Genomic DNA, 115343 nt, shown 5'->3' with positions numbered 1-115343 from the left:
CGATTCAGCGCGGCGTGCAGATCCTGGCCCCCGGCGGCCGGTTCATCGAGCTGGGCAAGAAAGACGTCTACGCCGACGCCAACCTGGGGCTGGCGGCGCTGGCCAAAAGCGCGTCCTTCGCCGTGGTGGACCTGGACCTGAATCTGAAGCTGCAGCCGGCGAAGTACCGCCAACTCCTGCAACACATCCTGCAGCACGTGGCGGACGGCAACCTGCCGGTGCTGCCCGTCAGCGAATTCGGTCTCCGCGATGCGGCCGACGCATTCCGGCTCATGGCCTCCGGCAAGCACACCGGCAAGATCGTCATCTCGATCCCGGACAGCGGCAGCATCGAAGCGGTCGCGTCACCGCCGCCGGTTCCGCTGGTCAGTCCCGACGGCGGCTACCTCATCGTCGGCGGCATGGGCGGTCTCGGCTTCGTCGTCGCCCGCTGGCTGGCCGAGCAGGGCGCGGGATTGGTTGTGCTGAACGGACGTTCGGCTCCCGACGACGAGGTGGGGGCGGCCATCGCCGAGCTCAACGCGGCGGGGCACCGGATCGAGGTGGTCACCGGCGACATCGCCGAACCCGCCACGGCCGACCGGCTGGTGCAAGCGGTCGAAGATGCCGGTTTCCGGCTGGCCGGGGTCCTGCACAGCGCGATGGTGCTGGCCGACGAAATCGTCTTGAACATGACGGATTCGGCCGCCGCGCGGGTGTTCGCGCCCAAGGTCACCGGCAGCTGGCTGCTGCACCGGGCAACCGCTTCTCGTGACGTCGACTGGTGGCTCACCTTCTCCTCGGCCGCCGCGCTGCTCGGCACACCCGGGCAGGGCGCCTACGCCGCCGCGAACTCCTGGGTCGACGCACTGGTCGCGTACCGGCGTTCCCGTGGACTGCCCGCGGTCGGAATCAACTGGGGCCCATGGGCCGAGGTTGGCCGCGCCCAGTTCTTCGCCGATCTGGGCGTGTCGATGATCACCGCAGAGCAGGGACTGGAAGCGATGCAGGCGGTGCTTGCCGCCGACCGGGCGCGTACGGGTGTGTTCAGCCTGGATGCACGGCAGTGGTTCCAATCCTTCCCCGCGGTGGCCGGGTCGTCATTGTTCGCCAGGTTGCAGGACTCGGCGGTCCCCGAGCGAAGCGGCGGCGGAAAGATCCGGGCGCAGCTGGACGCCCTCGACGCGGCCGAACGCCCCGCCCACCTGGCGTCGGCGATCGCCGGTGAGATCCGTGGGGTGCTGCGCTCGAGCGACCCGATCGACCACGACCGACCGCTCGAGACGCTGGGACTCGATTCGCTGATGGCCCTGGAATTGCGAAACCGGCTGGAAGCAAGTCTGGGCATCACCTTGCCGGTCGCCCTGGTGTGGGCCTACCCGACGATCACCGATCTGGCGACCGCCTTGTGCGAACGCATGGACTATGCGCCGCCGGCCGTCGCGCAGCAGACGGCTGACGCGGAACCCGAACTGTCTGACGAGGAGATGGATTTGCTCGCCGATCTGGTCGAAGCCAGCGAGCTGGAAGCCGCATCGCGAGGTGACTCATGACGAGCCTGGCCGAGCGCGCGGCGCAACTGTCACCGAACGCCCGGGCCGCCTTGGCGCGCGAGCTCGTGCGCGCCGGGACGGCCTTCCCCACCGACATCGCCGAGCCGATCGCGGTGGTGGGCGTCGGCTGCCGCTTCCCCGGGAATGTGACTGGGCCGGAAAGCTTCTGGCAGCTCCTGGTCGACGGTGTGGACACGATCGGCGAGGTGCCGCCGGATCGGTGGGATGCGGACGCGTTCTACGACCCCGACCCGTCGGCGCCCGGATGCATGACGACGAAGTGGGGCGGTTTCGTTTCCGACGTCGACGCTTTCGACGCCGACTTCTTCGGCATCACGCCCCGCGAAGCCGTGGCAATGGACCCGCAGCATCGGATGCTGCTCGAGGTTGCCTGGGAAGCACTCGAACACGCCGGTATCCAACCGGATTCCCTCAGCGGCAGCCGAACCGGCGTGATGATGGGGCTGTCGTCGTGGGACTACACGATTGTCAACATCGAACGCCGAGCCGATATCGACGCCTACCTGAGCACCGGAACCCCGCATTGCGCGGCGGTCGGCCGGATCTCCTACCTGCTGGGATTGCGCGGCCCGGCGGTCGCCGTGGACACCGCGTGCTCGTCGTCACTGGTGGCGATCCACCTGGCCTGTCAGAGCCTGCGGCTGCGCGAGACCGACGTCGCGCTGGCCGGCGGCGTGCAACTCACCTTGTCGCCGTTCACCGCGATCGCGCTGTCCAAGTGGTCGGCGCTGTCGCCGACCGGTCGCTGCAACAGCTTCGACGCCAACGCCGACGGATTCGTGCGCGGCGAGGGCTGCGGTGTGGTGGTGCTCAAACGGTTGGCCGACGCGCTGCACGACCGGGACCGGGTACTGGCGGTAGTCCGAGGTTCGGCAACCAACCAGGACGGCCGCTCCAACGGCATGACCGCACCCAACGCGCTGGCCCAGCGCGACGTGATCGCCTCGGCGCTGCGACTCGCCGACGTCACCGCCGACAGCGTCCATTATGTCGAAACACACGGCACCGGAACAATATTGGGCGATCCCATCGAGTTCGAGTCGCTGGCGACCACGTATGGCCTTGGTAAAGGCCAGAGCGAGAGCGCGTGCGCGTTGGGCTCGGTCAAGACCAACATCGGCCACCTGGAGGCCGCCGCCGGGGTGGCCGGATTCATCAAGGCGGTACTGGCCGTCGAGCGCGGACAAATTCCGCGCAATCTGCACTTCACCCGGTGGAACCCCGCCATCGACGCGTCGGCGACCCGGCTGTTCGTGCCGACCGAAACCAGCCCGTGGCCCGCGGCATCCGGACCGCGCCGCGCCGCGGTGTCGTCGTTCGGCCTGAGCGGGACCAACGCACACGTGGTGCTCGAACAACCCCCGGGCCAGGCACCATCGCCGGCTGTCGAAGCATCCCCCGTCACGACCGTGACGGTGTCGGGCAAGACGGCGCAACGCGTGGCCGCCGTGGCCGCGGCGCTGGCCGACTGGATGTCCGGGCCGGGCGCGGCCGTATCGCTTGCCGACGTGGCGCACACCATGAACCAGCACCGGGCCCGGCATGCCAAGGTCGCCACCGTGGTCGCGCGGGACCGCGCGGAGGCGGTCGCGGGCTTGCGGGCGCTGGCGGCGGGGCAGCCCCGGGTGGGTGTGGTGGGCTGTGATCAGCGTGCTGGTGGGCCGGGGCGGGTATTCGTGTACTCGGGTCAGGGTTCGCAGTGGGCCGGGATGGGCCGCCAGTTGCTGGCCGACGAACCGGCGTTCGCCAAGGCGGTGGCCGAGCTGGAGCCGGTATTCGTTGCCCAGGTTGGCTTTTCGTTACAGCAGACGCTTTCCGCGGGCGACGAGGTAGTGGGCATCGACCGCATCCAGCCGGTGTTGGTCGGGATGCAGCTGGCCCTGACCGAGTTGTGGCGGTCCTACGGCGTGACACCCGATGCGGTGATCGGGCATTCGATGGGTGAGGTGGCGGCGGCGGTCGTAGCCGGGGCGTTGACAGCCGAGCAGGGCTTGCAGGTGATCGCCACCCGGTCGCGGTTGATGGCCCGGCTGTCGGGTCAGGGCGCGATGGCGCTGCTCGAACTCGATGCCGATGCCACCGAGTCGCTGATCGCCGACTATCCGCAAGTGACGCTGGCGGTGTATGCATCGCCGCGTCAGTCGGTGATCGCCGGGCCCCCGGAGGCGGTGGATGCGATAATCGCTGTCGTTGCCGCACAGAATCGGCTGGCCCGACGCGTCGAGGTCGACGTGGCCTCCCATCACCCGATCATCGATCCGATCCTGCCCGAATTGCGAAGCGAGCTAGCGGATTTGGCCCCGCAGCCGCCGCGCATCCCGATCATCACGACCACTCACCCCTGTGAAGCGCATTCGCACCCGGTGATGGATGCCGACTACTGGTCGGCCAACCTGCGCAACCCGGTGCGGTTCCACCAGGCCATTAGAGTCGCAGCCGCCGCCGAGCACCATGGCTGCCGTGCCTTCATCGAGATGAGCCCGCACCCGGTGCTCACCCATGCCATCACCGAAACCCTGGAGGGGGCCGGTGACCAGATCGTCACGGGGACAATGAACCGCGACCAAGACCAAACCCTGTTCTTCCACACCCAACTCGCCACAGTCGGGGCGACCACCCCGGACGACACCAGCGGGCGCCTGGTGGACGTACCGGCCACACCCTGGCAGCACAGTAGATTCTGGGTCACGGATCGATCCGCGATGTCGGAACTGGCCGCCACCCATCCGTTGTTGGGCGCGCACATCGAGATGCCCAGCGGCGGAACCCACGTCTGGCAGGCCGACGTCGGCACCGACGTATCTCCCTGGCTGGCCGATCACAAGGTGTTCGGCCAACCGATCATGCCGGCCGCGGGGTTCGCCGAGATCGCGTTGGCCGCGGGTGCCGAAGCGCTCGGCTTATCCGCCGACACGATCGGCATCAACCAGTTCGAGGTCGAGCAGATGCTGCCCCTCGACAACCACACCCAGCTGACCACCCAGTTGATTCGCAATGGGGACAGCCAGATTCGGGTCGAAATCTATTCCCGCTCGCCCAACGGCGACTTCCGCCGGCACGCCACGGCCAGGGTCGAACAGGCTGCGCCCGACGCCGCGCGCACCCGCCCAGTGCTTCATCGTTCTTCCACCGCGGCAACCGTGTCGCCCGCCGATTTCTATGCCCTGCTCCGCCAGACCGGTCAACACCACGGTCCCGCTTTCGCCGCGCTGAGCCGAATATCGCGTTTGTCCGACGGTTCCGCCGAAACCGAGATCACCCTTCCCGACGAGGCTCCGCGGCACCCCGGATACCGGCTTCATCCGTCCATGCTGGATGCGGCCCTGCAAAGCCTGGGTGCCGCAATACCCGACGATGAGGTCGCGGGGTCAGCCGAAGCCAGCTATCTGCCGGTGTCCTTCGACAAGGTTCGGGTCTACCGCGACATCGGCCGCCACCTCACGTGTCGCGCCCAGCTGGCCAACCTCGACGGCGGCGCCGGCAAGCTGGGCAACGTCGCCTTGATCGACGACGCCGGGCAGGTAGCGGCCGAAATCGACGGCATCTACCTGCGACGGGTCGAGCGCCGGGCGGTGCCACTGCCGTTGCCGCAGAAGATCTTCGACGCCGAATGGATCGAAGGCCCGATCGCGGTCGAGGCCGGGCCCGGGGCGGGATGCGAGACCGCACCCGGCAGTTGGCTGGTGCTCACCGACGCGACCGCGGATAGCCGAATCCGGCTGATGGCCGATCAGTTCGTCGAGCGGTGGCGTTCGCCGGTGCGGCGGGTGCTCACCGCCGATCTCGGCGACGAACCGGCGGTGCTGGCCGCATTCGCGGAAACGGCAGGCGATCCGGACCATCCGCCCGTCGGCCTGGTCGTTTTCGCCGGCGGCGCTTCCAGCGGATTGGACGACGGACTGGTCGCGGCGCGAGACCGGGTGTGGTCGATCACGACTGTGGTTCGAGCAGTCGTGGGCACCTGGCATGGCCGATCACCGCGGCTGTGGCTGATCACCGGAGGCGGGCTGGCCGTTCACGACGGCGAGCCGGGAGCCCCCGCAACGGCATCCTTGAAGGGTCTGGTGCGCGCACTGGCCTTCGAGCATCCGGACATGCGCGCCACCCTGGTCGATCTGGACGGCACTCCAGACCCGCTCGCCGCGCTGACCGCCGAACTGCAGGCCTCGGGCAACGACGATGTGATCGCCTGGCGGGGCGACCGCAGATTCGTCGAACGCCTGTCGCGCGCCACTCTCGATGCACAAGCGGGTCATCCGGTCGTCCGTCCCGGAGCCTCGTACGTCGTCACCGGTGGTCTCGGCGGACTCGGGTTGGTGGTCGCGAAGTGGCTGGTGGACCGCGGCGCCGGCCGAGTGGTGCTCAATGGCCGCAGCGATCCCACCGACGACCAGCGCAAGGTCTTGGCCGCATTGGAATCCCGCGCCGACATCGTGGTCGTCCGGGGCGACGTCGCGGCGCCTGGCGTGGCCGAAAGCCTCATCGAGGCAGCAGGACGATCGGGAGCTCAATTGCGCGGTGTGGTGCACGCCGCCGCGGTCATCGAAGACAGCCTGGTGTTCTCCATGAGCAGGGACACCCTCGAGCGGGTATGGGAACCCAAGGCGGCCGGAGCGCTGCGGCTGCACCATGCCGCCGAGGGCTGTCAGCTCGACTGGTGGCTCGGATTCTCCTCCGTCGCTTCACTATTGGGCTCCCCCGGCCAAGCAGCCTACGCCTGCGCCAGTGCCTGGCTCGACGCACTGGTCACCTGGCGCCGAGCGTCCGGTCTGCCAGCGGCGGTGATCAACTGGGGGCCGTGGTCGGAAGTGGGCGTCGCGCAAGCCCTGGTCGGCAGTGTCCTTGACACCATCACCCCGGCGGAGGGCATCGAGGCTCTGGATTCGCTACTGGCCGCCGGCCGGGCCCGCACCGGTGTCGCGCGGCTGCGTGCCGACCGGGCTCTGATCGCGTTCCCGGAGATCCGCGGCATCAGCTACTTCACCCGGGTGGTCGAGGAGCTGGACTCGGCGGGCGATCTCGGCGATTGGGCCGGACCCGACGCCCTTGCCGACCTCGACGCGGGCGAGGCCCAGCGCGTGGTGACCGAGCGGATGCGCGCGCGGATTGCGGCGGTGATGGGCTACGCTGACCGGTCGGCAGTCGATCCCGCCGTACCGCTGACTGAGCTGGGTCTTGACTCTCTGATGGCGGTGCGGATCCGCAACGGCGCGCGGGCCGACTTCGGCGTGGAACCGCCGGTGGCACTGATCCTGCAAGGGGCGTCCCTGCACGACCTGACCGTCGACCTGATGCGCCAACTCGGGCTCTCGGGCCCCGACCAGGTAACCGAAAACCTGGAAAACACCGCCGTTGTTCGCGCCCGGGCGCAGGAGCGCGCGGCAGCGCGACGTGGAGCCGCGATACGGCGGCGGCCGACACCCCCCAAACCTCAAGTACACGGAGGACAAGAACTGTGAGCACACCCGACAACGCCATCGCGGTAGTCGGCATGGCCGGCAGATTCCCGGGCGCGAACGATCTGTCGACCTTCTGGAGCAACCTTCGGCGCGGCAAGGAGTCGATCGTCACCCTGTCGGAACAGGACCTGCGCGACGCGGGCGTCAGCGACAAGACGCTGGCCGACCCGGCATATGTGCGCCGCGCACCGCTACTGGACGGGATAGACGAATTCGACGCGGACTTCTTCGGATTCCCCCCGCTGGCCGCGCAGGTGCTGGACCCGCAACACCGGCTGTTCCTGCAATGCGCGTGGCACGCGCTTGAGGACGCCGGATGTGACCCCGCCCAGTTCGACGGCTCGATCGGCGTGTACGGAACCAGCTCTCCCAGCGGATATCTGCTACACAACCTGCTGTCGCATCGCGACCCGAACGCCGTATTGGCCGAGGGGCTCAACTTCGACCAGTTCAGCCTGTTCCTGCAGAACGACAAGGATTTCCTGGCAACGCGGATATCGCATGCGTTCAACCTGCGCGGCCCCAGCATCGCGGTCCAGACCGCATGCTCGTCCTCGCTGGTCGCCGTGCACCTGGCCTGCTTGAGCCTGCTGTCCGGCGAATGCGACATGGCCCTGGCCGGCGGGTCGTCGCTGTGCATCCCGCACCGCGTCGGCTACTGGAACTCGCCGGGATCGATGGTGTCGGCGGTCGGCCACTGCCGGCCCTTCGATGTTCGCGCCGACGGCACCGTCTTCGGCAGCGGTGTGGCGATGGTGGCGCTCAAGCCGTTGCAGGCCGCCATCGACGCCGGCGACCGCATTCACGCCGTCATCCGCGGGTCGGCGATCAACAACGACGGATCGGCGAAAATGGGCTACGCGGCACCTAATCCGGCCGCCCAGGCCGACGTCATCGCCGAAGCCCATGCGGTGGCCGGCATCGACTCCTCGACCGTCAGCTATGTCGAGTGCCACGGTACCGGCACCCCGCTGGGTGACCCCATCGAAATCCAAGGGCTGCGAACGGCATTCGAGGTCTCCGAAACGCCACGGCCGGGCCCGTGCGTACTGGGATCGGTCAAGTCGAACATCGGCCACCTGGAAGTCGCGGCCGGAATCGCGGGCCTGATCAAGACGATCCTGTGCCTGAAGCACCAGGCGATCCCCGCGACACTGCACTACACCAGCCCGAACCCCGAGCTGCGGCTCGACCAAAGTCCATTCGTCGTGCAAAGCAAGTACGGCCCGTGGGAGTGGGACGGCGTGCTTCGGGCCGGGGTGAGCTCGTTCGGGGTCGGCGGCACCAACGCACACGTCGTCCTGGAGCAGGCACCCGCGCAGGCACCGCCGGTTCCTGCCCGCACCGCGGCCACCGGACCGCAGGTGCTGCTGCTGTCAGCGAAAACTACTGCCGCGCTGCGAGAGTCGAGGGACGCCCTGGCCAGCGCGCTGGAACGGCCGGACTGCCCGGACGTGTCCGACGTGGCCCACACCCTCACCCGACGCCGCAAGCACAACATCACCATGGCCGCCGTCGTCCACGACCGCGAACACGCCGTCAAGGTCTTGCGGGCGGCCGAGCACGACAACGTCTTCGTCGGCGAATCCGGCGCCGGGGACCCGCCCGAAACGACCACACCGGCGCCGGACCGCGTCGTGTTCCTGTTTCCCGGGCAGGGCGCACAGCACGTCGGCATGGCGAAGGGGCTCTACGACACCGAGCCCGTTTTCGCCGAATACTTCGACACCTGCGCCGCCGGATTCCGTGACGAGATGGGCATCGATCTGCATGCCGAGGTGTTCAGCGGGACCGCAACGGATCTGGAGCGCATCGACCGATCGCAACCGGCGCTGTTCACCGTGGAGTACGCGCTCGCCAAGCTGGTCGACAGCTACGGGGTGCGTGCGGGCGCCTACATCGGCTACAGCACCGGCGAATACATCGCGGCCACCCTGGCCGGGGTATTCGACCTCGACACGGCGATCAAGACCGTTGCGCTACGGGCGCGCCTGATGCATGAGTCGCCGCCCGGCGCCATGGTCGCGGTGGCAGTGGGTCCCGACGAGGTCGCGCAGTACCTCTCACCGGGGGTGGAGCTCTCGGCGGTCAACGATCCCGGCAACTGCGTGGTCGCCGGCCCGAAGGGCGCGATTCGCGAGTTCACCCAACGTCTCAACGAGGCCGGGATACCCGTTCGCCGGGTCCGCGCCGGCCACGCGTTTCACACCAGCGCGATGGATCCGATGTTGGATGAATTCCAGGCATTCCTGTCCCAGCAGCAGCTCAGCGCTCCGCGCACGCCGTTGCTGAGTAACCTCACCGGAACGTGGTTGACCGAGCAGCAGGTCACCGATCCGGCCACCTGGACACGTCAAATCAGTTCCGCGATCAGGTTCGCCGACGAACTCGACGTGGTGCTGGCAGATCCGGGTCGGGTCCTCGTCGAGGTCGGTCCCGGCGGGAGCCTCACCGGTTCTGCGATACGGCATCCGAAGTGGTCGGCCGCGCATCGTGCTGTCCGGCTCATGCGTCACCCGATTCAGAACGCCGATGACCGCGATACCTTCCTGCGCGCGCTGGGTGAGCTCTGGTCCGCCGGGATCGAGGTTGACTGGACGCCGCGGCGTGCGACCCAGCCGCAGCTGGTTTCCCTGCCCGGTTATCCGTTTGCCCGCCAACGGCATTGGGTGGAACCCAAGCACATGGTGTGGTCGCAGGTTCCCGCCGGGAGCAACGGCTCACCGGTGGGCGCGGGGGCTGGTGCCGGCACCGTCGAAGTGGCGCAGAACGGAGAGTCGCAGACCGAGACCACGTTGCGGCGCATCTGGGAACAGTGCATGGGTGTCAGCTCCATCGATCGCAACGCCAATTTCTTTGACATGGGCGGCGATTCCCTGATGGCCATCAGCATCGCGATGTCCGCCGCCAACGAGGGCCTGACCATTACACCGCAGGACCTGTACGAATACCCGACCTTGGCCGCGCTGACGGCTGCCGTCGATGCCTCGTTCGCGGCGAGTGGGTTGGCCAAAGCCCCGGTGGCTGATGCACATCCGGCGGTTCCGCCGAATATTGCGTACTTCCTCGACCGGGGACTGCGCGACACCGGTCGCTGGCGCGTCCCGTTGATCCTGCGCCTCGACCCCAAGGTCGGCTCGGAGGACGTCCGGGCGGTGCTGACCGCGGTGGCCAACCACCACGACGCATTGCGGCTGCAGCTCGTCGACAATGCCGGAATGTGGGAGCAACACATCGCACCATCCGGGGAATTCACTCGGCTTTCCACGGTGCCACTTCCTGACGACGTGTCCGCCGGCAGCCCGGAAGAACGGGCTGCGGTGTCGAAGATTCTGGCCGAATTGCTCTCAGATCAAAGTGATTCGGACGCGCCGCTGGCAGCAGTGCATATCACCGGTGCGCACGGCGGTCCGCACTACCTGGGGCTGGCCGTGCACGAGATGGTCAGCGACGACGCGTCGCGTCAAATCCTCGGACGCGACATCGTCACCGCGTTCGGGCAGCGGCTGGCGGGCGAGGAGATCACGCTGGAGCCGGTCACCACCGGGTGGCGGGACTGGTCGGTTCGCTGCGCGGCCCTCGCGACACATCCCGCAGCCCTCGACACTCGCTCCTACTGGATCGAGAATTCAACGAAGGCGACCTTGTGGCTGGCTGACCAGGACATCACGCAACCGCCCAGCACCGAGGATCTGACCAAGTTCTCAACTACGCTGAGCGTCGAGCAGACATTCGAACTCGATGATGCTCGGCGCAGGTTCCGGCGGTCGATCCAGGAGATCGTGCTGGCCGCGCTCGGCCGAACCATAGGCAAGGCGGTCGGTGACGGTGTGGTCGCCGTCGAACTCGAGGGCGAGGGGCGCTCGGTACTACGGCCGGACATCGACCTGCGCAGAACCGTCGGCTGGTTCACGACGTACTACCCGGTGCCCCTGGTATGCGGGAACGGATCCGGGATTCAACAGCTGGACGCCGTTCACGACGCGCTGAAATCCGTTCCGCACTACGGAATCGGATACGGGCTGCTGCGGTATCTGTATGCGCCAACCGGACGCGTGCTGGGTGCGCAGCGCACCCCCGACATCCACTTCCGGTATGCGGGCGTCATTCCCGAGTTGCCGAGCACCGATGCACCGGTACAGTTCGACTCCGACATGACGATGCCCGTCCGCGAGACGATCCCCGGGTTGGGCCACGCCATCGAACTCCGGGCGTATCGCTCCGGCGGCTCATTGCATCTGGATTGGTGGTATGACACCCGCCGCATCCCCGCGGCAACGGTAGAACAGCTGGCGCGGACATTGCCGGCCACACTGAGCGAGCTGATCCAGGAGGCCATCGCGGCCGAGCATGACGAGATCGAAACGGTTGGGGCACCCGAAGCGGGCGCCCTGGTGGACTTGTCCAGCCTGGATGCGGGCTGAGGAGGTCGGAATGCGCAACAACGACATGGCAGTAGTGGTCCGCGGTATTCACAAGGCGTTCGGCACGGTGGTGGCCCTCGATGACGTCAGTTTCGAAGTGGGCCGCGGCGAAGTGATCGGGCTGCTCGGCCCCAACGGAGCCGGCAAGACCACCATGGTGGACATCTTGTCGACGCTGACCCGGCCCGATGGCGGCTCGGCGACGGTCGCCGGCCACGACGTCGTTTCCGATCCGGCCGGTGTGCGCCGCTCGATCATGGTCACCGGACAGCAGGTGGCCGTCGACGACGCCCTGACCGGCGAGCAGAACCTGGTGTTATTCGGTCGCCTGTACGGGCTGAGCAAGTCCGCGGCACGTCGCAGGTCGCAGGAACTGCTCGAGCAATTTGGGCTCATGCACGCCGCAAAGCGGCGGGTGAGCACCTATTCGGGCGGGATGCGTCGGCGCATAGACATCGCGTGCGGATTGGTGGTCCAGCCGCAGGTGGCGTTCCTCGACGAGCCCACCACAGGGCTGGACCCAAGAAGCCGACAAGCTATTTGGGATCTGGTGGCCAGCTTCAAGAAGCTCGGCGTCGCCACCTTGTTGACGACGCAGTATCTCGAGGAGGCGGATGCGCTCAGCGACCGGATCATTTTGATCGACCACGGCACGATCATCGCGGAGGGCACCGCGAATGAGCTCAAGCACCGTGCCGGCGACACATTCTGCGAAATCGTGCCGCGGGATCTCAAGGACCTGGACGCTATCGTCGCGGCGCTCGGTTCACTGTTGCCCGAACAGAGCAGGGCCATTCTGACACCCGAGTCAGACCGGATCACCATGCCGGCACCAGGCGGGACCCGCACCCTGATCGAGGCCGCGCGCCGGATCGACGAGGCGAACATCGAGCTGGCCGACATCGCACTGCGCCGGCCGTCGCTCGATGACGTATTCCTGTCCATGACAACAGATCCCAGCGAGTCACTGAGTCATCTAGCGTCGGCGGGCATGCGATGAGCGCCGCGGCCACCGTTCCAACCCCAACACCGGCCTTCGAGGGGTTCGGCCCGAAGGTGGAAAAGCTAAACCAGTCAACGCTTTGGCAATGGCGGGTGCTCATCAGCCGTTTGTTCTTGCGCACGAGCATCGGCGAATTATTCACCACCGCCGGCGCGCCGGTGGTTTTCATGGTGGGCTTCTATATACCCTTCGCCATACCGTGGAACCACTTTGTCGGGGGTGCAAGCTCCGGCGTCGCCAGTAACCTAGGGCAATACATCACGCCATTGGTCACACTGCAGGCCATCTCGTTCGCCGCCATCGGGTCGGGCTTCCGGGCGGCAACCGACTCGCTGCTGGGTGTCAATAGACGGTTTAGCTCAATGCCGATCGCCCCGGTGACGCCGGTGCTTGCCCGAGCGACGGTCTCGGTGTACCGGTGCTCGATCGGTTTGGCGGTATCGCTGGTCTGCGGCTACGTGATCGGATTCCGGTTCCACCGCGGGGCCCTCTATATCGTCGGCTTTTGCCTCTTGGTGCTGGCGATCGGGGCCGTGCTGTCATTCGGCACTGACCTGCTCGGCACGGTTACCAAAAACCCCGACGCCATGCTGCCCCTGCTGACCTTGCCCATTTTGATCTTCGGACTACTGTCGGTCGGCCTCATGCCGTTGAGGCTGTTTCCTCGGTGGATCCACCCGTTCGTCCGCAACCAACCGATCTCCCAGTTCGTTGAGGCGATGCGGGCGCTGGCCGGCGATACCACCAAAAGAGTCTTACCGGTGACCTGGCCTGTCATGGCGCCGACGCTAGCGTGGCTCGTCGGTTTCACACTGTTCTTGGTGCCCATGTCCATCGTCGTCCTGTCCAAGCGGCGATGATGCCCGTGACAACTCAGGAAGTCGGGCTCGCGCCGGCGCGCTCGCAGGACCCGGAGAACTCTGTTCGCCTGCTCATTGAGCAAACTCTGTTGCAGACCAAACGGTTACTTATTCGGTGGGCACGTGACTACGTCACCGTCATCGGAGCGATCGTGTTGCCGATTCTGTTCATGGTGGTGTTGAACATCGTGCTCGGCAACCTGGCTTACGCCGTGACCCACGACAGCGGGCTCTACAGCATTGTTCCGCTCATCTCGATCGGTGCCGCTATCACTGGCTCAACATTCGTCGCGATAGACCTGATGCGCGAGCGCTCCATGGGCTTGCTTTCCCGATTGTGGGTGGTGCCGGTGCACCGGGCATCGGGCCTGATCGCTCGAATTCTGGCAAACGCGATTCGGACTCTGTTCACCACTCTGGTGATGCTGGGCACGGGCGTTGTCTTGGGTTTCCGGTTTCGGCAGGGCATGATCGCGAGCCTCATGTGGGTGAGTGTCCCGGTGATACTTGGCATCGCAATCGCCGCTATCGTCACCACCGTCGCGCTCTACACCGCGCAGACCGTAGTGGTTGAAGGCGTCGAGCTGGTGCAGGCAATCGCGATCTTCTTCTCCACCGGTCTGGTACCGCTCAACTCATATCCGAGCTGGATTCAGCCGGTCGTCGCCCATCAGCCAGTGAGCTATGCCATTGCGGCGATGCGAGGATATGCGATGGGCGGTCCCGTCCTATCTCCGATGATCGGGATGTTGTTGTGGACCATAGGTATTTGCGTCGCATGCGCCGTACCCATGGCCATCGGCTACCGACGGGCCAGCACGCACTGACCGAGCATGCGCTGGCCCGGCATGCAATGACCAGTAGGGGGTCTCGAGGTGTTTTCCGGATCCGTGATTCGAAAGCTGTCACACAGTGAGGAAATCTTTGCGCAATACGAAGTCTTCACTTCGATGACAATCCAGCTGCGCGGCGCTGTCGAGGTCGACGCGCTGTCGGATGCTTTCGATGCCCTCCTCGAGGCCCACCCGGTCTTGGCGGGTCACCTCGAGCCATGCCCCGATGGCGGTTGGAATCTGGTTGCCGACGACATGCTCCACTCCGGGATCTATGTAGTCGACGGCACCAACGGGGCGTCTTCGGGAGACTCGCAAATCCGGCTCGACCAGAGTGTCTCGTTGATGGATTCACGGCTGGTGCTCAACGAGGGAGGGGCCGAGCTGACCCTTTATGTCCATCACAGCATGGCCGATGGTCACCACGGGGCCGCTCTCGTCGACGAGCTGTTCTCGCGGTACACCGATGCCGTAACTACTGGTGATCCCGGTCCGATAATCCCGCAGTCCGCGCCGCTGCCCATGGAGATCCTGCTCGAACAGCGGGGCGTCAAGAAGCAAGGGTTATCGGGAGCCGAGCGTTTCATGTCGGTGATGTTCGCCTATGACCTCCCTGACACCACCAAGGCGGCTGTTCTCGCCGATCCTGGATCGCCCCAAGCCGTTCCAGTTAGCAGACTCCTGCTCTCCAAGCTTGAGACATCGGACCTCGTTGCGTTCGGCCGCGAGCATCGACTCAGCATCAACGCGGTGGTCGCGGCGGCTATCCTGCTGACCGAGTGGCGCCTGCGCAATACCCCGCACGTCCCGATTCCCTACGTCTACCCCGTCGACCTACGATTTCTTCTTGCGCCACCGGTGGCCCCGACCGAAAGCACAAACCTGCTCGGGGCGGCCTCCTACCTTGCAGAGATCGGCCCGGATACCGACATCGTAGATCTCGCAAGCGATATCGTTGCCACCCTGCGCGCGGATTTGGCCAATGGTGTGATCCAGCAGTCGGGGCTCCACTTCGGCACAGCATTCGAAGGAACTCCTGCGGGGCTGCCGCCACTTGTCTTCTGCACCGACGCCACCGCGTTCCCAACTATGCGCACACCGCCGGGTCTTGAGCTGAAAGACATTCGAGGCCAATTCTATTGCTCCATCAGCGTCCCTCTCGATCTGTATTCGTGTGGCGTCTACGATGGGCAACTGATCATCGAGCATCATGGGCACCTGGCGGAACCGGAAAAGTCCCTCGAGATGATACGTTCCTTGCTGTGCACTGTTCCCTCCGAGTATGGCTGGGTTATGGAATAACCGGATGTCAACCGCTGCAGAGCAATTCGCCAGCCAGTCTTGGGGACTGGCATCCCGTGGGTGATGCAGGTAGCGCCGGCGTTGCCGGATAACCGGTTTGCCGACCACATCGGTTCGGCGCTTGATCTGCTTCATTGAGCCACTCAACGGATTGGTCGACCAACTCCTTTCCCATGGGGCACAGGAGATCAGCGGACGCGGTGATGCCGGCGGCGATGGTGTCGAGCTGAGTGCAGAGGAGACGACCGCCGCGGCGACCTTCGCTGCTGAGCCCTTGGTACTTGGAGCTGCTGCGGCGCGAGCGGGCGGATGCCGTTGGGGGACATGCCATCGTCGGTTGACCAGCGCGCTCGACGCCGACGAACACCACGCGGTCAGGCAGGACCACGTGACCCCACGGGATCTGGCAGAAGATCATCGCGTCCAGCACACCATAACGGCGTCCAGCGGGCGACATCACACCGATGATTTCCGCGGATTCTCCACCGTGATGATTATCATAAAAAAAGTCACTTTCATTTGCAGGACGGGCGTGTTCGCTAACTTCGAAAAAGGCCAACGCCAATCGTATTAGCCCGAATTTGCCGCCAATCGTCGTACCAACGAATGCGGGTATCTGCTACGATCCTGCGGTGCAGTGGCCGCCTCAGAACATGTTGAGCCGGTGGGCCGGGTCACGCTGACCTGGTACTGAGCCGGAGAGAGGCAACCCACGGAACCAACTAGGTTGACAACATGCGTGCCTGAGTATCGCCACGGCCATACTCGAGTCCGCGCCGACACCATCGGTTCCGTCCAGCCACTGGCCAAATGGCCGACATTTCAATAACCACGGACTGGCTAGTGAGGAGATGACGGGATGGACGTGGCGGGCGCATTCATGCGACTGATGGACGTATTGCGGAAACTCACGAGCGCTGTGGCCCAGCTGATTTACCGACCGACCGGCTCGGCGGCGGAAGAATACCATAAGTGGTACTACAGCAACTTGGTGTGGAATCAGACTACCTGGTTGGGCGTCCAGTGCTGGAAGTCCGTGAGCGATATGTGGAATTACCAGGAGATCCTGTTCGACTTGAAGCCCTCGCTGGTCATCGAGTTCGGAAGCCGCTACGGCGGTTCGGCGCTGTTCTTCGCGAACGTCATGAGACACGCCGGCCAACCGTTCAAGGTGGTTTCCGTAGACATCTCACACAAGGCCCTCGATCCGATAGCCCGGCGGGATCCTGACATTCTGTTCATTGAGTCCTCATCCACTGCCCCAGCCGTTGCCGAGCACATCGAACGACTCAAAGGCGAGTACCGCGGCAATATCTTCGCCATCCTGGACAGCGACCACTCCATGGATCACGTACTGGCCGAGATGAAACTGCTGCGGCCCCTACTCTCCTCCGGCGACTACCTGGTAGTCGAAGACTCCGATATCAATGGGCATCCCGTCCTCCCGGGGTTCGGACCCGGCCCATACGAGGCCATCGAGGCTTACGAGCGTGAATTCCCAAACGATTACAAGCATGACGTGGCGCGGGAGAACAAGTTCGGCTGGACATCTGCTCCTAACGGATACTTGATCCGCAACTAAGCCGTCGGCCACCAGAATTGGATGGCCGAGGCCGTATGCACGGCAGGAATCAGGCAAGCGAGCGACCGGCGCGGCGGGTGATCCGTTCGGCCGCGGATGCCAATTGCGCTGTGCCGAATAGTTTTCCGGGTTCATCGTAGGGTCGGGAATGACGCCGTCGGCATTCTCGACGGCTCTGGGCGGGCTAGCCGAATGCCCCCGACGTGCTCGGCCATCGGCTGACCACCGACCGGCCGGCCCACCCCGGCATTGTCCGACCGACGGACTGTGGCTTTGCGATGCCGCCAGGTGGGCACGCGGCCGGTTGATCGCACGCGTCAACCTGCCGTTGCGTAGCTTGACAAGCGCTGGATAGAGCCGGTATGCACTCCGCCCGCCTCACAGTGACACCCTCACGGGCGCAACGAGTTTGTCGCCCACAAAGCGCGGCGCAGACAACCCTAAGCCCCGGTGACGCGTGCGGCTGACGTGATCAGCCGCCGTTGTGCCAACAGTTGAAGGGCAGCGGTATCAGCAGTATCAGTGGTATCAGTGGTATCAGTATCGGACACAGCGGCGGAGGCGTGGCAGACCGCTCTGGCGGTCATCGAGCTGACCATTTGGACCTTGACCGGCAGCCTGTCATACTCCGCATATGGCACTCAAAGACCGCGTGTACGACGTGGTTCTCCCAGTCGGCTGGAAGCTGAATCAGAAGGCCCAGAAGTATATTTACCCATCCTTCACCAAGCGCGTCGCCACCGATGAGCTGGTGTTCCTCAACATGGGCTATGAAGAGGATCCACCGATGGCGATACCGCTGGAACCCTCTGACGAGCCCGACCGATACTCCATCCAGCTTTACCACCGTGTTGCGACCCAGGTGGATCTCACCGGCAAACGGGTGCTGGAAGTCGGTGCCGGGCACGGCGGCGGAGCCTCATACCTCACGCGTACTTTGCACCCGGCGTCCTACACCGGATTGGACCTGAACCCGGCCGGCATTGCGTTTTGCCAGAAGAAACACCATGTTCCCGGCCTCGATTTCGTGCAGGGCGATGCCCAGAACCTGCCATTCGCCGACGAATCGTTCGACGCCGTGATCAACATCGAATCCTCGCTCTACTACCCTGATTTCCCCCGCTTCCTCGGCGAAGTGGCGCGGGTCCTGCGTCCGGGAGGCCATTTCCTGTACACCGATTTCCGGCTCCCGTTTGGCATTGACGCCTGGGAGACGGCGCTGGCCGACGCGCCGATGCGAATCGTTTCGCAGACCGAGATCAATGATGAGATCCTGCGCGGATACGAGAAACTGTCGCCGTCACTGAAGGCGCTTTACGATCGCAATACGCCGCGGCTGTTACGGGGCTTATACGCAAAGCTTTTCGCAGTGGATGGCAAGACCACACATCCCCTGAAAAGCTGGGGATTCTCTTACCGGGTCTATTGCTTAGCCAAAGCCTGAGGCGGCATCGGAGACATTGACCGACCGCAGGCACCCCGCGGGACACCGCTGAGCCAGCGGCTGATCCAGGCCTCGTCTTCAAAACCGCTGACGCTGCGTCGCACTGACAGCGCCGCCTCTCGGCGGTGACGTCGCGCGCCTGCGATCAGCGCCATGGAGGCCCGTCCTCCGGTAATTCCGGTAATGTTGTCCGCCAACAACTTTGGCGGACAGGTAGGAGGCGCCGGGGACGACTAACGAGTCGCCCCCGGGCCAACCAAGCTCCGGCCGTTATGCCGCCGGCGTCGCCGCTTCCTCCTGGGCCAGCGTGTCCGCCAGGTGCTGGGCCAACGCGCGCGCGGTGTTGTGCGTCGCGATGACCTTGGGAGACAAGCGGATCCCGGCCTCGGCTTCAATGTGTGTACGCATTTCGAGCATGCCCAGCGAGTCCAGACCGTATTCGAGGAATGGGCGGTCGGCGTCGACTGTACGACGCAGGATCACGCTAGCCTGCTCGACTATGAGACGCCGCAGTCGGGCGGGCCATTCATCTTGCGGCACCGACATCAGCTCGGTGCGGAATTTGCTTGGACCCCTTGAACCTTGACCAGCGGATTGGAACATTTCACCCCACGGGCTGCGCCGGACGAGGTCGGGTAGCCAGGGCGCCCCGATGATGGGGATGTACCCGGTGTACGCGCGGTCATAGCGCAGCAATGTTTCGAAGGCGTACGCACCTTCGTCCGGGGTGATCATGACTTCGCCGCCCTCGGCCAGGAACGTGGCGCGACCTACCTCCGCCCACGCACCCCACGCGATCGCGCAGACCGGCAGTCCTTGAGCACGGCGCCAGTGAGCGAAGGCGTCGACCCAACTGTTGGCCGCGGCGTAGGCACCCTGACCGGGCGACCCCAATAGGGCCGCGCCCGAGGAGAACAAGCAGAACCAGTCCAGCGGCTGTCCGCTCATGGCGCGGTGCAGGTTCCAAGATCCGAAAACCTTGGGGGACCAGTCGCGGTCGATCAGCTCATCGGTGATGTTGGTCAGCGTGGCGTCCTCGACCACCGCCGCCGAATGCAGCACGCCGCGTACCGGAAGCCCGGTGGCGGTCGCCACGCTCACCAGGCGGTCACCGGTCTCAGGTTCGGCGATATTGCCGCACTCCACCACGATGTCGGCACCGGCCGCGCGAAGACTCTCGATGGCCTGCCGCGCCTTGGGGTTTGGCTGGGAGCGCGCGGTCAGCACGATCCGGCCGCAGCCCGCCGCAGCCAGTTTCGAGGCGAAGAAGAGGCCGAGGCCCCCTAAGCCACCGGTGATGATGTACGCGCCGTCGCGGCGGAACACCGGCACCTGCTCCGGAGACACCACGGCACTGCTGCGCCCGCTGCGCGGCATGTCGAGCAGCAGCTTGCCGGTGTGCTCGGCATTGCTCATCGCCCGGATCGCGTTGGCCGCGTCGGCCAACGGGTAGTGCGTGCACTCTGGTGCGGTCAGCACACCGTCCGCGGTCAGTTTGAACACCGTGGTGAGCAACTCGCGGACCCGGTCGGGCTGCAGCACGGACATCAGCGCCAGGTCCAGGTAGTAGAACGTCAAGCCGCGACGGAACGGGTACAGCCCCACCCGGGTGTTGCCGTACACGTCGGCTTTGCCGATTTCGACGAACCGCCCACCGAACGCCAACAGCTCCAGCCCCGCACGCTGGGCCGCGCCGGTCAGCGAGTTCAGCACGATATCCACCCCGTACCCGTCGGTGTCGCGCCGGATTTGATCGGCGAACTCGACGCTGCGGGAGTCGTAGACGTGCTCGATGCCCATGTCGTGCAGCATGGCGCGCTTGCGCGGATTGCCGGCGGTCGCGAAGATCTCCGCTCCGGCAGCACGCGCAATGGAAATGGCCGCCTGTCCCACCCCACCGGTTGCGGAGTGGATCAGCACTTTGTCACCGGCCTTGATCCCGGCCAGGTCGTGCAGCCCGTACCAAGCGGTCGCGTTTGCGGTGGCAGCCGCGATCGCCTGCTCATCGGCCAGCCCGGGCGGAAGCGTGACTGCGAGGTTGGCGTTGCACGTGAGGAAGTTGCGCCAGCAGCCGCCTTCGGAAAAGCCGCCGACACGGTCACCGACCTGGTGGTCGGCCACCCCTTCCCCGACCGCCGTCACCACACCGACGAAATCCATGCCCAACTGCGGCTCGCGGTCGTCGATGATGGGGAATTTTCCGAACGCGATAAGAACGTCGGCGAAGTTGATGCTGGAGTGGGTGACAGCCACCTCGATCTGTCCGGGCCCGGGCGGAACGCGATCACAGGCGGCGAGCTCCAGAGTTTGCAGGTCGCCGGGAGTACGGACTTGCAGCCGCACACTGTCGCGTTCGTGGTCGACGATGGTGGTTTGCCGCTCGTCATGGCTCAGCGGGCTGGGGCACAGGCGCGCCACATACCAGTCACCATCGCGCCAGGCGGTCTCGTCCTCATCGGAGCCTCCCAGCAGCTGCTGGGCCACCTTTTCGACTTCCGTGTGCTCGTCCACATCGATGTGGGTGGTGCGCAGCAGCGGCTGTTCGCTGCCGATCACGCGCAGCAAGCCGCGCAGCCCGGCCTGCTCCAGGTTCGCCTCGTCGTCCGACCGAACTATCTGGGCTTGCCTGGTGACTACGAACAGGCGAGGAAGCTCACCCTCCAATTCCGCCAGCTCCCGGATGATCCGAACCAGATGACGCACCTGCTCGCGGCCCTCCAGCAGGCTTTCCTGGTCCGGCTCGCCGCCGCGTGGCCCACAGAGGATCACTACACCGTCGTTCGCGCGAGCACGCAGCTGACTGCCGAGCTTTTCCAGCGTGGTCGCCGCCTCGGCCTCCCTCGGCAAGTGCAGGGTGCTGCATTCGGTGCCTTGGGGGCCGTGGGTTTTCAGTGCGTCCGTCAACGTGGACGTCAGCATGTCGGCGCCGTCGGAGGTGTCGATCAGCAGCCATGATCCCGCCTCGGCCTGGGTGGCCTCGGGCAGGTTTCGCTGCTGCCACGCCAGGGTCAGCAGCCGCTCGCTGAGCACGCGGTTGCGCTCGGCGCTTTCGGACGTACCGGTTCCCATGTGCAGGCCACGCACCGCCAGCAGCACGGTCCCGTGCTCGTCCAACACGTCGAGGTCAGCCTCGCCCCCGGTGACCCCGGCCTTGGTCAGCCGTGTGTAGCAGTAGCGGGCATTGCGGGTTGGTCCGTAGATACGCAGGCTGCGCACACCCAACGGCAACAGCAGACCTCCGCCGCCGGCGGCATCGACGCCAGCACCGACCGACTGGAAACAGGCATCCAGCAGCGCGGGATGGACGCGGTAGGCGCCCTGCTGGAAGCGGATCGAAGCGGGCAACCCGACCTCCGCCAACACGGTGCCGCCTCCGGCCTCCGCAGTGTGCGCGGTGGCCAGACCGCTGAACGCGGAACCCAACTGCACGCCACGCTTGGCGAACGATTCCCGCATCTCGGCCCCGTTCACACTGGACGGGTGCGCCGCCAACAGCGCGGTGATGTCGTATGCCGGCGGCAACGAATCGTCCTCGACGGCATGCAGCGTCGCGGTGGCGTGCCGCGTAATCTCACCGTCCTGATTGGACGCGACCGCGAAGCTGACGACACCTGGCGCATCCACCGACGCGATTGCGTCGATCGGGGTCTGCTCGTCGAGCAAGAGCATTTGCTCAAAGGCGATGTCGCGGACCTCCGACGCCTCGCCGAAAACCTCCCCCGCCGCGGCCAAGGCCATCTCACAGTAGGCGGCGCCGGGCAGCGCGGCCACGCTATGCACCTGGTGGTCGCTGAGCCAGGACAACGTCGCGGTACCGATATCGGCCTGCCAGACGTGGCGCTCCGGCTGTTCGGTCAGCCGCACATGCGAGCCGAGCAGCGGATGCACGGTAATGGTGCAGGCCCCTTGTGCCCGTTGTTCTTGCCCTTCGCCTTCGATGAACAAGTGCGGGTGGGTCCACGCCGGCAACGGCGTATCGACCAGCCGGCCCGCGGGATACAACACCGAAAAGTCCACGGCGGCACCCGCGCTGTGCAGATCAGTCAGCAATCCGCGCAGCCCGAGAGGCAGCGGCTGCTCACGCCGCATGCCCGCCAGAGCCGCCGCCGACATGTCGAGGCTACGGGCGGTCTGGTCGACGGCACGGGTCAGCAACGGGTGAGGTGATAGCTCCGCGAAGACCCGATAGCCGTCCTCCAGCGCAGCCTGCACCGCCGCGGCGAATTGGACCGTGTTCCGCAGATTGTCCACCCAGTACCGGGCATCGCACAGCGGCCGCTCGCGCGGGTCGAACAACGTCGCCGAGTAGTACGGAACCTTGGGTGTCATCGGTTTGAGATCGGCCAATGCCGCCGCCAAGTCGTCAAGGATCGGGTCGACTTGAGGCGAATGCGATGCGACGTCGACGGCCACCTCCCGCGCCATCACGTCACGCTGCTCCCACCGTGCGACCAGATCGCGCACCGTTTCGGTGGCTCCGCCGATCACCGTCGACTGCGGCGAGGCCACCACCGAGACCGCGACATCGTCGATTCCGCGTGCCATCAGCTCCGAATTCACTTGTTTGGCAGGCAGTTCCACCGACGCCATCGCGCCGGCCCCGGAAATGCGGCACATCAACTTCGAGCGGCGGCAGATGACACGCGCCCCATCTTCCAGCGACAGCGCTCCAGCGGCCACGGCCGCAGCCGCTTCGCCCAGCGAGTGTCCGACCACTGCGCCCGGGCGGACCCCGTAGGACTGCTCCATCGTGGCGGCCAACGCCGTCTGCATCGCAAAGATGGTCGGCTGCACCTTATCGATGCCGGTCACCGTCTCCGGCGCCGTCATGGCCTCGGTAACCGAAAAGCCCGATTCTTCGGCAATGACCGGCTCGAGCGCTGCGATGGTGGCGGCGAAAACCGGTTCGCTCGCCAGCAGGTCAACGCCCATCGCCGCCCACTGCGAACCCTGGCCGGAAAATACCCACACCGGTCCGCGGTCGCCCTGCCCCACCGCGGCCTCATACGGGAGTTCGCCATCGGCCACCTCCCGCAAACCCTGGACCAGCTCGGGCAGACCGCTGGCCACCACCGCGGTGCGCACCGGCCGGTGTGCGCGGCGACGCGCCAGCGTGTAAGCCACATCGGACGCCACCACGGAGTCCTGGTGGTCTTCTACCCATTCGGCAAGCCGGCGTGCGGTCTGTCGCAGCCCTTCGGTGGAGCTGGACGAGATGGGGAACAGCAGCGGCCCACCCGCCTCGGCCGCCGGCGCGGAAACTGCTGCCGGAGCTTGTGCTGGTGGCGGTGCTTGCTCCAGGATGGCGTGCACGTTCGTTCCCGACATCCCGAACGACGACACCGCGACCCGCTTCGGCGCGTGGTCGTCGCCATTGGGCCACGGCGTAACCGCCTGCGGCACAAAGAGTCCCGTCTCGATCCCGGCAAGTTCATCGGGAAGCCGGTTGAAGTGCAGCAGCGGCGGCAGCACCCCGTGCTGCATCGACAGAATGGCCTTGATCAGCCCGACCGCCCCCGCCGCGGCAGTGCTGTGGCCCATGTTGCTCTTGGCCGATCCGAGCGCACAACGGGTGCCGGTGCCGTACACCCGCGCCAGGCCCCGGTATTCGATCGGGTCACCGATTGGTGTGCCGGTGCCGTGCGCCTCCACCGCGCCGACCGTGTCGGCCTCCACGCCCGCCGCCGCCAACGCCGCGCGGTACACGGCCACCTGGGCGTCCTCCGACGGCATCGTGAGCGTCTCCGTGCGACCGTCCTGATTGGTGGCGGTGCCGCGTACCACCGCGAGAATCCGGTTGCCGTCGCGCAGCGCATCCGGCAGTCGCTTGAGCAGCACCATCGCGCACCCCTCGGAGCGCACAAACCCGTCCGCGTCGGCGTCGAAGGAGTGGCAACGGCCGGTCGGCGACAGCATGCCCTGACCGGATGCCGCCACGCTTGCATGCGGCTCCAGAAGCACCGCGCAGCCACCCGCCAAAGCGAGGTCGCTTTCGCCGTCGTGCAGGCTGCGACAGGCCAAGTGCACCGCCATCAGACCCGACGAACACGCGGTGTCAAAAGTCAATGCCGGCCCATGCAGGCCCAGTGCGTAGGCGATCCGCCCGGACGCCACGCTGTTGTTCAGTCCGGTAACCACGTAGGGGCTCGCCAAACCGCTGGCCCCATGGGTGACTACCAGATAGTCCTCGTGGGTCAGCCCAGTGAACACCGCTGTCGAGGACCCGGCCAACGACGCCGGGTCCAAGCCGGCATGCTCGATCGCCTCCCACGAGGTTTCCAGCAACAGCCGATGCTGCGGATCGATCGAGATCGCCTCCCGCTCGCTGATCCCGAAGAACTCGGCATCGAACCCCGCGACGTCGTCGAGGAACGCACCCCACCGCGACACCGTCCGACCTGGCACTCCGGGCTCAGGGTCGTAATAGTCGTCGGCCTCCCAGCGGTCTGCTGGAATCTCGGTGACCAAGTCGTCGCCACGCAGCAACGACTCCCACAGTTTCTCGGGCGAGTCGATTCCCCCCGGAAGCCGACATCCCATGCCGATGACCGCAATGGGAGTGACACGTGTTTCCATTCGCTCTCTAACCTCGTCTCAGCTCAGCTCAACGGGAGTTACCCGACGACATCCCCGAATTTTTCGAACAGGCAGCGAGTTGGCCGCAGCGCCGCTCTGCCAGTCCCTAGCCCGGATCTCGACACCAAGGCAGGTCTCGGAGAGACAAGCTTAGACGGCTGTACAAGATTCTGAGAACCAATGGAGCGAATTCCTCCGGTTTTGGCCGCGGTTGGGCGGCTGAGCAGCGCAGATGGAATCGCCGACTGCCGACCAACGCTTCCGACGAGGGTGGTCCCGATCCAGCCTGGTTTCGTCTCGGCAGCAATCTGACGTCCAAAGCGTCGAGATGACGCAATGGCGTGCCAAACGCTGCCATACGTTCCCCGGCGGCCACAGTGCAGAACCTGGCAGGTCCGCACGGCGTGACCCGCGTGTCGGCTTCGCCTGGCTGCACCTGCGTCATCGGCGCCGTGCCGCTGAATTTGCGGTTGTGCACCTGCGGCCCGCTGGGCCATACCCTGCGGATGCCGTCTCACAGCCGTCATGACGGCTGGACGGTAACGTGATAGCTCATGAGTGTGCGTTCCCTGCCCGCCGCGCTTCGCGCGTGCGCCCGGCTACAGCCCAATGACCCAGCGTTCACCTACATCGATTACGAAAAGGACTGGGCCGGTCTCCCGGAGAGCCTGACGTGGTCACAGTTGTACCGGCGGACGTTGAACGTCGCACGTGAGCTGAGTCATTGCGTTCCGGCCGGTGAGCGCGCAATGATATTGGCCCCCCAGGGGCTCGATTACATCACCGCTTTTCTCGGCGCGTTACAGGCCGGAGTTATCGCGATTCCGCTTGCGGTCCCACAGGGCGGCGCCACCAATGAACGCGTTGATGCGGTACTACAGGACGCGTCGCCGGGTGCCATTCTCACGACATCCGCTGTTATCGACGATGTCAGCCAGCACGTTACGGCCCAGCCTGGTAAGTCCGCGCCCTCAATCATCGAAGTTGATTTACTCGACCTGGATTCTGCGAGTGGATCCAGTGCCGGCGACGATAACCACCCATCGATTGCGTATCTGCAATATACCTCCGGGTCGACCCGTACCCCGGCGGGCGTCGTGATGACGCATCAGAACCTTCGGACCAATTTCGAACAGCTGATGGCCGGCTACTTTGCCGACACCGACGGGATCCCGCCGCCAGGTTCGACCCTTGTTTCGTGGCTGCCGTTTTATCACGACATGGGTTTGGTTCTGGGAGTTTGTGCGGCGATCTTGGGCGGGTATCCATCACTGTTGACCAGCCCAGTCGCGTTCCTGGCACGTCCGGCACGGTGGTTGCACCTGCTGGCCAGCACCCCTCACACATTCTCCGCGGCGCCGAATTTCGCCTTCGAACTGGCGACAAAAAGGGTATCTGACGACGAAATGGCCGGGCATGACCTCGGTGAAGTACTCACCATCCTCAGTGGCAGCGAGCGGGTGCACCCGGCGACGATCAAACGCTTCGCCGACCGATTTGCGCGCTTCAATCTGCAAGAAAAGGTGATCCGTCCCTCGTACGGCCTGGCAGAAGCAACTGTGTTCGTGGCCACCAGCAGGCCTAACCATCCGCCAAAATTCGTCGATTTCGACACTGAAAAATTGACCGACGGCGAAGCAAAGCCCTGCAACAACGGAGACGGCACACCGCTAGTCAGCTATGTTTTGCCGCAATCACCTATTGTGCGAATCGTCGATCCGGAAAGCGGCACCGAATGCCCCGACGGAACGGTCGGTGAGATTTGGGTGCACGGCGACAACGTGGCTACCGGCTACTGGCAAAAACCTGAAGAGAATGCACGCACTTTCGACGCAAAGATTGTGAACCCTCTGGCGGGAACACCTGAAGGTCCTTGGCTGAGAACCGGAGACTCGGGTTTTGTCAGGGACGGCGAATTGTTCATCATCGGCCGGATCAAAGACCTGCTGATCGTTTACGGGCGCAATCACTCTCCCGACGACATCGAGGCGACGATCCAAGAGATCACCCGAGGCCGCTGCGCGGCAATATCGGTCCCCAGCGATCGCAGCACCGAAAAGCTGGTCGCCATCATCGAACTCAAAAAGCGCGGCGACTCGGATCCGGATGCGATGGAGCGGCTGGGCGCCATTAAGCGTGAGGTCACCTCGGCTTTATCGGCTTCACATGGTCTTAGCGTCGCGGACCTGGTGTTGGTTGCGCCGGGCTCGATCCCGATTACCACCAGCGGCAAGGTCAGGCGAGCAGCATGCGTCGAGCAATACCGCCAAGATCAATTCGCTCGCTTAGACGTTTGACGAGGCCGGCCGTCATCCCCAGAATTGGTACATCCGTGTGAAAACGTCGTGCCCGGACACCGACGTCAGTACGATCGCGAGGGTGCCAGGCGACGAGAGCCATAGGCGATCTCGGCTCGCCCCCCTACTTGTCGTCGCCGCCTGGATTGCGGCAGCGGTGATCGCGAATGTGGTTCTTGCGCTGACGCACGCGAAACCCGGCGATACCGCCTCGGCGCTGCTGCCCCCGGACGCCAAGACGGCGGCAGCCACGAGCCGGATCGCGCAATGGTTCCCGGGCAGCGGCACCAACGCCATCGCCTACCTGGTGGTCGACGGCCGCGACCAGCTCGGGCCGGCCGACCAGCATTACTATGACGCCGCGGTGAGTGCACTGCGCGCCGACACCGCCCACGTCGGATCGGTCCTCGACTGGTGGTCGGACCCCCTTACCGCGCCGCTGGGAACCAGCCCCGACGGCCGCTCCGGCGTCGCGATGGTGTGGCTGGTGGGCGAGGTCGGTAGCGACAAGGCGCGCGAATCGTTCGATGCGGCCCGAGCGGTGGTGCGCAAGCTACCGCCGAGTCCAGGGCTTCGCGCCCGCGTGGTGGGCCCGGAGGCCATCAACCACATCCCGCTGCGCATGCAGGTGTGGCAGGGTGCGGTGATCGCGGCCGCCGCGGCGCTCATCGCCGTGCTGCTCCTGCTGCGCTCGCGACAGTCCCCCCGTTCGGTGGCGATGGTGTTGCTGGCCACCGGGGTCTCGGTGGCGGTGGCGTGGCCGCTCGCCGCGATGGTGCCGCGAAGCAGCACGGCCTTGTCGGTGTTTTCCGGGACCCTGGCCTTCGTCTTGACGATCGCCATCATTACGGCGGCCACCCTGCTGGCTGCCCGGCTCCGGCCCGACGGCATTGTTGCGGTGACGGACCGGCGCACATATCGCGCCCTGCTGCCCCGGTTGGCCCTGCCCGGAGCGTGCGTCGCACTGGTCACCGGCCCGCTGCTGCTTGCGCGAACGCCCGCGCTGCACAGCGTCGGCACCGCCGCGCCGGATGTTGCGGTGGCACTTGCGGTTTCGTTGACACTTCTGCCTATCTTGCTCGGCTTCGCCGCGCCTCGGGGGCTGTCAGTGCCGCAGACCGGCGGTGTCGGCTGGGCAGGCCGGTTGCCGAAACCCGGCTTCTCCAATCCCATTGCCGTGGCTGCCGTGGTGCTGGCGATCTGCGCGCTACCCGTCGTCGGAATGCGCTGCGGTATCGGCGACTCCCGGGCAAACCCACCCGGGACCAGCGCCGCGCGACTGCTGCCCGGTAATCCCCTGCCCGACGTGGTGGTGGTCAACTCCGCCGCGGATCTTCGCCAGCCGGCAGGGCTCATCGCCATCGATCAACTCAGCCACCGACTGATGGAGATTCCCGGGGTACGCAAGGTGGAGTCGGCGGCATGGCCGGCCGGTGTCCCGTGGGCCGACGCCTCGCTCACCTCCGCCGCGGGAAAGCTCTCCGATCAGTTGAACCGGGGGGCCGGGTCGTTCATGCCGCAGCTGAATGCCATCAAGTCTCTGGGAGCCACGATCGATCAGGTCAGCGCCGCGGTCGACGAGCTGGACAACAGCGTGAGAATCGGTCTCGCCGGAGCGAATCAGATACAGCAGAACATCAACCGCGTCCTCTCTGTCACGCAGACGCTGCGGGGCAAAGCTACGGAGGTTTCGCAATACCTGAACCCGTTGCGGGAGATGATCACCGGTGCTGCGTATTGTCCCGACGAGCAGCTGTGCTCGGCCGCGCGCCAGGTCGTCGGGCCCCTCGACCTGGTGGTCGCAAATGTGGCCGCACTGACCAACGGCGCCGACCGCATTGCCGCGGTATCGAGCCAAACGATGGGTGCTTTCGCCTCGACACCGCACGTGGTGGCGGAAATGCGGTCTACGCTGGGCCAGCTGCGCTCCTTCGTGCCCAAGCTCGAATTGAGCATCCAGGAGATTCTGCCGCAACTCGTGCAGGTGTCGGCGTTCCTGAAGAACATCTCCGTCGATTTCGCCGACACCGGCGAGGGCGGCTTCCACCTCACCCGCAAGGACCTGGCGGACCCGTCGTATCAGCATGTGCGGCAGTCGATGTTCTCGCCGGACGGCACGGCGACCCGGCTGTTCGTCTATTCCGACGGGAACGGTCTGGACCTCGACGCGGCGGGGCGCGTGCAGTCGCTCCAACTAGCCGCGGGCGCGGCGATGAAGTACGGCAGCCTTGTCGACAGTCAGATCACGGTCGCCGGGGCCGCGCAGGTAGCCGCATCCGTCCGCGGTGCCCTCACCCATGATGCCGTGCTGCTGGCCGTGACGATGCTCGCGGTGGCAGCCCTGATCGGCCTGTGGCGCGGCGCGGTCCCCGGACTGGCGGCCGCCCTGGTGGTGGCGGCGTCCTACCTTGCCGCGCTGGGGATTTCGGTGGTGCTGTGGCAACACCTACTGGATCGCGAGCTGCAGGCCGCGGTTCCGCTGGTGTCGTTCGCCATCCTCGCCGCAGTCGGCGTCCCGCGTCTCGTCGCCACACTTCTCGCCACCGAGCCTGCGGGGACCGTGACGCTCCCGAGCGCCGTCGCCCCGCTCACCGGCCTTGGTGCCGTTTTCGCCGGCGGCCTGCTGTTGGTGTCGGCCGCTTCCCCCGGCGCTCTCACCCAGATCGGTACCGTTGTGCTGATCGGGCTGGGCGTGCTGACCGTGGCGGTACGCGTGTGCATCGCGGCCGTGATCCGCAGGGGCCGCACTCAGCGGCCGGCCGAGCAGCCGCCGGTCGTCGAGCCCGCAGCGGACAGCTGAAACGCATTGGCCCCCAGCGTTGCTAGTCGACTTACTAGTCGGAAGTTACGACGGGTTCTGACTGGGGATTAGTGTTCTGAGCTGGCGCTATGGGCTGTTGTCTCGTGCTGATATGTAGTCACGAATATGTGCGTGTCATTCGTATCTGATCGGCGTAATCAGGCTATGATGCTTCGTATGCCGCGCAACCAGGGCAAAGCTCACGTAGTCAGAGTTAAAAAGACGCATGTGGATAAGCAGGGCAAACAGCGCGTCTATCAGTCGGTGCTGTTGCGCCGCACCTTCCGCGACGGGCCCAAGGTGCGCAACGAGACCGTGGCCAACTTGTCGATGTTGCCCGAGGCGGCGATCGCCGCACTGGAGGCGACGCTGAAAGGACACAGCCTGGTGCCCGCTGGTCAGGAGGTGACGGTGCTACGCGCGTTGCCGCATGGGCATGTGGCCGCGGTCGCGGCGATGGCCCGCCAGCTGGGACTGCCCGCGCTGCTGGGGTCGCCGTGTCGGTCCCGCGATCTGGTCTACGGGCTGATCGTCTCGCGGGTGATCCATCCGGCATCCAAGCTCTCGACGCTGTCGCGCTGGGCCGATTGCACCCTGGGCGCAGACCTGCAGATCGCCGGCGCTTCCACCGACGAGATCTATGCGGCGATGGACTGGCTCAGCGACCGCCAAGACGGCATCGAAAAGAGGCTCGCCGCTAAACACCTTGGTCCAGAAGCCAATCCGTCACGGATGGCATTGTTTGACCTGACCTCATCGTGGGTGACGGGCCGGCATTGCCAGCTGGCCAAGCGCGGCTATTCCCGCGACCGCAAAAAGGGCTTACCGCAAATCGAATACGGGGTGCTCACCGACCCTGCCGGCCGGCCGGTGGCGGTGCGGGTCTTTGCCGGTGATACCGCCGATCCGGTCGCCTTCACCGACATCGTGGAGGTCATCCGCACCGGCTTCGGGCTGGATCGGCTGGTGCTAGTCGGCGATCGCGGCATGATCACCGCCGCTCGCATCGCCGCGATCAAAGAACTCAACGACACCGGAACCGATTTCGGGTGGATCACCGCGCTGCGCGCTCCAGCGATTACCAAACTGGCCGCCGACGACGGGCCGCTGCAGATGAGCCTGTTCGATACCCACGACCTGGCCGAGATCACCCACCCCGACTACCCACACGAACGGCTGATCGCCTGCCGCAACCCCGCCCTGGCCGCTGAACGGGCCCGCAAACGCAACGAACTGCTGGCCGCCACCGAGACCGCCCTAGCGCGTATCGCCGAACGGGTCGAGCGCGGCAGCCTGGCCGGGGCCGGCAAGATCGGCGAAGCTGTCGGGCAGATCGTCAACAAATACAAGGTAAGCAAGCACTTTCACCGCACCATCACAGACACCAGCTTCGCCTATGAACGCGACCACGCAGCCATCACCGCCGAAGCCGCCCTCGACGGCATCTACGTCCTGCGCACCTCGGTGCCCGCCACCGACCTCGACGCCCCCGCGGTGGTCACCGGGTATAAGAACCTGGCCTATGTCGAACGCGACTTCCGCAGCATCAAAACCGACGACCTCGACCTACGCCCCATCCACCACCGGCTGTCTGAGCGCGTCAAAGCCCACGTACTGATCTGCCTGCTGGCCTGCTATGTGACCTGGCACTTACGCAAAGCCTGGGCGCCGCTGACCTACACCGACGAACACCCACCAACCCGCGACAACCCCGTCGCACCCGCACAACGCTCACCACATGCGCACACCAAAGCATCTCGCCACCAAACCACCGACGCCACTCCACTGCGCAGCTTCCGCGCTCTGCTCGATCACCTGGCCACCTTGACCCGCAACCGAATCCGCTACCAGGACACCAACATCGAAATCGAGACTCTCACCGAACCCACCCACGACCAACGCCGCGCCTTCGACCTCATCAAGGCCACCATCCCCCTCACCATCGCGGCGTAGTCAGACCTAAAACACCCAAAACCAACAAAACCCCACGTCAAAGCCCGAATCACCTATCCAGACGGTCGCAACTTCGGACTAGTCGACGTTGAGGGGTTCGTTCCATTTCGACAGGGTCAGCTCGACCGAACCGGACCCGATGTCGATGGTTGCCCGCACGAGGCGGTGCGAACCGTCCGAGGCGATCCACACGGTAGCCGGCCTCGGCTGCCTGGCCGCAGGATCCAACATCTTGACGGTGTCCGTCGGGACGGTTCCGCTGATCTTGGTGGTGGGAATTCCGTCGATCACCTCCGAGCCTTGCGACTGCAGATTGGTGATACCCGAGAGCACCTTCGCCACCCCGTTGCTGGGATCAACCACCCGTGAGGCTGCCAACTCGGACACGGAGCCCAGGTTGGTCCAGTCATCGAACAGCTTCACCGAGATGTTGTCGTCCTTGGTGCGGAACGGGACGTCCGGCTGGCCCTGATAGGTGCACACACCCTTCGCGGCGAGCGGATTGGCCCGGACATCGACGTCGGCGCTGGTGATACCGAGCAAGCTGTCGACTTTCCCGGATGTTCGAATCGCCAGGTGGACGCTCGTCAAGGCCTTTGTCGCCTCGAGCGACTGCTTGACCTCGGCCACCAGTGCGGGGTCGCTCGTCGTGCTGACCGAACTGTGCGCCTCGGATTCGGGTTTGTCAGCGGCGCAGCCAGGTAGCCAGAGCATCAGCCCGGCCGCCACCGCCGCCATAAGGGCGAAAGTCACCGGCGGTTTCCGATCGTTCATTGCTCATCCTCTCGATGATGTTTCGCCCGAACCGCCCGCGACGCGTGCGGCACCGACCCAACACGCAGACCAGTCAAGCCACCACAGCGCAGCAAGGCAGCGACGACGTTCACCGGTTCGGCGCCCTGTCCCGGCCCTCTCCGGCCCCCGTGATCCGCCGTGTGTCGGCCTGGTCAACCCAGCCGACTATAGATTCGGTGCGTCCACACTAGCCCGGCACGGAACCGCCCGGGCGGCCGTGGCCAATCCGGCATCCGAACGTCATGACGGGTCATCGGTACCCGGGTGCTGACGGGCCGATGCCGCGACCCTGCCGGTGCCGGCCGCACCGCGCTACGCATGGACCGACACCTTCTCTTCGTCCTCTTCGTCACGTTCGGCATGCGGTGACTGGTCACCATTGGACTCGGGACGGATTTGCCGGGCGATGTAGTCGGCGACGGCGGTCGGGGTGGGGTGGTCCAAGATCACGGTGGGCGGCAGGGTCAGCCCGGTGGCGTTCTTGAGACGGTTGCGTAGCTCGACGGCGGTCAGCGAGTCGAAGCCCAGGTCCTGGAACCCGCTGTCGGGGTCGATGTCCTCGGGAGCGGGACGACCCAGCACCGCCGCGGCCTGCGCCCGCACTATCCCCACCAGCAGGCCGTGTTGCTCCTCGGGGGCCAGCCCGTGGAGGCGTTGGGCGAGCGCCGACTTCGATTGGGTGGCATCTGCGGTGTCGTCGATTTGACGTCGCCGGGGGCGGCGGGCGAGCCCGCTGAACAGTGCCGGCAAGCCGCCGGCCTGGGCCCGGGCGTTGAGTGCGGCCCGGTCCAGGCGGGTCGCGACCATGACGGGGTGATCGATCGTCAGCGCGGCGTCAAACAACTCCAGCGCCTGCTCCGGGCTCATGGCGACCAGCCCGCTACGGCTCATCCGGGCAAGATCACGCTCACTCAAATGAGCGGTGATGGCGCTGGTTTGCTCCCACAACCCCCACGCCAGCGATGTTCCCGCCAGGCCCGCGGCCTGCCGGTGAGCGGCCAATCCGTCCAGGAACGCGTTCGCCGCCGAATAGTTGCCCTGCCCCGGAGAGCCCACCGTTGCCGCGATCGAGGAGCACAGCACAAACATCGACAAATCCAGACCCCGGGTGGCCTCGTGCAGGTTCCAGGCCGCGTCCACCTTGGCCCGCAACACCGTGTCGATCCGGTCCGGCGTCAGCGAGCTGATCACCGCGTCGTCTACCACACCCGCGGCGTGAATCACCCCGCGCACCGGCGGCCACTCCGCCGCAAGCTGCGTGAACAAGCCTGCGACCGCGTCCCGATCGGCCACGTCGCAGGCCACCACCTGCACCCGGGCACCCGCGTCCGCCAACTCGGCGGCCAGCTCGGCAGCCCCCGCGGCGCGATCGCCGCGCCGACTGGCCAGCACCACATGACGCACCCTGTAGGCGCTGACCAGGTGGCGGGCCAGTACCGCACCGACCATCCCGGTGGCACCGGTGATCAGCACGGTGCCGTCGGCGAGCCCGTCGGCCAACGCCGAGGGCATGGTCAACACCACCTTGCCGATATGGCGGGCCTGGCTCATGAACCGGAATGCCGCCGGCGCGCAGCGCACATCCCAGGTGCTGACCGGCAGCCGATGCAACACCTGGGTGTCGAACAGCTCCTTCACCTCACGAAGCATCGCCTGCATGCGCACCGGACCGGCCTCCGACAGGTCAAACGCCCGATACCGCACGCCCGGATAGTTGGCGGCGATCTTCTGCGGATCGCGGATATCGGTCTTGCCCATCTCGAGGAACCGCCCGCCGCGGACCAGCAAACGCAGCGAAGCGTCCACGAACTCGCCGGCCAGCGAGTCGAGCACCACGTCGACCCCGCGGCCTTCGGTGACCGCCAAGAACTTTTCCTCGAACTCACAGGTGCGGGAATCGCCGATATGGTCGTCGTCGAACCCCATGGCGCGCAATGTGTCCCATTTGCCGCGGCTGGCGGTGACGAAAACTTCCACTCCCCAGTGGCGAGCCAGCTGCACCGCCGCCATGCCCACGCCGCCGGTGCCGGCGTGGATGAGCACCGATTCGCCCCCCTTGATCTCGGCCAGATCCGACAACCCGAACAATGCCGTCAAGAACACCACCGGCACAGCCGCGGCCTCCGCGAACGACCAGCCGTGGGGTGCCCGGACAACCAGTTGCTGGTCCACCACCGCCAGCGGGCCGGCACCACCCAGGAAGCCCATCACCGCGTCGCCGACGGCCACACCGGTTACCTCGGGACCGGTCTCGATCACCACTCCGGCACCTTCGGCACCCAGCGGTGGCGCCTGGCCCGGATACATCCCCAACGCGGCCACCACATCGCGGAAATTGACCCCGACGGCCGCCACGGCCACCCGTACCTGCCCTGCCTGCAGCGGTGCCAGGGCCTCCGGGCACGGCTCGATCACCAGATCCTCCAGGGTCCCGCCGCCACCGGCGGCCAACCGCCACGCCTCTTCGGCGGGCAGCGCCAGCAACGGCGGCGCCGGGGCCAGCCGGGCGTTGTGCACCACGCCGCCGCGCACCACCAGTTGGGGTTCGCCGACGGCGGCCAGCGCCACAGCATCCACCGGTGCGTCGGCGTCGACCAACACGATCCGGCCGGGTTGTTCGGCCTGTGCCGAACGAACCAGACCCCATACCGCTGCGGCAGCCAGATCGCTGACATCCTCGCCGGGCAATCCCACGGCGCCGCGGGTCAGTACCACCAAGGTGCCGGCCCGGTCGGTGCCCAGCCAGGACTGCAACACCTGCAAGCCGGCGTGGGTGGCCGCATACGTCGAACCCACCGCATCCGCGCCGACAGAACCGCACTCCCACACCACCACGGCGGCATCGCCGGCGCCGGCGCCATTGCCGTTGGCGCCCGCCGGCGTACCCGCATCAGCGGCGCAATAGTCCTCCCAAGACAGCGCCGACAGCACCGCGGGTTCGTCAGAGTCTTCAATACTGTTGTGGTTCAACGGTATTGGTGACCAGACCACTTCCAGCGGTCCCTGGTCCGGCCCGCGGCCGGCCGCGTTCACCGCGGCCCGTAACTGCTCGGCCGTCGTCGCCCGGGTCACCAGGGCGCCGACCGTCAGCACCGGCAGCCCCTCGGCATCGGCGATCTCGACCGAAATCGCGTCGGCGCCTGCCGAGGCGAGACGGGCCCGTACCCGCCCGGCGCCGCCGGCGTGCAGCGACACCCCGCGCCAGCAGAACGGCAGCATCGTCTCGGTGGTCTCGATAGCCAATCCCAGGGCATGCAGCACCGCGTCCAGCACGGCCGGGTGCATCCCCATCCCCTCGACCGCCACCCCGTGCTGCGCTGGAGCAACCACCTCGGCGAACAGCTCCGACTCGCGCCGCCAGACCGCCACCAGCCCCTGGAATGCCTTGCCGTAGGCGTAACCGCGGGCGGCCAACCGTTCGTACCCGTCGGAAATATCGACAATCTCGGCACCCTCCGGCGGCCACACCGACAAGTCCGCCGAGGCCTGCGCGGGGCTCTCCCCGAGGGTGCCCATGGCATGCAGCAACCATTCCCCGTCGCAGTGGTCACCGCGGGAATACACCGACACCGCCCGGGTTCCCGCGTCATCGGCGGCGCCGACCACCACCTGCACCTTGACCCCCGCGCCGGGGTGCATCACCAGCGGCGCGGCCAGGATCAGCTCGTCGATGACCGCACAGCCGACCTCGTCGCCGGCGCGGATGACCAACTCCACAAAACCCGCCCCGGGGAAGAGCACCACCCCGCCGACGACGTGATCGGCCAGCCATGGTTGATCGGCCAACGACAACCGGCCCGTCAATACCACTCCGTCGGAGTCGGGCCGCTCGACCACCGCACCCAACAACGCGTGTTCGGTCGGGCCCAGACCCAGACCGACCGCGTCGGCGGGCCCGTCGCCGCCCGGCGTCTCCCAAAACCGCCGTCGCTGAAAGGCGTACGTGGGCAAGTCGACGCGCCGCCCACCCGAGCCGGCGAACACCGCCGGCCAATCCACCGGCACACCAGTGGTGAACAACTGGCCGGCCGCACCCAGCGCAGCCGCCAACTCGGGACGGTCTTTGCCGAGCATCGACACCACGAACGCCTCAGCCGGGGCCAACGACTGCTCGATGGAGCTCGTCAAACCACTGCCGGGACCGACCTCGATGAAGTGTGTCGCCCCGAGCTGCTGGACATGGCGCGCGCTGTCGGCAAAACGCACCGGGCGCCGGACATGGTCGACCCAATACGGTGCTGACCCGAAATCACCTGTGGCGCTGGCTAATTCGCCCGTAACGTTCGACACCAGGCCGATTTGCGGCGTCCGCGGCTCCAATCGGGCCACAATCCGCGCGAACTCGTCGAGCATCGGCTCCATCAGCGGCGAATGAAAGGCATGCGACACCGCCAACCGGTGCACCCGCCGACCCTGCTCGGCAAAGCGATCCGCAATCGCGCTCACAGCGGCCTCGGCACCGGAGATGGTCACCGATGCGGGCGCATTGATCGCGGCGATGCCCACCCCCTCGCCCAGCAACGGCATCACCTCGTCGGCCACCTCTTTTTCGGAGGCGGCCACCGCCACCATCGCCCCACCCGCCGGCAGCGCCTGCATCAGCCGCCCCCGCGCCACAACCAACATTGCCGCGTCCGCCAGCGTCAACACCCCGGCCACGTACGCCGCCGACAGCTCCCCCACCGAGTGGCCCATCACGAAATCGGGCTGCACACCCCAGTGCCGCAACACCGCGAACAACGCCACCTCGACCGCGAACAGCGCCGGCTGAGCAAACTCGGTGGTGTCCAGCAACGCCGCATCGCCACCCCAGACAACTTCGCGCAGCGGCAATCTCAGATGCTGATCCAACTCATCGGCCACCTCGTCGAATGCTTCGGCGAACACCGGCAGCCGGTCGTACAACTCGCGCCCCATCCCGAGGCGCTGGGAGCCCTGCCCGGGAAACACCACCACCGTCTTGCCCACCGGACCCGCTTGACCCACCGCGACGCCGGCGCCCGGGTCACCATCGGCCACGCTGGTCAACCCCGTGATCAACGCCTCCCGGTCGGCGCCGACCACCACGGCTCGATGCTCGAACACCGACCTGCCGGCAAGGGTGCAGCCCACGTCGAGTGGTTCCAATCCCGGGTCGGCCTGCACATGGGCCGCCAACCGGCTCGCCTGCGCCGTCAACGCCTCGGCCGATCTCGCCGACACCACCCACGGCACCACCGACAACCGCTTTTCGCCCCCGGCGGTTTGGTCCGTCGCGACCGGGGCCGGCGCGGAAGCCTGCTCCAGGATCACGTGGGCATTGGTGCCGCTGATCCCGAACGATGACACTCCGGCCCGGCGCGGACGCCCGTCGACGGGCCAGTCCCGGGCCTCGGTCAACACCGACACCGCGCCGCTTTCCCAATCCACCCGCGGCGAAGGCGCATCCACGTGCAGCGTCGCCGGCATCAGGCCATGCCGCATCGCCTGCACCATCTTGATGACCCCGGCCACCCCCGCCGCGGCCTGGGTATGACCCATGTTCGACTTGATCGAACCCACCCACAACGGCCGCTCCTCAGGACGGCCTTGCCCGTACGTGGCCAACAACGCATTCGCTTCGATGGGGTCACCCAACGTGGTGGCCGTCCCGTGGGCCTCCACCACGTCCACGTCTGCCGCGGTCAACCCGGCACTGCCCAACGCCGCCCGAATGACCCGCTGTTGGGCCAGCCCGTTGGGCGCGGTCAAGCCATTGGACGCGCCGTCCTGATTGATGGCGCTACCACGCACCACCGCCAGCACCGAGTGCCCCAACCGGAGCGCATCCGAGAGCCGCTCGAGGACCACTACGCCGGCGCCCTCACCCCAGCCCGTCCCATCGGCCGCCGCGGCGAACGCCTTGCAGCGACCGTCGGCCGCCAGCCCCCGCTGCCGACTGAATCCGACGAAGATCGACGGCAACCCCATCACCGTCACCCCGCCGGCCAATGCCAAGTCGCACTCCCCCGAGCGCAACGACGCCATCGCCCAGTGGATGGCCACCAACGACGAGGAGCATGCGGTGTCCACCGACACCGCCGGGCCTTCTAACCCCAACACGTAGGAAACCCGACCCGAGGCCACGCTGACCGCCGTGCCGGTCAACCCGTACCCTTGCAGCCCCCCGGTTTCCTTGCTGCCATAACTGGGCGCGAAGATCCCGGTGAACACCCCGGTCGCCGACCCCCGCAACGACAGCGGGTCAATTCCCGCGTGCTCCAACGCCTCCCACGAAACCTCCAGCATCAATCGCTGCTGGGGATCCATCGCCAACACCTCGCCGGGGGCGATCCCGAAAAATCCGGCGTCAAAACCCGCGGCATCGTCTAGGAACGCGCCCCACCGCGTATAGGTCTTGCCCTCGGCATCGGGATCCGGATCGAACAACCCCTCCACATCCCAGCCGCGATCCGTCGGAAACTCCGACACCAGATCCCGACCCTCGGCGACCACCTCCCACAGCTTCTCCGCGGAATCGACCCCGCCCGGAAAGCGGCACCCGATCCCCACCACCGCCACCGGTTCGGTGGCCCGCTGTTCGTAATCCCGCAGCCGCGCGCGTGCCTCATCGAGCTCGACAGCAACCTTTTTCAGATACCGGAAGAGCTTTTCGCTCTGCTGGTCGGCGCCTTCCATGCTCGTCGTCATCGCCACTTGCTCCTCTTCATGATTCGCCCAACTCCGAATCGATCAGCTGGAAAATTTCGTCGGGAGTCGAGGCGTCCTGGATTCGTTTGCCCAAGCGATCCCCGGCGTCGGTGATGGTGCCGAGGATGGCACGCAAACGGTCGGCCACGCGCTGCTTTTCGCCGTCCCCGATCGTCAGCACCAGCTCATCGATTCTTTTCAATTCCTCGTCGACTCGCCCCTTCGCGTCGATATTCGCCGGCAGGGTCATGGCCCCTGCCCGCCGGTCCCCACCGGACAGTTCAGCCTCCAGATATTGGGCCAATCCCGATATCGAGCCGTAGTCCCACCCGACCGTTTCCGGCAGCCGCAGGCCGGTAGCCGCGGCCAGCCGATGACAAAGTACGACCGTCATCTGGGAGTCAAAACCCAGCTCGGAGAACGCAAGATCCCGATCGAGCGACTGCGGATCCGGCTCACCCAGCATCTTGGCGGCCTCGGCAGACACCGCCTCCACCACCAACCGGTGACGCTCCTGCTGCAAAGCGGCCAGGCGTTCCTTCAGCGTCACCTCACCGGCGTGCCCGGCGACGGTCCGCGGAGCAGCCGGCCGGTTGTCGTGCTGTGGGTCAGCGTCAGGCCGGGGCTGGACCGACGAGAGTTCCCAGATCGGTTTCGCCGGGCTCTCGGCACGAAGCGCGCTCCGCAACAACTTTCCGTTGGCGGTCCGGGGAAGCCGCTCCACGACGGCGAGTCTGTGCGGCACCTTGAATGCGGACAGTCTGGTGAGCAACCCCCGGTGGATGTCTCGCATCACCGATTCGTCGATGACCGCGTGGCCTGTCGGCACCAGAAATGCCTGCAGTGCCGACGCGCCGGTGGACTCCTTCACTCCGACAACCGCGACCTCAGCCACCGCGTCGTGCTCGGCCACGAGTCGTTCGACTTCCCGCGGATTGACGTTGACGGCTCCGACGATTTCCGTGTCGTCCGCGCGGCAACGGTACGAAACCCAACCCTCGGCGTCGACGCGAACCGTGTCGCGGGTGTCGAGCCACCCGTCCTCCTCCAGGATCGGATCGGGACAATTCCAGTAGCCGGTCGCGATCGATGGTCCGCGGACCCATAGATTTCCGTCCACTCCGGGTTCTGCGGGTGCGCCATCCGGTCCCAGAACACGAATCTCGTAGGGCGGAAGAGCCTTTCCGAGAGTTCCCGGACGCCATTCGTCGACGGTATTCGAGACGAAGGTCTGCCCCACCTCCGTCGATCCAATTCCGTCAAGAATGGGGATACCGCCGAAGAATTCGATGAGCCGCTCGGCGAGTCCCATGTCGAGGGCCTCGCCCGCTGACACGATGCACCGGAGCGCCCGAAAAGATTCGGAAGAACAGGTGTCGACGACTCTGGCAAAGAAATTCGGCACGCCGTAGAGCACGGACGGCTCGAATCTCTCGCACAGCGTGGCTGCCATTTCCGCACCCACCGGCAATGGATTGATGACGGCGGAACCGCCTGTCGCAAGGGGGAACCAGACCGAATTACCGAGGCCATAGGCGAAATACATGCGTGCGGTACTCAGCCCCGTGTCGTGGGCCGTGAGCCGCAGCGCCTGGTGACACATGGCGTCAACAAATGTCAGCGGGTCGGCGTGCCGATGGATGGCCGCTTTCGGCGGCCCGGTGGTACCCGAGGTATAGGTCGCGTATGCGTCGGCATCGCGCCCGAGCTGCTCGTATTCTGCCGGCTCGGCCCGCGCCGCCGCCGACAACAGCTCGGCGGCATCGACCACGCGCGACGGGCGAAACCGGCCGCACAACGGGCCCGAGGTGACGACCAGCGCCGGCTCGGTGTCGCGCTCCAGAAACGCGTGGTCGTCGCGATGCAACTCCGGATTCGCCAGAAACGCCATGACGCCACGAGCCAGGCACGCCAGCAATAACTGCACCAGCTCCGGTGAATCCGGAAGGCACAACAGGACGCGATCCCCGGTGCCGAGGCCACGGCGTTGCAGCACGTGCGCAAGTCGCGCGGCGCCGTCATGGATTTGGCCGTGTGTGACGATCTCCGGCGCATAGTAGGCGGGCCGGTCGTACCATCCCGCTTCCGATGCCCGCTCAGCCAGGAACCCGGCCAGGTTGCCATTCCGCATTAGTGGGTGACCGCCCTAGCGCGCCGCAGTGATGACATTCGAGAACTGGCGGCAATCGGCTTCTTCATGCGGGACATCTTGGAATACGGTGCGGAGGAAATACTCGGTGATGAGCATGATCGGCTGCCCGCCGGACAAAATGCGGTAGCGGCGCGCGACGGTTCTCCGGCGCGAATGCTGGTATCCGTCGAGAGCGAGCCAGCGGGGCGAGGCTCCGACCCAGACTTTGGCCGACTCCTTGAATGTCTCGATGTAACTGGCTGCCATAACCTCGCCAATAGGATGATCCGTCCTGGTCAATCGCGCCACTATTTCGGCGGGCAGCAGATCAATGGCGACCAACGACTCCGCGGCCACGAACACGTTGCCTGAATTCCGGCCCTTGAGCAGGATATTACGTTGCAGAACCCGGCTCTCCGCCGATTGGCCGAGTTCGACCATTTTTGGTACGGCCCGCCGGATATGTTGGTTGACAATCTGCACGACGATCTCTTCGTTGGCCACCACGTTGAGAATCCGGGTCAGGGTGCCGTTGGTTGCGATGAGTATCCGAAGATCGCGATCGAGGTTTCGGATCTCTTCCTCAGATAGCGTGCAGTCGGTCATATTCCATGTCTCGGGTAACGCGCAAACCCCCATACATGTGCCGTCATGCGGCACCGTCCACGCGGGTGAATTCCTGGTTCAGGTAACGCTCGACGCAGGTTGAACGTCGGACCTTACCGCTGGTGGTGACGGGAATCGAGCCCGGAGCCACCATAACGACATCCGCGACACGTACCCGGTGCAAACGCGATATCGCGGACGTGACGTCACGTTTGACCGTGCGCAGCCTATCCGATGCCGCGTCGTCGGGGTGACCCCACGTCGTGACCTCGACGATGGTGACCAGCTGCTCGGTGCTGTCGTCGGGCACCGCTATCGCCACCACCCGGCCGCCGGTGATCTCCTGGATCGTCGCCTCGATGTCGTCGGGATAATGGTTGGACCCATCCACCACCAACAGATCCTTGATACGGCCGGTGATGAACAGTTCGTCCTCGAACATGACGCCCAGGTCTCCGGTCCGCAGCCACGGGCCGACCGGCGTGCCGGCCGAGGGATCGACGAGCTTCGCCCCGAAGGTCCGCTCGGTGAGTTCGGGGTTTCGCCAGTAGCCCATGGCGACGTTGTCGCCCTGCACCCAGATCTCGCCGACGGTTCCCTCGCGAGTCTCGGTCCTGGTGTCGGGGTCGACGATCCGCACGGTGGATGCCCGCGGCGCACCGTAACTGACCAGCTTGGCGCCCTCATCGCCGTCGCTCTCGCAGACCTTCGCCCGGCCGGCCGCCAAATGCTGGTAGTCGAAACAGACAGTCTTGGGCGGGCGTCCCGGTCCGGCGGTCGCCACGTACACCGTCGCCTCGGCGAGCCCGTACGAGGGTCGGATCGCGCTCTGGCTGAGGTTGAACTTGGCGAACCGGTCGATGAAACGCCTTACCGTGGCCGGGTTTACGCGTTCGGCGCCGGTGGCGATCGCCCGCACGTGCCCGAGATCAAGACCGGCCATGTCGTCATCGGACGTTCGGCGCACGGCCAAGTCGAACCCGAAATTCGGTGCGCTGGAAATCTGTCCACGATGTCTGCCCAGCAATTGCATCCAGCGGGCCGGCCGCTGCAGAAATGCCATTGGGCTCAGCAACACTGCGGTGTCCTGGTTGATCATCGGGAGAATGACACCCAACATCAAGCCCATGTCGTGATAGAACGGCAGCCACGACACCGCAGTTGACGGAACCTTTTCCGTGTCCCCGAGGTAATCGGACATCAGCTGTACGCAATTGCTGATGACGTTCTTGTGCGACAGGACAACACCGGCGGGCGAGCGGGTCGACCCCGATGTGTACTGGATGTAGGCCGTGCCCGGGCGCGCGGGCGCGGCGGGGGCCAGTTCCCGCGGCGAGTCCAGGTCCAGCGAGTCGATCGCGACGACGACTGGTTCCCGGCCCTGCGGGGCGCGCGCATGCGGCACATACTTGACGACCTCGTCGACGACCGACGACGTCGTCAGAATGACCGTCGGGAGGGAATCCCGCAGGGCCGCGGAAATCCGTTCGTCGTGGATACCGAACTGCGGTACCGGCAGCGGAACGGCGATCAGACCGGCCTGCAGCGCGCCCAGGAAGGCAACGATGTATTCGAGGCCCTGCGGGGCCAATATCGCAACCCGATCACCGCTCGACCCGCAGATCCTCAGCTCGTCCGCTACGATCGTCGCGCGCCGATAGACCTGCCACCAGGTGAGGGTTTCGGTGAATCCCTTCGGATCTACCTCGTAGTCGATGAACTTGTACGCGGCGCGGTTGGGGTACTGGCCGGCTGCCTTCTGCAGCAGATCAATGAGCGACGATTCGCTCATCGCGAATCGCGTTGCGGTCCCGTTCGGCGATTGCACCGCTTGCGGATCCGCGATCCGTTCGGTTTGCGTTGCCACCTCGCCCCCAGCCTGAAATGACAAGTTCGTCTGCATGATCATCCTTCGGCTCTTGACGGAAGAGAGTACGGACGTTTTGCTGCCGTGTCCTTCGAATCGGAATCGGCGCATGTACGGCTCGTAGATTGCCCGGAGGCGCAATGCCACGTCGATGAGGCCCCACGACAATAACAGGTCTTGTCCCCTGTGCCCGCGGCGCAGAATTAACCCGATGGTCAGCGGCGCTTCGGCGAGCTGACACCCAGCTTTTTGAGTCCGCGCAGCACCTTGGCGTGCGGCAGGCTCGCCGCGACCGCCTTGCGCAAGCTGGGGTTGACCAGACTGCCGTTGATCACCAGCAGGTACTCGAGGCCGTGATCGCGCCATTGGGCTACTTGGTCGACGACTTCCTCGGGGGTGCCGCTGAAGACAACCTCTTTCATGAGCGCCGGCGGGACTTTCGCGGTGTACGACAAGACCGTCTGCTCGTCCATGGTTTGGGGAATCACATCCTGGACCCCGGCGAAGTCGGCTCCCATCGGATGCTCGACACCGTGGCGGGCCCAGGCTGTACCGGGTACCCCCAACGCGGTCATCTTCACGACGACAGAGTCCAGCGCCTCCTCGACGTCGTCGCGATCTCGGCCGGTGATCACGCCGCGCACCGCGGAGGGGATGATCGACATCGGGTCACGACCGGCGTCGGATGCCGCGGTGCGCACGGCTTCGAGCGCCGTGCTGTAGTCGCCGGGACGCACCAGCACAATCGGAACCCAGGCATCGGCGTAGCGTCCGGTTGCCCGCAGCATCCGCGGACCGTGCGCGGCAACCCAGATTTCCGGCCATTTTCCCCGGTATGGTGGCAGCTCGAACGCGGCGTTCTGCAGCGGAAAGTACGCCGATTCGCGCGAGACAAGCTCCCCGTTGGAATTCCACAACGCGCGTATTGTGGCCAGCGCTTCTTCAAACCGCGCCACCGGTCTGGTCCACTCCACGCCGTAGGGTTCGTTGCCTTCCCGTTCCCCGACACCGATGCCAAGGATGGCGTTGCCCCGGGTAAGCAGCTGCAGGGTCGCGGCGGCCTGGGCCGTGACCGCCGGGTTGCGGCGACCGGCGTCGGTCACGCATATGCCGAGCCGCAACCGCTTGGGCCTCCCGTAGGCGAGGTTTCCCAGCATCGTCCACGGTTCGTAGTTCGCGTCGACGCTGGGCACGAGTTTCGCCGCGATTCCCAGATATTCGGGCGTCGCGATCGAGCGCGGCACCAGCCCGTTCAGATGGTCGCCGACCCAATAGGAATCGGCGCCGGTCAGCGTTGCCGCCACCATACTGGACCGCGCCAGCCAGCCGGGCCGAAACCGCGAGTGCACCAGCGAATCGACAAAGCCGAAACGAAATCCGCCCCCGCTCACTGCCCGCATTCCGCGCCGTTGATCACTGACATGCCGGGGAGGCTACCTGAGCAGGCCGCTTCCGGCGGGCTGGCCGACGGCGTCAGACGGCCGGCAACGGGTCGGACCAGCGGCTCCGGCTCCTCGGTAGGGTGCGGCGTTCCCGCCGTGGGCTCGCTCATCGTGCTGGTCTGCCATACTGCTTGCCCATGCCCTTCAGTCCCACCCACAGCCTGCTTGCCCGCGTCGGGAGTACCCCGATCTACAAGCGAGTTTGGCGGTTCTGGTATCCGCTGATGACGCGCGGGCTCGGTGCCGACGAAATCGTGTTCATCAACTGGGCCTATGAGGAAGATCCGCCAATGGCCCTGCCCCTGGAGGAATCCGACGAACCCAACCGAGCCCACATCAACCTGTACCACCGCACCGCGACCCAGGCGGACTTGAAGGGCAAGCGGGTGCTGGAGGTCAGTTGCGGCCACGGCGGTGGAGCCTCCTACCTGACACGCACCTTGCAGCCGGCCTCTTACACCGCGCTCGACTTGAACCCGGCCGGTATCAGACTTTGCCAGAAGCGACACCATCTGCCCGGTCTTGATTTCGTGCGAGGCGACGCCGAAAACCTGCCCTTCGACGACGGATCCTTCGACGTGGTTCTCAATGTCGAAGCCTCGCACTGCTATCCGCACTTCCGGCGTTTCCTCGCCGAGGTGGTGCGGGTGCTGCGGCCGGGAGGGTACTTCGCCTACGCCGACCTGCGCCCCAGCAACGAGATCCCCGACTGGGAGGCCGATCTGGCCGGCGCCGCGCTGCGGCAACTGTCGCAGCGGGAGATCAACGCCGAGGTGTTGCGGGGCATCGAAAGGAATTCGCAGAAGTCGCGGGAGCTGGTCGAACGCCATCTGCCGGCCTTCCTTCGTTTCGCGGGCCGGGAATACATCGGCGTGCAAGGCACCCAGCTGTCCCGTTACCTGGAAAGTGGCGATATTTCCTACCGGATGTACTGCTTCGTCAAGGACTGAGGCGGCCAACCGCCCGGTCCGGGGCGCAGCACTGCTCGGGTAGTGTCACCCGGATGAGTCCCGCCGAACGCGAGTTCGACATCGTCGTGTATGGCGCCACCGGCTTCTCGGGCAACTTGACCGCCGAACACCTCGCGCGCGCCGGGTCGAGCGCACGGATTGCGCTGGCCGGTCGCTCCAGCGAACGGCTGCGGGCCGTGCGGGAAACGTTGGCGCCGACCGCCCGGGACTGGCCGCTGATCGTCGCCGACGCGTCACAACCGGCGACGCTCGAGGCAATGGCCACCCGGACGCGGGTGGTGCTGACCACCGTAGGTCCTTACACCCGCTATGGTCTGCCGCTGGTGGCGGCCTGCGCCAAGGCCGGAACCGATTATGCCGACTTGACCGGCGAATTGATGTTCTGCCGCAACAGCATCGATTTGTACCACAAGCAAGCCGCCGACACCGGCGCCCGGATCGTGCTCGCCTGCGGATTCGATTCGGTGCCTTCGGATTTGAGCGTCTATCTGCTGTACCGCCGGGCGATCGAAGACGGCACGGGTGAACTCTGCGACACCCACCTGGTGCTCCGCTCGTTCTCTCAACGCTGGGTCTCCGGCGGCTCGGTTGCAACGTATTCCGAGGCGATGCGCACCGCATCCAGCGACCCGGACGCCCACCGGCTGGTCAACGACCCGTATACGCTGACCACCGATCGCGGCGCCGAACCCGAACTGGGTCCGCAGCCGGATTTTCCCCGCCGCCGCGGACGCGACCTGGCTCCCGAACTTGCCGGCTTCTGGACCGGCGGGTTCGTGCAGGGCCCGTTCAACACCCGGATTGTCCGTCGTAGCAACGCATTACAGGACTGGGCATATGGCCGGCGGTTCCGCTACTCGGAGACCATGAGTCTGGGACGATCGTTCCTGGCGCCGGTCGCATCCGCCGTTGTCACCGGCGCCGTCGCGGGCGCCATCGGTTTGGGCAACCGGTACTTCAGTCGACTGCCCCGCCGGTTGGTGGACCGCATCACGCCGAAGCCGGGCACCGGTCCAAGCCGGAAATCCCGCCAGCGCGGCCACTATCGATTCGAGACGTACACCACCACCACGACCGGTGCGCGCTACCTGGCGACTTTTGCGCACGATGTCGACGCCTACGAGTCGACTGCGGTGCTGCTCGGGCAGTGTGGTCTGGCACTGGCGCTCGATCGCGGCCGGCTTTCCGCATTGCGGGGGGTCCTTACCCCCGCGGCGACGATGGGCGATGCGCTGCTGGAGCGTCTGCCGGGCGCCGGGATTTCGACCGGGACGGTCCGCCTGAACTGACCCGCGCGGGACCGCTACCGCGTCCCGCCGACCAGCTCGGGGCATCCCCAGCCCATCGTGCCGACGAGCGAAAACTCCGACAGCGTGCTCGAAAGATATTGGCGCAAGCCGTCATTCGAGTTGGACCGGCCGGGCTGATAGGCAAGGACCGACACGAAGACCTCGGCAGACGTTCGTCCCGACAGCAATCCCAGATATCCCCCGCTACGGTCCATGACCGATGTGCTCACCCCCCAGGAACCCGTGACGGCGAAATGGTCGGCGTCCGTTCCATCCGGCCGGCAGGCGGCCGGGTCGACCACCCCGATATTCGATGAGACATTGCCGGCCGCCACGCCGACCGTTCGCCGGACCAGCCACCGCGGCAACAGCGGCACCAGAGGCAGCAGCACCGACTGCTCGCTCGGCACCTGCTGACGGCGGATCAGCGCTTTCTTTGTGGCGGCGCGGAGCTGGCGCAGGTCCGTCGTCGCGGAAGCGGGGTCGACGGTGATGTCGACCTTGGTGACCGCGTTGGCGCGGGTATCGCCGGCGGTGCGTTCGCTGACCGGCATGCCCACGGTGACCGAGCCGTCCGCGGTGACGCGTCCCAGTCGCTGGGCCAGCCGGACCGCCAGCCCGGCGAGCAGGGTGTTGCTGGTCCCTCCCAGCGACTGCGCGCGGGCGTCCCACTCTTCGGCATCGACCAAGATCGTCGCCGCCGGGAGCATGATGGTTCGGTCCGCTCCGGACAGCGGTGCGACGGTCCTGCTACGTCGCGGCGCTGCCGCCGGCGGATGGCCACGGTTACCGCGGGCCGACCGTGCGGCGTCGACAACGGCGCGGGCGATACCCGGGATGTCACGCGCAGCTTGGCCGGTGTCTTCACGCAACGCTTCCCAGCGCCGCCGCGACCCGGCTGCCGGCCAGCTGATCTGCTCGTCGCGACCGCAGGCCGCGTCCGCCACCGCCTCGCACAGCCCGACCGCATCGGTGAGGCAATGGGAGATGACCAAGCTGACGCCAGCGCCGCCGCCGACGAACGGGTGCACCGCGAGTCGCCATCCGGGTCCCCGCTCGGCGTCCAGGGGCGCGCTGGCCTGCTCATTGACCCAGGCGTCGAATTCTTCGCGGGGCCGCGGCACCGCGACGATCCCGAGGTCCGTCGGGCCGTTGGACGAAACCCAGCGATGACGGCCGAACGGCAGGGGTGAGCATTCGATTCGGCGGGCCAACCGGCCCCGCTGCAGATGGTGATGAAACTGCCGCAGCCGGTCGATGTCGACCTCGCGGTTGTACACCCAGACACACTGCAGCACGTTGAAGGTTCCGGTCGCCCGCTCGGCGGCAAAGAACGTCTGGTCGAGTAGATCGACCACGTTGTTCATGGCGACAAGTCCCTTCGCTTTAGCCGCACCCGGTCCGAGCCAACCGCATCCCCGCCCTGGCGACCGCCGCACGGAAGCCCAAGAACCACAACATGATCAAGCGATGTGCGGGCGGCTCCACGCCGCGTGACGCGGTATCGCCAACTCGAGGGCAAGCTCGCAACCTCCTCGCGTTGCCGCGGTGTAGTCTAGCGCGCCTTGTCGCTCGAGCTGTTCGCATCAACGGGGTCACCGCCCTTCGCCGTTCGTCGACGACAAACCCGATCATCGGCCGCACAACCCCGGCTCCGGCCGGGCGGGTCAGGCCGACGGGCATGTTAGTGTCACACGGTGCATTTGTCGGACCTTGCTCGATTCATCGTGCGCAGCGCCGCCTTCGAGGTGCCGCGCCGTTATTCCGAGCGGGACCTGAGGCACCAGTTTGTGAAACAGCTCGAATTGCGCCGGGTCGATGTCGTTTTCGATGTCGGAGCCAACACGGGGCAATACGCCAAAGGCCTCCGCCGAGCGGGATACAAGGGCCGCATCGTCTCCTTCGAACCGCTATCCCGGCCATTTACCACTTTGGAAAGAAAAGCGGTAACCGATCCACTTTGGGATTGCCGGCAGTGTGCGCTGGGCGATGCCGACGGGACGGTTTCGGTCAATGTCGCCGGAAACGCCGGTCAAAGCAGTTCGGTTTTGCCCATGCTGACGCGTCACCAGGAGGCCTTTCCCCCGGCGAACTATGTGGGCACCGAGGAGGCGCCGATTCACCGACTGGATTCCGTGGCGCCGGAATTTCTCCGGCCGAACGGCGCCGCTTTTCTGAAGGTCGACGTGCAGGGATTTGAAAAACAGGTACTCGACGGCGCCAAGTCGACGGTCAACGACCAGTGTGTCGGGATGCAACTCGAACTCTCCTTCGCGCCGTTGTACGAAGGCGGCATGCTCATTCCGGAAGCACTCGATCTGGTGTATTCGTTGGGCTTCACATTGACCGGTTTACTGCCCTGTTTCATCGATGCGCGTAATGGTCGAATGCTGCAGGCCGACGGTATCTTCTTCCGCGATGCCAATTGACTGGAACCGCTGCGCGAGGCCGGCTTGACCGCTGCTGAAACAACGAAAGCCGCCATGCCCGCACCAATGTTTTCCATCATCATCCCCACCTTGAACGTGGCCTCGGCGCTAGGGTTTTGCCTCGACAGCATCGCCTGCCAGACCTTCCGGGACTTCGAGCTGGTACTGGTCGACGGCGGCTCGACGGATGCAACCCTCGATATCGCGCACAGCTTTGTCCCCAACTTCGGCGAGCGCCTGGTCGTCCGTTCGGGCACCGACCGCGGGGTCTACGACGCGATGAACCGCGGCGTGAGCCTGGCTAGCGGGACGTGGTTGCTGTTTCTGGGCGCCGACGACGCGCTGTACGAGGCGGCCACCCTGGCCCGGGTGGCCGCCTTCATCGGCGAACATGAGCCCAGCGATCTGGTATATGGCGACGTGCTCATGCGCTCAACCAAATTCCGCTACGGTGGCGCCTTCGACCTCGATCGCCTGCTGTTCAAGCGCAACATCTGCCATCAGTCGATCTTTTACCGCCGCGAACTCTTCAGCAGCATCGGCCCCTACAACCTGCGCTACCGGTCGCTGGCGGACTGGGACTTCAATATCCGGTGCTTCGCCAACCCCGCACTCGTCACCCGGCACATGGACGTCGTCGTAGCACGCTTCAACGAGTTGGGCGGACTCAGTAATACCTTCGTAGACAAGGCTTTTCTCAAGCGACTGCCGATCACCACCAGATTGGGCATCAGGCTGGTCATCATTGCGGCGCGCTGGTGGGTGAAGTGGCGTGCTCGCGGCGACTGAGTCCGGCCAGGGCCGCGCAGGGAGCCACACCTGTTGCCGCCCAAGGTGATTCGGCCGGACATCGCCGCAACCGGCATCGCAACGTCGGATACAGCTGCGGCTCAGATTATTTCGCGATAGATCCGGGCTGTCTCAGCTGCGTTCTTGTCCCAGGAGAACGCCGGGAGCCGTGCATAGCCACGCTCGCGCAGATCGGCGCGCAGGGTCTCCGTCGTCACCACGCGTTCCAGAACCGTGCGCAGCTCCTCGGGGCTGTCCGGATCGAAGAAGACGCCCGCATCCCCGACCACCTCTGGAATTCCGCCCGCATTGCTGCACACGACCGGGCAGCCCTGGCTCATCGCTTCGAGCGGGGGGATCCCGAAACCTTCGTACTGCGAGGGATAGACGAATGCGGCAGCTGTCCGATAGCGCGCCGCCAGCTCCTCGTCAGACCCGGACTCGAAGCGCACCCGGTCGGTGACTCCCAGCCGGCTGATCTCCTTCTGCTCGTCGCGCAGGAACGGCGGCCCGCCGAAGGCGATCAACTCGAAATCCCGTAATACCGGCGAACTGCTGTAGGCGCGCAGCAGCGTGGCGAAGTTCTTGTATCCCCCGCGACGCCCGACGTAAAGGAGCGAGGGCCTGCGCCCGCCGCTGTCGACGGTCGCGGTGTTCGCCTGCACGGGCAGCGAACAGGCAAGGTGCACAACGCTGGTGCGGGCCGGGTCGATGCCGTAGAGACGCACGAGGTCGTCGCGAGCGCTTTCGGAGACGCAGATCACATGGTCGGCGCGATTGACAGACGCGCGTTTGGCGGCGATCGCGAGTTTGGCCATGGGCGGCTTGAATAGCTCGTGGATCATGTCGAAGATCGTCACAACCCGGCGCCGCGCCTTACCGACGGGCTTGAAGGGGTGCCAGGTCTCGTGCAGGATGTCCGCGTCCGACTTCGACCACGCGAACGGTGCCGCAAACTGGTTCGCAAGTTCGACGAGGACCGGTGCGCCTTTGAACGTGTAGGGCAGATACTTGCCATGGGTGAAGCCGCGGGCCGAATCAGCGGCCAGATAGGCGTTGATGTAAAACGGTGCGACGACGGACACCTCCGACACCGTGTCGGCAGGTAGGCGGCTTGCCAGCTCGAAAAAATAGCGCGACACACCGCCGTAACGCTGGATCGCGAAGATTTGGTGATCGAATGCGACTTTCATAAGCGCTCGGCGCCCACCACGGTCTCCATTGCCTGGACGACAGCGCTCATCCGGCACAGCACAGTATCAAACCTCCTGGATATCTCCCGCGGCATCGTCAAGCCCGGAAGAAGGACAATCAGAAGGTACGCCACGGTCGCCGCGATGAACGAGCCAACCCACCCCGCCGCGGCACCCCCCGGCTTCACGATGCCGGCCGCGTCGTCGGGGTGCGGCGGATCGACCCCGAAAAGTTTTCTGCCCTAAGGCAAATCGTTCTCCCACCGGCTCCCGATGCCGAGCCGCCGACATCCTCGAGCCAGGCCGAGATCGGTGCGGGAGGTGACCACAGGATGTCGTCGCCGGTTTCTCTGCCGCAGCTGCCGCGTGCACACGACGGCGCTGCGACAAGGCTGCACGACCCCGGGCTGTCCGCGGCACGAGCAGACGCACACCAAAGGTCGGTTACCATCTGCGGGTGGATCTGGACGCAAAGTTATGAGCTATCGCCTGTTGTTTAGGCAACTCGCACTGGAACTCTCCTACCGCACGGTTCGTCACTGGTTCGGCACGCGCACCGTCATCCGCGACGTGCAGGGCGTTTCACTGGCGATGCCGTGGTATCACCGGCTTCCGGACTACGCCCGCCTGTTCCCCACCTACGGTCAGAATCTGATCGACCTGGCGGTCGGCCTCGCCGAGACCGACAAGCCGTTGGGCGTCATCGACGTAGGAGCCAACATCGGTGACTCCGCCAGGCAGCTCCTCGCCAAAGTCGACGCCCGCATCCTCTGCATCGAGGGAGACCCCGAATACCTGCCGTACCTGGAGCGCAACGTCGGGTCGGACGACCGCTGCGTGATCGAGTTCGGCCTGCTGCTCACCGACGCTGCCAAGGCCTCCGGTCTCGGCGCGGTCCGAAAAGGCGGCGACACCCGCTTCGCCCAGGGCGGCACCGGCGGGGCGGCCGCCGCGCTGACCGTGGCCGACCTGCGCAACCGTCACCCCGAACTGCCGCCGATCAGGCTGGTCAAATCCGACACGGAAGGCTACGACACGATTCTGGTCCCGGCGCTCGCGCGGGCCTACGCGGATACCCGTCCGTTGCTGTTCTTCGAGTATTACCCGGAGCTGATCCGGATGGCCGGGGTGCCGGACCCGACCGTGGTGTGGGGGGAGCTGCAGACCGCCGGGTACTCGTATGTGGGCATCTGGGACAACTTCGGCAGGCCGGTTCAGGCGCTGCCGATCGATGAGGTGCCGGCCACAGCCGCGGTGCTGGACAGGCGCTATGCCGAGCGCGGATATCACTACTGGGACGTCGCGGTCGTGCACGCCGACGACCGCGCGGGCCGTGCCGTGCTGGACCGGCTCTTTGCCTTCGCCCGGTAACGGACAGCCATAGTCACCGCCACAACCGGCAGTTCCCCTCCTCACCGGCAGGGTTCTCATCGGCGACTGCCGCACCAGACCCTTCCCGCGCCCTTCCCGCGGTCCTTCCCGCGTCGTGGGCCTGCGTCAGGTGCTAGCGTCGGTCCGTGTCTCGACAGGTCCGGATCGGCATCCTGGGCGCCGCTCGTATCGCCCCCTTGGCGCTTGTCAAACCCGCGAAGGGAAATGCCGAGGTTGTGGTGGCTGCGGTCGCAGCACGCGATGCATCGCGTGCTCAGGCCTTCGCCGCCAAGCATGACATTGCCCGGGTACATGACAGTTACGACGCGCTGATCAGCGACCCGGACCTCGACGCGGTGTACAACCCCTTGCCGAACAGCCTGCACGGTCGGTGGACCCGGGCGGCATTGGCCGCCGGCAAGCACGTGCTGTGCGAGAAGCCGTTCACCGCCAACGCCACCGAAGCGCGCGAGATCGCCGAACTGGCCGCCAATTCCGGTCGCGTGGTGATGGAGGCATTCCACTATCGCTATCACCCGTTGACGCTGCGCGTTGAGGAGATCATCGCCTCGGGCGAACTGGGCAAGCTGACCCGGGTGGAGGGCAACCTGTGCTTCCCGCTGCCCAAGTTCTCCGACATCCGCTACAACTACTCGCTGGCCGGCGGTGCGACGATGGACGCCGGGTGTTATGCGGTCCATATGGTCCGCACGTTCGGCGGTTCGACACCGGAAGTGGTTTCCGCGCAGGCGAAATTGCGCGATTCACAGATCGACCGCGCCATGACGGCCGAGGTGCGGTTCGCCGACGGACACACCGGCCGGGTGCGCTGCTCGATGTGGTCGACCGATCTGATGCAGATCAGTGCTCGCGTCGTCGGCGACAAAGGCGAGCTACATGTGCTCAACCCGGTGTTGCCGCACTCTTACCATCGGCTCTCGGTTCGATCGGACGACGGAAAACGCGTGGAGCGGTTCCCCCGGCGCGCCTCCTACGCATATCAGCTCGACGCATTCGCCGGCGCGGTGCTGCGCGGCGAACCGGTGAAGACCACTCCCGAAGACGCGATCGAGAACATGACCGTCATCGACGCGATCTACCGTGCCGCCGGCCTGCCGCTTCGCAAGCCGGCCTGAAAGGCTCGTCCGGGGCGGCTCGGTATTCGGTATCGAAGCCGTCTTCAATATCGTGACGCCTACGGTGCATCGGCGCGGATGAGGCTTTCATGATCCGCCCACGTCCGCGACCCAAGCACAACTCGTGGCAATACGTAAAGGAAACTCGCGACAGGTAGCCAGGTAAGCGCGCGCAGCACCGACGGATTGAGCTTCTTTCGTGTCCAGATGTGCAGAACTCCGGAGCTGTAAAAGTGCATGCCGAAGCGCTTTCCGATGAACTCCAGCGTCGATCTTTGATAGAAGGTGATGTGCTGCCCGGTGGCGAACGTGTAGTACCACCACGCCTCCGGCGCCGGCGGTTCACCGGCGAAGAGTTCCGTCGTAAAAATAATGGTGTCGGTGCCGGTACTTTCAAGCAGCTCGGCGACGAATGCGACTGGATCAGCGAGATGCTCCATCACCTCGAAGGCGGTGACTGCGGTGTAGCGGCCACCGCGCGGACCCATATCGGCTTCGAAGCCCCGTGCGGTCAGATTGGGGCAGTGCTCGTCCGTCCAGTAGTAGTCGAAGCCGACGTCCCGCATCAGGCGGGTGAAAATGCCGTAGCCCCCGGCGGTATCGAGAAACCGGCCGCGGCGATCAAACAGAACGAGGAGGACCGCCGACGTCAACCGCGCCAGATAGTTGTTGCGGAAAACCAGGCCGGTATCGGCGGATGTCACCGGGCTCGCATACGCTTCGTCCAGCCAATGGGGATCTTCGGTCTGCAAACCACCGCAATTGTCGCAGAAGTAATATGTGCAGTCGTATTTGTGAAGGATCTGGTGAGTAAACGCCTGCCGGGTACTTGAATCACAGATTCGGCACCGCATAGAGCCCAACCTTCCAGAGAGCCTTTCGCAACGTCTGTAAGACGTTGAATCCATCCACTATTCAAGCCGCCTCCGTCGCCCGGAGGACGAATTTTCTGCCCGCCCGATCCGGTCGGCCGGTATTGCACTATCTAGGCGGTGGCCCAACGGAAGCAACTATCGCGCCAGCGCTTGCGGGGATCAAATTGTTAATATTGATCCTGTAATAGATAGAATTTATCGGCGGCTCAAACGGCTCGGCGCACGCAGGTGCCAGCCATCAAGGTCGCGATCTATGGCTACGGCCCAAACCGTTTTCTTGTCGCCAATTCATGCCGGCTGTTAGCGTCTGGCCCGTGTCTCGACAGGTCCGGATCGGCATCCTGGGCGCCGCCCGTATCGCTCCCTTGGCGCTGATAAAGCCCGCCCGCCAGAACGACGAGGTGGTGGTGGCCGCGGTGGCCGCACGCGATGCCTCGCGCGCCCGGGCCTTCGCCGCCGCGCACGGCATCGCGCGGGTCCACCACAGCTACGACGCGCTGATCGCCGACCCCGAACTCGACGCGGTCTACAACCCCTTGCCAATCAGCTTGCACGGCCGCTGGACCCGGGCCGCGCTGGGCGCCGGCAAGCATGTGCTGTGCGAAAAGCCGTTCACCGCCAACGCCGCCGAAGCCCGCGAGGTCGCCGAACTGGCCACCCAATCGGATCGCGTGGTAATGGAGGCGCTCCATTATCCCTATCACCCGCTGAGCCTGCGCGTTGAGCAGATCATCGCCTCGGGCGAACTGGGCAAGCTGACGAGAGTGGAGGGCGACCTGTGCTTGCCGCTGCCCAAGTTCTCCGACATCCGCTACAACTACTCGTTGGCCGGCGGCGCGACCATGGAAACCGGGTGTTATGCGGTCCACATGGTGCGCACCTTCGGCGGTTCAACTCCCGAAGTCGTTTCCGCACAGGCGAAACTGCGGGATCCCCAAATCGACCGCGCCATGACCGCCGAGTTGCGGTTCGCCGACGGCCACACCGGCCGGGTCCGCTGCTCGATGTGGTCGACCGACCTGTTACGGATCAGCGCCCGAGTGGTCGGCGACCTGGGCGAGTTGCGGGTAGTCAATCCGGTATTGCCGCAGTCCTTCCATCGCCTCACGGTCCGATCGGCCCACGGACAACGGCTGGAGCGGTTCCCGCGCCGCGCCTCCTACGCCTACCAGCTCGACGCGTTCGCCGCAGCGGTGCTGCGCGGCGAACCGGTGAAGACAACGCCGCAAGACGCGGTCGAGAACATGACCGTCATCGATGCGATCTACCGTGCGGCCGGCCTCTCGCTTCGCAAGCCGGCCTGACCGCTCATCCAGGCGTCTCGAATTGGCGCCACTGTCGTCGCGCAGTGTACGTTGTGCCACGTGGTTGCGTCCCGGCTTGTTGACTCTTTCCTCAGATTTGTCCCGGTGCCTCTCCTGATCAAGGCCGGGCTATTCGTGCGGTATACCCCAAGTGATGTGCTGGACAAGCTCAACGGCCGTAGCGACCCGCTGGTCCCACCACGCCGCTTGGTGGGCGGCGGGTCTCGAAACCCCGCGGCGCCCGGCCCATTTCGCGAATCTGGTGACGAGTTCTTGGGCCTGCTGCGCGACTACGGCCAGCTTGAACCGCACTACCGCGTCCTCGACATGGGTTGCGGGATGGGCCGCGTGGCTCGTCCGCTGACCACATTTCTCGACCCGGCCAAGGGGCTCTATGAGGGCTTCGACATCAATACCGCCGAAGTTCGCTGGTGTTCGGAGCACTACGCGTCGCATCCCAACTTCCGCTTCCAGCGTGCGGACATCTACAACAAGATGTACAACCCGAAGGGCACGGTGCAGGCCGAGAAGTTCACCTTCCCCTACCCCGACGCGAGTTTCGAGCTGGCCTTCGCGTCGTCGCTGTTCACCCACATGCCCATATCGCAGGTGGCTCGCTACCTCGCGGAGACTGCACGAGTACTTGCCCCCGGCGGGCGCGCGCTGCTCACCCTGTATGTGTGGAATCAGGAGTCGCGGGAGTTGGTTGCGCAGGGCAAGTCGGCTCTGCCGTTTCGTCCACATGACGACCTGATCGTGATCACCCCGTTCGTGCCCGAGGCTGCCATCGCACTTCCGCAGGAAGACTGGGATCAAGCCGTCCGCGACGCCGGCCTCGAGCAGGTTGGTGATGTGTTGTGGGGAAGCTGGTGCGGCAGAACGGCTTCCACTGCCTACCAAGACATGGTTGTGCTGCGTAAGCCGGAGTGACCTTCGTTCGTCACAGCTGCTCTTCGGCACCCGTCCGGGTGTTCACCACCGGAGCCCCGCGCAGTGCAGCCAGCCGCTGCTCCCCGCGGAGATGGGTGCGCCGGCCCTTGGCGTCGCGGGAATCAACGAACTTCGACACCACGTAGCCTTCGGCGGCGGTGAGCGGCTTGAGGCCGTGGGGCAGGTCGGATCGGATGAAGTAGGCGTTGTTGCCCGCGCTGTTGCTGCCGACGAAGTCGTATCCCTTAGATTGGGCCAGGTCGCACAGCGCCGGCAGGGATGTGCCGAAATACAGATTGCCGAAGCGTCCCGCTCTGCTGAACTTGGGGTCGTACGGGACCGTGATCGCGCGCTCCACCCCGAATACGCTGTTGTATTCGATGATGGCGATTCCGGGGCGCACCGCTGTCAGCCCGCGCCAAACCCAATAATCGTTGCCGTCGATGTCGATGTGCAGAAGTCCGATGTCGCCCTCGAATCCGCGGTCCAGCATCAATTGGTCGATGTTCTCGGCGGTCACGACGGCGCAGACGCTCTGCAGATCGTGCAGCAGGGAAATCGTGTCGCGACTGATGGCATGGACTTTGCGTCTCGAGCTGTCCAGGACCAGCCCGCGCCAATTGTTGTTGACCAAGAGAAATCTGGTGTTGGCTTCCTGGTAGCACCCCACCCCGAACTCGACGAACGTCTCACTAAGCCCCGGCAGGCGGTGGATCAGCCATTGGATGATCCCGTCGTCGCCGAACTGGCTGAACACCGAGAACTCCACGTCGGCGAACTCGTTGATCGATTCCAGCTCACGCACCCGCCAAGCCAATTGCCGCCCGATGAGCATGCGCTGCTTGGCCTCGCCGCTGCCCAACAACTCGGCCCACATGGCGATCTTGCTGAGAAGACTCACTGTCCCTATCTGGTCCTATCCGGCCGGTCGGGTCAGTCGCCGAGGTCGGCTTTGCCGCGGCAGTTTTCGGCCTGTCGTCGCGGTGACGTCGGTGTCGCGGAGTACCGGCTCAGCACGCGAACGTTACGTAACCAGGCGCGGCCGCCGCAATGCACACAGTCATTTCCGTACCGCGCCGGCGTTGGCCCGATACCACGCGACCGTGGAGTCGATGCCCTCGCGCAGCGTGATCCGGGATTGCCAACCCGCCTCCCGTAACACCGACACATCCAGAAGTTTGCGGGGCGTTCCGTCCGGTTTGGTTGGATCCCAGTCGGTTTCGCCGGTGTAACCCACCGCGCTGGCCACCATCTGGGCGATCTCGCGCACGCTGTGGTCGACGCCGGTGCCCACGTTGACCGGTTTGGGTCCGTCGAAGTGCTCCAGCAGGTACAGACATGCGCTCGCCAGATCATCGACATGCAATAGTTCGCGGCGTGGAGTTCCGGTGCCCCAGTTCGTCACCTTCGGCACGCCGCCGGCTCTGGCCTCCTCATACCTGCGGATGAGCGCCGGCAGCAGGTGCGACGTCGACGCCGAGAAGTTGTCACCGGGTCCATACAGGTTGGTTGCCATCGCAGAGATCCAGGCCAGGCCGTGTTGGCTGCGGACCGCCTGGACCTGAAGGAGGCCGGCGATCTTGGCGATCGCGTAGGTGTTGTTCGTCGGCTCCAGCGGGCCGGTGAGCAGCGCGCTTTCCTTGATGGGCTGCTCGGCGAACTTCGGATAGATGCAGGAGGAGCCGAGGAACAACAGCCGCGGCACCCGCGCGGCCACCGCGGCGTCGAGCAGGTTGACCTGGATTTGCAGGTTTTCGGACAGGAAATCAGCGGGATAGGTGCTGTTGGCCAGGATGCCGCCGACCTTGGCCGCGGCGTCGATGATGACCTGGGGCCGCGACTCCATAATGAAGTCGAACGTCGCGGCCCGATCCGTCAGGTCGAGTTCCCGGTGTGAGCGCACCACAAGATTGGTGAACCCCTCGGATTGAAATCTGCGTAACAGCGCGGACCCGGCCAGCCCGCGGTGCCCGGCGATATACACCGGAGCGGCTCGGTCAAGGACGCCGGTGAAGGTGCTCATTCTCGTCCGCGCGCCCGGTCGGCGAGCGTCGGCTTGTCGATCCACGGCTTGCCCTCACACTCCAGCGCCGCGATGTCCGCGTCCACCATGATCCGCGCCAGTTCAGCGGTGTGTATCGACGCCTTCCAGCCCAGCGATTGGGCGGCCTTGGTCGCATCGCCGATCAGCGAATCCACCTCGGTGGGACGTAGATAGCGTTCGTCGAATCGCACATGCTTCTCCCAGTCGAGCCCAGCGTGGTCGAAGGCGGTCTGGGCGAACTCGCGCACCGTATAGCCGCGTCCGGTCGCCAGCACGAAGTCTTCCGGTTCGGACGTCTGCAGCATCCCCCACATTCCGTCGACGTACTCGGGTGCATACCCCCAGTCGCGAACGGCGTCGAGGTTGCCCAGGTAGACGTGCGACTCGAGACCGGCCTTGATCCGCGCCACGGCCCGGCTGATCTTCCGGGTCACGAACGTTTCGCCGCGCCGCGGTGATTCATGGTTGAACAAGATGCCGTTCACCGCGAACAGTCCGTACGCCTCTCGGTAATTGCGCGTCACCCAGTACGAGTACACCTTTGCCGCGCCGTAGGGCGATCGCGGGTAGAACGGCGTCTGCTCACTCTGAGGTGGCGGCGACGCACCGAACATCTCCGACGAGGACGCCTGATAGAAGCGGCATTCCACCCGGGAAAGCCGAATGGCTTCCAGCAGGCGGATGGATCCCATGCCGGTGGTGTCACCCGTGTGCACCGGTTCGTCGAAGCTGACGCGCACGTGCGACTGGGCCGCAAGGTTATACACCTCGTCGGGATCGATGGTGCTGAGCAGGGTCACCAATCGGGTGCCGTCGGTGAGATCGCCATAGTGCAAGAACAATCGCGCGTGCGGGTCGTGCCGGTCGACGTAGAGGTGATCGATCCGCGCCGTGTTGAACGTCGAAGCCCGGCGGATCAGCCCGTGGACCTCATACCCCTTGCTGAGCAGCAATTCGGCGAGGTAGGAGCCGTCCTGGCCGGTGATTCCGGTGATCAGCGCCCGCTTCACCGGATTACCGCTTCTGTTGGTGCCTGCTCGTCACCACATTTCCGGCATCCCATCGTGGCCGTCTCCACTCCTTGTTATGCCTTGGCCGCTGCGGCGGGGGTCGCCGTCAGCTTGATGCGGCGTGCGTTCGCAAGACCGTCTTCGTGCCCGCTTCAAAGTACAGGACATATTCGGCCGCGCGAATCAGGTTCCCGACCCTAGTTCCCTTGACCGCGGCAGACAAGTTCTGACCGTGCCGGGCGGCCTTCGTCCCGGCAATATCGATCGCAGCGACGGCGTCGTCTGTCACCTCGACGAACCACCACTGCCTTGGCGGATTATCGCGCGTCATTGCGACACCACAATGCTCACTCGCCCGGTATCGACGAGCCGGGTCTTGGTTCGCCCGCAAATCCGGACCCGCCGACTATTCGAATCCGATTGGGGCAGAACACAGTTGCCCCTACCGACCTTCGGTCGCGACGCCTCGGGCCATGTTGTCGGGCCTGAGATGCAACGCGGTGTGGACGTGCTGGGAGAATCCGTCGAAGTCGCGCCCCAAAGCCTCGGCGAGCCGCAGGGCGGCCTGGCGATAGCCGGCGTCACCGAGGGCCCGCTGCACGGCATCGGCCACCCGCCGCCGGCTGAGCCGTTCGGTTCGCAGCAGCATCCCGGCACCGGCGCGCTCGAGGGCCTCCATGTTCAGGTGCTGGTCGAGATTGCTGGCGATCCCGACCACCGGCACCCCGGCCAGCAAGGCCTGCTGCGTCGTCAGGCTGCCACCATTGCAGACCACCACCGCCGAACGGGCCGCGGCCGCCTCGCCCGGCAGGTAATCGGCCACAAACGCGTTGGCCGGAACATTGCTCAGGTCGCTGCGATCGGCTGTGGCCGCGATCACCGTCACCGGCAGGTCAGCCAGCGCGTCCAGCACCACCTGCAACAGATTCGTGCCACCCGAACTGCCCAGGGTCGCATAGATGATCGGCCGGTCGGCCGGCAGCGAATCCCACCATGGCGGCGGCCGCACCGCGGGCGACCACAAAACCGGACCCAGATACCGATGGTGGGCCGGCAGATCATAGGTCGGCACCAACTCGGGCACATCGGCGTACAGCGTGTAGTCACCGTCGGTGAAAATGCGGCACAGGTTCCACCCCAAAGTCGGCAACCCGTGCCTACGGCGGACCCAGTTGAGCGGCAGGCAGTAGAGGGCGAAGATCAGCGGGCGGTACAACCAGAACAGGAATGTGACCAGCCTGACGCCGAGCAGGCGCGTCCACAGCGTGTCCGGCAGCGGAAACCGGCGACGGGCGTAGGGGCTCCAGTAGGCGTTCGCGATGGCGATATAGGGGATGCCGGCCAGCCGGGCACTGGCCGAGAGCGACAGCCGATTGTCGCCGACGACCAGGTCCGGCGCGATCTCGGCCAGCACCTTGCGGTCCTCCTCGACGTATCTGTGCAACGTCCGCGTGTTGTAAAAAAGCCGGCCCTGAGCGATCTTGGCCAGAACCCGCTCGCTGGGGATGGTGTAGATCGGGTGGTGCTGGAACGGGAGCGGGCCCAGCAGCTTGTTGAATCGTGGGTCGCAGGCGAAATGGACCTCGTAACGACTCGGGTCCAGTGAGCGCGCCAGCATGTACGGCCGCACGACGTGGGACAGGGTCGCGGCCTCCCCGATGAACAGGATCCGCAACCTGCGGGCGCCGGGCTCAGAATTGTTCGGTTCGGTGCTCACCGATGCACCATCCTCATCGCGCCCTCCAGACACCGCTCAACGACCCGACGCAACTCATGTTCGCGTCCGTTCTCACGTCGTTGGCGACCGTTGATCATTACCCCGGGGCCGCGGCCGTAGAGTACACGCCCGACGCGTGCCCCGGAAAATCCGGGCAAACCGCGGACACGCGGTGGCCCGGCGCGGTCGGTGGCGCTAGCCGGTCCGCAGATTTCGCTGCCAGCCGGTCGGTGACGTCACGCTGTCGGGCCCGAGGCGCAACGCGGTGTGGACGTGCTGTGAGAATCCGTCGACGTCGCGCCCCAAAGCCTCGGCGAGCCGCAGGGCGGCCTGGCGATAGCCGGCGTCACCGAGGGCCTGCTGCACGGCATCGGCCACCCGCCGCCGGCTGAGCCGTTCGGTTCGCAGCAGCATCCCGGCACCGGCGCGCTCGAGGGCCTCCATGTTCAGGTGCTGGTCGAGATTGCTGGCGATCCCGACCACCGGCACCCCGGCCAGCAAGGCCTGCTGCGTCGTCAGGCTGCCACCATTGCAGACCACCACCGCCGAACGGGCCGCGGCCGCCTCGCCCGGCAGGTAATCGGCCACAAACGCGTTGGCCGGAACATTGCTCAGGCCGCTGCGATCGGCTGTGGCCGCGATCACCGTCACCGGCAGGTCAGCCAGCGCGTCCAGCACCACCTGCAACAGATTCGTGCCACCCGAACTGCCCAGGGTCGCATAGATGATCGGCCGGTCGGCCGGCAGCGAATCCCACCATGGCGGCGGCCGCACCGCGGGCGACCACAAAACCGGACCCAGATACCGATGGTGGGCCGGCAGATCATAGGTCGGCACCAACTCGGGCACATCGGCGTACAGCGTGTAGTCACCGTCGGTGAAAATGCGGCACAGGTTCCACCCCAAAGTCGGCAACCCGTGCCTACGGCGGACCCAGTTGAGCGGCAGGCACTGCAGAGCGAACAGCAACGGGCGTTCCAGGCGGTACAGGATCCTGACCAGCCTGACGCCGAGCAGGCGCGTCCACAGCGTGTCCGGCAACGGAAACCGGCGACGGGCGTAGGGGCTCCAGTAGGCGTTCGCGATGGCGATATAGGGGATGCCGGCCAGCCGGGCACTGGCCGAGAGGGAAACTCGAAGGTCGCCGACGACCACGTCCGGCGCGATCTCGGCCAGCACCTTGCGGTCCTCCTCGACGTACCGACGCAACGTCCGTGCCGCGTAGAACCGGCCCTGGGTCAAGTTGCCGAGGAACCGCTCGCTGGGGATGGTGTAGATCGGGTGGTACGGAAAAGGCATCGGCCCCAACAGCGTGTTGTACCGCGGGTCGCAGGCGAAATGGACCTCGTAACGACTCGGGTCCAGCGAGCGGGCCAGCACGAACGGCCGCACGACATGGGCCAGGGTCACCGCCTCCGCGATGAACAGGATCCGCACCCTGCGGGCGGCAGGATCGGGTGCGTTCGATGCGATGCTCATGCCCGCGTTCCTTCTCACGTCGCTGGCGACCGTTACACGTTACGCCGCACCCCGACGCCGTAGCGTACACGCACGACGCCTCCGCGCTCGGGGAAATCCGAACAAATCCGGACAAAGTGGGCCCGGGCCGGCGGGGCCGATTGCCGATCTGGGTGATGGCGTTCTGAAATCCGAAAATCCCGGCTGCGTCGTCGCCGACGACGGCGGTACGCGGCCAGGCGCGGCAACCCGGATCCGCACCCCGCTGCCGAAAAGCCATGGCAGTTGGCGTGCCGACGTAGCTTATCTCGTTGCACGCCAACGGTTTATGAGGGGCGATACCGTGTCGGGAGCAGCGGCTCCCAGGCGCCGGACCAAACCTTGACATATACCCCGTGGGGGTATATGTTGCTCGAGTGGGCGCAGCCGCCCATATGATCGCCCGAATATGCAATCGAAGCGGAGGACCGGGTGGTGGACAAAGTGCTAGCAGCAGTGGGCCATGCATTGGCGCTGGCGGGATCTATGACGTGGGAAATCTTGTGGGCGCTGATCCTGGGCTTCGCGTTGTCGGCGATGGTGCAGGCCGTGGTGCGTCGCGAGACGATTGTGGCCCTGATGGGTGACGACAAGCCCCGCACATTGGCGGTAGCCGCCGGACTGGGGGCCGCATCGTCGTCGTGCTCGTATGCGGCGGTGGCGCTGGCGCGGTCGCTGTTTCGGAAAGGCGCGAACTTCACCGCCGCCATGGCATTCGAGATCGGTTCCACCAATCTGGTCGTGGAGTTGGGCATCATCCTGGCGTTGTTGATGGGCTGGCAGTTCACCGCCGCGGAGTTCGTCGGCGGGCCGCTGATGATCATCGTGCTGGCCCTGTTGTTCCGACTGTTCGTGCGCTCCCGGCTGATCGATGCCGCCCGTGAGCAGGCCGACCGCGGACTCGCCGGATCCATGGAAGGTCACGCCGCCATGGATATGTCGGTCGGCGGAGAAGGCTCGTTTTGGCGGCGGCTGTTTTCCGGGCGGGCCCTTACCTCGGTGTCGCACGTGTTCGTCATGGAGTGGGCGGCGATCCTGCGGGACCTTATCGTGGGCTTGCTGATCGCCGGAGCCATTGCGGCGTGGGTTCCCGAAACCTTTTGGCAGCACTTCTTTTTGACTGACCATCCGGTCTGGTCGGCGCTGTGGGGACCGATTGTCGGCCCCTTCGTCGCGATCGTTTCATTCGTCTGCTCAATCGGCAATGTGCCACTTGCCGCGGTGCTCTGGAACGGCGGCATCAGCTTCGGCGGTGTCATCGCGTTCATCTTCGCCGACCTGTTGATCTTGCCGATCTTGAACATCTATCGGAAGTACTACGGGACGAAGATGATGCTGACGCTGCTCGGCACCTTCTACGCCTCGATGGTCGTCGCCGGATACCTCGTCGAATTACTTTTCGGCACAGCCAATCTCATTCCCGGTCAGCGCAGCGCTGTGGTCATGCACGCCGGCATTTCGTGGAACTACACCACCTGGCTCAACATCGTCTTCCTCGTCGTCGCGGCGATCCTGGTGATCCGGTTCGCCGCCACGGGCGGGATCCCGATGCTGCGCATGATGGGCGGCTCCCCCGACTCGCAAAGCCATCAGCACGACCACAGCCATCACTGCCACTAGAGCTGCGGTCGGCGTATCCTGGCCTGCGGCAATGTCTGATACCTATCCGCCGCCGCCTGGCGGTCCGCAGCAGCCGGCCGATATCGGCCGGCTGCTGCTGCGTTGCCACGACCGCCCCGGAATTATCGCCGCGGTGAGCGGGTTCTTGGCCCAAGCCGGCGCGAACATCATCTCCCTGGACCAGCACTCCACCGCGCCGGAAGGTGGAACTTTCCTGCAGCGCGCGATCTTTCACCTACCCGGCCTGACCGCGGCCATCGACGAGCTGCAACGCGACTTCGGCGTCGCCGTGGCCGGCAGGTTCGGCATCGATTACCGGTTCAGCGAGGCCGCCAAGCCCAAACGGGTCGCCATCATGGCCTCCAAGAGTGATCACTGCCTGTTAGACCTGTTGTGGCGCAACCGTCGCGGCGAGCTGGAGATGTCGGTGGTCATGGTGATCGCCAACCATCCTGAACTGGCCGATCACGTCCGCCCGTTCGGCGTGCCATTCGTCCACATCCCGGCCACCCGGGACACCCGCGCCGAAGCCGAGCAGCGGCAGCTCCAGTTGCTCAGCGGCAATGTCGATTTGGTGGTCCTTGCCAGGTACATGCAGATACTGAGCCCAGCATTCCTGGCCGCAATCGGCTGCCCGCTGATCAACATTCACCATTCGTTTCTTCCCGCCTTCACCGGCGCGGCGCCCTACAAACGCGCCCGGGAACGCGGCGTCAAGCTGATCGGCGCTACGGCTCACTACGTGACCGAAGTCCTCGACGAAGGCCCGATCATCGAACAAGACGTGGTTCGTGTCGACCACAACTACACCGTCGAAGACCTGGTCCGCGTTGGTGCCGACGTCGAACGCGCGGTGCTCTCCCGGGCCGTCCTCTGGCACTGCCAGGACCGTGTCATCGTCCACCACAACCAGACCATCGTCTTCTGACGCCGGCCTATGTACAGATAAACCGGTCCCGTTGTTCTCCACTGCGCAGTAAGCCAACCGAGCGAGATTGGCCATGCAATCTCCTCCTCGACGAGTCGCGTGCGGATCGGCTGTGCGATTCCGCAACCCGGGTACGGTATCTGCTATGCCGAAACGGCAATCAGGGAGCGCCAGCGCAGGGCGCACTGGGACCAAGGACCCGCTGCTTCCGCAGTACCCGATCGAGTCGGTCGACCGGGCGTTGAAGCTGATCTTGCTCTTCAGCGAACAGCCCGAGATCCGGTTGACTCAGGCGACAAGGTATCTGGGCGTCGCCTCGTCGACTGCACACCGGCTCCTGGCGATGCTGCAATATCGGGGGTTTGTCCGTCAAGACCCGGTGTCGCGGGTTTACCACCCTGGCCCTGCGCTAACGAGCGTGGCGTTCTCGCTCATCCGTCGGATCGATGTCGAAGGAGCGGCAAAGCCGGTCATGCATCGGCTCAGCAAACGTCTGAAGGAGTCCGTACATGTCGGCATGCTCGACGGCGCCAACGTCCGTTTCATCGCTGCAGTGGAAGGCCCAACCGCTGTCCGAGTGGCATTGCGTCTTGGACGCAACGTGCCGGCGCACTGCACGTCGACAGGCAAGGCGATGCTCGCTCAGCTGTCCGACGCGCAAGTCCTGCAGATTTATCCGGATGAAGAGCTCGAGCGCATCACTCCACATTCGATCGCAAGTAGGACGGAGCTGGCCAAGGAGCTTGCCCGGATCCGTCGACGGGGTTATGCCGTAAGCAGGGAGGAGAGCGAGGAGGGCGTGGCATCAGTCGCTGCGCCCATCCGCACACGTGTGCCCGGTTTACGCTTGGCCCTCAACGCTGCTGCGCCGGCAAATCGCCTGCGTCCGTCCCAGTATCCACCGGTGGCAGCCCTTCTGATGGGGGCCGCCAAGGAGATAGCTGACCACCTGACCTGATCCCTCGGTAGACGGCCTATGAGGTAGTGAGACGGGCGAGTTCGTGGCACCAGGCGGCATCAGCGGTAAGAGTTGGGCCGAGGTCGGGCAGGTCGGCCCAGTCCTGGCCATCTATGGCGCGTAGTGTCCCACCGGCAGACACCACTTGCAACGACATGCGTGCGAGTTGGTCGAGACCAATGGCTTGCAACACTGCTTGTTGGACCGTCCTCGACGCGCTGACGATTCCGTGTCCGCGGCAGATAAGCAGCGGCCGGCTGCCCATCGCCGCCACCACCTGCTTACCCAGCTGGGCGCTGCGGATTAGTACTGAGCGTTCATAGACCGGCACGCCGTCGCGTGCGAGCCGGGCGCCCGGGATATCGAACGCGCCGTAGATCGGCTGGATGGTGATTCCCGCGAGATCGGCGGCGACAACCGCGGGCGGGTGTAGGTGTGCCACGGCACGGTATTGCGGGTTGGCCCGCATCGTTTCGGTGTGGATGGGGAATTCATTGGGCACCCGATAGCCGTCGAGTTCGCGTGCAGCACCGCCCGTTCCGTCGAAGCGGACCAGGCGGATGTCCTCGGCGCGGGTGCAGGCAACGCCAACGTCGCTGTCGCTGCGACACCGAATCAGCAGATGCTCGTCATCGACGCGAAGACTGATATGGCCCAGGATGCCGTCGACCAGCCCGCGCGAGGCCGCAACCCGGCACGCCTGCGCCACCAGTAATCGCTGCTCTGCCAGGGTCGGCACCAGGGTCACTTGGAGTCCTCGAGAACTACGCGTTGGGTTCAGCGAGCTGGCCGAGCGTGTCCTTGACTACTCGATACGGGGTTCTTTCGGTGAGGGCTTTGCGGCCCATGATCAGTGCGCGCGGCCAGTTGACGGTGACAATCCCGCCCAAGGCATGCCCGTTGGGACGGTACAGTGCCGCGAATCGGTCGGCGTGGTCGTCGCCAATGACCTCGACGCGGCCACCATCCCCCAGGCTGGTGTCGCCGACAATCCGGATCTTCCAGTCGTATTGGTCACTCCACACGTATTCGACCGGCCCGTAGGCGATGAGGTCACTTGGCTGACTGATGTTGTGTGCGACAGCCGCAGCCTGGTCGACCGCATTGGTCCAGTGTTCGACCCTGGTCGCTCGGCCGTATCGCGGGTTAAGCCAACGGCATACATCCCCCACCGCAAACACATTTGAGGCCTCCACGGCGCGCAAATACTCGTCGCATACCACGCCATTGGCGGTGCGCAGACCTGAAGATGCCAACCACTGATCGTTGGGAACTGCTCCGATTCCGAAGACGAGGTAGTCGGCGGCCAATACGTGGCCGTTTGTCAGCCCCACGCGGAAATGACCGCGGTGTCCCGTAATTCCCTGAACACCCACCCCGAAAAAAGTTGTGACGCCATTGCTTTCGTGCAACCGTTTGAATGCTTCGCCGATCTCGGTTCCCAGCACGCGTTGCATCGGCACGGAGTTGGGGTCAACGATAGTGACCGTCAGACCCATCGATCTGGCGGTTGCGGCTATTTCGGCACCGATGAAGCCACCACCGACCACCACCAGCCGGCCGCCATACTCCAGCTCCGCGCGTAGACGAAGCGAGTCGTCGAGCGTGCGCAGCACTTGCACGCCATCTGGCTGCCCCCAGGGCGAGGGTAGCGCCCGAGCTCCCGTCGCAATGACCAGGTGGCCAAAAGTCAGCCTCTTGCCTGATTCGAACTCAACCTCATTGCACGCCAAATCCACTCGAGTTGCACGCCATCCCAGCAGCAGCTCGATACCCAACTCTTCAGCGGCAGCGTGGCTCAGCAGCGAAATCTTGTCGACGGTCGCCGTGCCGGCGAGGAACGCCTTCGAAAGCGGCGGCTTGTCGTACGGTTCTCGGATCTCGTCGGTGACGACGATGATCCGGCCGGTGTAGTTTGCGCCACGCAATGCCTGCGCGGTGCGAACACCGCCGATCGATGCGCCGACGATCACCACAGCTTCGCGATTCATCAATTTTCCATCCGCAACGCCGACACGGGGCAACTCCGTGCCGCTAACTCGACGCGAACTCGCTCGGAGTCGGGTACCGCTGTCTTGAGCAAGACGACGACCCCGTCATCGTCGACATCAAAGTAGTCCTCGGCAGCGGCAACGCAGTTGGCGTAGCCCTGGCAAGCACCACGATCGGCTTTGAGCGTTGTCATGGTTGTGTTTTCCCTTCCTATTAAGGTGCGTACATGGATTAGTGCGCGCCCATACCGAACCCTCCGTCTGGGTGTGCATTCCCACCCGTGATGCCGCGCGATCGGTCGGACGCGAGGAATACATAGCTCCACGCGTGGTCTTCGGGACAGAGCGCGACGTTGAGCGGTGTGCGAGCAGCGAGCTCGCGAGCCCGGTCGGGCCCGTCGTCGAGTCGAATATCGTTCAGCGATAGGCTCTTCAAGCCGCGAAGGTCGGTGTTCAAGGTGCCGCCCGGCGCTACACCGTTGACCCTAATGTGCGGTGCGAGTTCGTAAGCCAGCCTGCAGACCAAACCGCGGACGGCGAACTTCGAAGAGACGTATAGCACTCCGCCGCGATGTGGATAGTACGACGATGTCGACTCGGTGAGCACGATCGAGGCGCCTACCTCGGACCTAAGCGCGGGGACCGCCGCCTTGACCGACTGCAGATGGCTCAAGACATTAGTGCGGAACATCTCGTCGAAAGCACCGCTCAGCTCGTCGCCTGCAATGTCGCTAATGCCCTTGTAGAAATCGAAGATTCCAACGCAGTTGACCAGCGTATCGAGGCCGCCGAAAGCTTCGACCGCAGCGGCGACGGCAAGATCGTTGACCCGACGCGTAGTCGCGTCACCCTCGACTACCGGGACATCGGGCAGCTCATGAATGAGCTTCTCGCATTTGGCGTGGTCCCGTTCGACCACGGCCACCCGGGCGCCTTCAGCACGAAATGCGTCAACAACGGCCCTGCCGATCCCAGAGCCCGCCCCAACCACAAGAGCCCGCTTGCCGTCGAGCCATCCCGTCATCGCGCACTGTCCTGGTCCGGCAGTAGCGGCGCGTACATGTTGCCCACCATCGCCGCCAAGGTACGGCCGTTCTGCCAGGTCAACGACTCGCCTTCGAGGGCATCGAGGGTGACCCACTGTCCGGACCGAGGTGATCTGATCAGCAGTCGCGATCCGTTCCGAGTATCCACCCGCTGTACCACTACCTCAGTGAATTCGTTTGCGATCCTGAGTGTTTCACCGACCGCGCCAGCTTCGAGCTCGACAAGTTCGCGCGCGGCCCGACGGGCTGCCGTGACAACTTCACCTTTGCCTTCCCAACGCACGGTCATAGGAACACCGCCAGATTCTGCATGCGGATGACCGACTCGTCGAACAAAATGATCCGACGAGCCAGCAGCCACCGCCGGCCATCAAAGCGCAAGAGGTCTTCGCGGCCGCATGAGATCAAGGCACCGTCGTTGACATCGCCGCGGCTTCGGAAGAGCAATTCAGCCGACTCGACAACCAGGTGTGCATCGTCTGCACAGGCAAACGTACGAACGTTAGTGACGTAGTGCCGCAGCCTCGACGGAGGATCCTCGGTCCAGGCATGCTCGGTCAGGAACCGTGCAACCCGCCGGCTCAGCGAGTACTTGTTCTCGTCGAAATGTGCCATGCCCGGCGAGGTGTCAAAACCAGCACCGAGCGCGGTCGTGACCCGGACCGGCATGAAGTAATGGACGTCGTCAGTGAGCAAGTCCAGCCAGTGGCGATATTCCTGAGCATCGAGCAGATACGCTTCATCGACGAGGAACTGATGCGCGGCCAAATGCCTTTCGTCGTTGAACGGCAATGGTTTTCCCACCCGCTGCTGATGTGGCGCATGGTCTCCTAACACGGCCCGCGTCGGATGCCCCCCTGCCGACGGGGTCACTCGGCGACCTTCGGCGGAGATCGGCTGCTTGGAATTCGTCATGAGAGCGTCGCCCCCTCCGCTTCTTCTTCGTTGATGCTCGGACGGGTGTTCGGAGGGCAGTTGGTTTGTACGGGGCTGGTAATGCCTTCCGGATTGCGCGTACCGATAGCTGTTCGCAGGGTTGATGCTGGCGGCAATTCGAGATGATCGGCCCACAAACTGAGCAATGACCGCTGGTTGTACTCGTTGTAGCCGATGTGTGCTACACCCGGTCCGTGGAACCGTTGTGGTGACAGCGGTTCGATGACGGGCCGACCGTCGGCTAACAGGCCCATCCGGCTATTCAGCAGGAGCCGACGGGCCATCGACCCCGCGGCCGTGTTGGTGACCGAGACCCAGTTCTCCACGTCGTCCTGTTCGAACATGCCGCTCGAGCCGAAGCACATGAGATACGCTTTGTAGGAGTTCTTCTTGTAGGTGTCGGACGCGGCGGAATCGACTGCAAACCAGGAATACACCTCGGTCTCATGCTCGTTGATAGGCTGCCACGTTCGGATGGAGATGAATGGCACTACGTCGTCGCCGTCTTGAATCCTTGGCCAGTTGTGCACGAGGCTGAGGTTCGGAAAGCATGACGCGGCAGAGATGATGAACCCGTCGTCGCCGACCAGTTGTTGTTGCTCGGGGGTCCAAACCTCGCTCATCCGCTTGATCATGTCGTCGGGATAGCCGATGTAGCGCATGCGTTCCTCGAACGTCCCGGCAGGAAGCTTGTATGTCGTGCCGCCGCCACGGTGCGCCCAGTACGTCACGCCGTCCTTGCGTTTCTCCGCCTTGGGCTCTCGGAACAGTCCGATCTCCACGACCGAAGCGTGGGTCTGCGGTGTGTGGTACATGTCGCCGGAAAAGTTCTCCACGCCGATTTTCCAGTTGGCCTTTATCCGCCAGCGTTGTGGTCCACGGACTTCCAATCCGTGGCTACTCTGTTTGGTATAGAAATCCAGATAGAACTTGAACTCACCCAGGAAGTCCTCGAGCGGTTCAGCGTCTGGATCCATGCTGACGAAGATGAGCCCGTTGTAACTGGCCAGGTTCGGAGCCGGCAGCAGGGTCTGGCCCTTCTTCCGGAATCCGTCTTCGCCGCCGTAGGCCTCTTTGTGAAAGGGCAATCCGATGAGCCGTCCGTCGTTACGGTAGGACCAACCGTGATACGGGCAACGAAAGTTCGAAGCATTGCCGATCTCCGCACGACATACCTGCATGCCGCGGTGAAGGCACATGTTGAACATCACCCGGACCTCGCCCATGGAATCGCGAGCAATGATGAATGAGTCGTTGAGAACCCTGCGGACGACATAGTCACCGTCCTGTGGGACCTCCGACTCGTGCGCGACAAGCATCCACGCACGGCCGAAGATTCGTTCTTTCTCGAGCTCGAACAGTTCCGCGTCGTTGTAGATGTGCGCGGGAATCATGCCTCGGCGAACATCGTCGAATACTTGCCGGTGGACGACCAATTCAAACACCTCCATATAATTTTTCGGTAAAACAGAGACTGTTTTCTGTTAAGTAGCTAGCATGATCCGTGCACAGTCGATGTCGCCAACTCATCTCTGTAGAGCAGAGATGGCCGTATCGGTCCAGACACCGCACGTCCGCAGATCAGCCGAGCGACAAGACATCACTCACGAGCCGAAGCCCGCGATACCGAGCACTTCATAGACGGCAAGTCCCGTCTCTCCGCAGGCATCCGCCGTTGCCGCGGACACCGACTTGACCCACACCATTCACCACGGTGACGCCGGAAGTCCGTTGACACCACGTCACGATGCCGCCGCAAACTTGACTCGCCGCCCACGGCGACGCATGCAAACCTGAGATGAGTTCCAGCGCCTGGTAATTCGCGTTCACATGTTGCGTTGCGGGCAGTGGTTTGCCGTTCGGACCTCGCAGATCCATAGTTCGCCATCACGATTCTCGGCGAAGCGTGCCGCCTGGGTGATGCTGGCGACGGCTTCGTCAACACAGGCATCGTCAACGAGGACTTCGAAGCGCACTTTCGGTGCGATGTCGGTCGGGTATTGGACGCCCCGGTAGAACTGAGCGCGACCATTCTGCGGCTCGTAGACGTGGACCGCGCTGACCGCTATCCATGAAACCCCCTCGGTACGAAGCAGGTTCGTCTTGATGTCGTCCAGCGCGAGTTGTTTCACGACCGCTGTGACTAATTTCATTTCTAGTAGTCCTAATCCTTTGGTAGGGACGGGTTTCTGGTCCACAGTGACCGTGCTCTGCTCCTGACGGACCCGCCGCCAGGCAATTTCTGGTTGAACGCCCGTGTACCGCAAGAACACATCGTGAACCGAATACCCGTTGCCGGGCCGGGTCCGCCTCCTCGAAGACATTGCGCAGTCCATGGCGCTGGAGACGGAGCCAACGAGATCCACGAAAACCTTGATCAACAGTGTTTCAACGAGCTCTACGACGAGCATCTAGCGTCTCCACCTCCTCTCCGCATGCGGACTTGACGTGTGCTGGCGACCCATCAGTTGTTCTGCTCAACAGAGGTCTATATCTGTTCAACAGAATGATGATCTGAACGTGTACCCGCGGTCAAGCTATCTCTGCGTGGCAGAGAGCTAGGCCAACCGACCAATTCCGCGGGCCGCGACCTGAAGGGCGCCTAAAAGCCGCTGCCGGTCACGTTTGAGCGTGGACACTACGACACCGATCGCAGCCACCACTCGACCGTCCGAAGACCGTTCCACAGGAACCGCAAGCGAACACGCACCAATCGACATCTCTTCGCTGGTGGTTGCCAGGCCATCGCGGCGAATTCGTTCCAGTTGAGCGCGCAACACATCCGCCCGCGTAATGGTGTACGGCGTGATCCGTGTCAGCTTGGCAAGCACCGTTGCCTGGACCTCCGGCGGCGCATAGGCAAGCAGCACCTTGCCCACGCCGGTCGCGTGCATCGGCAACCGGCTGCCCGCCCGACTGAGGATCGGCACGGAAGTCCGGCCCGCCATCCGCTCGATGTACAACACCTCGTCGCCGTCGCGAACCGCCAAGTGCACAGTGGCCAACGTCGCGGCGTAAATGTCATGCATGAACGGCTCTGCCAGATACTGCAACCCACCTTCGACCGGAGCCAACAAACCGGCCTGCCACAACAGCGGACCCACCACGTAGTGGCCGTCATCGCGGCGATGCAACGCACCACCGACAACCAGTTCACCGATGAGACGATGCGCGGTTGGCACCGGTATCCGGGCACGGGCCGCGAGCTCGGTCAGTGTAAGGCTGCGGTGCTCTTCGTCGAAGGCGCTGAGCACGGCCATTATTCGAGAAGTGACCGTGATACCCGGTATCGACGTGTTTCCCGCCACACGGAACTCCTTCCGCTCAGCGAAAGTCTAGCCTTCATGCTTGGAGCCTCGCCGCAATACCGTCCGCCATATGGAAACAGCAATCACCCAAACCGAGATAACCGCACAGATGGCAGCGATCGAAGCCGATTACCTTCGGGCCAAAGTCGAAGAGACCCAACCACGACTGAACTACCCGCCCTGCCGCGGCAGTCAATTACGCTCCCCCACAATGGAATTACAAGGTGTCGACCCCGAAACGCTCGAGCTGTCCGCCCCGTGCTTCGGCAACCGCGATGTTCACCCGCTGGAATCGGATTTGACCATTCAGCACTGCGGCGAGCCAATCGGCGAGCGCTTGGTGATAACGGGGCGTCTTCTTGACGGGCTTGGGCGACCGGTGCGGCGCCAGCTCATCGAAATCTGGCAGGCAAACGCCAGCGGCCGCTACGCCCACAAGCGTGACCAACATCGAGCCCCATTGGACCCGAACTTCACCGGCACCGGCCGGTGCCTGACCGACGACGACGGCGGCTACCGCTTCATCACCATCAGACCCGGCGCGTACCCATGGCGGAACCATCAGAATGCGTGGAGACCGGCACATATCCACTTCTCGGTGTTCGGAACCGCATTCACCCAACGCATGATCACTCAGATGTACTTCCCCAGCGATCCGCTGCTCGCCCTCGACCCCATCTACCAATCCGTCACTGACCCGAAGGCCCGTGAGCGGCTGGTAGCCCGCTACGACCACGACGTGAGCACCCCCGAATCAGCTCTCGGCTACCGGTGGGACATTGTGCTCTCCGGCGATTACCGCACCCCCATGGAGTCCTGATGACAACCATTTCGCTGCCGGAAACACCCGGCCAATCCGCGGGCCCGTTCTTCGGCCATGCCCTGCCTTTCCAACGCTGCAACGAACTCATACCACCCGGGTCGTCCCGGTCCATCCGTCTGCATGGAGTGGTGACAGATGGAGTCGGCGAGCCTGTCCCCGACGCGCTGATAGAAATTTGGCAGCCCGACGCTGATGGCATGATCCCGGCCGCGACAGGTTCGCTGCACCGCGATGGCTGGACCTTCACCGGGTGGGGCCGTGCCAGTACCGATGACGCCGGCCACTACAGCTTCACCACCGTCCAGCCTGGTCTGCGAAACGATTCGGCTCCATTTATTGCCATGGCCGTGTTCGCTCGCGGGCTGTTGAACCATTTGTTCACGCGGGTATATCTACCGGGTGAGCGACTAGACGACGACAAGCTGCTGGCCTCGTTGCCCGCCGACCGGCGACGAACGCTCGTTGCAGTACCGGACGAGCACGGCCTCCGCTTCGACATCAAGCTCCAAGGAGACGGCGAGACAGTGTTTTTGCGCTATTCGAGGCATCGGCGATGACCAATTCGTTCGGGCCGAGAAGGCGCCCGGCCATCCCGCGCATCGCTGCTACCGAATTCGGCGGACCACAACGGGCGGGCATGCTGATACTGGGCCCGTCCCTGGGCACCTCGGTAAGAGCCCTATGGGAGGTCGCTGCGGAACGGCTGGCGGAGCACGTGTACGTCGTGGGCTGGGATCTGCCCGGCCATGGCCGCAGCCCCACAGCCGAATCGCCGTTCACGATTGCCGAATTGGCGGCCGCCGTGGTGGGGCTGGCCGACGACATCACCGGTGGAGCGCAGTTTCATTACTCCGGTGTTTCCATCGGTGGGGCGGTCGGACTGCAACTACTGCTCGACGCGCCACACCGGGTCCGTACCGCGTCGCTGCTGTGCACTGCGGCCGTGATTGGCACCGTCCATGACTGGAAGTCCCGCGCAGCCACTGCCAGGACAACGGGCACCAGCGCGGTAGCCGATAGCGCTGCCGACCGCTGGTTCGCTGCCGGGTTCCGGGATCGCGAACCGGCCGTAGTCTCTGCACTGATCAACGAGTTGCGCAGAACGGACGGTACGTCCTATGCACAGGGGTGCGATGTACTGGCGAACTTCGATGTCACCGATCGGCTCACCGAGATCACCACGCCCGTGCTCGCGATCGCTGGCACCGCCGATAGGGTCACACCCCCGGAATGCTTGCGGCAGATAGCAAATGGGGCAAGAGTTGGCTGGCTGGAAGTCCTCGATAGAGTTGGGCACTTGGCACCCGCAGAGGTGCCCGAGCAGATCGCCAACCTCCTGATCGGCCACCTTCGCCGTGGCGACGCGCTCTATAGCGCCGGGATGGCGATGCGACGGGAGGTGCTCGGCGACGCCCACGTCGAACGTGCAATCGCGACGACGACGGCGTTCACGGCAGACTTTCAGGACATGATCACCCGTAACGTGTGGGGTGGAATTTGGACCCGTCCCGGCCTAGACAGGCGAAGCCGATCGCTCATCACGCTGACCGCGTTGATTGCTCGTGGCCACCATGCCGATGAGCTGGCGATGCATCTTCGGGCCGCGCGCCGCAACGGTCTGACCAATGACGAGATCGAGGAGCTCGTGCTGCAACTGGCGCTCTATTGCGGAGTGGCGGCGGCGAATTCCGCGTTTCGCATTGCCAGCCAAGTGCTCGCCGATTACGACGCCGACCAAACCTAGCGGACAACCCAGACGGTAGTTTCCGCTTCTCGGTCGAATGCCCACGATGACCGCAGTGCCCGTGATCGCGACCGACGCCCTGAACCCGCGACGCACCCCTGGGCTGAACCTATCGATCGCATAAAACCGGCTACCACACGAGCGTCCTCGGTCCTCCGCCTGATAATGCTCGGCCGTCGATGTTGGCCTGCGGCTTCTCGACGACCGCATTCGCGAGCCTGCCCCGCGCCCGGCTCCGTAGATGTGGCCTCCGATGTATCGCCACCTGTCAAGGATCTGCCAAGGTTTCGCCAAGCGGCCGCCGTCAGTCTTTCTGCAACGGCCACGGCCGCCACCCGAAATCGCTTCCAAGCAAAGACAACAACGCAAAGAGAGGTATCAATGTCGACCACCCGTCTCCGCGCCCTTGCCGGCATGTCCCTGCTGGCTTCGGCCATCGGCCTGGCCGCCCTGGGAGCCAGTGTCGGCGCCGCCGACCCGGCGCCCAGCCACCAGGCATACGGCACCTACACCTGTTACGACTACGCGACGCAGACGTTCTACGAGTGCTTTGACCCAAGCTAGTCATCGGCAGCCCGCTCGCCGACGGGCCCGGTCCACTTCCCCGGGCCGGGCCCATTTGGCTTCAGCCGGAGAGCTTTTCGCGCAGTCGCCGGTTCACCGGCTCGGGCAGCAACTCCGACACATCGCCACCGAGCGTCGCCACCTCTTTGGCCAGCGACGACGACACGAACGAATACCGCGGCGCGGTCGCGACGAAAAAAGTGTCCACGCCGGCGATGTGCTTGTTCATCTGCGCCATCTGCAGCTCGTATTCGAAGTCGGTGCCGGTGCGCAAACCCTTCACGATGGCGTTCATCCCCCGGGACTTGACGAAGTCGACCACCAGGCCCTGTCCGGCCTCCACCCGCAGGTTGGGCAGGTGGGTGGTCGACTCGTTGATCATCGCGATCCGCTCGTCCAGGTCGAACATGCCCTTCTTGGTCGGATTGGTCAGGATCGCCACCACCACCTCGTCGAACTGGGCCGCGGCACGTTCGAAAACGTCGATGTGGCCCAACGTGACCGGGTCGAATGACCCCGGGCATACCGCGCCGCTCATGAACCGCACCGGCGACGAGGCAGAACGAAGTGATGTTGAGGAGCGGCGCCCATCAGACGAAGCCGGCGACGAGGCAGAACGAAGTGATGTTGAGGAGCGGCGCCAATCAGACGAAGCCGGCGACGAGGCAGAACGAAGTGATGTTGAGGAGCGGCGCCCATCAGACGAAGCCGGCGACGAGGCAGAACGAAGTGATGTTGAGGAGCGGCGCCCATGACACCAGACGCTAGCAGGCCCGTTCAGCGCCGCTCGGCCAACTCCAGCCGGGTGTCGCCGTACACCCGCTTGGGCCACCTGGTCCAGCCCGCCGGCCAGGTCAACGGCGCACTGGCCACCGGCCGTTCCACCACGGCGATGGTTTCGTCGCGGACCCAGCCGTGGGTGCTCAACGCGGCAAGGACGGTATCGATGTCCGCGGTGTCGACGTCATAGGGCGGATCGGCCAGCACCAGGTCCACCGGAGCGGACGTCCCTGCCGCCAGGACGGCGGCCACCGTGCCCCGGCGCACCGTCGCACCGGCCAGACCCAGGGCCTTGGCGTTGCGTGCGATGACGGCCGCGGTGCGTTGGTCGGCCTCCACGAACAGTGCTGACGCGGCTCCGCGCGACAATGCCTCCAGCCCGAGTGCGCCCGAACCGGCATAAAGGTCGAGCACGGCCAGGCCGGTCAGCTCACGGCGCGCGCTCACGATGTTGAACAGCGCTTCGCGGACCCGATCGGTGGTCGGCCTGGTCCCCCGCGGGGGTACCGCGAGCCGCCGTCCCCCGGCGACGCCGCCGATGATCCGGGTCAGCTCACCACCGCCAGCAGGTCTCCGCCCTCGACCTGGGCGGTATCCGAGACCGCCACCCGCTGCACCGTGCCGTCGTTGGGTGCGGTGATGGGGGCCTCCATCTTCATCGCTTCGATGGTGGCGATGGTCTGGCCCGCCGTGACGTGGTCGCCGACGATCACGGCGATGGTGACGACCCCGGCGAATGGCGCGGCGATGTGACCCGGGTTTCCGCGATCGGCCTTCTCGGCGGCGGGTACTGAGCTGGCAATGCTGCGGTCGCGCACCAGCACCGGGCGCAACTGGCCGTTGATGATGCACATCACCGTTCGCATGCCGCGTTCGTCGGGCTCGGAGATGGCCTCCAGACCGATCAGCAGCTCCACCCCGCGTTCCAGCTTCACCCGGTGCTCCTCGCCCTGCCGCAACCCGTAGAAGAACTGGTTGGCCGACAACTGCGAGGTGTCCCCGTACGTCTCCCGGTGTTCCTCGAATTCCTTTGTGGGACCAGGGAAGAGCAACCGATTCAACACGGCCTGCCGTTTGGGTCCCGGCACCGCCAGAGCCGCCTCGTCGTCGCCCGTCAGTTGTCCGGCGGACTTGGCCGGCGCCCGGCCGGCCAGCGCCGTGCTGCGCAACGGCTCGGGCCACCCGCCGGGCGGATCGCCCAACTCACCCCGCAGGAACCCCAACACCGAATCCGGAATATCGAATCGTGCCGGCTCGGAGGCGAATTCGTCGGCACTAACGCCGGCGCCGACCAGGGCGAGCGCCAGATCACCGACGACCTTCGATGACGGCGTGACCTTGATCAGCCGGCCCAGGATTCGGTCGGCGCCGGCGTATGCCTCCTCGACCTCCTCGAACCGGTCCCCCAAACCCAGGGCGATCGCCTGCTGGCGCAGATTCGATAGCTGACCGCCCGGAATCTCGTGGCGGTAGACTCGCCCCGTCGGCCCGGGAAGGCCGGATTCAAAGGGTGCATACACTTTTCGCAGCGCCTCCCAAAACGGCTCCAGAGCGCAGACCGCGGCAAGCGACAAACCGGTGTCGTAGTCGGTGTGTGCGGCGGCGGCCACGATCGAACTCAGCGCGGGTTGGCTGGTGGTGCCCGCCAGTGGGGCAGCGGCCCCGTCGACGGCGTCGGCCCCCGCGTGCCAGGCGGCGACATAGCTGGCCAGCTGACCGCCCGGAGTGTCGTGGGTATGCACGTGCACCGGAAGGTCGAAGCGACTTCGCAAGGCGGAGACCAGCTTTGCCGCGGCCGAAGCCCGCAACAGCCCCGCCATGTCCTTGATGGCCAGCACATGGGCGCCCGCCGCCACGATGGACTCGGCCAGCCTCAGATAGTAGTCGAGCGTGTACAGCCGCTCACCGGGGTCTGCCAGGTCGCCGGTGTAGCACATCGCGACTTCGGCTACCGCAGAACCGGTTTCGCGTACAGCGTCGATCGCCGGGCGCATCGACTCAAGGTTGTTGAGCGCGTCGAAGATCCGGAAGATGTCGATGCCCGTGGCGGTGGCCTCGTCGATGAACGCCGACGTCACCACCTCCGGATAGGGGGTGTAGCCCACGGTATTGCGGCCCCGCAGCAGCATCTGCAGGCAGATGTTCGGGATCGCCTGGCGCAGCGCGGCCAGCCGCTCCCACGGGTCTTCTTTCAGAAAGCGAAGTGCCACATCGTAAGTTGCACCGCCCCAGCACTCCACCGACAGCAGCTGCGGCATGCTGCGGGCCAGATACGGCGCCACCATCATCAGCCCGCTGGTGCGCACCCGGGTGGCCAGCAGCGACTGATGCGCGTCACGAAATGTCGTGTCGGTCACCCGCACTGCCGCCGAGTCCCGCAGCCAGCGCGCGAAACCCTCCGGCCCCAATTCGGCCAGGCGTTGCTTGGAGCCAGCCGGCGGCGGGGCGTCCAGGTCGACATCGGGCAGTTTGTCCTGCGGGTAGACCGTCGACGGTCTGGTGCCGTGCGGTTTATTGACGGTGACATCGGCCAGGTAGTTGAGGATCTTGGTGCCCCGATCGGCCGAGGATCGCGCGGTCAGCAGCTGTGGCCGTTCGTCGATGAACGACGTGGTGATGCGGCCGGCCTGGAAATCAGGATCGTCCAGAACCGCTTGCAGGAAGGGGATGTTCGTGGATACCCCGCGAATCCGGAACTCCGCCATCGCCCGGCGCGCCCGATTCACCGCTGTCGGGAAGTCACGGCCCCGGCAGGTCAGCTTGACCAGCATGGAATCGAAGTGGGCGCTGATCTCGGCGCCGAGGTTGGTGCTGCCGTCCAGCCGGATGCCGGCGCCGCCGGGGGTGCGCAGCGCGCTGATCCGGCCGGTGTCGGGCCGGAACCCGTTGGCCGGGTCCTCGGTGGTGATCCGACACTGCAGCGCGGCGCCGTGTGGATGGACGGTCTCCTGCTCAAGGCCCAGGTCGTCGAGCGCCTCCCCTGCGGCAATGCGCAGCTGGCTGGAGACCAGGTCCACATCGGTGATCTCTTCGGTGACGGTGTGTTCCACCTGAATCCGCGGATTCATCTCGATGAACACGTACTCGCCGCGCTGGTCAAGGAGAAACTCGACGGTCCCGGCGCAGCTGTAACCGATGTGGCGGGCGAAGGCCACCGCGTCGGCGCACATCCGGTCGCGCAACTCGGCGGGCAGGTTGGGCGCCGGCGCCAGTTCGATGACCTTCTGATGGCGGCGCTGCACACTGCAGTCGCGCTCGTAAAGGTGGATCACGTTGCCGCTAGTGTCCGCCAGGATCTGCACCTCGATGTGGCGCGGGCGTAACACCGCCTGTTCCAGATAGACCGTCGGGTCTCCGAATGCCGACTCGGCTTCGCGGCTGGCGGCTTCGATGGCTTCGGGCAGTGCGGCTATATCGCCGACCCGGCGCATACCGCGGCCACCACCGCCGGCAACCGCCTTGACGAACAAGGGAAACCGCATGCCCGCGGCGGCCGACATCAGCTCGTCGACCGAGGCCGACGGCGCCGACGACGTCAGCACCGGCAGGCCCGCTTGCCGGGCGGCGGCGACGGCCCGGGACTTATTTCCAGTCAGCTCAAGCACTTCGGCGCCGGGGCCGACGAAGGTGATGCCCGCGGCCGCACATGCCCTGGACAACTCGGGGTTCTCCGACAAGAACCCGTAACCGGGGTAGATCGCGTCAGCGCCGGCGCGGCGAGCGGTTTCCACGATCTGGTCCACCGAAAGGTACGCACGTACCGGGTGCCCCATTTCGCCGATCTGGTAGGACTCGTCGGCCTTGGACCGATGCAGCGAATTGCGGTCCTCGTAGGCGTAGACGGCCACCGTGCCGATACCGAGTTCATAGGCGGCGCGAAAGGCCCGGATCGCGATCTCCCCGCGATTGGCCACCAGCACTTTGGAGATCACGGGGCCCCTCTCAGATGAGCGTCGACCAATAATTCCAGAAGCGGATCATGATCTGCAGGAACACCGCGGTGAACCACAGCGTGGCGATCGACCATCGCCACTGGAAGAGGACCCGCAGAACGGCGCTGTCTCGCCTTTCGAGCACCGGACGAAACGCGATCGACGCCGCCACCACCAGCAGGGTGATGGTGACTACCCAGACCAGCATGCAGTACGGGCACAACGCCCCGATGCGGTACAGGCTTTGGAAGATCAGCCAGTGCACAAACGCAGTGCCGACCAGGATACCCACGGTCAGCCCGATCCAATACCAATGCGGCAGAGGCACTTTCGTCACCGCCAGGACGCCGGTTACTACCACCACGGTGAATCCCACGACGCCAACGACCGGGTTGGGCAGGCCCAGCAACGTTGCCTGCGGGGTGCCCATCACCGAACCGCAGGACATGATCGGGTTGAGGTTGCACGACGGCACGTAATCCCGGTCGAGCAGAACCCTGATCTTCTCCACCGTCAGCGTCATCGAGGCGAGCAGGCCGAACGCGCCGGCGATCAACACCCACCACGCACTCAGCGCGGGTACCCGTACGCCGCCCGCTGGGTCTGGAGTCAGATCGGCGGGTTCGGCTGAGACCATCGTGGTCAAGCTGCCGGGGCGGTTGCCGCCGTGTCCATGCCCGGAATGTCGCCGACGATCTCCTTGATCTTGGCCACCAGCGCCTCCGGCGTCGACCATTCGTATTCGGTGCCGTTGATCTTCACAGTCGGTGTCGCGTGGATGTTCGCGGCCGCCGCCAGCCCGTCGACCTTGGAGAGGTACTTTCCGCTGTTGATGCAGTCGGGCACCTTGCCGACGACACCGGCTTCGCGGGCGAGTTCGATCAGCTTTGCGTTGTCGGGGAAGGTCTTGCCGACTTCGGACGGCTGGATGTCTTTGCTGAACAACGCGGTGTGGAACCGGCGGAACGCATCGATGGACTCGTCGGCGACGCAGTACGCCGCGGCCGCGGCGCGCGCCGAATAATTGTCGTTGCGCGGGCTGGAAAGGATATCCACCATCGTGTAATCGGCCGCGATAGCGCCGATGTCAATGAGCCTGGATACGGTCGGACCGAATCCGCGCTCGAAGTTCCCGCACGCCGGACACAGGAAATCCTCGTAGAACGAGACCACGGCCTTGGGGTTGCTGGTTCCGGGCTGGGTGACCAGCTTGCTGGACGTCACCCGGACCGCATCCGCCGTGGCACCGCCGCCCTTCTTGTCGTGCGAGGTAACGATGTAGAACACCAGGACAACGGCAAAGAGCACGACCAGCGCGGTGCCACCGATCTGCATCAGCCGGCCGAATTTGCCGTCGGGCGACTTCAGGTCGATCCGCGGAGGGCGTTTGTTTTTGTCGGCCACGGGTTCGCGATCCTCACTTGGTGAATAGCCTGCGCTGCTGGCGCCTCTAGAGTACCGGCGGCCGTCCGGATACGGCTCAGACCCGGCTCAGGTGCGCACGCAATGCGGAAATCAGCTCGCTTGTCGCGGTGGCACTGTCACCACCGAGCGGAAACAGATTGATGAAGCCGTGCGTCAGCGAACCCTCGCAACGCAGATCAACCGCCGTCCCGGCGGCCCGCAACGCCGCCGCGTACTGCTCACCCTCGTCGCGCAGCGGGTCGAATCCGGCGACCACGATCAGCGCCGGCGGCAGACCTGACAGCGACTCGGCGCGCAACGGCGACACCCGCGGATCGGTGGGGTCGATCCCGGAGCCGCGCAGGTACTTCGCCTGGAACCAGTCGATGTCTCGTTTGGTCAACAAGAAGCCACGCGCGAACAGGCTCAGCGAGCGGGTCTGCGCGGTGAAGTCGGTGCGCGGATAGATCAGCCACTGCAACACCGGAGCCGGGCCTCCGCTGTCTTTGGCCAGCTGGCACACGACGGCCGCCAGATTGCCGCCCGCGCTGTCGCCGCCCACCGCAATCCGCCCGGGGACGGCACCGAGTTCGCCGGCATGCTCGTAGGCCCACGTGAAGGCCGCAAAAGCGTCGTCGATCCCGGCCGGGGCGTGATGTTCGGGAGCCAGCCGGTAGTCGATCGACAGCACGTGTATGCCGGCATCGCGGCACGTCAAGCGGCACACCGCGTCGTGGGTGTCCAGGTCGCCGATCACCCAGCCGCCGCCGTGATAGAAGACCAGCAGCGGTGCGGCGACTCCACCGGGCGCGCGATAGTGCCGTGCCCGGATGTCCCCGGCCGGCCCGGGCAGCGTGAGTTCTTCGACCTCGACGTGAATCTGCGGACCGCCGAATCCCAGGGTCGCCTCCCGCATGTTGGCACGGGAGGCGTCCGGGTCGTCGTCGATCACCAGGCCGTCGAGGCCGACGGCCCGCATGCCCGACAGCATCAGCTGCAGCGTGGGATCAAGGGTGTTGCCGTCAATGACGACGGAACGACCGCGCGTGAGAAGCCGCTTGACCGGGCCCGGAATCCACGGGATGACTTTGACGCCCGCGCCGGTGACGGTGCTTTGGATACGACGCGTCCACCGCATCGGTACGCAGGTCGCCTCGGGCTGAAGGTCCGGCGTGCCGGGCAGACTCTTGGTCATGGGTTTCTCCTATGTCAAGCCCTTAGGAAAACGCGAGCTCACACTCAACGACATTCGGTAGCTGTCGGACTCGGAGTCTTCCGGATCGAGCCGACGGACACCGAGCAGGCGGTGGCTGCGCGCCGGGTACCGGCACATCGACACCGCGGCGGCCTACCGCAACGAACGGGAGACCGGGCGAGCGGTCGCCGATTCCGGCGTGCCCCGCGACCAACTGTACGTGGTGACCAAATTGGCGGATCCCGACCAGGCCACAGCGGCACGCTGAAAGCCTTTGGCGCCGGCCTGCGATTCCCCGGCCGCAGCCACAGCTCAACGCGTTCAAGGCGCAGAAGTCCCTGCGGAGGCGTTCGTTGTCGGACCATCCGATTGGTGACACGGCAGTCGCAAAACACCGCGCGCGGACACCGGCGCGGGCGTTGATTAGGTAGCGTATTCAACTCGGTAATATCGTGATCCCCAAGTCGGTTACCAAAAACGGATAGCGAGCAACTTCGACGTGTTCGACTTCGAGATCAGCGCCTCGACTCAGCGGCGCCACGGCCTCGATCTCGTCGCCAGATGGCGGAACCCGGCTTGGCCCTGATCCGAGAACCTTCAATTTCACAGGCAGGTGAGATACGTTGACCGGCGAGTCGGGCGCCATGATTCCCTCAATAGCCCTAAACGACGAGAATACGATGCCGGTTCTCGGCCTCGGCGTCGCGGAGTTGTCCGAGGACGAAACGGAACGGGCGGTGTCGGCGGCGTTAGAGGTCGGCTGCCGGCTCATCGACACCGCCGCGGCGTACGGCAACGAGGCAGCCGTTGGCCGCGCGATCGCCGCCTCCGGTATTCCACGCGCGGAGTTGTTCGTCACCACCAAGCTGGCCACCGCCGATCATGGTTTCACCATGGCCCAGGAGGCTTGCAAAGCCAGCCTGGAGCGACTCGGCCTGGATTACGTCGACCTGTACCTGATTCACTGGCCGGCCCCCGCCGTGGGTAAGTACGTGGACGCGTTCGGCGGCTTGATCCAGTCCCGCGGCGAGGGCCATGCCCGCTCGATCGGGGTGTCCAACTTCACCGAGGAACATGTGTCGAACGTCATCGACCTCACGTTCGTCACTCCTGCGGTCAACCAGATAGAGCTGCACCCCCTGCTCAACCAGGCCGAGCTGCGCAAATCGAATGCGCAGCACAACGTCGTCACCCAGTCCTACACTCCGCTGGCTCTCGGCCGGCTGATGGACAACCCGACCGTGACGTCGATTGCCGGTGAATACGGCAAGACGCCCGCACAGGTGCTACTGCGCTGGAACCTGCAACTGGGTAATGCGGTCGTCTTCCGCTCGTCTCAGCCCGAGCACATCGCCGGCAACCTCGACGTGTTCGATTTCGAATTGGCCGCCGAGCACATGGATGCGCTCAACGGGCTCAACGACGGCACCCGCGTCCGCGAGGACCCGCTGACCTACAACGGCACGTAGTTCTGTGCTCGGCGTTCTTTGCTCCGCCGATTGTGAATCCGGCGACGCTCCCACGGCGTGTCGCGTCGCCCGATGCACAGTCAGCGGGGGTAGCCGCGCGGGCCGCGGTTACCCTGGCCGGGGTCAGCCGCTCGGGCAGGTGGCCGCGGCGGTGCGCAGTACGCCGGCCGACGCCTCGTCTACCGGCAACGAGTAGCCGCGCAGCACGGCGATGAACTGTATGGCGTACTGGCAGGCGAAGGCGGCGTTGGGCGGCATCCACTGCGCCGGCGGCGAATCCCCTTTGTCCTGATTGGCTTGTCCCTGCACGGCCAGCAAGTTGGCCGGATCGTTGGCGAACCGCAGCCGCTCCGGGGCCGGCCACCCGTAGGCGCCCATGTCCCAGGCGTAGGACAGCGGAACGATGTGGTCGATCTGCACCGATTCGCCGACCTTGGCGCCGCGCTGGAAGGCGATGGTGGTGTTGGTGTACGGGTCGTGCAGGGTGCCGGTTGCCACGGCATCCGGGCACCGCTTGGTCGGCACATACGTCTTGTCGACGAGGTCGCGGTTGAGGATGTCGTCGCGGGTGTCGCAGCCGTTGTGTCCACCGGGCGCGTCGTTGTTGTCGTCCCAGGCGTCGCCGAAGGCCGCCCTGCGATAGTCGTAACGGTGGGTGCGCTGCGGCAGCACAGCCACACCCGCGAGCACATCGGTACCGGGTTGCACCGTCGGGACGTCGGCCCGCGCGGCGAACTGCTCGGCGTGCCTGGCCGCCGATGAGCCCAGCGTCTGATAGGCGACCACCAGGGCCAGCACCGCAACCGCCGCCAGCATCGCAAGCGTCTTGCGGTTCATGCTTTGTCCAGGTATTCGATGCGGTCGGTGTCGGTGAAGCGCGCTGCCAGCAGCGCCAATCCCGGGTGCTTGCCGGCATCCTGGTACGCGCGGACACAGAAGTCCCGGGCAGCCTCGATGTACTCCCGGTGCTCGGCCAGCGACAGCAGCCGCAGGGTGATCGCCTTACCGGACTGATTGCGGCCCAGCACGTCTCCTTCCTTGCGCTCCTTGAGGTCGAGGTCGGCCAGGGCGAACCCGTCCATCGTCTTGGCGACCGCGCGCAACCGCTCACCGGCCGGTGACGCCGGCGGCACCCAGCTGGCCAGCAGACACAGGCTCGGATGTGCGCCGCGCCCGATGCGGCCGCGCAGCTGGTGTAGCTGGCTGATGCCGAACCGGTCGGCATCCATCACCAGCATCACGGTGGCGTTGGGGACGTCCACACCCACTTCGATGACGGTGGTGCACACCAGCACATCGATGCGGCCGGCCCGAAAGGCCGCCATCGCAGCGTCCTTCTCGTCGGCGGACAACCGCCCATGCATGAGCCCCAGCCGCAGGTTGGCCAGCTCCCGGGAACTCAACCGCGCGTACAGACCTTCGGCGGTCTCTGCGGGCTTGGTGCCGGCGGGCTCTTTGTCGGGCTCGTCGCTCTCGTCGATGCGGGGCGCCACCACATAAGCCTGGCGGCCGGCCGCGACCTCTTCGATGATGCGTTGCCAGGCGCGGTCGAGCCAGGCGGGCTTGTCCTTGACGAAGATGACGTTGGTGGTGATCGGCTGGCGCCCGCGCGGAAGTTCGCGCAGCGTGGCCGTTTCCAGGTCGCCATAGACCGTGAGCGCGACGGTGCGCGGTATCGGCGTGGCGGTCATCACCAGCAGATGGGGGGTGATTCCGGCACGCGCCTTGCCGCGCAATTGATCTCGCTGCTCGACGCCGAACCGGTGTTGCTCGTCGACCACCACCATGCCCAGGTTGTGGAACTCCACCGCATCCTGCAACAGCGCGTGGGTGCCGACGACGATGCCGACCTCGCCACCGGCAACCGCGGCCCGAACGTCCTTCTTCTGCCCCGCGGTCATCGAGCCGGTCAGCAACGCCACCCGGGTGGCATTATCGGCCCCGCCCAGCTGGCCGCCCATCGCCAGCGGTCCCAGGATATCGTTGATCGACGTAAGATGTTGTGCGGCAAGCACTTCCGTGGGGGCCAGCAGCGCACACTGGTAGCCGGCGTCGACCATCTGCAGCATCGCCAGCACCGCGACGATCGTCTTGCCCGAGCCGACCTCACCCTGCAGCAAGCGGTTCATCGGACGCGTCGCCGAGATCTCTTCGGACAGCACCGCGAGCACCTCGCGCTGACCTGCCGTCAGCTCGAAAGGCAGCCGGCCCAGCAATTCAGCCGCCAACCCGTCAGACCGGGGCGGTGCCGGGGGCCCGGACTCCGACAGCTCACCGTGCCGGCGAGCGACCAGCGCCCACTGCAGGCCGACCGCTTCGTCGAAGGTCAGCCGTTCCCGGGCGCGTCGCCGGTCGGGCTCGTCCTCGGCGAGGTGAATGGCCCGTAACGCCTCGTCTTCGGAGACCAGGCCGTGCTCGGCGCGCACGTCGGGGGACAGCGGATCATCCACCGGGTCGAGGACTTCGAGCACCTGGCGGACGCATTTGAAGATGTCCCAGCTCTGCACTTTCGTGCTGGCCGGATAGATCGGGAAGAAGCGACGCTCGAACTCCTCCATGGCCACTTCGCCGCTGATGGCCTTGGAGGCGTCGGCGATGCTTTTCAGTGACCTGGTGCCGTGGTTCTTTCCGTCCGGCGAGTCCAGGATCAGAAACGCCGGGTGCGTGAGCTGCATGACGCCCTTGAAGAACCCGACTTCCCCGGACAGCATCACCTTCGTGTTCTTGGTGAGGTCCTTCTTGATGTAGTCCGCGTTGAAGAACGTTGCGGTCACCTTGTTGCGGCCGGTGCCGAGGGTGATGCGCAGGCATTGGCGCCTCGGCGTTTTCTTCATGGGAAACGTCTCGGTTTCGGTGATGACGTCGACGATCGTGATGTGTTCACCCGCTTCGGGCCGCTCGTCACCGACGCCGCGCCGGGCGCCGCCTTCGACATAGCTGCGCGGGTAATGCCGTAACAGGTCGTCGACGGTCCTGATGCCGAACTCCTCCTCGAGCGGCTTGGCCGACGGGGCGCCCAGAACGAAGATCAACCGGTCGCTCAGTGACACCACGGCTACTCGACCCCGATCAACAGCGCGTCACCGCGATGACCGGTGCGGTAGGTCACCAACTCGGTGCCCGGATGACGGTCGTGCATGTGCTTGTCCAGCAGATCGCTCAGGACCGCAGCATCCTCGTCGTCGATGCCGGCGCCCACCAGCACCGTCACCAGGTCGCCCCCCGAGGCCAACAACAGATCGAGCAGACCGATCGCCGCGCCGGCAACGTCGCGGGCGACGATCAGCACCTCGTCACCGGCGATGCCCAGCCCGTCACCCGGCTCACAGGTACCCGCCCACGTCAACGCCCGCTGGGTAGCCGTACGCACCGACCCGTGCCGGGCAGCCCCGGCGGCCCGGGCCATGGTGTAGCCGTCGTCGACGGCCTGGCTGGCCGGGTCGTGCACAGCCAGGGCGGCCAGCCCCTGGACCATCGACCCGGTAGGGACCGGGACCACGTCGACACCCCATCCCAGAGCCGCGGTACAGCCCGCCACCAGCTCCTCGACGGCGACGTAGCCGTTGGGCAGCACCATCACCTGGGCGGCACCGGTGTCCACCACGGCCCGCACCAACTGATGGGCGCTGATATCGGCTGCCGGCGCCGAGCCCGGACTGGCATCCGGGCCGGGTCGCAGCACACACGCGCCTTCTCCGGCGAACAGCTCAGCGGCGCCGTCGCCGTCGACGACGGCCAGTACGGCGCGTTCGCGTGTCCAGCTGCCCGCCGGCAGCCCGTTGGCACCGGAGCTCAGCGCCGAGATGACGATCCTGCTCAGCTGCCCGGCCGTCAGTCCGGCTTCCACGGCGGCGCCCGCGTCGTCGGTGTGTACGTGCACCGAATAACTCTGCGACGGGGCGGCCGCGATCGCCACCGAATCCCCCAGCTCCGCGAGCCGGTCGCGCAGCGTGTCCGCCGCCGCGGCATCGCAGCCGGTCAGCAGGTACATCACCTCGAACTGTGGCGCCGGCCGGGCGGGCGCCTCAGCGAGCAGCGGTCGCGGCGCCGGCTCGTAGACCGAGCGGGTCGGCGTGTGCCCGGTGAGCGTCGAACGCAACGCGTCCAGCATGACCACCAGGCCCCGCCCGCCGGCGTCCACCACGCCCGCGTCGGCGAGCACGGCGAGCTGCTCGGGCGTCTTTTCCAGCGCGACGACGGCGGCATCGCCGGCGGCGGTCACGGCTTGGGCCAGGGTCTCGCCGGTGCCGGCGCACTGCTCGACGGCGGCCGCGGCGGCCCGCAGCACCGAGACGATGGTCCCCGGGACTTCCGCACCACCCATCGAGGCGATGACCAGCTCGACACCGCGCCACAACGCCGCTGCCAGCAGGACGGCATCGATGGCCGGCAATGCGCCGTCGGCTGCCGCTTCGGCGGTGACGTCGGCGATGCCGCGCAGTATCTGCGACACGATCACCCCAGAATTCCCGCGTGCCCCATTGTGGGCGCCGGACGACAGGGCCGCAGCGACCCGGGCCACGCTCGCCGCGCCAACCGCATCCGCCTCGGCGAGCGCCGCGCGCATGGTGAACAGCATGTTCGCGCCGGTGTCGGCATCGGCGACCGGGAACACGTTCAGCCGGTTGATTTCGTCGATGTGGGTGATCAGGTCGCTGACGACGATGTGCGCCCAATCCCGCAGGGCCGATGCGTCCAGCAGACGACCTGACGTGCCCACCGTCACCCACCTCCTCTGCGCCGGCTCCCGGTGGGCGCCAGCGTAGCCCGGCGACAGTGTGGACAGTCTGCGGCGGCTGTTCGGCGCGGGCCGCCAAGCCGGGACGACAAAGCTGCATCGAGCCTAGCCAGCGGGGGTGACAGTACTGGTCACGGCGCATGGGCGTTTTGGCGCTCGCCGACGACCCCGGCTATCCTGGGACGGCCTGGTCCAGCCGGGCCGTTCCGCCCGGGTCGCCGGACCCCAGCAACCGACTTGAGGAGTTTGAACAATGGCCGCTGTGTGCGATATCTGCGGGAAAGGCCCCGGCTTCGGCAAGTCGGTGTCCCACTCCCACCGCCGCACCAGCCGCCGGTGGGACCCCAATGTCCAGACCGTGCGCGCCGTGAGCCGTCCCGGGGGCAACAAGAAGCGCATCAACGTCTGCACCTCCTGCATCAAGGCGGGCAAGGTCAGCCGCGGCTGACCTTGTTGCGGCACGGGTGCCGCTACATTTCGGCCCGTCCCGATCGGCGCGATAGTCCCCGGAAACCCCGGGTGAGGCCGATGGCGAAACGGGCACTCCTCGATGAGTTGCGCCGCTGCCGAGAACTTCTTGTCAGAGTCCGCTCTATCGGGTGACCCTCGGGGCGGCAATTTAAGCGTGTGGCATGCGCTTTAAGCCTGCCGCCTGTGTCCGATGACGGCTGCCATCGTCAAAGAAATTGCGCCGCAAAAAGGACTGACGTCGCGCTAGGGCCCAAAACCAGCGGCATCAAACAGGCTCACTGTCAATCGCTTCTGCCCATTGATTGATAGCGTATAGCTATTTGACAACAACGCTTGTCGCCGACATCTTTTTGGCGTGTCGGCAATCACATCTCAGCAAGGCTGGGACGCGGTGCACGAGACAACACCAGGCCTGCCAACCGGTATCCACCAGTAGCTCAACAGTGGCCAAACATGTTGTCCCCGTGCGTGATCGGCCCACTCAATACCCGTCGCAAGTAGAGGTGCAGCAGTGTTGTGGGAAGAGGTTCGGCGGTGACGCCATGCGTGGATGAAACTTTGGCCGCCGTTGCCGGTGCACCGGTGTGGCTGGCTTCGCCGCCGGAAGTGCATTCGGCCTTGCTGAGCGCCGGCCCGGGAGCAGCCCCGTTGCTGGCGGCCGCCGCGGAATGGGCGTCGTTGGGTGTCGACTATGCGTCGGTGGCTGAAGAACTCACCGCGGTGTTGGGCGCGCTGCGGACCGGGGCGTGGCAGGGCCCCACCGCGGAGATGTGTGCGGGGGCCTACGGTCCGTATGTGGCGTGGCTGGTTCAGGCCAGTAGCGATAGCGCCGCGGTCTCGGCAGCACATCAGGCGGTGGCGGCTGCCTATGTCAGCGCGGTCGCAGCGATGCCGACACTGCCGGAGCTGGCCGCCAACCACGCCACCCACGCGGTGTTGCTGGCAACGAATTTCTTTGGCATCAACACCATCCCGATAGCACTCAACGAGGCCGACTATGTGCGGATGTGGATTCAGGCAGCAACCACTATGAGCATCTATGACGCAGTCACTGCGGCCGCAATGGCGTCAATGCCGCATACCCCACCGGCGCCAATCATCATCAAACCCGGCGCCGGTCTGGCCGGCGAGATCGTAGCCGGCGCTGCGCACGCCATCAGCTACGAGCCCTTTCCGATATGGCAGATCTTGTGGGATCTGATCAAAGTCGTTGGCACGGAGATTCTCGCCGTTCCGGCCCTTGCAATTTTTACCCTCATGATGGCTTTCTACACGCCAATTGTCTTGTTGTTTGTTGGGTACTTGCTCTTGATCGGCAACACACATTTGGCGCTCGAAGCCCTGACATACCTAGAGCTCGCGTGGCTCACTGTCGGAATAGAAACGTTCGCCACTGTATTTCTTCCTTTCGTCTTCGGTTATGAAGTCGGCAATCTGGTGATCCAATGGATCAGTCAATGGATCATGGGGCTGAACCTTGGGATGCTCCCCACCCTGCTGGGTCCGGTAGCCGCGGCGACGGCACTGCCGGTTTCGGCTGCTGCCGCTAACTCGAGCGCTGTAGCGGGCCTGGTTGCCCCGCCTGTGGCGGGGGTAGCGGTCAGCGCTGTGGAGCCGTCGGCAGTGTTGCCACAAGCACAGTTGGTGTCGGTCGCAACGGCCGGCAGTTGCTCGCAGGCGCCGGTGCCGGTGGCGGCTTCGGATCACGGTGCCGGCGCGCTGGGGTTTGCCGGCAACGCGCCATCAGGAGGTGCCGCCCACGCTGCCGGGTTGGCCACGTTAGGTGGTAACGAGTCGGGGAGCGGCCCGCAGCTGCCGATGTTGCCGAATTGTTGGAATGCAAGCCTGGTTGGCCTGACCAATGTGGGATGCGTTTAGCGCAGAAAAAGGGGGACCGAACCAATGCATACGCAGCGCCAGCATCTCGGTCACGGCAGCCGCCAATCGATCGGGTCGGCACCCATCCCCGAAAGCAGCTCGTTGGCACGGCTGAACGGCCGCGAGCCGAAGAACCCCCGCGAGGCCGACAGCGGCGACGGATGCGGTGATTCGATGGCGACACATTTGCCGGCGGCCAGCATCGGCTTCAGCGTCGACGCGTCACGCCCCCACAGGATGGCCACCAGGGGCTTCGACCGCGCGACGAGCGCGCGAATCGCACACTCGGTCACCACTTCCCAGCCCTTGCCCCGGTGCGACGCCGGGTTGCTCGGTCGCACGGTGAGCACCCTGTTCAACAACATCACGCCGCGCTGCGCCCAGGGCGTCAGATCACCGCACGAGGGCTGCCGATACCCCAGGTCGGCTGCGTACTCCTGGAAGATGTTGTCCAGGCTGCGCGGTAGCGGACGAACCTCGGGGGCGACCGAAAAGCTCAGTCCCACTGCATGTCCGGGTGTCGGGTAAGGGTCCTGCCCAACGATCAGCACCCGCACCTGGTCGAAAGGAAACGTGAAGGCGCGCAACACATTCGGCCCCGCCGGGAGGTACTTGCGGCCGGCCGCGATCTCGGCGCGCAGAAACTGCCCCATCTGGGCGACCTGGTCGGCCACCGGGTGCAACGCGGCTGCCCAGCCCTGCTCGACCAGTTCGCTCAGCGGACGCGCGGTCACTGCAGGCCTTGTGCCAGCAGCACCACCGTATCGGCGCCCGCCAGACGGTCTTTCGAAATTTCTTGGTATTCAGGCGATTGCGCCCAGCCACGGAATGCGGCCTCGTCGGGAAACGACATCAGCACCACTTTCTGATGGTTCCACTGGCCCTCGATCAACTTCGGTGACTCGTCGGCAGCCAGCAACGTTCCCGGATGACGGCGAAATACTTCCATGAACCTGGCCTGGTACCGGTCATATGCTGCCCGATCGGTGATTCTCAGCTGCGCGATACCGTAGACGGTCACCGCGCCACCCTACTCAACGGCGTGCTCAATCGAACGACTGCCAACCCGCATATCCGCCCCACTCGGTGCCGTCGACCAGCACCCGCGCCGGGCCGTCGACCACCCGTCCGATGACGCGCCAGCCGGCCGGCACCGCAGCGGCGAAACACGCCACCAGGGCATGGTCTTCACCACCGCCGAGCACCCAGCGCCACGGATCGGCGTCCACGGCGGCGGCGGCCGCGGTCAGCGCGGCGTGGTCGTGAGCCAGCGCCGCGGTCGACACGTCGATACCGACCGCGGACGCCTGCGCGAGATGGCGCAGGTCGGCGACGAGACCGTCGGAGATGTCGATCATGGCCTGGGCCCCCGCGGCGGCGGCCGCCACCCCCTGCCGGTACGGCGGCTCGGGCACCAGATGCCGGCGCCGCAACTCGTCGAACCCGTCAATTCCGTTGTGCCACAACTCATAGCCGGCCGCCGAGCGGCCCAGTTCACCGGCCACCGCCACGATCGAACCGGGTGTTGCGCCGGAGCGCCGTACCGGTGCGCGTCCCTCGAGGTCCCCAAGGACAGTCACCGACACCACCCATTGCGGGCAGCTGACCAGATCGCCGCCGACGATGCCGGCGCCGATTCGGTCCGCCTCGTCCCACATGCCGTCGACCAGTGCGCTCGCCTGGGCCGCGGGTGTGTCGATGGGCGCCCCGAAGCTCACCACGAACGCGGTACAGCGCGCGCCCATCGCCGCGATGTCGGCAGCGTTTTGGGCGATCGCCTTGCGGCCCACGTCGTGGGGTCTCGACCAGTCCAACCGAAAGTGCCGGTCCTGCACCAGCATGTCGGTCGACATCACGACGCGGCCGTCGGGGGCGGCGACTACGGCGGCGTCGTCGCCGGGCCCGAGCTCGACGACGGGAGGCTGACGGCGACCGGTCACCAAACGGTCGATCATGGCGAACTCCCCGAGCTGGTGCAGTGTCGAAGACTCCCCCGGCACTTGCCCCGATGCGTCCTCGCGCACACCACCTCCTACGGGACGTCTCACCCGGGTCCCCTGCCCGCCCGGGTGGACCGCGCTAGTGTATGAGCTCTGGCAACCCGAACATCCGGGCGGGATGTCGGTGGCCCTGGGACAGCCGGGCAGTCAAGGTGAGTCGGAGGTGGCCGGCGAGGTGACGGGCGATGCCCCTCCCAACCCCGAAGCCGAAGTAGACGGTCCGCCACGCATCCTGATCATTGCCGCCGTGGTACTGGCCGTGGCGACGGTCGGGGTGATCCTGGTGATCGCGGCGACCCGCCACACCTCGCAACAACCGGTCACCGTTGCGGCCGTGCCGGCCCCACACGCCGGCAGTCCGGCCTGCCGGGCTTTGACGGCCGCGCTGCCGCAGCACCTGGGTGACTATCAGCGAGTGACGATTGCGCAACCGGCCCCGGAAGGCGCGAGCGCCTGGAGCTTCGGGCCGGGCCGCGAGCCGGTCATCATGCGTTGCGGCCTCGACCGCCCGGCCGACTTCGTCGTGGGCGCGCCGATCCAGATCGTCGACCGGGTGCAGTGGTTCCGGGTTACCGACGAAACCCCATCGGAGGCCAGGTCCACCTGGTACACGGTCGACCGACCGGTATACGTCGCGCTGACGCTGCCGGCGGGGTCGGGGCCGACGCCCATCCAGGAGTTGTCCGAGGTCATCGACCGCACCATTGCGGCGGTGCCGATCGACCCGGCGCCGACCGGTTAGCGCAGGCCCACTCCCCGGGCCAGTGCCGTCTCCACCATGGTCGCCAGCAGCGTGGGATAGTCGACGCCGCTGGCCGCCCACATCCGGGGGTACATCGAGATCGTGGTAAACCCCGGCATGGTGTTGATTTCGTTGATCACCGGGCCCTCCTCGGTGAGGAAGAAGTCCACCCGGGCCAGGCCCTGGCAGTCGATGGCGTGAAACGCCCGGATCGCCAGGTCCCGCACCGCGTCGGCGACGTCGTCGTCGACCTTGGCGGGCACATCCAGCTCGGCTGCGTCGTCGAGGTATTTGGTCGCGAAGTCGTAGAAGGCATCCTCGCGTCCGCGCACCCCGGCCACCCGGATCTCCCCCAGCGTGCTGGCTTGCACCGTGCCGTCCGGGAATTCGAGCACACCGCATTCCAGCTCACGGCCGTTGACGGCGGCCTCGACGATCACCTTCGGATCGTGCCGGCGCGCCTCGGCGACCGCGGCGGGCAACTCATCCCAGCTCGACACCCGGCTGACACCGATCGACGAGCCGCCGCGCGCGGGTTTGACGTACGCCGGCAGCCCCAGCCGCTCGCATTCGTCGAGACTCAACGCCGGCCGCGACGGACGCAGCACCGCGTGCGGCCCGACCGGAAGCCCGTCCGCGGTCAGCAGCTTTTTGGTGAATTCCTTGTCCATGCCCGCGGCACTGGCCAGCACACCGGCACCGACGTAGGGCACACCGGCAAGCTCGAGCAGTCCCTGGATGGTGCCGTCCTCCCCGTAGGGGCCGTGCAGCACCGGGAACACCACGTCGACGGAGGCCAACACCTCACCGGCACCCGGGGGCAACGACACCAGTCGGCCGCCCCACTGCGGGTCGGCGGGCAACGCCAGCAAGGTGCCCGATTCGGAGCTGACCGCGGGTAGTTGCCGGTTGGTGATGGCCAGGGCGTCGGGGTTGCCGTCGGTGAGTACCCACGAGCCTTGTGGCGTGATGCCGATCGCGATCACCTCGAACCGCTGCGGGTCGAGGTTGCGCAGGATGCTGCCCGCCGACACGCAGGAAATGGCGTGCTCGTTGCTGCGGCCGCCGAACACGACGGCAACCCGGGCACGCCGGTCGCTGGCACTCACAACCTGGAGAGGCTACCGGGTGGGACGCGACGACACCCGGCTCCCGCCCTCCGCCCGTCCGTGCGCTTGCTCGATGACGATGCACCGAGCCTGTAACTTCGCAGCGGAAGTTCGAGTAGGGGCCTGCGTAGTTACAGGTTCGACGATGTTCAGCGGCGAGTGGCCCGGGCGCTTACTCGGGTTTGGTGCTGCGACCCAGCAACAGCGCTATCGCCTCGTTCACCGACAGCCCCTTATGACAGACCCGGTGCACGGCGTCGGTCAGCGGCATCTCGACGTCGTAGCTGGACGCCAGCGCGAGCACCGCCTCACACGACGTGACCCCCTCGACGACGTGGCCGTCGCGGTGCTGCAACGCCGATTGCATGGTCTCGCCCCGGCCCAGTCGCTCGCCGAACGACCGGTTACGGGAATGCGGTGAGGTGCAGGTGGCCACCAGGTCCCCCACCCCGGCCAGCCCGGCCAGTGTCGCGCCCTTGGCGCCCAGCGCGATCCCGAGCCGCATGATTTCGGCAAGCCCGCGGGTGATGATGGCCGCCGCGGTGTTTTCGCCCAACCCGACGCCGACGGCCATCCCGCACGCCAGCGCAATCACGTTCTTGCAGGCGCCACCGATCTCGGTGCCGATGACATCGCTGTTGGTGTACGGGCGGAAGTAGCCGCTGTTCAGCGCACGCTGCAGGGCGACCGCCCGGCCGGAGTCGCTGCATGCGACGACGGTGGCCGCCGGCTGACACTCAGCGATCTCACTGGCCAGGTTGGGCCCGGAGATCACCGCGACGTGTGCCGGGTCTACTCCGGTCACCGAGGTGATCACCTGGCTCATCCGCATCAGGGTGCCGAGTTCGATGCCCTTGGCCAAACTGACCAGGGTCGCGTCCTCGGGCAACAAGCCGGCCCACCGCTCCAGATTGGCGCGCAGCATCTGCGCCGGAACGCCCAGCAGGACCGTGGCTGCGCCGCTGAGCGCCTCCTCGGCCTCGGGGGTGGCGCGGATACCGGGCGGCAGCAACGTGCCGGGCAGATAGTCGGGGTTGTATCGGGTGCTGTTGATCTGCTCGGCGACGTCGGCTCGTCGGGCCCACAGGATGACCTCGCCACCGGCGTCGGCCAGCACCTTGGCCAGCGCGGTGCCCCACGCGCCGGCCCCCATCACCGCAACGGTTCCCGTGCCGGCCATCCGCACACCCCCTTTTTGTCCGTTATGGCAGCTGCAGCCGCTACACAGTAGACCCGCCAGCCGGCCACCGCCATGTCCAGCCCGACGCTCACCGTTCACCCGGAAACCGGCGCTGGCAGGATGACCTCCATGAGCGGCACACTGGCCGACGGTAGCGGTGATGTCGGCTTGATCATCGCCGTCAAGCGGTTGGCGGCCGCCAAGACCCGGCTGGCCCCGGTGTTCTCGGCGCGGACGCGGGAAAATGTGGTACTGGCAATGCTGGTCGACACGTTGACCGCGGCCGTCCGCGTGCGCGCATTGCACTCGATCACCGTCATCACGCCCGACGAGGCGGCTGCGGCTGCGGCAGCGGGGCTCGGCGCCGCGGTGCTGGCCGACCCGACGCCGCAAGACGATGCCGACCCGCTCAACAACGCCATCGCCGTCGCCGAACGTACGATGGCCGGATCGTTAGCGAATCTTGTTGTGCTGCAAGGTGATTTGCCGGCACTACAGCCGCAGGAGCTTGCCGAGGCGATCGCTGCGGCACGTCAGCACCAGCGCAGCTTCGTCGCCGACCGGTGCGGAACCGGAACGGCCGCGCTGTGTGCCTTCGGCGCCGCACTCGACCCGCAGTTCGGGGCGGATTCGTCCGCGCGGCACCGCCGTTCGGGTGCGGTCGAGCTCACCGGAGCCTGGCCCGGCCTGCGGTGCGATGTCGACACGCCCGCGGACTTGGCGGCCGCGCGCCGCCTGGGCGTCGGGCCGGCGACCGCGCGAGCCATCGGTCACCGGTAGCCGGTGTTGCGGGCCCGTCCGAAGGTGAACGGCACACCAACGTCAGATTGATGTCGCCTGGATGCTGGCAACGTCACCGGGTGATAAGCAATGATCGCTGGGTGACCGAAACCGAAACCAGTCCAGTCACGGAGGCGCAGCCAGACGAAGATGCATGGCATCAAGGCGACTCGGCACTGACGGCACCCCCGGCTGCGACACCCGCGGCGATCAGCGACCAGCTGCCCGAAGGCCGCTACCTCAACCGCGAACTGAGCTGGCTGGATTTCAATGCTCGGGTGCTGGCGCTTGCCGCCGACAACTCCATGCCGTTGCTGGAGCGAGCCAAGTTCCTGGCGATCTTCGCGTCCAACCTCGACGAGTTCTACATGGTTCGGGTGGCCGGTCTCAAACGCCGCGACGAAATGGGGCTTTCGGTGCGTTCCGCCGACGGTCTGACACCGCGTGAGCAGCTGGGCCGCATCGGCGAGCAGACCCAGCAGATCGCCGGCCGGCACGCGCGGGTGTTCCTCGATTCGGTGCTACCGGCGCTCGGCGAAGAGGGTATCTACATCATCACCTGGGCCGATCTGAATGAGACTGAGCGCGAGCAATTATCGATCTACTTCAACGAGCAGGTCTTCCCCGTCCTGACCCCGCTGGCCGTGGATCCCGCGCACCCGTTCCCGTTCGTCAGCGGGCTCAGCCTGAACCTGGCAGTCACGGTGCGCCAGCCCGACGACGGCGGTCAGCACTTCGCCCGGGTCAAGGTCCCCGACAACGTCGACCGCTTCGTCGAGCTGGTCGGCCACAGCGATACCGACGGGACCGAAGGACAAACCGTCCACCGGTTTCTGCCGGTGGAAGAGCTCATCGCGGCCTTCCTGCCGGTGCTGTTTCCGGGAATGGAAATCGTCGAACATCACGCGTTCCGCATCACCCGCAACGCCGACTTCGAAGTCGAAGAGGACCGCGACGAAGATCTGCTGCAGGCGCTCGAACGGGAACTGGCCCGCCGGCGGTTCGGATCGCCGGTGCGGCTGGAAGTCGCCGACGACATGACCGAAGGCATGCTGGAGTTGCTGCTGCGCGAACTCGATGTCCATCCCGGTGACGTGATCGAGGTGCCGGGGCTGCTGGACCTGTCGTCGCTGTGGCAGATCTACGGCCTGGACCGGCCGGCGCTCAAAGACCGGACGTTCGTGCCGGCCACCCATCCCGCCTTTGCCGAGCGGGAGACACCCAAGAGCATCTTCGCGACGCTGCGCGAGGGCGACGTGCTGGTGCACCATCCCTATGATTCGTTCTCCACCAGCGTGCAGCGGTTCATCGAGCAGGCCGCCGCCGATCCCGACGTCCTGGCGATCAAGCAGACCCTGTACCGCACCTCCGGGGATTCGCCGATTGTCCGGGCCTTGATCGACGCGGCCGAAGCGGGCAAGCAGGTGGTCGCGCTGGTCGAGATCAAGGCCCGCTTCGACGAGCAGGCCAATATTCGGTGGGCACGACAACTCGAGCAGGCGGGCGTACACGTGGCCTACGGCATCGTCGGACTCAAGACGCACTGCAAGACCGCACTCGTCGTTCGCCGCGAGGGCCCGTTGATCCGGCGGTATTGCCATGTCGGGACTGGCAATTACAACAGCAAGACCGCCCGGCTGTACGAGGACGTCGGCCTGCTCACGGCCGCGCCCGATATCGGAGCCGACCTGACCGACTTGTTCAATTCGCTGACCGGTTACTCACGCAAGGTGTCCTACCGCAACCTGCTGGTGGCTCCGCACGGAATTCGCACCGGCATCATCGACCGCGTCGAGCGGGAGGTGGCCGCACACCGGGAAAACGGTAACGGCCGGATCCGGCTCAAGATGAACGCCCTGGTCGACGAACAGGTCATCGACGCGCTCTACCGCGCGTCACAGGCGGGCGTGCCCACCGAGGTCGTAGTGCGTGGCATCTGCGCGTTACGCCCCGGCGTGGAAGGCTTCTCGGAAAACATCACCGCACGATCCATTCTCGGCCGCTTCCTGGAACACTCGCGGATCCTGCATTTTCGTGCCATCGACGAGTTCTGGATCGGCAGCGCCGACATGATGCACCGCAATCTCGACCGGCGCGTTGAGGTGATGGCTCAGGTCAAGGACCCGAGACTGACTGCGCAGCTGGATGATCTGTTCGAGTCCGCGCTGGACCCGTCGACCCGCTGTTGGGAGCTGGGCCCGGACGGACAATGGACGGCGGCGCCCCACGACGGCCACAATGTGCGCGACCACCAGGTATCACTGATGGAGCGGCACCGCAGTCCCTGACACCGGGGAACTCCCGCTGATTTGTGCCACATCCACGACCGCGAGCGGCCCAGGCCGAATTGACCTGCAGGAGTTAACGTGTCGATCCCAAGCACGTCCGTCCGCCGCTGCTCGGAGGGCAGGATCGTGTACGCCGCCGGCGCGGTGTTGTGGCGTCCGGGAAAGGCCAAGGGAGCAGTCGAGATTGCGGTGATTCACCGCCCGCGATACGACGACTGGTCACTACCCAAGGGCAAGGTGGATCCCGGGGAAACGACAGCGGTGGCGGCGGTGCGCGAGGTGTTCGAGGAGACCGGTCAGCAGGTGCACCTTGGCCGGCGTCTGATCATGACAAGCTACCCGATCGATCAAGGTGTCAAGAAGGTCTACTACTGGACTGCGCGGCGCATCGGCGGGGAATTCGTTCCCGGTAGCGAAGTCGACGATCTGGTCTGGCTGCCGATCGCCGACGCCATGCAGCGACTCGACTATGCACAAGATCGAAAGGTCTTGCGCCGGTTCGCCAAACAGCCGGCCAACACCAAGACGGTGCTGGTGGTCCGGCACGGTACCGCCGGCAGCAAGTCCCGCTTCTCCGGCGACGACACCAGGCGACCGCTGGACAAGAAGGGACGGGCGCAGGCCGAGGCGCTCGTCGGGCAGTTACTGGCCTTCGGCGCCACTTCGGTGTACGCGGCCGACAGGTTGCGCTGCCATCAGACGGTGCAGCCGCTCGCCGAAGAACTGGGCGTGATCATCCACAACGAACGCGCCCTCACCGAGGAGGCCTACGCCAAGAACCCCAAACGGGGCCGCCATCGGGTGCTGCGGATCGCCGCACAGCCGGGCACGCCGGTGATCTGCACGCAGGGCAGGGTAATTCCGGATCTCATCGCCTGGTGGTGCGAGCGCGACGGCGTGCGCCCGGACAAGTCCCGCAACCACAAGGGCAGCACCTGGGTGCTGTCACTTTCCGGCGGGCGGCTGATTGCGGCCGACCACATCGGCGGCGCGCTGGCCGCCAACGTGCGGGCCTAACGCATAGATACCCTTTGGGCGGCATCGCTGCCACCCAAAGGGTATCGGCGGTGTACTGACTTACTTGCGACCGCGCCTGGTGCTCGTCGCCTTCTTGGCCGGTGCCTTGGTGGCCGGCCGCTTCGCCGCGGCCTTCTTCGCCGGCGCCTTGGTGGCCGCCTTGCGCACCGGCGCCTTGGCGGCAGCCTTCTTCGCCGTCGTCTTGGTTGCCTTGGCGGGCGCCTTCGTTGCCTTGGTCGCCGCCTTCTTCGCCGGTGCCTTGGCCGCCGTCTTGGCGGGCGCCTTGGTCGCAGCCTTCTTGGCGGGCGCCTTGGTCGCAGCCTTCTTGGCGGGCGCCTTGGTCGCAGCCTTGCGGGCAGGCGCTTTCTTCGCCGCCTTCTTGGCGGCACTTGTCCCCACACCGCGCTTCACGGCGGGACCTTCCGCCGGGAGCTTTTGTGCGCCAGCCACAACCGCTTTGAATTGCGCGCCGGGCCGGAATGCCGGGACCGAAGTCGGCTTCACCTTCACCGTCTCGCCGGTGCGGGGATTGCGAGCCACGCGGGCCGCGCGGCGACGCTGTTCGAACACACCGAATCCGGTAATGGTGACGCTGTCGCCCTTGTGCACGGCGCGCACAATGGTGTCGACAACATTCTCGACGGCGGCTGTCGCCTGGCGACGGTCCGAGCCCAATTTCTGTGTGAGCACGTCAATGAGCTCTGCTTTGTTCATCCAACCCTCCGAAGCTAGTGGTCCTCGTTAATGGAACCGACTAGTGGACACGGTAAACCCTCACCTGGCAAATTGCCAAGAGCCACGCGCAATTTCGGGACCCGGGAACGGCAATTTTCGCAATCCGATTGCCGCCCTTGACCGGTGGCGCCGCCTCGAAATGAACCCGGCTTGCAAGCCCTACAGAAGCTCGCGGGAGCCCAAATTCCGCGTCGATCGACGGTTCACAAGGCCGGCAGAGTGCGTGGTTTCCAGGCCGGGTAAGCCTGTTCATAAGACTCGATTTCGTCGAGTTTTCGCAGCGTAAGGGCTATATCGTCAAGGCCTTCGAGCAGTCGCCACGCGGTGTGGTCGTCAATCTTGAACGGCAGCACCACTGTTCCGGCGGTGATATTTCGATCTTGAAGATTGACAGTGATTTCCAACCCGGGACTCTGCTCGATGAGCTTCCAGAGAAGTTCGACGCCGTCTTGGTCGACTTCGGCCGCCAGCAGCCCCGCCTTGCCGGCGTTCCCGCGGAAAATGTCACCGAATCGAGATGAGATAACCACCCGGAACCCGAAGTCCATGAGCGCCCAGACCGCATGCTCTCGCGAGGATCCCGTGCCGAAGTCCGGCCCGGCGACCAAGACCGAGCCGCGGTCAAAGGGACTGAGGTTCAGCACGAACGATGGATCCGAGCGCCAACTCGCGAACAAGCCGTCCTCGAAACCGGTTCGGGTGACGCGCTTCAGGAAGACCGCCGGGATTATCTGGTCGGTATCGACATTGGACCGTCGTAGCGGCACACCAACGCCGGTGTGAGTGTGAAAGGCTTCCATGTTCTTCCCCTAACCCGTCGAGTTCAATTCAAATCAGCCGGCGCGGAAAGGGTGCCGCGAACAGCAGTCGCGGCGGCAACGGCCGGTGAAACCAGATGCGTACGGCCCCCCTTTCCCTGTCGCCCTTCGAAGTTGCGATTGGACGTCGCGGCGCAGCGCTCCCCGGGAGCGAGCTGATCGGGATTCATCCCCAGGCACATCGAGCACCCCGCCTGCCGCCATTCGGCGCCTGCGGCGGTGAAGATCTCACCCAGGCCTTCTGCTTCGGCCTGCGCGCGAACCCGCATGGACCCCGGAACGATGAGCATCCGCACGCCCGACGCCACCTTGCGGCCGCGCAAGACGTCGGCCACCACCCGCAGGTCTTCAATGCGGCCGTTGGTGCACGACCCGACGAACACGGCGTCGACGGCGATGTCGCGCATTGCCGTTCCGGGCCGAAGGTCCATATAGGCCAACGCTTTCTCGGCAGCCTGGCGCTCGGCGTCGTCGGTCATCAGCTCCGGATCGGGCACCGCGCCGACCAGCGGCACTCCTTGTCCCGGGTTGGTTCCCCAGGTGACATAGGGGCTCAATGAGGTGGCGTCGAGGTACACCTCGGTGTCGAAGACGGCGCCGGGGTCGGTCCGCAATTGTTGCCAATAGGCGAAAGCGGCGTCCCACCGGTCACCGGTTGGCGCGTGCGGACGGCCGCGCAAGAACTCGTAGGTGGTTTCGTCCGGTGCCACCATGCCGGCCCGGGCACCGGCTTCGATGCTCATGTTGCAGATCGTCATGCGAGCTTCCATGGACAGCGATTCGATGGCGGCGCCTCGGTATTCGATGACATGACCCTGTCCGCCGCCGGTACCGATCTTGGCGATCAGCGCGAGGATGATGTCCTTGGCCGATACGCCCGGCGGCAGTTGCCCTTCGACATTGACCGCCATGGTCTTGAACGGCCGCAGCGGGAGTGTCTGGGTGGCCAGCACATGCTCGACTTCGGATGTGCCGATACCCATTGCCAATGCGCCGAATGCGCCGTGGGTCGAGGTGTGACTATCGCCGCAGACGATCGTCATTCCCGGTTGGGTGAGGCCCAATTGCGGTCCTACGACGTGCACGATGCCCTGCTCGATGTCGCCCATCGGATGCAGCCGGATACCGAATTCGGCGCAGTTGCGCCGCAACGTCTCCACCTGGGTGCGGGATACCGGGTCGGCGATCGGCTTGTCGATATCGACGGTGGGCACGTTGTGGTCCTCGGTGGCAATGGTCAGGTCGGGACGCCGCACTCGGCGGCCGGCCAGTCGTAAACCGTCGAACGCCTGCGGGCTGGTGACCTCGTGCACCAGATGCAGATCGATGTAGATCAAGTCGGGCCCGTCTCCTTGTCCAGAGGCGCCACCGGACACCACAATGTGGTCGTCCCAAACCTTCTCCGCCAACGTGCGGGGCCTGCGAGTCTGACCTGCCATCTCGGATTGCCTCGATTCACTCAATAGCGGCTCACTGAACCACCGGACTTTGTTCTCAGAATATGAGACGCTAGTATCTTTATGTGAGACAGCATAGCGGCATCGGCGTGCTCGACAAAGCCGTGGGTCTGCTGCACGCGATCGCGGAATCTCCGTGCGGACTGGCCGAACTCTGTGACCGAACCGGCCTGCCGAGGGCCACCGCATATCGGCTGGCAGCCGCCCTCGAGGTGCATCGCCTGCTGGGACGCGACGAGGAAGGCCGGTGGCGTCTTGGTCCCGCGGTATCCGAACTCGCGGCCCACGTCAACGATTCGCTGCTCGCCGCAAGCAACGCGGTGCTGCCGAAATTGCGGGAGACCACCGGCGAGAGCGTGCAGTTGTATCGCCGCGAGGGCACTACGCGGGTCTGCGTGGCTGCGCTGGAACCGGCTGCGGGCCTTCGCGATACGGTTCCGGTTGGAGCGAGATTGCCGATGACGGCCGGCTCGGGGGCCAAGGTACTGCTGGCCTACAGTGACGCGGCGATCCAACAGGCGGTGTTGCCGAATGCGAAATTTGGCGAACGGGTGCTGGCCGAAGTGCGCCGGCGGGGTTGGGCGCAAAGCGTGGCCGAACGGGAACCTGGGGTGGCAAGCGTTTCGGCGCCGGTGCGCGATCGCCGCGGCGTTGTGGTCGCTGCGATCTCGGTTTCCGGCCCCGTCGACCGGATGGGGCGGCGCCCGGGTGCGCGTTGGGCCGCCGACCTGGTGGCGGCGGCCGAGGAGATCACTGGCCGGCTCTAGTGGCCTTACCCCGGGACGCCCCGCCCGGCCGGCTGACGCCGCGGCGCGGGCGTCACGACCACCTGACACACTGACGCCATGGGAAGCAACCAGCGCGCGCAGATCGTCATGACCGAGGAAGAAATCGCCGACTTCGTCAACAAGAGCCGCACCGGCACGCTGGCCACCATCGGGCCGGATGGCCAGCCACACCTGACGGCCATGTGGTACGCGGTGGTCGACGGCGAAATCTGGCTGGAAACCAAGGCAAAGTCGCAGAAGGCCGTCAACCTCAAGCGGGATCCTCGGGTGAGCTTCCTGCTCGAGGACGGCAACACCTATGACACGCTGCGCGGGGTGTCCTTCGAGGGCGTCGCGGAGATCATCGACGAGCCCGACGCGTTGTTCCGCGTCGGAGTCAGCGTGTGGGAGCGCTACACCGGGCCCTACAGTGACGAACTAAGGCCCATGGTCGACCAGATGATGAACAAGCGCGTCGGCGTCCGCATCGTCAGTTGCCGCACCCGCTCGTGGGACCACCGCAAGCTGGGACTGCCACACATGCCCGTGGGCGGTTCAACCGCACCGGCCGTGCTGGGGACCGGTCACTGATTTTGTAGCCCCGATGGGATTCGAACCCACGCTACCGCCGTGAGAGGGCGGCGTCCTAGGCCGCTAGACGACGGGGCCAGAACCGATCCGAGCTGTCAGCATAGCTCACCGCGGTAAGCCCACCTAATCACTCCGCATCCGCTTGGCGTCAGTCGGCCTTTGCTGGGGTACCAGGACTCGAACCTAGAATGGCTGAACCAGAATCAGCTGTGTTGCCAATTACACCATACCCCATCTGCCACCTAAAACCGCTGGTCAGAGCGGGTTCTGGGAACCATAGCCAGGTCTCCGGGGACCGCTGCTGCCAGCCGTTGTAAGCCGACGTGCAGACTACCAAAAACTAGGCCGGCCAGTCGCACGCCCGGGTTCTATTCTGCGCCACCCCACTACTTGGTGACCGAATCGCGAGCTGAAGTGAGCCGCGCCAGGCTGCGGTCGCGGCCGAGCAACTCCAGCGACTCGAACAGCGGCGGGCTGACCGTGGTCCCGGTGGCGGCCACTCGGATCGGTCCGAAAGCCTTGCGGGGTTTGAGCTCCAGGCCTTCGATCAGCGCAGCCTTGAGCACCTCCTCGATGTGGGCGGCGATCCAGTCGGACACCCCTTGGAGCGCGGCCACGGCCGCGTCGAGAACCGGAGCCGCGTCAGGACCCAGTTCCTTGGCCGCGGCTTTGGGGTCGATTGCATACTGGTCGTCGCTGAGGAACTTCAGCAGATCCCAAGCATCGCCGAGCACCACGATGCGGGTCTGCACCAACTCGGCGGCAGTGGCGAACGCTGCGTCGTCCAACTCGATGCGATGGCCGTGCACGTCAAGGTAATCGCGGAGCCGGCGGGTGAAGTCTTCGACATCGAGCATCCGGATGTGCTCGGCGTTGAGGGCGTCGGCTTTCTTCTGGTCGAACCGCGCCGGATTCGAGTTCACGTCGGCCACGTCGAACGCCGCCACCATCTCGTCGAGGCTGAACAGATCGCGGTCGTCGGCGATCGACCAGCCGAGCAGCGCAAGGTAATTCAACAACCCCTCGGGAATGAAGCCGCGGTCGCGGTGCGCGAACAGGTTCGACTGCGGGTCGCGTTTCGAGAGCTTCTTGGTGCCCTCCCCCAATACCGTTGGCAGATGGGCGAACTCCGGAACGCGTTCGGCTATCCCGACCCGGATCAGGGATTGGTACAGCGCGAGCTGTCGCGGCGTCGACGGCAGCAGGTCCTCGCCGCGCAGCACGTGCGTGATCTTCATCAACGCGTCATCGCACGGGTTAACCAAGGTGTACAGCGGATCTCCGTTGGCGCGGGTCAACGCGAAATCAGGCACCGAGCCGGCCGCGAATGTGGTGGGCCCGCGGACCAAGTCGCTCCAGCTGAGGTCGGTGTCGGGCATCCGCAGTCGCACCACCGGCTGACGACCCTCCGCCAGATATGCCGCGCGCTGGGAATCGGTCAGGTGACGGTCGAAATTGTCGTAGCCCAACTTGGGGTTGCGGCCGGCGGCGATATGGCGGGCCTCGACCTCTTCGGGCGTCGAAAAGGCGTAGTAGGCCTCGTCTGCCACGAGCAGCTGGGCGATGACATCGCGGTAGATCTCCCTGCGCTGTGACTGGCGGTATGGGCCGTAGGGTCCGCCGACCTCGGGCCCCTCGTCCCAGTTCAGGCCTAGCCAGCGCAACGCGTCTAGCAGTGCCAGATAGCTTTCCTCGCTGTCGCGCTGGGCGTCGGTGTCTTCGATGCGGAAGACGAAGGTGCCGCCCGTGTGACGGGCATAGGCCCAGTTGAACAGTGCGGTGCGGACCATGCCGACGTGGGGAATACCAGTGGGCGACGGGCAGAATCGGACCCGAACGCGGGTTGCCTCTTCTTCAGGAGCAGCTGCAGTCACGACTTTCCTTTTCGCACTATGGGATTGGTAAGGGTGCCGATGCCTTCCACGGTGATGGAGACGGTGTCACCGTCTTCGATGGGACCTACTCCGGCCGGTGTTCCGGTGAGAATGAGGTCTCCGGGCAGCAACGTCATGACCGCCGAGATCCACTCCACGATGGCGCCGGTGTCGTGGATCATCAGCGACGTGCGGGCATGCTGTTTGACTTCGCCGTTGACTTCGGTGCGCAGTTCGAGGTCGGTGGGGTCGAGCGGATCCAGGTCGGTGACGATCCACGGGCCGACCGGACAAAATGTGTCGTGGCCTTTGGCCCGGGTCCATTGGCCGTCGGACTGTTGCTGATCGCGTGCGGATACGTCGTTGGCGACGGTGTAGCCGAGGATGTTGTCGGCCGCCTGGGCGGCTGGGACGTCCTTGCAGGGCCGGCCGATTACTACTGCCAGCTCACCCTCGAAGTGAACCGGGGATGCGTTGGCGGGCAACCGAATCGGCACATTGGGACCGATGATTGCGGTGTTGGGTTTGAGGAATATGACCGGGTCGGCCTGAGCGGGGCCGGTTTGGCCGCCCATTTCCGCGATGTGGTCGGCGTAATTCTTGCCGACGCACACCACCTTGCTGGCAAGTATCGGAGCCAGCAGCCGGACGTCGGCCAACGGCCAGGAGCGGCCGGTGAAGGTCGGCGTACCGAACGGGTGTTCCGCGATTTCCCGGACCGTCATCCCCCCGGGGTCGTCCAGTGAGCCTTCGATGCTGACGAAGGCCGATCGGCCGGATGGGCCGTCAGGACTGGCGATTCGACCAAGGCGCATTCGGATGAGCCTAACGACGGTCGCGAGCCCGGCGCAGCCGGGCGCTGCGGGCCGTCGTCATCGGACCCAGACGGTCGCGAGCCCGGCGCAGCCGGGCGCTGCGGGCCGTCGTCATCGGACCCAGACGGTCGCGAGCCCGGCGCAGCCGGGCGCTGCGGGCCGTCGTCATCGGACCCAGACGGTCGCGAGCCCGGCGCAGCCGGGCGCTGCGGGCCGTCGTCATCGGACCCAGACGGTCGCGAGCCCGGCGCAGCCGGGCGCTGCGGGCCGTCGTCATCGGACCCAGACGGTCGCGAGCCCGGCGCAGCCGGGCGCTGCGGGCCGTCGTCATCGGACCCAGACGGTCGCGAGCCCGGCGCAGCCGGGCGCTGCGGGCCGTCGTCATCGGACCCAGACGGTCGCGAGCCCGGCGCAGCCGGGCGCTGCGGGCCCTCGTCATCGGACCCAGACGGTCGCGAGCCTGGCGCAGCGGGCCGTGTGCACCCGGGCCGGTTTGACCGCTGGTCTACACAAGCCCATGAATCCCCGGGAAATTGCTCGACAACAGCAGGCATACAACCAATGACATCTGTGCGAGCATGGCTTGATGGCCACGGAGCCGGTCAGCGCGGCGCTGCGCTGGTCGATGGTCGCGATTGCGCTGACGGTAACCGCCAGTGCGTTCTCCTTTATCAACGCCGTCCCGTTCATGATTCCCGCACTGGAAGCTGCGCGCGGAACCGCGTTGGCCGAGGCGGGTTTGCTGTCGGCAATGCCGAGCCTGGGCATGGTGGTCACCCTGATCGCCTGGGGTTATGTGGCGGACCGCATCGGAGAACGTACGGTGCTCGCGACCGGCTCCGCGCTGACCGCGGTCAGCGCCTTTGCCGCGGCGTCGGTCAATTCGCTGGTTGCCATGGGAGCACTGTTGTTCTTGGGCGGGATGGCGGCGGCCAGCTGCAATCCAGCCTGCGGCCGCCTGGTCGCGGGTTGGTTTCCGGCGCATCAGCGGGGCCTGGCCATGGGAGTTCGCCAGACCGCGCAGCCGTTGGGAATTGCCATGGGCGCCTTGGTGATTCCGCGGCTCGCTGAGCACCGTCCAAGCTTGGGACTGCTGTTTCCGGCCTCGGCGTGCGCGGTGTCGGCCGTCGTCGGCGCGCTGATCGCACACGACCCGCCGCGCAGGACGCCGCCGACGGCCAGCGGAACCGAACTCGTCAACCCCTATCGCGGCAACGCCGTGCTGTGGCGGATCCACATGGTGTCGGCACTCATGGTGATGCCCCAGTCGATGACCGTGACCTTCATGCTGGTGTGGTTGACCGGCAACCACGGGTGGTCGGTGCGAGCTGCCGGCGCACTGGTGACCATCACTCAACTACTCGGTGCGCTGTCCCGCATTGCGGCCGGCCGCTGGTCCGATGGTGTGGGATCGCGCATGCGCCCGGTCCGCATCGTCGCGCTCGCCACCAGCGTCACGTTGCTGATGCTGTCTTTGGCCAATCAGCTCGATTCACCGCTCGCGGTGGCGTTCATGGTCATGGTCTCGGTGGTCACGGTGATGGACAACGGGCTCGAGGCCACTGCGATCACCGAATTCGCCGGACAATTCTGGAGTGGGCGCGCGCTTGGCGTTCAGAACACGACCCAGCGGCTGATGACTTTGGCTGGCCCGCCGGCATTCGGAGCGATGATCACGGTCGGCGGATATCCATTGGCGTTCGCATTGTGTGGGCTGTTCCCACTGGCCGCGGCACCCTTGGTGCCCGTCGGCTTGCGCCCGCCCGATGCGGAAGACCGCGAAGCCGAACATTCCCTCGGCCGACTTCCACGGAAACCAGTTCAAGCCCGTGATTAACACCCGGGTAGGACGTGCGGGCCGGCGACCTTTCCGCGCAGCCGGACGTCGACCAACGGCCAGGAGCGGCCGGTGAAGGTCGGTGTACCGAACGGGTGTTCCGCGATTCCCGGACGGTCATCCCCTCGGGTCCTCGGCCGAGCCTTCGATGCGACAAAGGCCGATCGGCCGGACGGGCCGCCAGGACTGGCGAATCGACGCGCGTTCGGATGAGCCTCATGGGCGAGGATCAGAAGGGCACCACCCGACGAGAAGCTCTCAAACGTTGTTGGCGCGCAAGCCCGGCTGCGAACGACCGTCGGCGTCCTCCTGCGCTGCGCCTCTCGGCTAGGGTTCGGGCCGTGAACGGCGAATTGATGGATTGGGAAGCCGCATACCGCGAACATGGTGTCTTCGGGGGACCGCCGCCGTGGAACATTGGCGAACCGCAACCGGAAATCGCCGCACTGATACGGGCCGGCAAGATCCGCAGCGAAGTACTCGATGCCGGTTGTGGGGTCGCCGAGCTGTCGCTTGCGCTCGCCGCACTCGGGCACACAGTCATGGGTGTCGACGTGTCTGGCACTGCGATCGCCAAGGCCAAGCAAGCCGCCACCGATCGAGGGCTCAGCACTGTCACGTTCGTGCAGGATGACCTCACGTCACTTGACGGCTACGACGGCCGGTTCAACACAATCATCGACAGCACCCTGTTCGAATCGCTTCCGGTCGATTCGCGCGACGACTACATCCGCTCGGTGCACCGTGCCGCCGCGCCAGGCGCGTCCTATTATGTCCTGGCGTCGACCGCGACCGCGCTCCCGGCCGACATCGAGCTGCCGCCCGATGCTCCCGCGGCGCCTCCGAATCTCGTTACCGAAACTGAATTGCGAGAAGCTGTTTCACGGTATTGGGCGATCGACGAGATCCGACCGGCGTTCATCCATGTTCACCTGGCAGAGGTCCTATCTCGGATCCCGGGCGTCTCGTTGGCTGACTACGAGGTCGACGAAAGAAACCGGGTAAAGGTGTCGGCTTTCTTGCTCACCGCACACAAAGCGGGGTAGCGCACCGAACTCGCGGATGACCCGCACTTGGCGTGCTTGTGCGAGCATGAGCCAATGCCGCGCCAACCGAGCGACCCAGGCGAATTGAGCTTGTTTGCACGCTGGTCGATCGTGGTCGTCTCACTGCTGGTGACGGCTAGTTCATTTCTCTTCATCAACGGCGTTGCCTTCCTCATCCCCCGCCTGGAAGCCGCGCGCGGAACCCCGCTGACACAAGCTGGTCTGTTGGCGTCGATGCCCAGCTGGGGCATGGTGGTAACGCTGGTGGCGTGGGGCTACGTCCTGGACCGCGTGGGTGAGCGGCTTGTGATGACGGTGGGCTCGGCTCTCACCGCCGCAGCCGCCTATGCCGCCGCGTCGGTGCACTCGCTGACGCTGATGGGCGTCTACCTGTTTCTGGGCGGCATGGCAGCCGCGAGCTGCAACAGCGCCGGCGGTCGGTTGGTATCGGGGTGGTTTCCGCCTCATCAACGAGGACTGGCGATGGGCATCCGCCAGACCGCTCAGCCGCTGGGAATCGCGCTGGGCGCGCTGGTCATACCCGAGCTGGCCGAACAAGGCGCCCATGCCGGGCTGATGTTTCCCGCCGTCGCGTGCACAGTGGCTGCGGTGGCCAGCCTGATCGGCGTAGCCGACGCGCCGCGCAAGTCCCGGAAGGTCGCCACTGACGAGGAGCTGGCCAGTCCGTATCGGGGGTCGTCGGTGTTGTGGCGCATCCATGCGGTGTCGGCGCTGCTGATGATGCCGCAGACGGTGACCGTGACGTTCATGTTGGTCTGGCTGATGAACCATCACGGTTGGTCGGTCGCGGCGGCCGGCGGTTTGGTGACCGTTTCGCAGCTGCTGGGTGCGCTGGGGCGTATCGCGGTCGGCCGCTGGTCGGACTACGTCGGCTCACGCATGCGGCCCGTCCGCATTATCGCCATCGCCGCGGCGTCGGCCCTGTTCCTGTTGGCGCTCACCGACAACATCGGTTCGCGATATGACGTGTTACTCATGATCGCGATCGCGGTGATCGCGGTACTCGACAACGGGTTGGAGGCAACCGCAATCACCGAGTTCGCCGGACCCTATTGGAGTGGACGGGCGCTGGGCACCCAGAACACCACGCAGCGCCTGATGGCGGCCGCAGGGCCCCCGCTGTTCGGTGCGCTGATCACGACGGCGGCCTATCCGCTGGCCTGGGCGCTGTGCGGGTTGTTCCCGCTGGCGGCGGTGCCGTTGGTGCCGACTCGCCTGTTGCCGCCCGGCTTGGAGACCCGAGCGCGGCGGCAATCGGTTCGCCGGCATCGCTGGCGACAAGCCGTTCGCGCCCGCGAGTTGCCAACCAGGCCTCGGCTGGCGGGCCCGCCCGGGTCGTCCAGGCCCGGCCGCCGCGGACGAGCACCGACGCCACCGACGTGATCGCCCGGTGGCGGCGCCTCGGCGAGGTTTGCCGAAGTGCCGCAACGAGAAGTACCACTAGGTGCAGATAACATCGACACGGCGTTGGTCGCTGCTCGCTGTCGCGCTCGTCGCGACGTTGTGCGCCACCGTCTTCATCAACGGCATTGCCTTCCTGATTCCCGCACTTAACGACGTGCGCGGCATCAGCCTGTCCGAAGCCGCCCTGCTGTCGGCGATGCCCAGCTTCGGCATGGTCTTCACGCTGATCGGCTGGGGATATGTGCTGGACCTGGTCGGCGAACGGATCGTGCTCAGCGTGGGCTTGGCCCTGACCGCGGCCGCCGCCTATGGGGCATCGCTGGTGCCCCAGTCGATGCTCGCCGAGGGCATTGCCCTGTTCGTCGGCGGCATGGCCGCGGCCAGTGCCAACACCGCCAGCGGGCGGCTGGTAACCGGCTGGTTTGCCGCCGAGCAGCGCGGCCTGGCGATGGGAATCCGCCAGACCGCGCAGCCGCTCGGAATCGCCTCGGCCGCGGTGGTGCTTCCCGAGCTCGGGGAGCGCTCCATCTCGGTGGCGCTGCTGTTCCCGGCGACGGTGTGCGCACTGGCTGCACTGCTTTGCGCGGTGTGGGTGCGCGACCCGTCGCGGCCGGCGCGGTCGGTCGCCGACCACCGCGAGTTGGCCAGTCCCTATCGCGGCACGGCGGTGCTGTGGCGAATCCACCTGGCATCCGCCCTGCTCATGGTCCCCCAGACGGTGGTCTTGACGTTCATGCTGGTCTGGCTGATCCACAGCCACGGCTGGTCGATCGCGGCGGCCGGCACGTTGGTGAGCGTCTCCCAACTGCTGGGCGCGCTTGGCCGCATCGCCGCCGGGAGGTGGTCGGACCACCTCGGTTCGCGAATGCGGCCCATCCGGATGATTGCCGTCGCCGCCGCACTGGGGATGATGTTGCTGGCGGTGG

The 115343-nt window shown here is 65.6% G+C and carries 86 protein-coding genes, 2 tRNA genes and 2 pseudogenes (2 of these 90 cut by a window edge); 42 read left to right on the top strand and 48 right to left on the bottom strand.

Annotated elements, in window-relative coordinates; translation table 11 throughout:
- The 7 genes in view from MKAN_RS22935 to MKAN_RS22905 are tightly spaced (at most 48 nt apart) and all read left to right on the top strand, a layout consistent with a single transcriptional unit that may run on beyond the window.
- Nucleotides 1-1532 carry the 3' end of a type I polyketide synthase gene (locus MKAN_RS22935; RefSeq protein WP_023372270.1) on the top strand. Its footprint begins 5014 nt before the window's first position, so the window shows 1532 of its 6546 coding nt (coding positions 5015-6546); its start codon lies beyond the left edge, outside the window; its stop codon occupies nucleotides 1530-1532.
- On the top strand, nucleotides 1529-7012 hold the full coding sequence (locus tag MKAN_RS22930) for a type I polyketide synthase (RefSeq protein WP_023372269.1): 5484 nt from the start codon (nucleotides 1529-1531) through the stop codon (nucleotides 7010-7012). Before MKAN_RS22935 ends, MKAN_RS22930 begins: the two co-directional genes overlap by 4 nt.
- On the top strand, nucleotides 7009-11436 hold the full coding sequence (locus MKAN_RS22925; RefSeq protein WP_023372268.1) for a type I polyketide synthase: 4428 nt from the start codon (nucleotides 7009-7011) through the stop codon (nucleotides 11434-11436). The genes MKAN_RS22930 and MKAN_RS22925 overlap by 4 nt, the downstream gene beginning before the upstream one ends.
- 10 nt (nucleotides 11437-11446) lie before the next feature.
- Complete coding sequence (locus tag MKAN_RS22920; RefSeq protein WP_036391950.1) at nucleotides 11447-12436, top strand: ATP-binding cassette domain-containing protein; 990 nt, start codon at nucleotides 11447-11449, stop codon at nucleotides 12434-12436.
- On the top strand, nucleotides 12433-13299 hold the full coding sequence (locus MKAN_RS22915) for an ABC transporter permease (protein ID WP_023372266.1): 867 nt from the start codon (nucleotides 12433-12435) through the stop codon (nucleotides 13297-13299). Before MKAN_RS22920 ends, MKAN_RS22915 begins: the two co-directional genes overlap by 4 nt.
- Complete coding sequence (locus MKAN_RS22910; RefSeq protein ID WP_023372265.1) at nucleotides 13296-14126, top strand: ABC transporter permease; 831 nt, start codon at nucleotides 13296-13298, stop codon at nucleotides 14124-14126. The genes MKAN_RS22915 and MKAN_RS22910 overlap by 4 nt, the downstream gene beginning before the upstream one ends.
- Nucleotides 14127-14174: 48 nt before the next feature.
- Nucleotides 14175-15434, top strand: a complete 1260-nt coding sequence (locus tag MKAN_RS22905) for a phthiocerol/phthiodiolone dimycocerosyl transferase (RefSeq protein ID WP_023372264.1) — start codon at nucleotides 14175-14177, stop codon at nucleotides 15432-15434.
- 7 nt (nucleotides 15435-15441) lie between these two features.
- Here MKAN_RS22905 and MKAN_RS30770 read toward each other — a convergent pair whose 3' ends face one another.
- Entirely contained in the window at nucleotides 15442-15993 is a 552-nt protein-coding gene (locus tag MKAN_RS30770; RefSeq protein WP_129111665.1) for a hypothetical protein, read from the bottom strand.
- A gap of 300 nt (nucleotides 15994-16293) precedes the next feature.
- Between MKAN_RS30770 and MKAN_RS22895 the strand changes: the two genes are divergently transcribed.
- Both MKAN_RS22895 and mtf2 read left to right on the top strand, forming a co-directional pair.
- Nucleotides 16294-17016, top strand: a complete 723-nt coding sequence (locus tag MKAN_RS22895) for a rhamnosyl O-methyltransferase (protein WP_023372262.1) — start codon at nucleotides 16294-16296, stop codon at nucleotides 17014-17016.
- A gap of 634 nt (nucleotides 17017-17650) precedes the next feature.
- A complete protein-coding gene (mtf2, locus tag MKAN_RS22890) occupies nucleotides 17651-18460 on the top strand; it encodes a fatty-acid O-methyltransferase Mtf2 (RefSeq protein WP_023372261.1) in 810 nt (269 codons plus the stop codon).
- 270 nt (nucleotides 18461-18730) lie between these two features.
- Here mtf2 and pks2 read toward each other — a convergent pair whose 3' ends face one another.
- Entirely contained in the window at nucleotides 18731-25036 is a 6306-nt protein-coding gene (gene pks2, locus MKAN_RS22885) for a sulfolipid-1 biosynthesis phthioceranic/hydroxyphthioceranic acid synthase (protein ID WP_023372260.1), read from the bottom strand.
- 554 nt (nucleotides 25037-25590) lie between these two features.
- On the opposite strand from pks2, the gene fadD28 reads away from it, so the two are divergent.
- The 3 genes from fadD28 (at nucleotide 25591) to MKAN_RS22870 (ending at nucleotide 32086) form a co-directional block, all read left to right on the top strand.
- Complete coding sequence (gene fadD28 / locus MKAN_RS22880; RefSeq protein WP_023372259.1) at nucleotides 25591-27333, top strand: fatty-acid--AMP ligase FAAL28/FadD28; 1743 nt, start codon at nucleotides 25591-25593, stop codon at nucleotides 27331-27333.
- Nucleotides 27334-27415: 82 nt separating this feature from the next.
- Complete coding sequence (locus MKAN_RS22875; protein ID WP_103797944.1) at nucleotides 27416-30133, top strand: MMPL family transporter; 2718 nt, start codon at nucleotides 27416-27418, stop codon at nucleotides 30131-30133.
- 177 nt (nucleotides 30134-30310) lie between these two features.
- Nucleotides 30311-32086, top strand: a complete 1776-nt coding sequence (locus MKAN_RS22870) for an IS1634 family transposase (protein WP_225722803.1) — start codon at nucleotides 30311-30313, stop codon at nucleotides 32084-32086.
- A 78-nt stretch (nucleotides 32087-32164) separates the two neighbouring features.
- Here MKAN_RS22870 and MKAN_RS22865 read toward each other — a convergent pair whose 3' ends face one another.
- The 6 genes from MKAN_RS22865 to MKAN_RS22840 all read right to left on the bottom strand — a co-directional run bounded on the left by MKAN_RS22865 (nucleotide 32165) and on the right by MKAN_RS22840 (nucleotide 45554).
- On the bottom strand, nucleotides 32165-32860 hold the full coding sequence (locus MKAN_RS22865) for an LppX_LprAFG lipoprotein (protein WP_023372256.1): 696 nt from the start codon (nucleotides 32858-32860) through the stop codon (nucleotides 32165-32167).
- 333 nt (nucleotides 32861-33193) lie between these two features.
- Complete coding sequence (locus MKAN_RS22860; protein WP_036444358.1) at nucleotides 33194-39550, bottom strand: type I polyketide synthase; 6357 nt, start codon at nucleotides 39548-39550, stop codon at nucleotides 33194-33196.
- Between the two features lie 16 nt (nucleotides 39551-39566).
- On the bottom strand, nucleotides 39567-41681 hold the full coding sequence (locus MKAN_RS22855; protein WP_023372254.1) for a p-hydroxybenzoic acid--AMP ligase FadD22: 2115 nt from the start codon (nucleotides 41679-41681) through the stop codon (nucleotides 39567-39569).
- Between the two features lie 15 nt (nucleotides 41682-41696).
- Nucleotides 41697-42287, bottom strand: a complete 591-nt coding sequence (locus MKAN_RS22850; RefSeq protein WP_023372253.1) for a chorismate--pyruvate lyase family protein — start codon at nucleotides 42285-42287, stop codon at nucleotides 41697-41699.
- Between the two features lie 43 nt (nucleotides 42288-42330).
- Nucleotides 42331-44079, bottom strand: coding sequence for an AMP-binding protein (locus tag MKAN_RS22845; protein WP_099185098.1), 1749 nt, complete (start codon nucleotides 44077-44079; stop codon nucleotides 42331-42333).
- Nucleotides 44080-44369: 290 nt separating this feature from the next.
- The gene (locus MKAN_RS22840; RefSeq protein WP_036391306.1) at nucleotides 44370-45554 is read right to left on the bottom strand and encodes an LLM class flavin-dependent oxidoreductase; all 1185 of its coding nucleotides are present in this window, start codon (nucleotides 45552-45554) and stop codon (nucleotides 44370-44372) included.
- A gap of 179 nt (nucleotides 45555-45733) precedes the next feature.
- Between MKAN_RS22840 and MKAN_RS22835 the strand changes: the two genes are divergently transcribed.
- Both MKAN_RS22835 and MKAN_RS22830 read left to right on the top strand, forming a co-directional pair.
- Nucleotides 45734-46546: a phthiotriol/phenolphthiotriol dimycocerosates methyltransferase gene (locus MKAN_RS22835; RefSeq protein ID WP_023372250.1), complete on the top strand. Its 813-nt coding sequence runs from the start codon at nucleotides 45734-45736 to the stop codon at nucleotides 46544-46546.
- A gap of 53 nt (nucleotides 46547-46599) precedes the next feature.
- Nucleotides 46600-47856, top strand: coding sequence for a saccharopine dehydrogenase family protein (locus MKAN_RS22830; protein WP_023372249.1), 1257 nt, complete (start codon nucleotides 46600-46602; stop codon nucleotides 47854-47856).
- Nucleotides 47857-47870: 14 nt separating this feature from the next.
- Here MKAN_RS22830 and MKAN_RS22825 read toward each other — a convergent pair whose 3' ends face one another.
- Entirely contained in the window at nucleotides 47871-49223 is a 1353-nt protein-coding gene (locus MKAN_RS22825) for a condensation domain-containing protein (protein WP_023372248.1), read from the bottom strand.
- A 330-nt stretch (nucleotides 49224-49553) separates the two neighbouring features.
- Between MKAN_RS22825 and MKAN_RS22820 the strand changes: the two genes are divergently transcribed.
- Nucleotides 49554-50285, top strand: a complete 732-nt coding sequence (locus MKAN_RS22820; RefSeq protein ID WP_023372247.1) for an FkbM family methyltransferase — start codon at nucleotides 49554-49556, stop codon at nucleotides 50283-50285.
- Between the two features lie 54 nt (nucleotides 50286-50339).
- Nucleotides 50340-51074, top strand: coding sequence for a glycosyltransferase family 2 protein (locus MKAN_RS22815; protein ID WP_036391937.1), 735 nt, complete (start codon nucleotides 50340-50342; stop codon nucleotides 51072-51074).
- Between the two features lie 101 nt (nucleotides 51075-51175).
- On the opposite strand, the gene MKAN_RS22810 is transcribed toward MKAN_RS22815, so the two are convergent.
- Entirely contained in the window at nucleotides 51176-52267 is a 1092-nt protein-coding gene (locus tag MKAN_RS22810) for a glycosyltransferase family 4 protein (protein ID WP_023372245.1), read from the bottom strand.
- Nucleotides 52268-52744: 477 nt separating this feature from the next.
- On the opposite strand from MKAN_RS22810, the gene MKAN_RS22800 reads away from it, so the two are divergent.
- Nucleotides 52745-53638: an FkbM family methyltransferase gene (locus MKAN_RS22800; RefSeq protein ID WP_023372243.1), complete on the top strand. Its 894-nt coding sequence runs from the start codon at nucleotides 52745-52747 to the stop codon at nucleotides 53636-53638.
- 146 nt (nucleotides 53639-53784) lie between these two features.
- Nucleotides 53785-54774, top strand: a complete 990-nt coding sequence (locus tag MKAN_RS22795; RefSeq protein ID WP_023372242.1) for a Gfo/Idh/MocA family protein — start codon at nucleotides 53785-53787, stop codon at nucleotides 54772-54774.
- A gap of 59 nt (nucleotides 54775-54833) precedes the next feature.
- On the opposite strand, the gene MKAN_RS22790 is transcribed toward MKAN_RS22795, so the two are convergent.
- A complete protein-coding gene (locus MKAN_RS22790; protein ID WP_051404549.1) occupies nucleotides 54834-55526 on the bottom strand; it encodes a class I SAM-dependent methyltransferase in 693 nt (230 codons plus the stop codon).
- A gap of 437 nt (nucleotides 55527-55963) precedes the next feature.
- On the opposite strand from MKAN_RS22790, the gene MKAN_RS22785 reads away from it, so the two are divergent.
- Both MKAN_RS22785 and MKAN_RS22780 read left to right on the top strand, forming a co-directional pair.
- The gene (locus MKAN_RS22785) at nucleotides 55964-56953 is read left to right on the top strand and encodes a Gfo/Idh/MocA family protein (RefSeq protein WP_023372240.1); all 990 of its coding nucleotides are present in this window, start codon (nucleotides 55964-55966) and stop codon (nucleotides 56951-56953) included.
- 105 nt (nucleotides 56954-57058) lie between these two features.
- A complete protein-coding gene (locus MKAN_RS22780; protein WP_023372239.1) occupies nucleotides 57059-57883 on the top strand; it encodes a class I SAM-dependent methyltransferase in 825 nt (274 codons plus the stop codon).
- Between the two features lie 10 nt (nucleotides 57884-57893).
- Here MKAN_RS22780 and MKAN_RS22775 read toward each other — a convergent pair whose 3' ends face one another.
- From MKAN_RS22775 to MKAN_RS22750, 5 genes and pseudogenes are all read right to left on the bottom strand, one after another.
- A complete protein-coding gene (locus MKAN_RS22775; RefSeq protein ID WP_023372238.1) occupies nucleotides 57894-58784 on the bottom strand; it encodes an FkbM family methyltransferase in 891 nt (296 codons plus the stop codon).
- Between the two features lie 159 nt (nucleotides 58785-58943).
- Nucleotides 58944-59906: a GDP-L-fucose synthase family protein gene (locus tag MKAN_RS22770; RefSeq protein ID WP_023372237.1), complete on the bottom strand. Its 963-nt coding sequence runs from the start codon at nucleotides 59904-59906 to the stop codon at nucleotides 58944-58946.
- Nucleotides 59903-60937: a GDP-mannose 4,6-dehydratase gene (gene gmd / locus MKAN_RS22765; RefSeq protein ID WP_023372236.1), complete on the bottom strand. Its 1035-nt coding sequence runs from the start codon at nucleotides 60935-60937 to the stop codon at nucleotides 59903-59905. The genes MKAN_RS22770 and gmd overlap by 4 nt, the downstream gene beginning before the upstream one ends.
- A 442-nt stretch (nucleotides 60938-61379) precedes the next feature.
- On the bottom strand, nucleotides 61380-62687 hold the full coding sequence (locus MKAN_RS22755; protein WP_042312858.1) for a nucleotide disphospho-sugar-binding domain-containing protein: 1308 nt from the start codon (nucleotides 62685-62687) through the stop codon (nucleotides 61380-61382).
- Nucleotides 62688-62849: 162 nt separating this feature from the next.
- A pseudogene (locus tag MKAN_RS22750) lies at nucleotides 62850-64230 on the bottom strand (glycosyltransferase).
- 356 nt (nucleotides 64231-64586) lie between these two features.
- On the opposite strand from MKAN_RS22750, the gene MKAN_RS22745 reads away from it, so the two are divergent.
- From MKAN_RS22745 to MKAN_RS22735, 3 genes are all read left to right on the top strand, one after another.
- A complete protein-coding gene (locus MKAN_RS22745) occupies nucleotides 64587-65771 on the top strand; it encodes a permease (RefSeq protein WP_036391931.1) in 1185 nt (394 codons plus the stop codon).
- 31 nt (nucleotides 65772-65802) lie between these two features.
- A complete protein-coding gene (gene purU / locus MKAN_RS22740; RefSeq protein WP_023372231.1) occupies nucleotides 65803-66699 on the top strand; it encodes a formyltetrahydrofolate deformylase in 897 nt (298 codons plus the stop codon).
- A 145-nt stretch (nucleotides 66700-66844) separates the two neighbouring features.
- Nucleotides 66845-67657 carry an IclR family transcriptional regulator gene (locus MKAN_RS22735; RefSeq protein ID WP_023372230.1) on the top strand — a complete coding sequence of 271 codons (813 nt, stop codon included), beginning with the start codon at nucleotides 66845-66847 and terminating at the stop codon, nucleotides 67655-67657.
- A 16-nt stretch (nucleotides 67658-67673) separates the two neighbouring features.
- On the opposite strand, the gene phtC is transcribed toward MKAN_RS22735, so the two are convergent.
- The 9 genes from phtC to MKAN_RS22690 all read right to left on the bottom strand — a co-directional run bounded on the left by phtC (nucleotide 67674) and on the right by MKAN_RS22690 (nucleotide 74938).
- Nucleotides 67674-68396 carry a 3,4-dihydroxyphthalate decarboxylase gene (gene phtC, locus MKAN_RS22730; protein WP_099185097.1) on the bottom strand — a complete coding sequence of 241 codons (723 nt, stop codon included), beginning with the start codon at nucleotides 68394-68396 and terminating at the stop codon, nucleotides 67674-67676.
- A 25-nt stretch (nucleotides 68397-68421) separates the two neighbouring features.
- On the bottom strand, nucleotides 68422-69648 hold the full coding sequence (locus MKAN_RS22725; RefSeq protein WP_023372228.1) for an NAD(P)/FAD-dependent oxidoreductase: 1227 nt from the start codon (nucleotides 69646-69648) through the stop codon (nucleotides 68422-68424).
- Nucleotides 69648-69842, bottom strand: coding sequence for a ferredoxin (locus MKAN_RS22720; protein WP_023372227.1), 195 nt, complete (start codon nucleotides 69840-69842; stop codon nucleotides 69648-69650). The genes MKAN_RS22725 and MKAN_RS22720 overlap by 1 nt, the downstream gene beginning before the upstream one ends.
- Nucleotides 69843-69880: 38 nt before the next feature.
- Complete coding sequence (hcaB, locus tag MKAN_RS22715) at nucleotides 69881-70672, bottom strand: 3-(cis-5,6-dihydroxycyclohexa-1,3-dien-1-yl)propanoate dehydrogenase (protein WP_036391295.1); 792 nt, start codon at nucleotides 70670-70672, stop codon at nucleotides 69881-69883.
- Entirely contained in the window at nucleotides 70669-70983 is a 315-nt protein-coding gene (locus tag MKAN_RS22710; protein ID WP_023372225.1) for a hypothetical protein, read from the bottom strand. Before MKAN_RS22710 ends, hcaB begins: the two co-directional genes overlap by 4 nt.
- On the bottom strand, nucleotides 70980-71531 hold the full coding sequence (locus tag MKAN_RS22705; protein ID WP_036391928.1) for a 3-phenylpropionate/cinnamic acid dioxygenase subunit beta: 552 nt from the start codon (nucleotides 71529-71531) through the stop codon (nucleotides 70980-70982). Before MKAN_RS22705 ends, MKAN_RS22710 begins: the two co-directional genes overlap by 4 nt.
- Nucleotides 71532-71605: 74 nt before the next feature.
- A complete protein-coding gene (locus MKAN_RS22700; protein WP_230589207.1) occupies nucleotides 71606-73024 on the bottom strand; it encodes a Rieske 2Fe-2S domain-containing protein in 1419 nt (472 codons plus the stop codon).
- 432 nt (nucleotides 73025-73456) lie between these two features.
- Complete coding sequence (locus MKAN_RS28930) at nucleotides 73457-74041, bottom strand: P-II family nitrogen regulator (RefSeq protein ID WP_023372221.1); 585 nt, start codon at nucleotides 74039-74041, stop codon at nucleotides 73457-73459.
- Between the two features lie 147 nt (nucleotides 74042-74188).
- The gene (locus MKAN_RS22690; protein ID WP_023372220.1) at nucleotides 74189-74938 is read right to left on the bottom strand and encodes an IclR family transcriptional regulator; all 750 of its coding nucleotides are present in this window, start codon (nucleotides 74936-74938) and stop codon (nucleotides 74189-74191) included.
- Between the two features lie 70 nt (nucleotides 74939-75008).
- Here MKAN_RS22690 and pcaH point away from each other — a divergent pair, with 70 nt between their 5' ends.
- The 4 genes from pcaH to MKAN_RS22670 all read left to right on the top strand — a co-directional run bounded on the left by pcaH (nucleotide 75009) and on the right by MKAN_RS22670 (nucleotide 78069).
- The gene (gene pcaH / locus MKAN_RS22685) at nucleotides 75009-75758 is read left to right on the top strand and encodes a protocatechuate 3,4-dioxygenase subunit beta (protein ID WP_023372219.1); all 750 of its coding nucleotides are present in this window, start codon (nucleotides 75009-75011) and stop codon (nucleotides 75756-75758) included.
- Nucleotides 75758-76318 carry a protocatechuate 3,4-dioxygenase subunit alpha gene (gene pcaG / locus MKAN_RS22680; protein WP_023372218.1) on the top strand — a complete coding sequence of 187 codons (561 nt, stop codon included), beginning with the start codon at nucleotides 75758-75760 and terminating at the stop codon, nucleotides 76316-76318. The genes pcaH and pcaG overlap by 1 nt, the downstream gene beginning before the upstream one ends.
- Entirely contained in the window at nucleotides 76315-77505 is a 1191-nt protein-coding gene (pcaDC, locus tag MKAN_RS22675) for a bifunctional 3-oxoadipate enol-lactonase/4-carboxymuconolactone decarboxylase PcaDC (RefSeq protein ID WP_023372217.1), read from the top strand. The genes pcaG and pcaDC overlap by 4 nt, the downstream gene beginning before the upstream one ends.
- A 381-nt stretch (nucleotides 77506-77886) precedes the next feature.
- Nucleotides 77887-78069 carry a hypothetical protein gene (locus MKAN_RS22670; RefSeq protein WP_023372216.1) on the top strand — a complete coding sequence of 61 codons (183 nt, stop codon included), beginning with the start codon at nucleotides 77887-77889 and terminating at the stop codon, nucleotides 78067-78069.
- A 61-nt stretch (nucleotides 78070-78130) separates the two neighbouring features.
- Here MKAN_RS22670 and coaD read toward each other — a convergent pair whose 3' ends face one another.
- Complete coding sequence (coaD, locus tag MKAN_RS22665) at nucleotides 78131-78607, bottom strand: pantetheine-phosphate adenylyltransferase (protein WP_036391924.1); 477 nt, start codon at nucleotides 78605-78607, stop codon at nucleotides 78131-78133.
- Between coaD and MKAN_RS32225 the strand changes: the two genes are divergently transcribed.
- Nucleotides 78606-78824: a hypothetical protein gene (locus MKAN_RS32225; protein ID WP_178131768.1), complete on the top strand. Its 219-nt coding sequence runs from the start codon at nucleotides 78606-78608 to the stop codon at nucleotides 78822-78824. The two genes, coaD and MKAN_RS32225, sit on opposite strands and share 2 nt — an antisense overlap.
- Nucleotides 78825-78846: 22 nt before the next feature.
- On the opposite strand, the gene rsmD is transcribed toward MKAN_RS32225, so the two are convergent.
- The 5 genes from rsmD to MKAN_RS22635 all read right to left on the bottom strand — a co-directional run bounded on the left by rsmD (nucleotide 78847) and on the right by MKAN_RS22635 (nucleotide 85323).
- Nucleotides 78847-79401, bottom strand: coding sequence for a 16S rRNA (guanine(966)-N(2))-methyltransferase RsmD (gene rsmD / locus MKAN_RS22655; RefSeq protein ID WP_036444344.1), 555 nt, complete (start codon nucleotides 79399-79401; stop codon nucleotides 78847-78849).
- Nucleotides 79398-82781, bottom strand: a complete 3384-nt coding sequence (locus tag MKAN_RS22650) for a pyruvate carboxylase (RefSeq protein ID WP_023372212.1) — start codon at nucleotides 82779-82781, stop codon at nucleotides 79398-79400. The genes rsmD and MKAN_RS22650 overlap by 4 nt, the downstream gene beginning before the upstream one ends.
- Before the next feature lie 10 nt (nucleotides 82782-82791).
- Nucleotides 82792-83418 (bottom strand): vitamin K epoxide reductase family protein, encoded by a 627-nt coding sequence (locus MKAN_RS22645; RefSeq protein ID WP_023372211.1) that lies wholly within the window; start codon nucleotides 83416-83418, stop codon nucleotides 82792-82794.
- A gap of 5 nt (nucleotides 83419-83423) precedes the next feature.
- Entirely contained in the window at nucleotides 83424-84185 is a 762-nt protein-coding gene (locus MKAN_RS22640; protein ID WP_023372210.1) for a DsbA family protein, read from the bottom strand.
- A gap of 76 nt (nucleotides 84186-84261) precedes the next feature.
- The gene (locus MKAN_RS22635) at nucleotides 84262-85323 is read right to left on the bottom strand and encodes an alpha/beta hydrolase (protein WP_269466803.1); all 1062 of its coding nucleotides are present in this window, start codon (nucleotides 85321-85323) and stop codon (nucleotides 84262-84264) included.
- A 120-nt stretch (nucleotides 85324-85443) separates the two neighbouring features.
- On the opposite strand from MKAN_RS22635, the pseudogene MKAN_RS32815 reads away from it, so the two are divergent.
- Together MKAN_RS32815 and MKAN_RS22630 are read left to right on the top strand one after the other, a co-directional pair.
- Nucleotides 85444-85997: pseudogene (locus tag MKAN_RS32815) on the top strand (aldo/keto reductase); the annotation flags it as partial.
- 6 nt (nucleotides 85998-86003) lie between these two features.
- Nucleotides 86004-86849 (top strand): aldo/keto reductase, encoded by an 846-nt coding sequence (locus MKAN_RS22630; protein WP_099184760.1) that lies wholly within the window; start codon nucleotides 86004-86006, stop codon nucleotides 86847-86849.
- Nucleotides 86850-86972: 123 nt separating this feature from the next.
- On the opposite strand, the gene MKAN_RS22625 is transcribed toward MKAN_RS22630, so the two are convergent.
- From MKAN_RS22625 to MKAN_RS22615, 3 genes are read right to left on the bottom strand one after another with little or no spacing between them, the layout of a single operon-like run.
- The gene (locus MKAN_RS22625) at nucleotides 86973-87686 is read right to left on the bottom strand and encodes an HNH endonuclease family protein (protein ID WP_023372206.1); all 714 of its coding nucleotides are present in this window, start codon (nucleotides 87684-87686) and stop codon (nucleotides 86973-86975) included.
- Nucleotides 87683-89902, bottom strand: coding sequence for an ATP-dependent DNA helicase RecG (recG, locus tag MKAN_RS22620; RefSeq protein WP_023372205.1), 2220 nt, complete (start codon nucleotides 89900-89902; stop codon nucleotides 87683-87685). Before recG ends, MKAN_RS22625 begins: the two co-directional genes overlap by 4 nt.
- A gap of 2 nt (nucleotides 89903-89904) precedes the next feature.
- Nucleotides 89905-91569 carry a DAK2 domain-containing protein gene (locus MKAN_RS22615; protein WP_036444342.1) on the bottom strand — a complete coding sequence of 555 codons (1665 nt, stop codon included), beginning with the start codon at nucleotides 91567-91569 and terminating at the stop codon, nucleotides 89905-89907.
- A 271-nt stretch (nucleotides 91570-91840) separates the two neighbouring features.
- Here MKAN_RS22615 and rpmB point away from each other — a divergent pair, with 271 nt between their 5' ends.
- Both rpmB and MKAN_RS22605 read left to right on the top strand, forming a co-directional pair.
- Nucleotides 91841-92035, top strand: coding sequence for a 50S ribosomal protein L28 (gene rpmB, locus MKAN_RS22610; protein ID WP_023372203.1), 195 nt, complete (start codon nucleotides 91841-91843; stop codon nucleotides 92033-92035).
- A gap of 569 nt (nucleotides 92036-92604) precedes the next feature.
- A complete protein-coding gene (locus MKAN_RS22605; RefSeq protein ID WP_023372202.1) occupies nucleotides 92605-93936 on the top strand; it encodes a PPE family protein in 1332 nt (443 codons plus the stop codon).
- Nucleotides 93937-93986: 50 nt separating this feature from the next.
- Here the strand turns inward: MKAN_RS22605 and MKAN_RS22600 are convergent, their stop codons facing one another.
- Genes MKAN_RS22600 through MKAN_RS22590 form a run of 3 tightly spaced genes read right to left on the bottom strand, consistent with a single transcriptional unit; the run spans nucleotide 93987 to nucleotide 95891 of the window.
- Entirely contained in the window at nucleotides 93987-94670 is a 684-nt protein-coding gene (locus MKAN_RS22600) for a uracil-DNA glycosylase (protein WP_023372201.1), read from the bottom strand.
- The gene (locus tag MKAN_RS22595) at nucleotides 94667-94957 is read right to left on the bottom strand and encodes a DUF1330 domain-containing protein (protein WP_023372200.1); all 291 of its coding nucleotides are present in this window, start codon (nucleotides 94955-94957) and stop codon (nucleotides 94667-94669) included. The genes MKAN_RS22600 and MKAN_RS22595 overlap by 4 nt, the downstream gene beginning before the upstream one ends.
- A 25-nt stretch (nucleotides 94958-94982) precedes the next feature.
- Complete coding sequence (locus tag MKAN_RS22590) at nucleotides 94983-95891, bottom strand: thiamine-phosphate kinase (RefSeq protein WP_230589206.1); 909 nt, start codon at nucleotides 95889-95891, stop codon at nucleotides 94983-94985.
- Nucleotides 95892-96054: 163 nt separating this feature from the next.
- Between MKAN_RS22590 and MKAN_RS22585 the strand changes: the two genes are divergently transcribed.
- Nucleotides 96055-96678: a DUF3515 domain-containing protein gene (locus MKAN_RS22585; protein ID WP_080674268.1), complete on the top strand. Its 624-nt coding sequence runs from the start codon at nucleotides 96055-96057 to the stop codon at nucleotides 96676-96678.
- Here the strand turns inward: MKAN_RS22585 and MKAN_RS22580 are convergent.
- Both MKAN_RS22580 and MKAN_RS22575 read right to left on the bottom strand, forming a co-directional pair.
- Nucleotides 96675-97787 carry a D-alanine--D-alanine ligase family protein gene (locus MKAN_RS22580; RefSeq protein WP_023372197.1) on the bottom strand — a complete coding sequence of 371 codons (1113 nt, stop codon included), beginning with the start codon at nucleotides 97785-97787 and terminating at the stop codon, nucleotides 96675-96677. The genes MKAN_RS22585 and MKAN_RS22580 overlap by 4 nt on opposite strands.
- A gap of 172 nt (nucleotides 97788-97959) precedes the next feature.
- Nucleotides 97960-98967: an NAD(P)H-dependent glycerol-3-phosphate dehydrogenase gene (locus tag MKAN_RS22575; RefSeq protein ID WP_023372196.1), complete on the bottom strand. Its 1008-nt coding sequence runs from the start codon at nucleotides 98965-98967 to the stop codon at nucleotides 97960-97962.
- A gap of 129 nt (nucleotides 98968-99096) precedes the next feature.
- On the opposite strand from MKAN_RS22575, the gene cofC reads away from it, so the two are divergent.
- The 3 genes from cofC (at nucleotide 99097) to mutT1 (ending at nucleotide 103052) form a co-directional block, all read left to right on the top strand.
- Nucleotides 99097-99747 (top strand): 2-phospho-L-lactate guanylyltransferase, encoded by a 651-nt coding sequence (gene cofC, locus MKAN_RS22570; protein ID WP_023372195.1) that lies wholly within the window; start codon nucleotides 99097-99099, stop codon nucleotides 99745-99747.
- An 80-nt stretch (nucleotides 99748-99827) separates the two neighbouring features.
- Nucleotides 99828-102035, top strand: coding sequence for an RNA degradosome polyphosphate kinase (locus tag MKAN_RS22565; protein ID WP_023372194.1), 2208 nt, complete (start codon nucleotides 99828-99830; stop codon nucleotides 102033-102035).
- 78 nt (nucleotides 102036-102113) lie between these two features.
- Nucleotides 102114-103052, top strand: a complete 939-nt coding sequence (gene mutT1, locus MKAN_RS22560) for an 8-oxo-(d)GTP phosphatase MutT1 (protein ID WP_023372193.1) — start codon at nucleotides 102114-102116, stop codon at nucleotides 103050-103052.
- A 60-nt stretch (nucleotides 103053-103112) separates the two neighbouring features.
- Here the strand turns inward: mutT1 and MKAN_RS22555 are convergent, their stop codons facing one another.
- From MKAN_RS22555 to leuC, 3 genes are all read right to left on the bottom strand, one after another.
- Nucleotides 103113-103766, bottom strand: a complete 654-nt coding sequence (locus MKAN_RS22555) for an HU family DNA-binding protein (protein WP_023372192.1) — start codon at nucleotides 103764-103766, stop codon at nucleotides 103113-103115.
- 224 nt (nucleotides 103767-103990) lie between these two features.
- A complete protein-coding gene (gene leuD / locus MKAN_RS22550) occupies nucleotides 103991-104587 on the bottom strand; it encodes a 3-isopropylmalate dehydratase small subunit (RefSeq protein WP_023372191.1) in 597 nt (198 codons plus the stop codon).
- A 23-nt stretch (nucleotides 104588-104610) separates the two neighbouring features.
- On the bottom strand, nucleotides 104611-106044 hold the full coding sequence (gene leuC, locus MKAN_RS22545; protein ID WP_023372190.1) for a 3-isopropylmalate dehydratase large subunit: 1434 nt from the start codon (nucleotides 106042-106044) through the stop codon (nucleotides 104611-104613).
- Between the two features lie 83 nt (nucleotides 106045-106127).
- Here leuC and MKAN_RS22540 point away from each other — a divergent pair, with 83 nt between their 5' ends.
- Together MKAN_RS22540 and MKAN_RS22535 are read left to right on the top strand one after the other, a co-directional pair.
- Nucleotides 106128-106829 (top strand): IclR family transcriptional regulator, encoded by a 702-nt coding sequence (locus MKAN_RS22540; protein ID WP_023372189.1) that lies wholly within the window; start codon nucleotides 106128-106130, stop codon nucleotides 106827-106829.
- Between the two features lie 78 nt (nucleotides 106830-106907).
- A complete protein-coding gene (locus MKAN_RS22535; protein WP_023372188.1) occupies nucleotides 106908-107420 on the top strand; it encodes a PPOX class F420-dependent oxidoreductase in 513 nt (170 codons plus the stop codon).
- A gap of 5 nt (nucleotides 107421-107425) precedes the next feature.
- On the opposite strand, the gene MKAN_RS22530 is transcribed toward MKAN_RS22535, so the two are convergent.
- From MKAN_RS22530 to MKAN_RS32810, 5 genes are all read right to left on the bottom strand, one after another.
- Nucleotides 107426-107498 (bottom strand) — tRNA-Glu (locus MKAN_RS22530).
- A gap of 84 nt (nucleotides 107499-107582) precedes the next feature.
- Nucleotides 107583-107654 (bottom strand) — tRNA-Gln (locus MKAN_RS22525).
- A 152-nt stretch (nucleotides 107655-107806) separates the two neighbouring features.
- On the bottom strand, nucleotides 107807-109210 hold the full coding sequence (gene gltX, locus MKAN_RS22520) for a glutamate--tRNA ligase (RefSeq protein WP_023372187.1): 1404 nt from the start codon (nucleotides 109208-109210) through the stop codon (nucleotides 107807-107809).
- 80 nt (nucleotides 109211-109290) lie between these two features.
- Complete coding sequence (locus MKAN_RS22515) at nucleotides 109291-110109, bottom strand: fumarylacetoacetate hydrolase family protein (RefSeq protein ID WP_036391277.1); 819 nt, start codon at nucleotides 110107-110109, stop codon at nucleotides 109291-109293.
- Nucleotides 110110-110119: 10 nt separating this feature from the next.
- Nucleotides 110120-110548 (bottom strand): hypothetical protein, encoded by a 429-nt coding sequence (locus MKAN_RS32810; RefSeq protein WP_155254711.1) that lies wholly within the window; start codon nucleotides 110546-110548, stop codon nucleotides 110120-110122.
- A 147-nt stretch (nucleotides 110549-110695) separates the two neighbouring features.
- On the opposite strand from MKAN_RS32810, the gene MKAN_RS22505 reads away from it, so the two are divergent.
- Nucleotides 110696-111946: an MFS transporter gene (locus tag MKAN_RS22505; protein WP_023372184.1), complete on the top strand. Its 1251-nt coding sequence runs from the start codon at nucleotides 110696-110698 to the stop codon at nucleotides 111944-111946.
- Here the strand turns inward: MKAN_RS22505 and MKAN_RS33110 are convergent.
- The gene (locus MKAN_RS33110) at nucleotides 111943-112332 is read right to left on the bottom strand and encodes an Rv2993c-like domain-containing protein (RefSeq protein ID WP_103801566.1); all 390 of its coding nucleotides are present in this window, start codon (nucleotides 112330-112332) and stop codon (nucleotides 111943-111945) included. The genes MKAN_RS22505 and MKAN_RS33110 overlap by 4 nt on opposite strands.
- Between MKAN_RS33110 and MKAN_RS22500 the strand changes: the two genes are divergently transcribed.
- The 3 genes from MKAN_RS22500 to MKAN_RS22490 form a co-directional block, all read left to right on the top strand.
- Entirely contained in the window at nucleotides 112288-112992 is a 705-nt protein-coding gene (locus MKAN_RS22500; protein ID WP_023372183.1) for a class I SAM-dependent methyltransferase, read from the top strand. The two genes, MKAN_RS33110 and MKAN_RS22500, sit on opposite strands and share 45 nt — an antisense overlap.
- A gap of 54 nt (nucleotides 112993-113046) precedes the next feature.
- Complete coding sequence (locus tag MKAN_RS22495; RefSeq protein ID WP_023372182.1) at nucleotides 113047-114396, top strand: MFS transporter; 1350 nt, start codon at nucleotides 113047-113049, stop codon at nucleotides 114394-114396.
- Nucleotides 114397-114457: 61 nt separating this feature from the next.
- On the top strand, nucleotides 114458-115343 hold the 5' portion of the coding sequence (locus MKAN_RS22490) for an MFS transporter (protein ID WP_023372181.1). Its footprint extends 302 nt past the window's final position; the window shows 886 of its 1188 coding nt (coding positions 1-886); it begins with the start codon at nucleotides 114458-114460; its stop codon lies beyond the right edge, outside the window.

Source organism: Mycobacterium kansasii ATCC 12478 (genome assembly GCF_000157895.3).
In the GTDB taxonomy this organism is placed as follows: domain Bacteria; phylum Actinomycetota; class Actinomycetes; order Mycobacteriales; family Mycobacteriaceae; genus Mycobacterium; species Mycobacterium kansasii.
This window is presented reverse-complemented; position numbering and strand designations above follow the sequence as displayed.

Excerpts from the sequence above, each read along its gene's own strand:
- MKAN_RS22585 (WP_080674268.1), top strand. The coding sequence starts at position 96,055 with ATGTCGGTGGCCCTGGGACAGCCGGGCAGTCAAGGTGAGTCGGAGGTG.
- cofC (WP_023372195.1), top strand. The coding sequence starts at position 99,097 with ATGAGCGGCACACTGGCCGACGGTAGCGGTGATGTCGGCTTGATCATC.
- fadD28 (WP_023372259.1), top strand. The coding sequence starts at position 25,591 with ATGAGTGTGCGTTCCCTGCCCGCCGCGCTTCGCGCGTGCGCCCGGCTA.
- MKAN_RS22860 (WP_036444358.1), bottom strand. The coding sequence starts at position 39,550 with ATGACGACGAGCATGGAAGGCGCCGACCAGCAGAGCGAAAAGCTCTTC.
- MKAN_RS22535 (WP_023372188.1), top strand. The coding sequence starts at position 106,908 with ATGGGAAGCAACCAGCGCGCGCAGATCGTCATGACCGAGGAAGAAATC.
- MKAN_RS22625 (WP_023372206.1), bottom strand. The coding sequence starts at position 87,686 with ATGAACCGCAAGACGCTTGCGATGCTGGCGGCGGTTGCGGTGCTGGCC.
- MKAN_RS22515 (WP_036391277.1), bottom strand. The coding sequence starts at position 110,109 with ATGCGCCTTGGTCGAATCGCCAGTCCTGACGGCCCATCCGGCCGATCG.
- MKAN_RS22835 (WP_023372250.1), top strand. The coding sequence starts at position 45,734 with ATGCCCTTCAGTCCCACCCACAGCCTGCTTGCCCGCGTCGGGAGTACC.
- MKAN_RS22670 (WP_023372216.1), top strand. The coding sequence starts at position 77,887 with ATGTCGACCACCCGTCTCCGCGCCCTTGCCGGCATGTCCCTGCTGGCT.
- MKAN_RS33110 (WP_103801566.1), bottom strand. The coding sequence starts at position 112,332 with ATGTTCGCGGTATGCGGCTTCCCAATCCATCAATTCGCCGTTCACGGC.
- MKAN_RS28930 (WP_023372221.1), bottom strand. The coding sequence starts at position 74,041 with ATGCTCGTCGTAGAGCTCGTTGAAACACTGTTGATCAAGGTTTTCGTG.
- MKAN_RS22555 (WP_023372192.1), bottom strand. The coding sequence starts at position 103,766 with ATGAACAAAGCAGAGCTCATTGACGTGCTCACACAGAAATTGGGCTCG.
- MKAN_RS22635 (WP_269466803.1), bottom strand. The coding sequence starts at position 85,323 with ATGCGGTGGACGCGTCGTATCCAAAGCACCGTCACCGGCGCGGGCGTC.
- MKAN_RS22505 (WP_023372184.1), top strand. The coding sequence starts at position 110,696 with ATGGCCACGGAGCCGGTCAGCGCGGCGCTGCGCTGGTCGATGGTCGCG.
- MKAN_RS22910 (WP_023372265.1), top strand. The coding sequence starts at position 13,296 with ATGATGCCCGTGACAACTCAGGAAGTCGGGCTCGCGCCGGCGCGCTCG.
- rpmB (WP_023372203.1), top strand. The coding sequence starts at position 91,841 with ATGGCCGCTGTGTGCGATATCTGCGGGAAAGGCCCCGGCTTCGGCAAG.
- MKAN_RS22855 (WP_023372254.1), bottom strand. The coding sequence starts at position 41,681 with ATGCGGAATGGCAACCTGGCCGGGTTCCTGGCTGAGCGGGCATCGGAA.
- coaD (WP_036391924.1), bottom strand. The coding sequence starts at position 78,607 with ATGAGCGGCGCGGTATGCCCGGGGTCATTCGACCCGGTCACGTTGGGC.
- MKAN_RS22590 (WP_230589206.1), bottom strand. The coding sequence starts at position 95,891 with ATGATCGACCGTTTGGTGACCGGTCGCCGTCAGCCTCCCGTCGTCGAG.
- MKAN_RS22895 (WP_023372262.1), top strand. The coding sequence starts at position 16,294 with ATGGACGTGGCGGGCGCATTCATGCGACTGATGGACGTATTGCGGAAA.
- MKAN_RS22575 (WP_023372196.1), bottom strand. The coding sequence starts at position 98,967 with ATGGCCGGCACGGGAACCGTTGCGGTGATGGGGGCCGGCGCGTGGGGC.
- MKAN_RS22800 (WP_023372243.1), top strand. The coding sequence starts at position 52,745 with ATGAGCTATCGCCTGTTGTTTAGGCAACTCGCACTGGAACTCTCCTAC.
- leuC (WP_023372190.1), bottom strand. The coding sequence starts at position 106,044 with ATGGCAGGTCAGACTCGCAGGCCCCGCACGTTGGCGGAGAAGGTTTGG.
- MKAN_RS22870 (WP_225722803.1), top strand. The coding sequence starts at position 30,311 with ATGCCGCGCAACCAGGGCAAAGCTCACGTAGTCAGAGTTAAAAAGACG.
- MKAN_RS22815 (WP_036391937.1), top strand. The coding sequence starts at position 50,340 with ATGCCCGCACCAATGTTTTCCATCATCATCCCCACCTTGAACGTGGCC.
- MKAN_RS22700 (WP_230589207.1), bottom strand. The coding sequence starts at position 73,024 with ATGATTCCCGCGCACATCTACAACGACGCGGAACTGTTCGAGCTCGAG.
- MKAN_RS22495 (WP_023372182.1), top strand. The coding sequence starts at position 113,047 with ATGCCGCGCCAACCGAGCGACCCAGGCGAATTGAGCTTGTTTGCACGC.
- MKAN_RS22920 (WP_036391950.1), top strand. The coding sequence starts at position 11,447 with ATGCGCAACAACGACATGGCAGTAGTGGTCCGCGGTATTCACAAGGCG.
- MKAN_RS22830 (WP_023372249.1), top strand. The coding sequence starts at position 46,600 with ATGAGTCCCGCCGAACGCGAGTTCGACATCGTCGTGTATGGCGCCACC.
- pks2 (WP_023372260.1), bottom strand. The coding sequence starts at position 25,036 with ATGGAAACACGTGTCACTCCCATTGCGGTCATCGGCATGGGATGTCGG.
- pcaDC (WP_023372217.1), top strand. The coding sequence starts at position 76,315 with ATGACCAATTCGTTCGGGCCGAGAAGGCGCCCGGCCATCCCGCGCATC.
- hcaB (WP_036391295.1), bottom strand. The coding sequence starts at position 70,672 with ATGACGGGATGGCTCGACGGCAAGCGGGCTCTTGTGGTTGGGGCGGGC.
- pcaG (WP_023372218.1), top strand. The coding sequence starts at position 75,758 with ATGACAACCATTTCGCTGCCGGAAACACCCGGCCAATCCGCGGGCCCG.
- MKAN_RS32225 (WP_178131768.1), top strand. The coding sequence starts at position 78,606 with ATGAACCGCACCGGCGACGAGGCAGAACGAAGTGATGTTGAGGAGCGG.
- MKAN_RS22770 (WP_023372237.1), bottom strand. The coding sequence starts at position 59,906 with ATGAGCACCTTCACCGGCGTCCTTGACCGAGCCGCTCCGGTGTATATC.
- MKAN_RS22735 (WP_023372230.1), top strand. The coding sequence starts at position 66,845 with ATGCCGAAACGGCAATCAGGGAGCGCCAGCGCAGGGCGCACTGGGACC.
- MKAN_RS22915 (WP_023372266.1), top strand. The coding sequence starts at position 12,433 with ATGAGCGCCGCGGCCACCGTTCCAACCCCAACACCGGCCTTCGAGGGG.
- MKAN_RS22865 (WP_023372256.1), bottom strand. The coding sequence starts at position 32,860 with ATGAACGATCGGAAACCGCCGGTGACTTTCGCCCTTATGGCGGCGGTG.
- MKAN_RS22725 (WP_023372228.1), bottom strand. The coding sequence starts at position 69,648 with ATGAATCGCGAAGCTGTGGTGATCGTCGGCGCATCGATCGGCGGTGTT.
- gltX (WP_023372187.1), bottom strand. The coding sequence starts at position 109,210 with ATGGTCCGCACCGCACTGTTCAACTGGGCCTATGCCCGTCACACGGGC.
- purU (WP_023372231.1), top strand. The coding sequence starts at position 65,803 with ATGTCTGATACCTATCCGCCGCCGCCTGGCGGTCCGCAGCAGCCGGCC.
- MKAN_RS22930 (WP_023372269.1), top strand. The coding sequence starts at position 1,529 with ATGACGAGCCTGGCCGAGCGCGCGGCGCAACTGTCACCGAACGCCCGG.
- MKAN_RS22710 (WP_023372225.1), bottom strand. The coding sequence starts at position 70,983 with ATGACCGTGCGTTGGGAAGGCAAAGGTGAAGTTGTCACGGCAGCCCGT.
- mtf2 (WP_023372261.1), top strand. The coding sequence starts at position 17,651 with ATGGCACTCAAAGACCGCGTGTACGACGTGGTTCTCCCAGTCGGCTGG.
- pcaH (WP_023372219.1), top strand. The coding sequence starts at position 75,009 with ATGGAAACAGCAATCACCCAAACCGAGATAACCGCACAGATGGCAGCG.
- MKAN_RS22845 (WP_099185098.1), bottom strand. The coding sequence starts at position 44,079 with ATGAGCGAATCGTCGCTCATTGATCTGCTGCAGAAGGCAGCCGGCCAG.
- MKAN_RS22720 (WP_023372227.1), bottom strand. The coding sequence starts at position 69,842 with ATGACAACGCTCAAAGCCGATCGTGGTGCTTGCCAGGGCTACGCCAAC.
- MKAN_RS22810 (WP_023372245.1), bottom strand. The coding sequence starts at position 52,267 with ATGAAAGTCGCATTCGATCACCAAATCTTCGCGATCCAGCGTTACGGC.
- MKAN_RS22825 (WP_023372248.1), bottom strand. The coding sequence starts at position 49,223 with ATGAACAACGTGGTCGATCTACTCGACCAGACGTTCTTTGCCGCCGAG.
- leuD (WP_023372191.1), bottom strand. The coding sequence starts at position 104,587 with ATGGAAGCCTTTCACACTCACACCGGCGTTGGTGTGCCGCTACGACGG.
- MKAN_RS22840 (WP_036391306.1), bottom strand. The coding sequence starts at position 45,554 with ATGCGGGCAGTGAGCGGGGGCGGATTTCGTTTCGGCTTTGTCGATTCG.
- MKAN_RS32810 (WP_155254711.1), bottom strand. The coding sequence starts at position 110,548 with ATGACGAGGGCCCGCAGCGCCCGGCTGCGCCGGGCTCGCGACCGTCTG.
- MKAN_RS22850 (WP_023372253.1), bottom strand. The coding sequence starts at position 42,287 with ATGACCGACTGCACGCTATCTGAGGAAGAGATCCGAAACCTCGATCGC.
- MKAN_RS22645 (WP_023372211.1), bottom strand. The coding sequence starts at position 83,418 with ATGGTCTCAGCCGAACCCGCCGATCTGACTCCAGACCCAGCGGGCGGC.